The following is a 115,343-nucleotide window of genomic DNA, read 5'->3' as shown; positions in this document are numbered from 1 at the left end:
GACGCCGGGTTTGAAGGACCGCCTGTTCGTACCTGCGGAACGGGAGCTGAACACCCGGTCCCTGGCTGCCCGGTTCGCCGCGAAGGAAGCGGTAGCAAAGGTGCTGGGCGCCCCTGCCGGCATGAACTGGCAGGACTGCTGGATCGGCCTCGACCAGAACGGCCCTACCGTCCAGGTGAAAGGGACGGTCCTGGCGGTAGCCGAGGCCAAGGGCGTGAAGCGCTGGCACCTGTCCATTAGCCACGACGGCGGAATCGCCACGGCCACGGTCCTGGCCGAGGGCTGAGCCGGGCGGACGCCATGATCAGCGCCTATACCGGAACGCAGGTCCGCGAAGCGGAGGAACCCCTCCTGGCCGCCGGACTGGGGGACATGCTCATGCAGCGCGCCGCGCACGGGCTGGCCAACGCCGTCGTCCATGAACTCAGGGACCGCGGCACCCGCCTGAACGGTGCCCGCGTTGTGGTGCTGGCGGGCAAAGGCAACAACGGCGGGGACGGCCTGTACGCCGCCGCTTTCCTCGCGGCCCGTGGGATGCGGACGACGGCGGTACTCACCGGGGATGCCGCCCACCCGGCCGGCCTCGGGGCGTTTGAGCGTGCCGGCGGCAGGGTGCACCGGCTCACCGAAGCGGCACTGCCGGGACTGGCCGACGAAGCCGCGGCGGCCGACGTCGTGATTGATGCCGTCCTGGGGACCGGCGCCCAGGGCGGGCTGCGGGGGAGTGCCGCGGACCTGGTAGTGGCCATCACGGACGCAGACCGCCACGGCCTTGTGGTGGCCTGCGACCTTCCCAGCGGAGTGGACGCCGATACCGGCGAGGCTGCAGGCCCGGTCCTGCCGGCTGATCTGACCGTGACGTTCGGCGGGGCAAAGTCAGGGTTGCTGGCCGATCCCGGCGCAGACTATGCCGGCCGCGTCCGGGTGGTACCGATTGGGATCGAGGAGCACCTGCCCCGTCCTGCCCTGCGCCGCCTCGAGGGCCCCGACCTGGCACGCCTCCTGCCGCACCCGGCCCGGCGCGCCCAGAAGTACTCCCGCGGCGTGCTGGGTGTGGTGGCCGGGTCCGAGGACTACCCGGGCGCCGCAGTGCTTGCCTGCCGCGGTGCCCTGGCGGCAGGGGTGGGCATGGTCCGGTACCTGGGCCCGCCGTCGGTGGCCCACCTGGTCCGCCAATCCTGCCCCGAGGTTGTCTGCAGCACCGGGACCGTTGCCGAAAACCGGGTCCAGGCCTGGTTGGTGGGCTCCGGCATGGGGCCGCATGACCATGAACAGCTGACCCGTGCCCGGGACGCCATTGCGTCGGACCTTCCGGTCGTGGCCGACGCCGGCGCGCTGCCTGCACTGCCCGCAATCCTGGCCCCGCACGTGGTGCTGACGCCGCACGCCGGTGAGCTCGCGTCGCTGTTCCAGCGACTGGGCCGCGGGGAGGACCGGGAAGCGGTGGAAGCAGGGACGCTCGCTGCGGTGCGCCATGCGGCTGACCGCACTGGCGCCACCGTCCTGCTCAAGGGCGCCACGACTCTCGTCGCCGCCCCTTGGGGCGCTACTTACAGCCAGGCGGACGGGACGCCGTGGCTCGCCACTGCCGGCAGCGGGGACGTGCTGGCCGGCGTCATTGGTGCGCTGCTGGCCCAGGCGGGGTCCGACGTCGGCCGCTTCCGGAAGCTGGGCGTGGAACCGGACGGGCGGTGGGCCGCCATCGCCGCACTTGGCGCTGCCCTGCACGGCCAGGCGGGGAGGGCGGCGTCGGAGGCTGTGTCTGGCGGGCCGATCACCGCAGGCCGCGTTGCGGATGCCCTACCCGAAATTTGGGGTAAAGTCAGCATGCTTAGTAAACATGAAGCTTGGAAACGTAATAGTCACAGCCAACCACTACGGTAGGCATTAGTTCGCACCAGCAGTAGGGGCGCCCTGATGTCCTCTGCTGCTGACCAATAAATGAGGAGCACGATGGAAGTCTGGCCTGGAAATGCCTACCCGCTGGGAGCTACCTTTGACGGCACCGGCACTAACTTTGCCTTGTTCAGCGAACGGGCCGAGCGGGTCGAACTCTGCCTCCTGGCCGATGACCTGACTGAAACCCGGATTGAGCTGACCGAAGTGGACGGCTACGTGTGGCACTGCTACCTGCCCCACATCCAGCCCGGCCAGAAGTACGGCTACCGCGTGCACGGGCCGTACGATCCCGAAAGCGGCAACCGCTTCAACCCCAACAAGCTGCTGATGGACCCCTATGCCAAGGCCATCCAGGGGCAGATCGACTGGGATCCCGCGCTCTTCTCCTACGAGTTCGGCGACCCCGACTCCCGCAACGACGCCGATTCCGCGCCCCACACAATGCACGGCGTTGTCATCAACCCGTTCTTCGAGTGGGACGGCGACCGCCAGCTGAAGATTCCGTACCACCAGTCGGTCATCTACGAAGCACACGTCAAGGGCCTCACCGAACTGCACCCGGAGATCCCCGAAGAGCAGCGCGGAACTTACGCAGGTGTTGCGCACCCCGCCGTGATCGAGCATATGAAGAAGCTCGGCGTCACCGCCATCGAGCTCATGCCTGTCCACCAGTTCGTCAACGACGGCACCCTGGTGGAGAAGGGCCTCAACAACTACTGGGGCTACAACACCATCGGCTTCTTCGCGCCGCAGAACACCTACAGCGCAACGGGCGACGTGGGACACCAGGTCCAGGAATTCAAAGCCATGGTCCGCGACCTGCACCGTGCCGGCATCGAAGTGATCCTCGACGTTGTCTACAACCACACAGCCGAGGGCAATCACTTGGGCCCCACGCTGTCCTTCAAGGGCATCGACAACCAGGCCTACTACCGCCTGGTGGACAACGACTGCAAGCACTACATGGACTACACCGGCACCGGCAACTCGCTGAACGTCCGCCACCCGCACTCCCTGCAGCTGCTCATGGATTCCCTGCGCTACTGGGTCACCGAAATGCACGTGGACGGCTTCCGCTTCGACCTCGCCTCCACCCTGGCCCGTGAGTTCTACGATGTGGACAAGCTCTCCACCTTCTTCGAACTCATCCAGCAGGACCCGGTAGTTTCCCAGGTCAAGCTGATCGCCGAGCCGTGGGACGTCGGTCCCGGCGGCTACCAGGTAGGCAACTTCCCGCCGCAGTGGACGGAATGGAACGGCAAGTTCCGCGACACCGTCCGCGACTTCTGGCGCGGCGAGCCTTCTACCTTGGGCGAGTTCGCATCCCGCCTGACCGGCTCCGCCGATCTGTACGAAAGCTCGGCCCGCCGCCCCGTGGCGTCGATCAACTTCGTCACCGCGCACGACGGCTTCACCATGCGGGACCTGGTGTCCTACAACGAGAAGCACAACGAGGCCAACGGCGAAGGCAACAACGACGGCGAATCGCACAACCGCTCCTGGAACTGCGGCGTGGAAGGCGACACGGATGATGAAACCGTTCTGTCCCTGCGCGCCCGTCAGCAGCGGAACTTCATTGGCACGTTGCTGCTCTCCCAGGGCGTCCCCATGCTGCTGCATGGCGATGAACTGGGCCGCACGCAGCAGGGTAACAACAACACCTACTGCCAGGATTCCGAGCTCAGCTGGATCCACTGGGAAGCCATGGATCAGCCCCTGGTGGAGTTCACCGCCTTCGTCAACAAGCTCCGCCACGACCACCCCACCTTCCGCCGCAGCCGCTTCTTCGACGGCCGCCCGGTCCGTCGTGGCGAGGGCGAAAAGCTGCCGGACATCGTCTGGCTGAAGACCGACGGTACCGAAATGCTGCCCGAGGACTGGGGGAGTGGCTTCGGCCGGACCATTGGCGTGTTCTATAACGGCGACGGCATCCAGGAAAAGGATTCGCGCGGCCGCAGGATCACCGATGACAGCTTCATCATGGCCTTCAACGCCCACGATGACGAAGTGGACTTTTGCCTTCCCGCTGAGGAGTACTCGCAGTACTGGGAGGTGCAGTTCGATACCGCTGCCCAGGCCGACGACTATGAACCCCTCAAGGCCGGCGCCACGCTGAAGCTGCAGGCCAAGTCGATGGTGGTGCTGCGCGCCTACTCGGGCCCGGAGGAAGAGGTCGACTACTCCGCAGCCGCCTCGCTTGCCTCGATGGCCGAGCAGGAGGAAGCACAGGAGGAAATGGTGGAAGCCCAGACCAAGGCCGCGGAAGCAAGCGAGGCAAGGGCAACGGGCGCCGACGAGGAAGCCAAGGCATGAGGACCCCGGTCTCCACTTACCGCTTCCAGATTCGCAGCAGCTTCACCCTGTTCGACGCCGCCGACAAGGTCCCATACCTGAAGGACCTCGGCGTCGACTGGGTGTACCTGTCGCCCATCCTCACCGCGGAAATGGGCTCGGACCACGGCTACGACGTGACCGATCCTTCCGCCGTGGACCCGGACCGCGGCGGCCCGGAAGGCCTGCTGGCCCTGTCCAAGGCCGCCCGCGAACACGGCATGGGCGTCCTGGTGGACATCGTTCCCAACCACGTGGGCGTGGCCACTCCCGTGCAGAACCCCTGGTGGTGGTCCCTGCTCAAGGAGGGCCGCGAGTCGCCCTACGCCGAAGCGTTCGACGTCGACTGGGACCTGGGCGGCGGAAAGGTCCGGCTCCCGATGCTGGGCTCGGACGATGACCTGGACAAGCTGGAGGTCAAGGACGGCGAGCTCCGCTACTACGACCACCGGTTCCCGCTGGCCGAGGGCACGTACAGCGAAGGTGACTCGCCGCAGGACGTGCACAGCCGCCAGCACTACCAGCTGATGGACTGGCGCCGCGCCGACGCCGAGCTGAACTACCGCCGCTTCTTCGCGGTCACCACGCTGGCCGGCATCCGGGTGGAGGTTCCCTCCGTCTTCGAAAAGGCGCATGCCGAGGTGGGCCGCTGGTTCACCGAGGGCCTGGTGGACGGGCTCCGTGTGGACCACCCGGACGGCCTTGCCGATCCCGCCGGCTACCTCCGCTGGCTCAAGGACCTCAGCGGGGGCGCGTACGTCCTCGTGGAAAAGATCCTGGAGCCGGGCGAGGAGCTGCCGCAGGACTTTGCCTGCGAAGGGACCACCGGATACGACGCGCTGGCTGACGTGGACCGGGTCTTCGTTGACCCGGCCGGGCAGCCGGAGCTGGATGCGCTGGACGCTTCCCTTCGGGGTACCTCCGAGCCAGCCGACTACGCCGAGATGATCCGCGGCACCAAGCGCATGATCGCCGACGGCATCCTGCGCTCCGAGGTGCTGCGGCTGGCGCGGCTGGTTCCCGAATCCCACGGGCTCAGCGTGGACCAGGCAGCGGATGCCATCGCGGAGATTATTGCGTCCTTCCCGGTGTACCGGTCCTACCTGCCCGTGGGCGCCGACGTCCTCAAGGAGGCGTGCGAATCAGCCGCCGCGCACCGGCCGGACCTGGAAGTGGCAGTGGGGACCCTTCTCCCGCTGCTGCTGGATCCCGCCAACGCCATCGCCATCCGGTTCCAGCAGACCTCCGGCATGGTCATGGCCAAGGGCGTGGAGGACACCGCGTTCTACCGCTACACCCGGCTGGGCACGCTGACCGAAGTGGGTGCTGAACCCACCGAGTTCGCCGTGTCTCCGGAGGAATTCCACCAGCGGATGCAGCGCCGCCAGCAGGAGCTGCCGCTGTCCATGACCACGCTGTCCACGCACGACACCAAACGCAGCGAGGACGCCAGGGCCCGGATCTCGGTTATCGCCGAGCTGCCGGAGGAGTGGGCCGAAACGCTGGCGGAGCTTCGTAAGCTGGCGCCGATCCCGGACGGACCGTACGAGAACCTGCTGTGGCAGGCGATCGTCGGCGCGTGGCCGGCAAGCCGGGAACGGCTGCAGGGCTACGCGGAAAAGGCCGCGCGGGAAGCCGGCAACTCCACCAAGTGGACCGACCCCAACGAGGAGTTTGAATCCAAGGTGAAGGCCGCCGTCGATGCAGTCTTCGACGACGCCAAGGTCGCCAAGGTGGTCACGGACTTCGTGGCCCGGATCGACGCCTTCTCCGCGGCCAACTCGGTCTCCGCCAAGCTGGTCCAGCTGACCATGCCCGGCGTGCCCGACGTCTACCAGGGCAGCGAGTTCTGGGAACGTTCGCTTACGGACCCGGACAACCGCCGGCCCGTGGACTTTGGTGCCCGGCAGGAGGAGCTGGCAAAGCTCGACGCCGGCGAGTTGCCGGACGCAGGCACCGAGGCCAGCAAGCTTCTGGTCACCTCACGGGCACTGCGCCTGCGCCGGGACCGTCCTGAGCTGTTCCAGGGATATGTGCCGGTGGGCGCCACCGGCGCAGCGGCCGGGCACCTGCTCGCGTTCAGCCGCGGGACCGACGCCTCCTCCGGTGCCCTCACGCTGGCCACTCGGCTCCCCGCCGGACTGGAAGCCAGCGGCGGGTGGCGGGACACCGCCGTCGACCTTTCCACTGCCATGCGCGACGAACTCACGGGAGCCAGCTACGGACCCGGCCAGGTTTCGGTCGCGGAGGTCCTGGGTACCTATCCCGTGGCCCTGCTGGCACCTGTGGATGGAGAAAAAGCATGACCCTGGTCAACGTTGGACCCGAACGCTTCGATGTGTGGGCGCCGGACGTTTCGTCGGTGGTACTGGTGGCTGACGGCCGGCAGTACCCCATGCAGCAGAAGGAAACGGCGCCCGGCTCCGAAGGATGGTGGACGGCGCCCGAGGCCCCGGCGGACGGGGACGTGGACTACGGCTACCTGCTGGACGGGGACACCACCCCTGTTCCGGATCCGCGGTCCCGGCGGCTGCCCGCCGGCGTCCACGAGCAGTCCCGGACCTACGATCCGGCCGCCTACGCCTGGCAGGATTCCGGCTGGCGCGGCAAGGACCTGCAGGGAGCCGTCATTTACGAACTCCACGTGGGCACCTTCACGTCCGAAGGAACCCTCGATGCCGCGGTGGAGAAGCTCGGCTACCTGGTGGACCTGGGCATCGACTTCATCGAACTGCTGCCGGTCAACGGTTTCAACGGGACTCACAACTGGGGTTACGACGGCGTCCAGTGGTACACCGTGCATGAAGGCTACGGCGGGCCTGCTGCGTACCAGCGGTTCGTCGACGCCGCCCACGGGGCAGGTCTCGGCGTCATCCAGGACGTGGTGTACAACCACCTGGGGCCCAGCGGCAACTACCTCCCCAAGTTCGGCCCGTATCTGAAGCAGGGCGACGCCAACACCTGGGGTGACTCGGTGAACCTGGATGGACCTGGCTCCGACGTGGTCCGGGAGTACATCCTGGACAACGCGGCCCTGTGGCTGCGCGAGTACCACGTGGACGGGCTCCGTCTCGATGCCGTGCACGCGCTCCGCGATGAGCGTGCCATGCACATCCTGGAGGACCTGGGGGCCCTGGGCGACGCCATTTCGGCTGAGACCGGACTGCCCAAGACCCTCATCGCGGAATCCGACCTGAATAACCCGCGCCTGATCTACCCCCGCGACGTCAACGGGTACGGACTGGCCGGGCAGTGGAGCGACGACTTTCACCACGCGGTGCACGTCAGCGTCAGCGGCGAAACCACGGGTTACTACTCCGATTTCGAGTCCCTGGCCGTGCTCGCCAAGGTGCTGAAGGACGGGTTCCTGCACGATGGCAGTTACTCCAGCTTCCGCGGCCGCCACCACGGCCGGCCCATCAACGCCTCGCTGGTGCACCCGGCGGCGCTGGTGGTCTGCAACCAGAACCACGACCAGATCGGCAACCGGGCCACGGGGGACAGGCTTTCGCAGTCCCTGTCCTACGGGCAGCTTGCCGTAGCCGCGGTGCTCACGCTGACCTCTCCGTTCTCGCCCATGCTGTTCATGGGCGAGGAATACGGGGCCACCACGCCGTGGCAGTTCTTCACCTCGCACCCCGAACCGGAGCTAGGAAAGGCCACCGCGGAAGGGCGCATCAAGGAATTCGAGCGCATGGGGTGGGATCCCGCCGTCGTGCCTGACCCGCAGGACCCGGAAACCTTCCGCAGGTCCAAGCTGAACTGGTCCGAGGCTTCCACGGGTGACCATGCGCGGCTGCTGGAGCTGTACCGGTCGCTGACGGCGCTGCGCCGCCAGCATCCGGACCTGGCGGGCCTTGGGTTCGGTGAGACAGAGGTTTCGTTCGACGACGACGCCGGCTGGCTGCGCTTCCGGCGCGGTTCCGTCGAGGTGCTGGTGAACCTGTCGGACGCCAAGGTCCGGCTGGACGATGCGGCCGGCGACCTCCTCCTGGCCACCGATGGGGGCAACGCGCTGGACGGCGGCTCCCTTGCCCTGGCGCCGTGGAGTGCCGCGATCCTCAAGTCCTGAAGCAGGAGTTACGCCGGGGGCATTCGTCCCCGGCGTAACTTTTCTTCTTAGCGCTAACAACGTCCCGTGTACCGCGGGTCACAACTGGCAGGATGGAACGTATGACTTATATTGCAGCGGACAACCGCTACGAATCCATGCCCTACCGCCGGGTGGGCCGCAGCGGCCTCAAGCTCCCGGCCATCTCCTTGGGCCTGTGGCACAACTTCGGGGACGACAAGCGCTTCGAGGACCAGCGCGACATCCTCCGGCGCGCCTTCGACCTCGGGGTAAACCACTTCGACCTCGCCAACAACTACGGTCCGCCGGACGGATCGGCCGAGACCAACTTCGGCCGCCATCTCAAGGATGACTTCAAGCCGTACCGGGACGAACTGGTCATCTCCACCAAGGCCGGCTACTACATGTGGCCCGGCCCCTACGGTGAATGGGGCTCCCGCAAATACCTGATCTCCAGCCTGGACCAGTCGCTGCAGCGCATGGGCCTTGACTACGTGGACATCTTCTATAGCCACCGCCACGACCCCGAGACGCCCATGGAGGAAACCATGGGTGCCCTGGACTACGCCGTCCGCTCGGGCAAGGCGCTCTACGCCGGCATCTCCTCCTACACCCCGGAGCAGACCCTCGAGGCGGCCCGCATCCTCAAGGAACTCGGCACGCCGCTGCTGATCCACCAGCCCAGCTACTCCATGCTCAACCGCTGGACCGAAGACGGATCACCCAACCTGTACGAGGTGCTGGACCAGGTGGCCGCCGGCTCCATCGCCTTCTCGCCCCTGGCGCAGGGGATGCTCACGGACCGCTACTTCCACGGCATTCCCGCCGACTCGCGCGCAGCAAAGGCCCGTTTCCTCTCCGAAGAGTCCATTACGGAGGAGAAACTGGATCGGGTCCGCGGACTGCGGAAGATCGCCGAAGGCCGCGGACAGACACTGGCCCAGATGGCCATCGCCTGGATCCTGCGTGACCAGCCGAAGGGTTCGCCCGTGACATCTGCGTTGATCGGTGCCTCAAGTGTCCGGCAGCTGGAGGACAGCCTGTCCGCCATCAACAACCTCAGCTTCTCTGACGAGGAACTGACCGCCATCGACGAATTCGCGGTGGAGTCGGACATCAACCTCTGGAAGCAGAACGCCTGACCCAGGTTTTTCTTTTACGGAGCGGGGCCGGGCGTGACAACGCCCGGCCCCGCTCCTTGGGTAGTATGAAAAGGCGCCGCGTGGCGCCAAGCCAGCCGGCCGCCGTCGTCCATTACTCGGAGGCAAACCAGGCAGGCTGACGTTTGTCCCCAAAGGAGTTCTGTGTCTTCACATCCCATTCGTGTTGCAATCGTTGGCGTGGGTAACTGCGCTGCCTCGCTGGTGCAGGGCGTTCAGTACTACAAGGACGCCGATCCGGCGGATACCGTTCCGGGCCTGATGCATGTTGAGTTTGGCCAGTACCACGTGGGTGATGTTGAGTTTGTCGCCGCGTTTGACGTGGACGGCAAGAAGGTCGGCGTTGACCTTGCCGATGCCATTACTGCCAGTGAGAACAACACCATCAAGATCGCCGACGTTCCCCCCACCGGCGTGACGGTCCAGCGCGGCCACACCCTGGACGGGCTGGGGAAGTACTACCTGGAGACCATCGAGCAGTCCACCGAAGAGCCCGTGGACGTGGTCCAGGCCCTGAAGGACGCCCAGGTGGATGTGATGGTCTGCTACCTGCCCGTCGGTTCACAGCAGGCTGCCGAGTTCTACGCCCAGGCAGCGATCGACGCCGGGGTGGCGTTCGTGAACGCCCTGCCGGTCTTCATTGCCGGGACCAAGGAGTGGGCTGACAAGTTCACCGCCGCCGGCGTGCCCATCGTGGGCGATGACATCAAGAGCCAGATCGGTGCCACCATCACGCACCGCGTGATGGCGAAGCTGTTCGAAGACCGTGGTGTGACCCTGGACCGGACGTACCAGCTGAACGTTGGCGGGAACATGGACTTCAAGAACATGCTGGAGCGTGACCGGCTGGAGTCCAAGAAGATTTCCAAGACCCAGGCCGTGACCTCCAACGTTGAGGCCGAGCTGGCCGCCAAGGACGTGCACATCGGCCCGTCCGATTACGTGCAGTGGCTCGATGACCGGAAGTGGGCCTTTGTCCGCCTGGAGGGCCGGAACTTCGGTGACGCCCCCGTGTCGCTGGAGTACAAGCTGGAGGTGTGGGATTCGCCGAACTCTGCCGGTGTGATCATCGATGCGATCCGTGCGGCGAAGATCGGCCTGGACCGTGGCATCGGCGGGCCGCTGCTGTCGGCGTCGAGCTACTTCATGAAGTCCCCGCCGGAGCAGTTCAACGACGACCTCGCCCGCGAAAAGGTCGAAGCCTTCATCCGCGGCGACGTGGAGCGCTAACCCTTTCGTACCCCTTTCAGTCGCTCCCTCACCGGTTCACCCGGTGGGGGAGCATCCTCCGTTAACACGCCCGCTCACTTCTGACACGCCTTCTACTAACCCCCGCTCACCTCTGATTTGTCTTTCAGGAACGCCCGCTCACTTTTGGCTGGGTTTTCTCCAACCCCCGCTCATGTTGGGTATGTCTTGGCGGGACGCCCTCACGCTAGCTGGACTTGTTCCGGATACTAAACGTGCGGTCTTCTCGCAGGCGCAAAAGGGCCGGAATGAGGTTCAGAGGCGCGAAAGGCAAGAGCTGCTGAATTACTTGCTGGCGAACCCCGAGCTGATTGAGGGATCGACCGTTGAACTACTCAAAGCCCGCTTGATCTTGTTGATGGCAGCCGCAAAATCATCTTCCTGATCGGCCTTGTCGACAATGACGACAGTCCACCCAGCCGCTCCGAAGGCCTTGTCCCTGCGCCGATCACTCAGGCGCTGCGGCTCCAATAGGTGATGGCCGCCGTCGTACTGGATTGCAACTCTCCGTCGTCGAAAGCCGAGGTCAGCAGACGGCGATCGCGCGTCCCCTGGGCGAAGCCCAACCTGCAACTCGGGTTCGGGAAGGCCTGCGTCCAGCATGGACAATCGAAGAAACGTTTCTGGCGCGGAATCAGATCCGACCCGGATCAGGTCCAGCGCTTGCCTGGCACGAACAACGCCCTGAAGATTTGGGTGTCGGGCGACCAAACACCGCAGATCCTCAACGGTTGAGTAGGCGCCCTTCCTGCCCTCAAGTTCTGGGCGGGGTGTCCGGACGAGTTGGTCTCCCATGGCCACCAAGTCGTTCAAAGGCAGCTGCCGTGCCATGTCCAACCAGGTTCGCGCCCTGGTGCTCAGCCAAATTCCCTCGACGAACTCGACCTCACCGGGCTTCACAATGACCCGGTGGCCATGGATTCCCTTTCTCCGCGCTCCGGGAAGGGCAGTGGACTTGCTGAGATGCAGCGCGTTGGAGTCTGAGAGCCATGCGGGCAGAAGAGAACCTCGGATTCTGGCCGCGGTCACGTGCGAAATCCATGCTCCGGGCGTCGCTTCGGAAAGGGCGCGGGCAGCATCCTCCAGGCAGAAGTCCCAGTTGGCAGGACGGTAGAGTCCCCGGCTGATGTGCTGAATATCCCTGCCTCGCAAGCGGTTGCGATGCAGTCCGGCATTCCTGGAATTCTCAAGCGTGAAAGGGCTGCTGGCCAATTGCTCGGGTAGGGGCGGGCGGGATCGCATACTGCATTCTCATACAAACAGCTGGAGTCAGTTTGAAGTTATCCACAGGTGCCCAGCACAGGGTAGAACGTGAGCGGGCGTTCCTAAAAGAGCTGCGAAAGGTGAGCGGGCGTTCCTAAAAGAGCTGCGAAAGGTGAGCGGGCGTTCCTGGAAAAGAAGCAGAAGGTGAGCGGGGGTTTTTGAAAGGCGGGCCAGAGGTGAGCGGGGGTGCTAGGTGAGGCCGACGGGGTTGCCTTCTGCGTCCACGTCCATCCGCAGGGCGGCCGGGGCGGCCGGGAGGCCCGGCATGGTCATCACGGCCCCCGTCAGGGCGACGATGAAGCCCGCGCCGGTCTTGGGCAGCAGGTCGCGGACATGGATCGTGAAACCCTTAGGGGCACCCAGCCGGGAGGCGTCGTCCGTGAACGAGTACTGCGTCTTGGCCATGCAGACCGGCAGGGAGCCCCACCCGTTCCGCTCGATATCGGCCAACCGCTTCAGCGCCGGAACGGAGAAGTCCACCCCGTCGGCACCGTAGATTTCCTGGGCGATGGTGCGGATCTTGTCCTCCACAGGCAGCTCGAGCGGGTACAGGTGCCGGAAGCTGCTGGGCGCCTCCAATGCCTGCGCCACCAATGCCGCGAGTTCGTCGCCGCCATCGCCACCGCCGCCGCGGCCCCACACATCCGCAACCGCTGCCCGTACGCCCTCCGCAGCGCACCATGCCAGCAGCCAGTCCAGTTCCTCGGGCGAATCGGACGAGAACTGATTGATGGCCACCACCGGCGTGACCCCGAATTTCTCCACGTTGCGCATGTGCCGGCGCAGGTTGGCCACGCCGGCTTCCAGTGCAGGGATATCCGGCCGGGTCAGCTGGTCCTTGGCCACTCCGCCCTGCATTTTCAGGGCCCGAATGGTAGCCACCACCACGACGGCGGACGGTGCCAGGCCGCCGTACCGCGCCTTGATGTCCATGAACTTCTCCGCCCCCAGGTCCGCCCCGAAGCCGGCCTCGGTGACCACGATGTCCGCCAACCGCCGGGCGGTCTGCGTGGCGATCAGCGAGTTGCAGCCATGCGCAATGTTCGCGAAGGGGCCGCCATGTACCAGCGCGGGCGTGCCGGCGATGGTCTGCACCAGGTTGGGCTTGACCGCCTCCTTGAGGAGCAGCGTCAAGGCGCCCTCCACGCCTAGGTCGGCCACCGTCACGGGTTTCCGGTCATAGGTGTAACCGAACGTGATGCGCCCCAGGCGGGTGCGCAGGTCAGCCAGATCGGTGGCCAGGCAGAAAACCGCCATGACCTCCGAGGCCACGGTGATGTCGAACCCGTCCTGCCGCGGCACGCCCTGGGTCGGCCCGCCCAGACCAATCACCACCTCGCGCAGGGACCGGTCGTTCATGTCGAGCACGCGCTTGAACGTCATCCGGCGCGGATCGATGTTGAGCGCGTTGCCTTGGTAGATGTGGTTGTCCACCAAGGCCATCAGCGCATTATTGGCTGACGTGATCGCGTGGAAGTCCCCGGTGAAATGCAGGTTGATCTCGTCCATGGGCAGCACCTGTGAATATCCCCCTCCGGTGGCGCCGCCCTTCATGCCCAGCACCGGTCCCAGCGAGGGCTCCCGCAGTGCGATCATCACCTTGTGCCCGGCCCGGGCCAGGGAGTCCGCCAGGCCCACTGTGGTGGTGGATTTGCCCTCGCCCGCCGGGGTGGGTGACATGGCCGAGACCAGCACCACCTTGCCGTGCGGAGCGGGGGCAGCGAGGCGGCCCGGATCGATCTTCGCCTTATACCGCCCGTACATCTCCAGGGCGTCGGCGTTAACCCCTGCGGCAGCTGCAATGTCCCCGATCGGCCGGATCCGGGCAGCACGTGCTATTTCAAGATCAGAAGGAAACGCTGACATCCTTGTCCTTTCCTGCACCGGCCCGCGCCGGAGACCTGCCCCTAAGCTAACAGCAGCGGGGCGAAGGACGAAGGAACGTCAGGAAGCAGGCACCACCGGGGCCAGGCGGCGGCCCACAAAGCTGTCGACGGCGGCATGGTAGCTCTCCAGCGTGATGGCGGCAGTGCGCTGCCAGCCGGAGCTCTGTGCCCGGATGGCAGCGGCCCGGCCTAGGTCCTCGCGGGTGGCGGGGTCGTCGTACAGGGCTTCCAAGGCGTCGGCCCAGTCGGAAGCGTGGTGGCCGTCCACCAGGAGGCCTGTGCGGCCGTGGAAAATGGCGCGGGACAGTCCGCCCACCCGGGTGGCCACCACCGGCGTACCGCAGGCCTGCGCCTCGAGGGCCACAAGCCCGAAGGATTCGCTGAAGGAAGGCATCACCACAACGTCGGCGGCACGGAACCATGACGCAAGCTCAGGTGCCTTGACGGGCGGAAGCTGCGTGACGACGTCGTCCATTCCTGCCTCCTTGATCAGGCAGCGGAGGTTGAATTCCTTGTTGCCGCTCAAGGCGCCAAGGATGGTGACCCGCAGGTCGATGTCCGGGCGGCGTTTCCGGAGCAACGCGGCAGCCTTGACCAGGACCTGCGGACCCTTCAGTCGCTGGATCCGGCCGGCGAAGACGAGGTGGAAGGTGTCAGGGCTGACGCCGTGCTGCATCCTGGACCGTGCCCGGAACGCCGGGGTGAACGTGGCGAGGTCGACGCCGGGCGGTGCGATATCGATGCGGTCGTAGGTGGCGCCGTAGTGGGAGACGAGCTCGGCGGCTTCGGAGCTGGTGTTGGCGATGAGCCTGGACGCACCCTCCACGATGCGGTGCTCGCCCAACTCGCGACGCCGCGGCTCCGGTTGCTCGCCGGACTCCAGCAGCAGGTTCTTGACCTTGGCCATCGTGTGCATGGTGTGGACCAGCGGCACACCCCACAGCTGGGACAGCTCCAGCCCGGCGATCCCGGACACCCAGTAGTGCGAATGGATCACGTCATAGCGCCCGTGCGGCTGGCGCCGGCGGATCTGCTCGATTTCCGCCACCATGGCGTGCAGCAGCCCGGGAAGTTCCTCCTTGGGGATCTTCCTGGGCGGTCCGGCCAGCACGTTGTGCACGCACACACCGGGATCGGGATGCTCGACGGCGGGCTGGTCCACGGACGTGGCGCGCGTGAAGATCTCCACCTCAACGCCCGCCTCGGCCAGCGCCGACGCCAGCTCGCGGATGTAGACGTTCATTCCGCCGGCATCGCCCGAACCGGGCTGTTCCATGGGGGAGGTGTGGAGGGAGAGCAAAGCGACCCTGCGGATCAGTGCCACGGGACCTCCTTCCGGCCGCCGGCGCGCGTCAACGGAGCCGGTTCAGTGCGCATTCGGTAAAACACTACTCCTTCCCGTAACGCCCACCGCCCTCCCACATCTTCCCCAGATCCGGAAAAGCCTGTTCGTAGCCGGCCAGGAGCCTGGCGGCCAGGTCTGCCGAATCCACCAGCGGGTGCCGGGCGAAGGCCTCAAGGGCTGCGGCACGGTCCCCGGTGGTGGCCGCCTGCACCGTGAACCGCTCCACCTCCTTGACCCGCTGGAGCAACTCGAGCTGCGCACCGGCGGGCATCTGCTGCGGCAGCGGGAAGGCGCCGTCAGCCGTAACAGTGCAGGGGACTTCGACGACGGCGTCCGCGGGAAAACCGGGAATGGCGGGTTGGGAAGGGCTTGGGCGAGCAGTGGACGGTTCGGGTGCCCGGGTATCCGCGTTGCCCATGGCAGGTAGGGCGTTGCGGACATTGAGGATCAGCTGGGCCTCCCCGCCACCGGCCAGGGCGCGCATGGCCCCCAGCGCCACCCGTTCATACCCGCCGCCGGCCAGGTCCTCCTCATTCCGGCGCTCGCCGTCATGCCGGGCTTCGGCCAGGTACCCCTCCTCACGTGACCGCCGGGCTTCCTCCCACAGCCGATAGGACTCCGGCCCGGCAGCGGCCAGCCGCGGATACAGCTCCTGCTGCTGGGTGTGGATGCTTTCTCCGCGGGTTTGTGCCAAGGCCTGGATCGCCTGCCGGGCGGCGTCGCGCTGGTAGTAGTAATACAGGTACTCGTTGGGCAGCAGGCCCAGGGCGGCCAGGAACGGCTGCGGGAAGAGCCGGCCCTCCTCGAACGAGTGCAGGGCGTCGGCGTCCGCCAACAGGCCAGGCAGCACGTCCGTCCCGCCGGACTCCAGCCGGTACAGCCAGCCCAGGTGGTTCAGCCCGTAGTAGCCCACGCCGTCGAGCCGTCCCGCCGCCAAGGGAACGCCGGCGGCGGCCGCTGCCCGTTGCACCAGCCCGCCCGCCGAGTCGCAGATGCCAAGGACACGGTGGCCCAGAACTGGGAGGAGCGCCTGGGTGACCATTCCGGCCGGGTTGGTGAAGTTGATCAGCGAAGCGTCCGGGCAGTGTTCCCGCATCAGCCGGGCGAGGCCAAGCATGTGCGGGATGGTCCGGAGGGCGTAGGAGATCCCGCCGGCGCCGGTAGTTTCCTGCCCCAGCAGCCCAAGGCCCTGGGCCACCTTCTCGTCGGCGATGCGCCCGGCCGTGCCGCCTGGCCGGATGGCCGCGAACACCACGCCGGCACCGTCCAAGGCTGCGGCAGGATCGGTGGTGGCATGCACGGGAAGCCGGGCACCCCCGCTCCCCGGCATACTTTGCAGCACCGAGGTGACGGCGTTCAGGCGGGCGGAATCGACGTCGTACAGCACCAGTTCGGTGACCAGCCCGGAAAAGGGGCCGGACACCAAAGCCCGGTAGATCAGCGGCACCCGGAAACCCCCGCCGCCGGCAATCATCAGCCGCATGGATGAAGTCTAGGACCGGTCTCCGACATCTTGTCCAGGCCATTCGGAAGCCCCTACCGGAGCAGTGCGGTGCGGCGTATCCTGCGCACTATGGACGCGATGCCAGCCCGCCCCTTCGATCCGCTGGCTGCCGTCCGCCCACATGCGGAGCCTGGATTCGACCTGCTGCTCGCCGGGACGGTTTTCCAGGACATCATCTTCACGGGCCTGCCGCACGGTCCCGAACCAGGCACCGAAGTCTGGAGCGACGGCATGGGGAGCTGCCCCGGCGGGGTGGCGAACCAGGCCATTGCCGCCGCCAGGCTGGGGCTGCGCACCGGCTTGGCGGCTGCTTTCGGAGATGACGGATACGGGGACTTCAACTGGAAGATCCTCTCCGGCCAGGAGCACGTGGACCTCAGCCTGTCCCGCCGCGTCCCGGGCTGGCACTCTCCGGTCACCGTGTCCCTCTGCGTGGACCAGGACCGTTCCCTGGTGACCCACGGGCACTCCGCCCCGGTGACAAACTCCGAACTGATCGGAGACCCGCCCAAGGCGCTCGCCGGCATTGCGGAGGTGGGCCTGGAGATGGAACCGTGGGCCCGGGCTGCCCATTCGGCCGGGGTGAAGCTGTTCGGGGACGTGGGGTGGGATCCCAGCGGGGAGTGGGCTCCGGTGCGGCTGGACAACCTGCAGTACTTTTACGCCTTCCTGCCCAACCAGCGCGAGGCCATGGCCTTCACCGGCAAGGACAACCCGTGGAGCGCCCTCTATGCACTGGCTGACCGCGTTCCCGTGGCGGTGGTGACCCTCGGAGCGCAGGGTGCCATGGCCGTGGACTCGGAAACCGGGGAGGAGGAGTGGGTTCCGTCGCTTCCGGTCAAGGCACACGACCCCACCGGGGCGGGTGACTGCTTTGACGCGGCATTTATCGTCGGCACTCTTGCCGGCTGGCCGCTGGGGGACAGGCTGCGGTTTGCCAACCTGTGCGCGTCCCTGGCGGTACAGGAGGTGGGCGGATCCCTGGCGGCCCCGGGCTGGGGCGACATCGCGGACTGGTGGAAACGCGCCAACGCCCGCCCGGAACGGCAGACCAGCCAATGGCTGCGGCGTTTTGGCTTCCTGACGGACATCATCGACGACGTGCCGCTCGCTGCCCAGCGCCGCGCGTCGGCCACCATCGCGCACCTGTCGGATGCCTGAGCAGCGCTGGGCGCCCTGATTATTCGGCGTGAAGTGCCCGCACTAGAATCAATTAGGTGACCTACCCCGCAACAACCGGTGAATTCAGCGCTGCCTCAGGGCCGGACCCCCGCCATGAGCGGTCCGCCGTGATCGACCTGGACGCCATCCGGCACAACGTCCGCCGGCTTGCCGCCGCTGCTTCCCCCGCGAAAGTCATGGCCGTCGTCAAGGCCGATGCCTACGGCCACGGTGCCGTCCCCGTGGCCCGGGCGGCACTGCAGGCGGGCGCCTCCTGGCTGGGTGTGGCCCACATTTCCGAGGCCCTCGCGCTGCGCGCCGCCGGGATTGACGCGCCGCTGCTCGCCTGGCTGCACACCACGGACAGCAACTTCGGTGCCGCCGTGGCCGCCGGCGTCGACATCGGCTGCTCCGGCTGGGAGCTGGAACGCATCGTTGCCGCGGCGCGGGAGCAGGAACGCCCCGCGCGCATCCACCTCAAGGTGGACACCGGGCTTGGCCGCAACGGCGCCACCCCGGAGACCTGGGACCGGCTGGTAGGTGAGGCCGTGGAGTACCAGGACCAGGGGCTGCTGCGCGTGGTGGGCATCTTCTCCCACCTGGCCGTCGCTGACGAACCGGAGCGGCCCGAAACGGACCAGCAGGTGGCGGCCTTCCGCGAGGCGCTTGCCATCGCCGAGGATGCGGGCGTGGACCTTGAGGTTCGGCACTTGGCCAACACCCCCGCCACATTGTCCCGGCCGGACACCCACTTCGACCTGGTGCGGGTTGGCCTGGGCGTCTACGGGCTTTCGCCGTTCGACGGGACCACATCCGCTGAGCTTGGCCTCCGCCCCGCCATGACGCTGCGTACCCTCATATCGCAGTGCAAGCAGGTGCCCGCCGGACAGGGTGTCTCCTACGGGCTGCACTACCGCACCAGGGAAGCCAGCACGCTGGCACTCATACCACTGGGTTATGCCGACGGCGTGCCCCGCGTCGCCACGGGTGGTCCCGTCCGCGTCGCCGGCAAGACCTACCCGGTGGTGGGGCGGATCGCCATGGACCAAATGGTCATTGACCTGGGGCCGGAAGCATCGGGGGCCGGTCTGCAGGGCACGGAAGCGGAGCTGTTCGGCAGCGGCGCCGACGGAGGGCCCACCGTTGATGACTGGGCCCGCGCCGCTGGAACCATCAACTACGAGGTGGTGACCCGGATCAGCCCCCGCGTACCCCGTCGCTTCATCAACGAGGACGATCCCGCTGACAACAGCCAGGGCCTGGCGGGCGTGCCCGGCAAGGAGGGAGCCGCGTGAGCAGCCCCGAAGAGTTGCCTGCCAACTGGGAAAAGACGTTTACGGCGACGACGGCGGAACAGACCCACGCGTTCGGGGCCCGTCTGGCGGAGGTACTGCAGGCCGGGGACCTGCTGGTGCTGTCCGGCGAGCTGGGTGCCGGAAAAACCACCTTCACGCAGGGTCTCGGCGAGGGCTTGGGCGTCCGCCCGGGCATCATCTCGCCCACCTTCGTTCTGGTCCGGATCCATCCCAACCTGCCAGATGGTCCGCGTCCCGGTGGCCCGGATCTGGTGCACGTGGATGCCTACCGGCTGGGCTCTGCCGCGGAGGTCGACGATATCGACCTTGAAAACACGATGGACACATCCGTCACAGTGGTGGAGTGGGGGCACGAACGGGTGGAACACCTGAGCGACAGCCGGCTGGAGATCGACCTGCACCGCGCCATCGGGCTCGGGGCCATCGGGTTGGGAAGCACCGGGACCACGGGCCCTGCAGCGGAGGGAGCGTCCGCGGAATACGCCAGCCTGGACTTTGACGGCGAGGACACCGACGAACCCCGCACCATTGTGATGCGCGGCTACGGGCCCCGGTGGCCAAGCGTTCCCGAACTCGCAAGCCCGGAAGGGAGCAGCCCGTGCTGATTCTGGCCATCGATACCTCGGCCGTGGCCAGCGCCGCGCTGGTGTCGGACGACGCCCCGGAAAGCGTGGTGGCAAGCTTCGCCACGGAGGACACCCGCAGCCACGCGGAGGTGCTCGCCCCGGGCATTCACGCCATGCTGTCCGAGGCGGGGGTCACAGGGCAGGACGTCGACGCCATTGTGGTGGGCGTTGGGCCCGGCCCTTTCACCGGGCTGCGCTCGGGCATTGCCACCGCGCGCACACTGGCCTTCGTCTGGGGCAAGCCACTGCACGGGGTGATGAGCCTGGACGCCGTGGCCCTTGAGGTTGCCGAATCCACGGCGGCGCCTTCCGAGTTCCTGGTGGTCACGGACGCCCGCCGCAAGGAGGTGTACTGGGCCCGCTACAGCCTCAATGATGCCCAGTTGCCCCGGCTGGAGGACGGGCCGCATGTCGGGTTCGCGGCGGACCTTCCGGACCTGCCCGCCTTCGGCGCAGGTGCAGGGCTCTACGCTGATGCCCTTCAGGCCCACCCGGACTTCGACGGCGAGCAGCCGGACGCCCTGTACCTTGGCCAGTTCGCCCTCGCGCGGCTCGCTTCCGGACACACCCTGCTGGACTCCACCCCCCTCTACCTGCGCGAATCCGACGCGCAGGTTCCCGGACCACGGAAGCGGGCACTGTGAACACACTCCCGGACCCCCGCATGGCCGGAATCACCATCCGTGACATGACCCTGGACGACGTGCCCGCCGTCGGTCTCCTCGAACAGAAGCTCTTCCCCATTGACGCGTGGCCTGTGCAGATGTTCCTGGACGAGCTTTCCCAGCCGGAGACCCGCCGCTACCTGGTGGCGGAAACAAACGACGGCATTGTGGGCTATGCGGGCCTGATGTGCATCGAGCCCATTGCGGACGTCCAGACCATCGCCGTCGTCCCCGATTACGAGGGCCGCGGCATCGGCAGCACGCTGCTCACGCACCTGATCGACGAAGCCCGGCAGCGGGGCGCCGCCGACGTCCTGCTCGAAGTCCGTGCCGACAACCCCCGGGCGCAACAGCTGTATGTGCGGTTTGGCTTTGAACAGATCCACACCCGGCCCCGCTATTACCGTGACGGCGTGGACGCCCTCATCATGCGCCTCCAGCTGACCGCACCGCATCCTGAAGGCCACGAAGCAACGGAAGCAGGCCAGGCATGAACCGTGAACAGCCCCTGGTACTGGGTATTGAATCGTCCTGCGACGAGACCGGCGTCGGCATCGTCCGCGGCACCGAACTCCTGACCAACACGGTGTCCTCCTCCATGGATGAGCACGTCCGCTTCGGTGGAGTCATCCCCGAGATCGCTTCCCGGGCGCACCTGGACGCTTTCGTCCCCACCCTCGAACAGGCCCTGGCAGACGCCGGGGTGACCCTGGAGGAGGTGGACGCCATTGCCGTCACCTCCGGGCCCGGGCTTGCCGGCGCGCTGATGGTGGGCGTGTGCGCCGCCAAGGCGCTCGCCGTCGCCACCGGAAAGCCCCTGTTCGCCATCAACCATCTGGTGGCGCACGTGGGCGTGGGTCTCCTGGACGACCGTGCAAGCGGCCGGAAGCAGGAACTGCCCGAAAACCTCGGCGCCCTGCTCGTCTCCGGCGGCCACACCGAAATCCTGCGGATCAACAGCATCACCAGCGACGTGGAACTGCTGGGCTCCACCATCGATGATGCCGCCGGCGAAGCCTACGACAAAGTGGCCCGCATCCTGGGGCTCGGCTATCCGGGCGGACCTGCGATCGACAAGATGGCCCGCAATGGCAACCCGAAGGCGATCCGCTTCCCCCGCGGCCTTACCCAGCCCAAGTACATGGGCACGGCGGATGAACCCGGGCCGCACCGGTACGACTGGTCCTTCAGCGGGCTCAAGACGGCGGTGGCCCGGTGCGTGGAGCAGTTCGAGGCCCGCGGGGAAGAGATTCCCGTGGCAGACATCGCGGCGGCGTTCCAGGAAGCCGTGGTGGACGTGATCTCGTCCAAGGCGGTCATGGCCTGCCGTGAGCACGGCATCAAGGATGTGTTGCTGGGCGGCGGCGTGGCGGCCAACTCACGCCTGCGGGAACTGACCGGGCAGCGCTGCGCCTCGGCCGGGATCCGGCTGCACGTTCCGCCCCTGGATCTTTGCACGGACAACGGTGCCATGGTGGCCGCGCTCGGGGCCCAGCTGGTGATGGCGGGCGTCGAGCCCAGCGGTATCGGGTTCGCTCCTGATTCCTCGATGCCGGTCACCTCGGTGTCGCTCCCGGCCTGACCCCAGCCAAACGACCAGTTGCTCTATCAGATAGGGCTCCCAAACCGGGGGTTTGGGAGCCCTATCTGATAGAGCAACTCAGGCGGTAAGAGTGGCGATGACAAGCAGTGCGAGGTCGTGCAGGCCGTGGGCGGTGCCGGTGGCGAACGTTGAGCAGTGCCTGATCTTCATCCGGGCAGCGCTCCACAGCACGCCGAAGAGCATGGTCACCAGGACCTGGAGCACGTCCTGCCCGCCGGGATAGTGCCACAGCCCAAAGAGCGCCGAGGACAGCAGCACGGCGGCCGCGCCGGAGCGCAGGTTTCGGCGCACTGCGCCCAGGACATAGCCGCGCCAGATGAGCTCCTCGCCAAACCCCACCAGCAGAAAGCTGCGCACGGCCCCGTACAGGAAGGGCAGCAATCCGGTCTGGCCTTCGCCGAACATGTGAAAGCCCAGCGCGGCCAGGGCCAGGGTCACGGCAAGCGTGACGGCCAGGAGCGCAATGGCAGTCAGCAGCTGCCAGCCGGCGTGCCGCGTGGAGAACCCGACGGCCGTGGCGAACCTGATCCCCTCGGTCCGGCCTGCCAGGGCAATGGCAGCGAAGAAAACCACGAACGGGGCAAGGCCCGCGGCGATTTGAACCGGAAGCTGGGCCTGCGCGGTGGCAGCAGCCAGTAGAGGCCAGAGTGCGGCCACCGCAAAGAGGACCAGCACTACTGCAATGAGGGGGAGGAGCGTGCCGCTCCGCTTGGCCACAGGAGGAGCAGGAGACATTCAACCTCCCCTTCCGCAGGAACTCACAAGCCTACGGAAAAGAATCCCGCCGCACTGAAGGGGCAGGGCAGGGTCCAAAGGCCCACCAAACCCCTCAAACCCCCATTTGCTCTATCAGATATGGCTCCCAAACCGGCGGTTTGGGAGCCATATCTGATAGAGCAAGTCAGGCGGTGGGCCCGTTGCGCATCTGCTTGACCAGGTCCAGCACAACGGCCTGCAGGTTTCCGCCGTTTTCCTCAGCCACGCGACGCTGGCGCTGGTAGCCGGCGCCGCGGCGGATGATCTTCTCCACGTCGGCGAGTTCGTCGGAGCAACGCAGCTTGGCGGCCACGGGTTCCAGCCGGTTCAGCGTCTCCAGCAGGTGGTCCGTCACCAGCTGCTCGTGGCCCGCGGCGTCAAGGATGATGATGGCGTCCATACCGTAGCGGGCGGCGCGCCACTTGTTTTCCTGCACGTGCCACGGCGGCATGGTGGGGATGGTGCCGCCGTTGTCCAGGATGGTGGAGAACTCGTCCACCAGGCACTGGGTGAGGGCCGCGATGGCGCCCACTTCCTCCAGCGTGGCCAGGCCGTCGCAGATGCGCATCTCGATGGTTCCCAGTGCTGGAACCGGCCGGATGTCCCACCGGATCTCCGAGATGGTGTCGATGACGCCCGTGGTGAACATGTCCTGGACGTAGGACTCGTACTCTTCCCAGGACTTGAACTGGAAGGGCAGGCCGGCCGTGGGAAGCTGCTGGAACATCAGAGCGCGCTGGGAGGCGTAGCCGGTGTCCTCACCGCCCCAGAACGGGCTGGACGCGGAGAGCGCCTGGAAATGCGGGAAGTAGTTGACCAGGCCATCCAGTACGGGGAGCACCTTGTCCCGGTGGTCCAGCCCCACGTGGACGTGGACGCCGTAAATGACCATCTGGCGGCCCCACCACTGGGTCCGGTCAATGAGTTTGGCGTAGCGCGCCTTGTCCGTCACCGGCTGCAGCTGCGGCGGGCTGAAGGGATGGCTGCCGGCGCAGAACAGCTCCACACCCATGGGGTCGGTGATCTCGCGGACGGCGGCGACGGACCGGCTGAGGTCCTCCTTGGCCTCGGCGGCTGTCTCGCAGATGCCCGTGACCAGTTCCACCGTGTTCAGCAGCAGTTCCTGCTTGATGTGCGGGTGTTCGTCGTCTTCGTTGAGTTCCGGGTGGCGGGAAGCCACGCCGCGGAGCACCTGGTTGGCTACGGACGCGAGCTCGCCCGTCTTTCCGTCCACCAGTGCAAGCTCCCACTCAACACCGAGCGTTGACTGCCTCGATGACGCGAAGTCGATCTTCACACGTTTCCTTACTCTCCGGTTTGCCGCTGGCTGATGCCGCTCACAGACTGCTGCCGGGAGGCGAACGGGTGGTTCAAGTCTAGTGCAGGGGTAGCATCGTATTGATGGCCCCGTTCCTGCTGCGTCACAGTCCCGCCAAATCCTTCCCCCTCCTCCTGGCCCTGTCCGCCCTGGCCCTGGCCTCCTGTTCTCCCTCCCCAAGTGTGGCCCCGCCGTCGTCCTCCGCGCCGCCCACCGTCCCGTCCCCTTCGGCATCGGCAAGTACGACGCCGGCACCTCCTTCGGCTTCTCCGTCACCAGACCCGGGTTCCCGGCCTTTGGGGTGGGGACCGGAGCAGCGGGACCAGGATGCCGCTGTGGCGGCTGTGGCGGCGATGTCGCCTGAACAGAAGGCCGGGCAGGTCCTGCTCCCGTTCTTCAAGGGCAACCAGGTGGAGGCCCACGCCGCGCTCATCCAGCGCCTGCATCTTGCGGGTTCCATCATCATGGGGGACAACGTGCCCCTTGACGGGCAAGGCAACGTCGACGTGGCCGCCATGGGAGCCGTGAACCAGCGGCTGCTGCAGGCTGTTGCGGCCGACGGCCGGCGCTGGCCCGGGATCATCGGCGTGGACCAGGAAGGCGGTGCGGTGGCACGCCTCGGGGCCCCCCTCACCGAGTGGCCCACGCCCATGAGCTACGGCGCCGCCGGAAACCCGGACCTGACGCGCAAAGCCGGCAAAGGCCTCGCGGGTGAGCTGGCGCCGCTGGGCTTCGACCTGGACTTCGCCCCGGACACTGACGTGACCATCGGGCCCAGCGACCCCACCATCGGGTCCCGGTCCATGTCCGCCGATCCGGTGGCAGCGGCAACCCATGGGGTGGCGTTTTCGCAGGGCATGCTGGACGCCGGGGTGCTTCCCAGCGTCAAGCACTTTCCGGGGCACGGATCCGTGACTGCAGACTCGCACCTGAGCCTCCCCGTCCAGCCGGCCGGCATCGATGCGCTCAGGGCCCGGGACTGGAAGCCGTTCCAGGCCGCCGTCGCCGCGGGCCTTCCGATCGTCATGACCGGGCACATCGCCGTGCCTGCGCTGGAACCCGGCGTGCCGTCGTCGCTTTCTGCCCCAAGTTACGCAGCATTGAGGGGGCTGGGCTTCAAGGGTGTGGCCGTCACTGACGCGCTGAACATGGGTGCGGTGGACAACCAGTACCCCGCCGGCGCTGCCGCGGTGAAGGCGCTCACCGCCGGTGCCGACCTGCTGCTGATGCCTGCTGACGTGGCACAGGCCCATGCCGCCATCGTCCAGGCGCTGGCCGCAGGCACCCTTCCCGGCGCCCGGCTGGATGAGGCAGCGCAGCGGGTGGCCACCATGATGATCTGGCATGCCCGGGCCACGCCTGCTCCCGGAACGCCGGGTGCCGGTGCTCCGGCCGGAAGCGCCGCGCCCTTGTCTGCCCAGGTGTCCGCGTCCGCCGTCACGGTGGTGTCCGGCCCCTGTTCCGGACCATTGGTGCCCGGCTCGGTGCGCGTGGCCGGCGGCGGACCGGGGGACCGGGAGCGGTTCGAGGCCGCCGCTGCCCGGGCCGGCCTCGAAGTCGGGGCGGGACCCCTGGTCAACCTGATCGGCTTTGGCGGGAAACCGGTTGGCGGTGACATCGCCGTGGCCCTGGATGCCCCCTGGCCGCTGCAGGGCTCCAGCGCGCCGGTGAAGCTGGCACTCTATGGCCGTACCGACGCCGCTTTCGACGCACTGGCCGCCGTGCTGGCCGGAAAGGCGCCCGCCCCCGGGAAGCTGCCCGCCGCCGTCGGGCCCTTTCCTGCGGGAACCGGCTGCCCCTGACCGGAACACCACCCAGCTGGTGAACGCGGGTTTAATGGTCTGGTGCCCATTCTGAATAAAGACATGACCCTCTGCATCTCGCTCTCGGCCCGGCCCAGCAACAACGGGACCCGGTTCCACAACCACCTGTACGGACAATTGGACCTGAACTGGATTTACAAGGCGTTCGCGCCTACCAACCTGGAGCAGGCCATCGCGGGCGTCCGCGGGCTGGGCATCCGCGGCTGCGCCATCTCCATGCCATACAAGGAAGACGTCATCGCGCTCGCGGACGAGATGGATCCCTCTGCCAAGGCCATCGACTCCGTGAACACCATCGTGAACACGGACGGGCACCTGAAGGCGTACAACACCGACTACACGGCAATTGAGCAGCTGCTGGCCACCAATGCGGTGCCCACCAACTATTCCGTGCTGGTCCAGGGCGCGGGTGGGATGGCGAAGGCCACGGTCGCTGCCTTACGGGACGCCGGCTTCGAGGACGTCACCGTCATCGCCCGGAACGAGGGCGCCGGGCGTGCGCTCGCTGACCAGTACGGCTTCCAGTGGCGGGCAGCGCTCGACGGCGGGACGGCCGACCTGATCATCAACGTCACCCCCATCGGCATGGCGGGAGGGGCGGAAGCGGACAGCCTGGCTTTTCCTGCCGAAGCCATCGAGGCCGCCCGCGTGGTGTTCGACGTGGTGGCGCTGCCTGCCGAAACGCCGCTGATCCGCGCTGCCAGGGCAGCCGGCAAGCCAGTCATTACCGGGGCGGAGGTGGCCACCATCCAGGCGCTGGAGCAGTTCGTCCTGTACACGGGGGTGCGGCCGACGGCAGAGCAGGTGCGGGCCGCCGAGGAGTTCATGCGCGCCCAGTAGCTGCGCGAGGGGCTCCCGGCCTGGCAGTCAGACGGGTTCCACCACGATGGCCACCCGGTCCTCGCCGATGCGGGTCAGGACCAGGGTGGCCGTTTTGCCGCCCTTTTTGGTGTTTTTCCCGCCCGGCAGCAGCTGCTTCCGCAGCTCTTCCGGGGTCACCGCGGTGCCGCGCTTCTTGATGTCCAGCACGGTGATGCCCTCCTGCTTCACCCAGGCCTTCAAGGCCTTGACGTTGTAGGGCATGACCTGGAGGACTTTGTAGGCCTTGGCAAACGGGGTGTCCAGGAGCTCCGGGGCGCAGATGTAGGCGATGTGCTCATCCACCAAATGCCCGCCGAGTTCCAGCGCCACGTCCGCCACCAAACCGGCGCGGATCACGGCACCGTCGGGCTCGTACAGATACCCCTCCACCGGTCCCACCGGCGCCGTCGGGCCTGCGCCGAAGTCCTCGCCGCTGGTCAGTTCGGCCGGCCCCTGGGAACCCAGGACCAGGGCAGCGCGGCGGACGCCGGGCCTGCGTACGGCGTTGAACCACAAGGTCACCTCGGTGACGTCCCCGCCCACCGACACCCACTGCGCCTCGCACCCGGCGGGCACGGATTCGTGCGGCATGCCCGGGCCCATCTTCACGCCCACGGCCTTCCCCCCGGCGGCCAGCGACTCCACGAAGGACAACGGCGGTGAGAACGCCTCGGGGTCCCAAATCCGTTTGGTGCCCGAGGTGGAGGTGACCCGGCGGGCCGGATCCAGCCAGACGCCGTCGATCCCTTCCAGCGGGACCGCCTCCGCGTCGGCGTGGACCACCGTGGCGTTGGGAAACGGGATGAGGTTCACCGTTGCGCATGCCGCGGTGGTTTCATCCATTTCCACCGCGGTGACGTTGATGTCCAGGGAGGCCAGGGCCAGTGAGTCGGCGCCGAGGCCGCAGCCCAGGTCCGCCACGTGGCCGATCCCGGCAGCCGCGAAACGCCGCGCATGGTGGGCGGCGACGTTCAGGCGCGTGGCCTGCTCCAGTCCGGCCTGGGTGAAGAGCATCTGGCGGGCAAACTCGCCGAATTTCGCCGCTGCCCGGGTGCGCAGCCGCGACTGCGTGAGCACGGCGGACACGAGCTCGGGGGAGTGCCCGGCCTTCCGGAGGGCCGAATTGAGCTCGAACGAATCCTCGTCCCGGTAGGGGCCCAGCGATGCCAGCAACTCCCAGCCTTCGGGGGTCAGCAGCGGTGCGATCTGGTCCTGTGCGATCTGGTCCTGGGGAGCGTGAGCCATGGGTTCCAGCCTAGTGGAGGAGCGCGTGGCCGGGATGCGGATACTGTTGAAACCATGGATGAGAGCGCAGCCCCCGGGGAGACCGCGGACCACGGGCCCAGGCACACCGGACCCGCCAGGTTTGCCCGTCCCGTCCTGATCGCCGCTGCCGTGGTGGCCGTGGTCTGCATCGCCCTGCTGGTGATCATCTTCCTGCTGGACACCTTCAACGCCACCGTCTATTCCGTGGGCGGCAACGACATCCAGGACAACACCCAGGAGGCCAAGGACATCCGCGGGCTGTACGACGGCGCCCGGGCAGGAAGCATCGTCTTCCTCGTCATTGCGCTGCTCGCCGCAGCGGTGTCCGGGTGGGTCCTCTACCGGGGACGGAAGCAGGGCGGCGGCGATTCCGACGGCGGCGAGGACGTGGACTTTGACGACCTCGGCCGGTAGGTGGGCTGCGGCTTCCACCCCGCCGCCCGGCGTCGTCCGATCCCAGAAGGCGTACGCCCATGACGAAACGTTGGCACTCACCTTGACCGAGTGCTAACTCATACATAGAGTCTTCATTAGCACTCTCCCTAGGCGGGTGCTAACACATGAAGAGCTGCCAGCCAGGCTGCTGCCGGCACCGCGACGACGGTTTGCCAGCTACGGCGGAAAGCTTTCCAGTCCACGAATTTGCTGACGAAAAGGAGAGGTCCGAGTGTCGGTCTCTATTAAGCCTCTTGAGGATCGTATTGTTGTCCGCCCGCTCGAAGCCGAGCAGACCACGGCTTCCGGCCTGGTCATCCCGGACTCCGCACAGGAGAAGCCGCAGGAAGGCGAAGTTGTCGCAGTAGGCCCCGGCCGCTTCGAAGACGGCAACCGCGTCCCCGTTGACGTAGCAGTTGGCGACGTCGTCATCTACTCCAAGTACGGCGGAACCGAAGTCAAGACCGGCGGCACGGAGTACCTTGTGCTCTCCGCCCGCGACGTCCTGGCGATCGTCGTAAAGTAACTCTTCCGGATCCCCGTGCCGCCGGCCATGCTCATGCTGGCCGGCAGTGCGGGGTTCTGTCTTTGAAAGGACAAAACCATGGCAAAGCAGCTTGCGTTTAATGACGCTGCCCGCCGGTCTCTTGAGGCCGGCATCGATAAGCTCGCGAACACCGTCAAGGTGACGCTCGGCCCCCGCGGCCGCAACGTCGTCCTGGACAAGAAGTGGGGCGCCCCCACCATCACGAACGACGGCGTCACCATCGCCCGCGAAGTGGAACTGGACGATCCCTACGAGAACCTTGGCGCCCAGCTGGCCAAGGAAGTAGCTACCAAGACCAACGACGTTGCCGGCGACGGCACCACCACCGCCACCGTCCTGGCCCAGGCACTGGTCAAGGAAGGCCTGCGCAACGTTGCCGCCGGCGCTGCCCCCGGCCAGATCAAGCGCGGCATCGAAGTTGCGGTTGAAGCCGTGGCTGCCCGCCTGCTCGAGAACGCCCGGCCGGTTGAAGGCACCCAGGTGGCAAACGTTGCCGCCATCTCCGCCCAGAGCGACGAAATCGGCGAGCTCCTCGCCGAGGCCTTCGGCAAGGTGGGCAAGGATGGCGTCATCACCATCGAAGAGTCGTCCACCACCCAGACGGAACTGGTCCTCACCGAGGGCATGCAGTTCGACAAGGGTTACCTGTCCCCGTACTTCGTCACCGACGCGGAGCGCCAGGAAGCTGTCCTCGAGGACGCCCTCATCCTGATCAACCAGGGCAAGATCTCCTCCATCCAGGAGTTCCTGCCGCTGCTCGAAAAGGCGCTGCAGGCCTCCAAGCCGCTGTTCATCATTGCCGAGGACGTTGAGGGCGAGGCCCTGTCCACGCTGATCGTCAACCGCATCCGCGGCACCCTGAACGTCGTTGCCGTCAAGGCTCCGGGCTTCGGTGACCGACGCAAGGCCATGCTGCAGGACATCGCCACCCTCACCGGTGCGCAGGTTGTCTCACCGGAGCTGGGCCTGAGCCTGGACTCCGTTGGCCTGGAGGTGCTGGGTACCGCCCGCCGCATCACCGTCACCAAGGACAACACCACCATCGTGGACGGCGCCGGTTCGGCTGAGGACGTGTCAGCACGCGTTGCCCAGCTGCGCGCCGAGCTGACCCGCACCGACTCCGACTGGGACCGCGAAAAGCTCCAGGAGCGCCTGGCCAAGCTGGCCGGCGGCATCGGCGTCATCAAGGTCGGTGCTGCCACCGAGGTTGAGCTGAAGGAAAAGAAGCACCGCATCGAGGACGCCGTGTCCTCCACCCGCGCTGCCCTCGAAGAAGGCATCGTGGCAGGCGGCGGTTCCGCCCTGGTCCACGCCCTCAAGGCACTGGATGAGGACGCTTCGGTCAAGGCCCTCGAAGGCGACGCCGCAGCAGCTGTCGGCATCGTCCGCCGGGCACTGGTTCAGCCGCTGCGCTGGATCGCCCAGAACGCCGGCTTCGACGGCTACGTGGTGGCTGCCAAGGTTGCCGACGCCGAGGTCAACAACGGCTTCAACGCCAAGTCCGGCGAGTACGAGGACCTGATCGGCGCGGGCGTCATCGACCCCGTCAAGGTCACCCGTGCAGCCCTCCGCAACGCGGCCTCCATCGCTGCCCTGGTTCTCACCACCGAGACCCTGGTCGTGGAGAAGCCGGCCGAAGAGGACGAGCACGCAGGCCACAGCCACTAGCGGCTGCACCCTCGCGGCTTTCCGCTCGAAAAAGGCTGGTCCGGCATCTGCCGGACCAGCCTTTTTCATGTCCCCTGAACGAGGCCCCCTTAACCCGCCGCCATGTCCCGCGTCTCTACGCCGCCTACAGGCTCATAGACCAAAGACACAGCGCCTTTGGGGAAGCTGCGCGCCGGCTCGGCCAGGCTGAAAGTGGTGGGTACGGCACCGTCGTCGAAGAGGCGCTTGCCTTGTCCGAGCGCGACGGGATAAAGCCACAGGTGAAGACGGTCCAGCACGCCTGCCGACAGGAGGGACCGGATGAGGAACCCGCTGCCGAACATGTGCACCTGCCCGTAGTCCTCCCGGAGGCTGCCGGCCGCGGCGGCATCCGGCAGCACTGTGGTCCCTGCCCAGCTGGGATCGTGCAGGGAGCCGGACACGACGAACTTGGGCACCCGGTTAATTGCGTCCGCGATGTCGCCGGACTGGTGAGGCCAGTACGACGAAAAGATGTCATAGGTTGCCCGCCCCAGGAGCAAGGCGTCCATGCGTCCGATCTCGGCAGCGATGGCGGCGCCCGCTTCGTCGTCGGACACCGGCGCCTGCCAGCCGCCGAATTCGAAGCCGCCTTCGCTGTCTTCCTCGCGGCCGCCGGGCGCCTGGTACACGCCATCGAGGGTGATGAACAGGTTCGCGACAATGATCCCCACGGGCCCATTGTGGAGCAGCGCCGGGAGGCTGTCCAGAGCCGTGGCAGGATGGTCCCATGTTGCTCCTTGAGCTTGTGGAAACCAGCGCGTCCGTTGCGTCGACCCGCTCCCGGCTGGCGAAGGTGGACGCCTTGGCCGGCCTGCTGCGCCGCCTTGAGCCAGTGGAGATCCCGACGGCGGTGGGCCTGCTCAGTGCCAAACCGCGCCAGGGCCGCGTGGGCGTGGGATGGAGTGCGGTGGCAGCGGCAAAGGAGGAGCCGGCCGACGAGCCGAGCCTGACGGTGGCCGACTTTGATGCGGCGCTGGACGGCCTGCTCGCTGCGGCGGGTACGGGGTCGGCGGCGGGGCGGACAGCAATCCTGCGGAAACTGTTGTCGGCGGCCACCGGGCCGGAACAGTCGTTCATCACCGGAGTCCTGCTCGGCGAGCTGCGCACCGGTGCGCTGGAAGGAGTCCTGACTGATGCCGTGGCCCGCGCTGCCGGGAAGCCCGTGGAAGCCGTCCGGCGTGCCGCCATGCTCTCCGGAGACCTCGGCGAAACAGCCCTCCTGGCCATCACTGGCACCCAGGCCGAGCTTGACGCCGTCGGACTGGTGGTGGGCCGCCCCGTGCTGCCCATGCTCGCTTCCACCGCAGCCAGTCCCAGTGCAGCACTGGAAACCACGGGGGAGGCCTCCGTGGAATACAAGCTCGACGGCGCGCGCATCCAGGTCCACCGCGCGGACGACCGCGTCAGCATTTACACCCGCAACCTGGCCGACGTCACCCACCGGCTGCCCGAAGTGGTGGAAGTGGTCCGTGGCCTGCCGCTGCGGCACGTAATCCTGGACGGCGAGACCCTGGCCCTCGATGAGGAAGGCGGCCCGCGGCCCTTCCAGGAAACTATGGCACGGTTTGGCGCGGATGCAGTGCGCGAAACCCTCCTGCATCCCTGGTTCTTCGATGTGCTGCACATCGATGGGAGGGACCTGCTGGACGAGCCGTTGGCCGACCGCATCGAGGTGCTTGAGCGCATCGCCCCTGCACACCGGATCCCGGGGGAGGTAACGGCTGACCCGGCGGTTGCGGAACGTGTCTCACAGGACGCGCTTGCCGCCGGCCACGAGGGTGTTGTGGTGAAGGCGATCGGGTCCGCCTACGCGGCAGGCCGGTGTGGATCCAACTGGGTGAAAGTGAAGCCGGTCCTGACCTATGACCTGGTGGTGCTGGCCTGCGAATGGGGGTCCGGCAGGCGCACTGGGATGCTGTCCAACCTGCACTTGGGGGCCCTGGACCCTGCTGGAGAGTTCGGTGAACCCGGCGGTTACGTCATGGTGGGCAAGACTTTCAAAGGCCTTACCGATGAACTGCTGCGCTGGCAGACCGAAAGGTTCCAGGAGCTTGAGGTGCGGCGCACTGCCGGGACGGTCTGGGTGGAGCCTGTCACCGTCGTCGAAATTGCCATTGACGGCGTGCAGCAGTCGCCGCGCTACCCCGGTGGAATCGCGCTCCGTTTCGCGCGCGTCAAGCGCTACCGCGATGACAAGGTTCCGGCCGAAGCGGACACCATCCAGACCCTGCGGGGCCTGCTGCGCCCATAGGGGAGAGCTCGGCGGCTAGCGGCGCGCTCCGCTTCGCTGGCGCTGCAGCCTCCGCGCCGCCCCATCCGGCAGGCGCCTGGCGACCACCCGGTAAAAGAGCAGAACTGCCAAGGCTGCCACCACGATGCCCACGAGGTTGAGCAGCAGCTGCAGGGCAGAGCCCGCCGCCTTTTGGTATTCGCCCAACACCAAAGCCACCGCTACATACCCGGCCGCCGGCACGGTGGTCACGGAGATGAAGACGCCGATCAGCGCGGCGGAACGCCGGCCGATGATGGACAGCATGCCCGCGATCCCGGCCAGCACCGCGACAATCAGTGAATACGGCCCGGGGTGGTAGATGAATTCGACGGCCGACCCCTTGTCCAGGGCATCGCGCGGGAACAGCCCCAGCGGCACCGAAAGCCACGCAGTGAGTGCTGCCAGCAGCATGGCAACGGGGAACCCGACACCCAACGCGACGGCGGCGCGCCGGCCAAGCTTCCACTGCCGGGTGGCCAGCGACACGGCCAGGGCGGCCAGCGGCCCGAACTCGGGGCCCACCGCCATGGCGCCGACAATGGCAATCGGGGAATCGGTCACAATTCCAATTCCTGCGAGCTGTGTGGCCAGGACCAGGAAAGCGAGGAAGTTCCACGTCAGCCTGGAATCCTCCCCGGTTTGCCGGGTCACATCGTCCCAGATCACCGCGTCCGCGCCGTCCCCCGGGGCGGACCGCTCTGCCTGGTCCGCCTTTCTCGAGAGGACGAATTCCGGCGTCGACATGGCAATCGAGCCCGCCTCCTGGATCTTCAGGATGTCCAGCTTTTCGAGCAGTTCCTCCACGGACTCCCGGGCGATGAAAACCTCGATCACGTCGCCCGGAGGCACCACGGCCGCCCCCTTGGCCACCATGACTTCTGCCACACCCCGCTGGTCGCGGCAGGTCTGTACCGTTACCTCGGACAGCTCCCCGGGCACACAGATCCGCAATTGGACAACCATGCCCGCTCCCTTCGCCGGTTGTGGCCAGCATAGTCCGGACGGCCGCGTTGATTAGCTGTTAAAGACGGCGTTGGCTAGGCTTGCTGCTTTGGCTGGCGGGATTTTGAGAGGTTCTTGTGTCGATAACGGAAACCCCGAAGGCACCGGAACCCAGGCCCAGTGTCGCCACAAAACAGCGGAAGCCGTCTTTCCGGCCGGAGATCCAGGGCCTGCGGTCACTGGCTGTCCTCATGGTGGTGACTTACCACGTCTGGTTCGGGCGCGTCTCCGGTGGGGTGGATGTCTTCCTCTTTATTTCCGCCTTCCTGATGACGCTCCAATTCCTTGGACGCCATGACCGGAAGCAGCCCTTCGCCCTCGCAAAACACTGGCTCCACCTGTTCCGGCGGCTCCTCCCGGCAGCTGTCACCGTTATCGTGGCAACCCTGGCCGTGTCCGCCCTGGTCCTTCCACCCACCCGGTGGCTGGACCTCATCGCGCAAGGCTGGGCCTCCCTGTCCTATTCGGAGAACCGCCTGCTGCAGCAGCAGGCGGTAGATTACTACGCCAACGACCACAGCCTGGCCAGCCCCTTCCAGCACTTTTGGTCGCTGTCCATCCAGGGACAGGTCTTCATCCTGTGGCCCCTGATCTTCGCGCTGGCCGGCTGGACGGCACGGCGCTACCGGTTGTCCTACCGCCCCCTGCTTGCCTACATCTTCTTCGCCATCTTCCTCGGTTCGCTGGGCTACTCCATCATCTTCACCGCCATCAACCAGGTGCAGGCTTACTTCGATACCGGCGCCCGGCTGTGGGAATTCGCCTTGGGCACGCTCGTGGCCTTGATCCTCCCCGGCCTGCGCTTCCGGCGCCGGACCCGCGTCATCATGGGCTGGGTGGGGGTTCTGGCCATGCTGGCGTGCGGCATTGTCCTGGACGTGCAGGGGGCTTTCCCCGGTATTGCCGCGCTGTGGCCCACCGTCGCCGCGGCCATGGTCATCGTCGCGGGCCAGACGGAGAGCGCCGCAGGGATAGACCGCTTCCTCTCTGCTAAGCCGCTGGTCAAGCTCGGCGACATCTCCTACGCCCTGTACCTGTGGCACTGGCCGCTCCTGGTCCTCGCTCTCGCCTGGAGCGGCAAGGACCACGCCGGCTGGCTCTCCGGTTCCGTCATCATCCTGGTGGCCCTGGCGCTCGCCTACCTGACCACGCGCTGCATCGAAAAGCCCTGGCGTGAATGGAAATGGCCGGAAGTCCGGAAGCGCAGGGCCGCCCTTGCCATCATGCTGGCCGTGGCTGTGGCGGCGGTGCCCCTGTCCGGCTGGAGTTTCCAGCTTGAGTTGGAACGCCGTGCGGTGGAAGCGCAAAAGATCGCCAACAACCCCGGGTCCCGCGTCCTTGACCCCGCTTACACGGCCGCAACGCCGGCCCCGGATGCTTCCCTCCTCCCGTTGGCCGCGGACCTCACCAAGAACTGGGTATCCCTGGATGGGCCGTGCACGGAGGAGATCGCCCCGGACAGCCGTCTGTTGAAGGGATCGTGTTTCGAACAGCGTCCGTCCGGTGAGCCTTCCAAGCGTGTCCTGGTGCTCGGTGACAGCCATGCGCAGCAGTGGACCGGTGCCGTCAAACCGCTGGCAGCCCAAAAGAACTGGCTGCTGTATTCCATCCTCAAGGGTGCCTGCAAGGCCACGCCGGCCGGGCTCGGAGGAAGCGAGGACTGCGACGCCTTCAACGCGGACGTGCAGAAGGAAATCACCCGGCAAAAGCCTGATGCCATCATCGTGGTGGGGACTGCGGCGGCGCCCTCGACTCCTGCCGAGGCCCTGACACCGGGGTTCGAGGAGATGGTCTCCGGGTGGCTGGACCAGGGGATCCAGGTAGCTGCCGTCCGGGACAATCCCCGTTTTTCCTTCAACATGGCTGAATGCGTGGTTCGGGAAGGTGCCGAGGCCCAGGGCTGCCGCCCGGCGATCGGGGACAATTTTCCGGCGGCCAGTCCCTTCGACACCCTGGACATGGCGCGTCTGCCCGGCTTGTCCCTGGTGGACCTGACAGACAGGATCTGCACGCCGACGGAGTGCCCTGCTGTGGTGGGCAACGTGTATGTGTATCTGGACGACAACCACCTGAGCGCGGAATACGCGGAAAGCATGGCGGACGAGTTTGCCAAGCGGCTGCAGACGGCGGCGGGATGGGCGGTCTGATGCCGCGGAGGCCGCAGGCAGCACCAGACACCAAAGCCACGTCAGCAGGCCCCGCGCCTTCGAAGCCCCGGAAGCCCTCCTTCCGCCCCGAGGTCCAGGGCCTGCGCGCCCTGGCTGTCCTGATGGTGGTGGCCTACCACGTCTGGCTGGGCCGCGTGTCCGGCGGTGTGGACATTTTCCTGTTGATTTCTGCATTCCTGCTCACCCTCTCCTTCGTCCGCAAGGCGGAGTCAGGCAAGCCCTTCCAGCTCCTGGCGCACTGGCTGCACCTGTTCAAGCGCCTGTTGCCCGCCGTCGTCGTGGTGATCCTGGGGGTGCTGGCCGGAACCTGGCTGATCCTGCCGCAGGGGCGGTGGCCGGAGGTGCTCGACCAGGCGTGGGCGTCCCTGCTTTACCGGCAGAACTGGCTGCTGGCGGATGCCGCCGTGGACTACTACGCGCAGGACCATGCGGGCGCCAGCCCACTGCAGCACTTCTGGTCGCTGTCCATCCAGGGGCAGGTCTTCATCCTGTGGCCACTGATCTTCGCTGCCACGGCGATTGCGCTGTCCCGGCTGCGCCGGATACCCCGCCTGGGCCGACTGACTTACCGCGGGCTGCTCGCCGTCGTGTTTGGGACGGTGTTCGTGCTGTCCCTGGCCTATTCCGTGGAACAGACCGCCACCAGCCAGGCCTACGCCTACTTCGACACGCGCGCCCGGCTTTGGGAGTTTGCGCTGGGGTCATTGCTGGCCCTGGTGCTGCCCTACCTGAAGCCCGGCCGCAGGCTCCGGGTGGTGCTGGGCTGGGCCGGACTGGCAGGCATGGTTTCGTGCGGGCTGGTCCTGACCGTTGACCGTTCCTTCCCCGGGTATGCGGCACTGTGGCCAACGTTGTCGGCGGCCGCCATCATCGTGGCGGCGCAGACCGGCAGCCGGTTCGGGGTGGGCCGCCTCCTCAGCAGCCGGCCCGCCGTCGCCCTGGGCGATAATTCCTACGCCCTGTACCTGTGGCACTGGCCCCTCCTGGTGCTGGCCCTTGCGGCTACCGGGGTGGAAGCGCCCAACCTCAAACAGGGCCTTGGCATCGTCGCTGCCTCCATCGTGCTCGCCGTCCTGACCACGCGCTTTGTCGAAAAGCCCTTGCGCGACTGGCACTGGCCCAAGCTGCGCGCCTGGCGCACCGCCGTCGTCATTGTTGCCTGTGGTGCCGTGCTGGCGGGGCCCGTCGCCGTCTGGCAGACATCGCTCACTGCGGAGGAAAGCGCGACGGCGGCACAACCGAGGGAGCTGACGCCAGGGGCGCTGGCACTCACCCCGGAGAACGAAAACACTCCCGCCCCCAGGGCCCGGACCATCCCCGGGCCCACCGCGCTGGACAACGACTGGGCCGGCATCGACTCGCCCTGCACTGGCGCCAATGCCACCAGCGACCCGATATTGGAGGGCTGCCGGCAGGAGCTGCCGGAGGAACCTTCCTCCAAGCGCATCGTGGTGCTGGGCGACTCCCATGCCCAGCAGTACCTCGCCGCGCTGGCCCCGGTTGCTGCTGCCCGCGGCTGGGAACTGGTGACACTGCTGATGCCGGCCTGCCGGTTCGGCGCCGACTCGGAAACGCGTAGCGCACAGTGCAACGCCTACAACCGCGCCAGTTCCGCCTACGTCCTGGAGCACAGGCCCGATGCTGTGTTCACGGTGGCTTCGCTGACCCACGAGGAGGCTCCCTTCGAAACCGAGGTGCCGGGATACCTCGAAGGCGTGCAGCCATTTGCCCATGCGGGTATCGAGGTGGTGGGAATCCGGGACAACCCCCGGTTCACGTTCAATATGCCGCAGTGCGCCCAGCGTCACGGTGCCGCTGCGCCGGCCTGCAACCCGGCGCTCGCCGAGTCCCTGGTGGAGCCGTCCCCCCTCGAGAACTACCGCGGCAAGCTGCCCGGGCTGCACCTGATGGACATGAGCGACTTCATTTGCGCCCGCGGGGTCTGCCCGGCGGTGGTGGGAAACGTCTACGTCTACAAGGATGACAACCACCTGACCCGGACCTATGTGGAGACCATGATCCCCATGTTCGAGCAGCGCCTGCTCGCCGCCTCCGGCTGGAACTGACCCACTCCTTGGGCTTGGCCTGAGCGGCGAGCGGGTGGGGGGCCGTGCGGTTGCTCACATTGGCCGCGCGGAATAGGGGGATCGGCGCCGAGGTTCTAATATTTACTCAACACTTTCTGCCCCCGGAATGCCGTGCTGCACGGTGCTCCCGCAGGATCGTCTGCACAGGCCAGTTCCGTAATCACGGGCTGGTCATCGGCTGCAACCCCTACCCGTGACCCAGCAACCAAGGTAAGAGGCGCACTCATGACCGAGCCCGAACACAATCCCTTTGGCTTCATTGGCCTGACCTACGACGACGTCCTCCTCCTGCCCGGCCACACCGACGTCATCCCGTCCGAGGCAGACACCTCTTCACGGATCTCCAAGCGGATCAGCGTGCAGACGCCGCTGCTTTCCGCCGCCATGGACACCGTTACGGAGTCCCGCATGGCCATCGCCATGGCACGCCAGGGTGGCCTGGGCGTGGTGCACCGCAACCTGTCCATTGCCGATCAGGCGGACCAGGTTGACCGGGTCAAGCGGAGCGAGTCCGGCATGATCACCAACCCGCTCACCATTCGCCCCGAGGCGACGCTGCGTGAACTGGATGATCTCTGTGCCCACTACCGCGTCTCCGGACTGCCCGTCGTGGACGAGGACAACCGCCTGCTGGGCATCGTCACCAACCGCGACACCCGATTCGTCCCGGAGTCCGATTTCCCGCTGCGGCTGGTCAGTGACGTCATGACCAAGATGCCCCTGGTCACCGGGCACGTGGGCATCAGCCGCGAGGAAGCCTCGCACAAGCTGGCCACCAACAAGATCGAAAAGCTTCCGCTGGTGGACGACCAGGGCCGGCTGAAGGGCCTGATCACCACCAAGGACTTCACCAAGGCCGAGCAGTACCCGCTGGCCACCAAGGATGACGAAGGCCGGCTCCGCGTGGGTGCCGCCATCGGCTTCTTCGGGGACGGCTGGGAGCGCGCCATGACCCTGGTGGACGCCGGCGTCGACGCGCTGTTCGTGGACACTGCCAACGGCCACTCCCAAGGCGTGCTGGACATGATCCACCGCCTGAAGTCCGAGCCCGCCGCCGCGCATGTGGACATCATCGGCGGCCAGGCTGCCACCCGCGAAGGTGCACAGGCGCTGATCGACGCCGGTGCCGACGGCATCAAGGTGGGCGTCGGCCCGGGATCCATCTGCACCACCCGTGTGGTGGCCGGCGTGGGCGTCCCGCAGATCACCGCCATCTACGAATCCGCCAAGGCTGCCATCCCGGCCGGCGTGCCGCTGATCGCCGACGGCGGCCTGCAGTACTCGGGCGACATCGGCAAGGCCCTGGTGGCCGGTGCGGACACCGTCATGCTCGGCTCCCTGCTCGCCGGTTGCGACGAGTCCCCGGGCGAGCTGATCTTCGTCAACGGCAAGCAGTTCAAGTCCTACCGCGGCATGGGCTCCCTCGGCGCCATGCAGTCGCGCGGCAAGAACACGTCCTACTCGAAGGACCGCTATTTCCAGGCCGATGTGTCCGGCGACGACAAGCTCATCCCCGAAGGCATCGAAGGCCGTGTTGCCTACCGCGGTCCGCTGTCCTCGGTGGCGTACCAGCTGGTGGGCGGCCTGCGCCAGACCATGTTCTACACCGGCGCACCCACCATTCCTGAGTTGAAGGTCCGCGGCAAGTTCGTCCGGATCACCTCTGCCGGGCTGAAGGAATCGCACCCGCACGACATCCAAATGACCGTCGAGGCGCCAAACTACGGCTCGCGCTAAGCTGCGGCGGCACGTTTCCGCTGAGCGTGCATGAACAAAAGGAGGCAGAGGTGACCCTGCCTCCTTTTGTTTTGGCCTGAGACAGCTGCAAAACAGAATGTCAGACCCTCGTTGGATGATTCTTCTATGGGAATCGGCAGCGGTGTGGGGGCAGGTGTGCAGGGTGTTCAAGCCTCTGTGGCCGCCCTTGATGCGCTCACTGCCCTTGGTGCGCTCACTGCCCTTGGTGCGCTGGACCGGGAGGATGCTTTCCTGACTTCCGGGGTTGCTGTTGGTTCGGGCGCTGCTCTCGGTTCCGGCGTTGTTATTGGTCCGGGTGTCGATGTGCTGCAGCGGCGGTACGAGATCCGGCTGGAGCGGCTGGAACTGACGGCCCGGTTGGAGGCGCAGCTTGCCGCGATGAAGGCGCGGGATGCCGCCGAGGCCGTGGGGTTCCAGCAGGCCATGACCCCGCCCGACGCGTCCATTCAGGACCGCACCTACGCCGAGATGTCCGTGGTGGAGGAGATCGCCGGGGTCCTGACCGTCAGCTCCGCCGCTGCCGGTGCCCTGGTGGAACAGTCCCGGAAAATCTGCTCCCTCCCACCGGTGTTCCAGGCCCTGGCCACCGGCGCCATGTCCTGGCAGCACGCCCGCATCGTCGCGGACGAAACCGAGGGCCTCGATCCGGCCGGCGCTGCCGCGCTGGTGGCCCACTTCTTCGACCCCGACGCACCCCACCCCGCCCGCGGCGCAGCCCCTGGCGAACTCGTCCCCTCCCGGTTCCGGGCCAAAGTCCGCGCCTGGCGCGAACGCCACCACCCCGAGACACTGCAGAAACGCCACGCCAAAGGGGTGGCGGACCGGCGGATGGAATACACCCCGGACCGGGACGGGATGGCCTGGGTCTCGCTCTACCTCCCCGGCGACACCGCCTGCGCCATCTGGAACCGCACCACCGCCACCGCCCGCGGCCTCCAAGGCCCAAACGAACCACGCACCATCACCCAACTCCGCCCCGCCATCGCAGCATCCCTGCTCCTTGGATCAGCGAGCGAACCCGGCAAGGTCCCCACCCCGCGGGCCGACGTCCTGGTCACGGTGCCGGTGCTCTCCCTGCTCGGACTCACGGAGGAACCCGCCATGCTCGACGGGCTCGGACCCATCCCGGCATCCACCGCCCGCAAACTCGTCGCCGACGGCGCGGACTCCTTCTACCGCGTCCTGGTTGACCCGAGGGACGGGGCACCCTTGGAGATCGGCCGGAAGAACTACCGGCTCACCGAAACCATCAAACGCTGGATCAGGATGCGCGACGGCAAATGCACCTTCCCCGGCTGCACCAACCGCACCCCGGACAACGACACCGACCATTTGCAAGCCTGGGAATGTGGCGGAACCACCGGGGCCAGCAACCTGGCACAACTCTGCCCGAAACACCACCGGCTCAAACACCACACCCAATGGACACCAGAGCCGGCAACAGAAGACAGATCACCAGGCTGGACCTCACCCACCGGCCGCCACTACAAACCCGAACACCCCCACCCAGAACCCACACACTGGCCAGTAGAGATTCATGCGCAGGGCAGGACAGATGTTCCGGGCGGGACATTCGAGCCTAAAACCGGGGTAAATCTTAATGGGGAATTGCTGCGGGTGGGTGGCCATCGCCCGGACTTCCATTACCTGGATTGGTCCCCGGGAGAGGACGCCTTGCGGCGCTGTCTCCATTCCACCGGATGACTCCAGGCCTGTTCGAGCACTCCCAGCACTAGGCTGATTCCATGCCTCCAACACGCCATCCGGCGGAGCTGACTCCTAAGCGCGATCCGCAAAAGCGGCTTGCCTTGCGCCCCTATGCCAAGGCCGTGGCCCAAGTCCTCCGAGTGAGCTTCCGGGCATCCCCAGGCGCTGTGGTCATGAAGGTGCTCGGCTCCCTGATCTCCGCAGTGCTGCCGCTGGTCACCACCTACTTCGCGTCCCTCACCACCTCGGCGCTGGCCGCGGCATATGCGGGCGACGGCGGAGCAGGCCGAAGTGCTGTCGTCTACGTCATCATCACGGCCGCGCTGGGGCTGTTCTGGGGCGCCTTCAACAGCGTGGACCGCTACATCCAGCAGTTGATGAGTTTCAAGGTTGGCGCCATCGTGGGGGACCAGATGTATGAGCGGTTCCTCGCTCTCGAGTTCTGGCGCTACGACGACAAAGAGACGGTGGATCTATACGACCGGGCAAAGCGGTTCTCCGATTCCTATGCCCGCGTCCTGGACCGCATCGCCGCCATCTTCACGCAGCTGGTCTCGGTCATCCTGGCCATCGGCGCCCTGCTGCTGGTCAGCTGGTGGATCGCCGTCATCGTCCTGGTGGCGATCGTCCCCAGCGTGTACCTGCAGTTCAAGCTGTCCAGGGAGCAGATCGCGCACTGGAACACGCAGGTGGATTCACGCCGTCAGCGGCGCATGATTGAAACCAACCTCCTGCGGCCGCAACACATCGCCGAGATGCGGCTCTACGGCATTGTCGGCTTCCTCATGGGCCTTCGGTCCCGGCTCCGCGACGCGGACGAGCGGCGGCGCCTGGATTACCAGCGACGCTACATCCCCAAGCAGCTTGCCGCCGACGCACTCCAATACGGCGCGGAGGTGGTCTCGCTGATCTGGGTGGTGGGGCAGATCATTGCCCGCGCCGCCCCGGTGGGCCAGTTCCTCTACGTTCAGCAGATCGTCAGCCGTGCCCTGTCCACGGCGAACAACCTGGTGTCGTCCCTGAGCTCCATCGATGAGGACCTGGCTAACCTGAAGGACTACGAGCTGTTCATGGCGATGCCCATGCACTCGGAACACGCGCCTCCTCTGCTGCAAGCACCCAAGGAAGTGGAGCTGAAGGACATCCGCTTCACGTACACGGGCAGCGACATTGAAGTGATCAAGGGCATAAGCCTGACCATCCGCCAGGGCCAGCACATCGCCATCGTGGGGGAAAACGGTGCCGGCAAGTCCACCCTGATCCGCATCCTCGCAGGCCTCTACCGTCCCGACTCGGGGCAAGTCCTGCTCGACGGCGTGGACCTGGCCGCCGTCGACGTCACCTCCTGGCACCGGCACCTGGCGGTTCTCAGCCAGGAGTTCCTCAAGTACGAGTTCGCCACGGCCGCCGAGAACATCTACTTCGGCGATGTGGAGAGTCCTCGCGATGATGACCGCATCCGCAGGGCCGCAGCCGACGCCGAGGCACTCGACTTCATCAACAAGCTGCCCAACGGCCTGGATAACCACGTCAGCAACTGGATGGAAGACCCCCGCGGCCGGAAGGGGAGCGGCCTTTCCGGCGGTCAGTGGCAGCGCCTGGCGATGGCCCGGAACTTCTACCGGGACGCATCCTTCATGGTCATGGATGAGCCCACGTCCGCCATTGATGCGCTGGCCGAGCACCGGATCTTTACGCGTCTCTTCGCCGACCGCAGCAGCACCATCATCGCCATCAGCCACCGGCTGGCCACCATCGAGAAGGCGGACGTGGTGTACATGCTGGAGGACGGGCAGATCGTGGAGCAGGGAACCCACAAGGAGCTGGTGGCACTGCGCGGCCGCTATTTCCGCATGTTCGAGTCCCAGCTTTCCGTGGAGGAACCTGAAGGAGTCTGACGCAGGTTGTCGAAGCCCGCACTCCGCGCAGGGTACGGCGAAGACCATGCTCATCCACCAAAACCGGAAGAGACGGGCCCTTCGATGGGCACAACCCCGTGCCCGTTCCTGTGCATCACGGTTGCCTCGGCGCCGGCGTCTCCAACGCTTCCACCACGGTGGTGCGCACGCGGGCCACACTTGGCCGCGGCGGCACACTGCTGAAGCCGAACGTTACGGCCGGCCGGATGGGGGAGAGCGTCCCGGCGTTGGCACCTTCCCAAGTGACGACGGCGGAGGTCACGTGGTGCAGGTCGGTCACCCCATAGAACTCCGCCCTTCCACTGCCGGCAGTTCCGTAGGTGCGGGCGCCGGGTGCCGCGAGGGCAGCGAGTGGATTGACCGCGGCGAGCCAGCGGGGATGGACAGCAAGGCGCCGGGGCACTGCCTGAAGCACCGAACCCAGGCGAGTCCTGGCACCGGTGACGGCCCGGATTTCCAGCGGGCCGGCGTCGACCGTCAACCTGTGGCCGGCGAGCGAGGCGGAAACGTCCACCACCTGCACCTCGTCAAAGCTGTAGGTGGCGGCGATGAAGCCGGCAACTTCAGGCGTCGGTGCCAGCAGCAGCCGGTGTCCCGAAGGCTGCTGGACCATGACGTCCGAGAAGGATCCGAAGGGGGAGTCCTGCCATATTCCAACTACGGCGCGCAGCCCGGAAGTAGTACCAATGCCGGCGATATGCCCGTCAAATGTCCAGCGGCTGCCCATCACGCCACTGTAGCGGGAAGGGTGCGCCTTACAGAGGTCCGGAAGCCGGGTTGCCGTAGGGTCACGCCAAGAGGACCAGGTCCTCCCTGTCGGAAGGAAGCCCAATCGTAAGCTGGTCGCGGGAGCATCCACCGAGACTCCGGAGAAGGCTACGTGTTTGCCCCGCGCCGCCGCCACGGGCAGCGCTTTCCGTCAGGATCCGGCCCGGGCAAAGCCAGCGGACCTGCTGGGATAACCTAGAGCAGTGACTTATGAGATCGAGATCGGCCGTGGCAAGCGTGGGCGTCGTGCCTACTCCCTGGATGACATCGCAATCGTCCCCAACCGTCGCACCCGCGACCCCAAGGACGTCTCCGTCTCTTGGCAGATCGACGCCTACCAGTTCGACATGCCAGTGATCGCCGCTCCGATGGACTCGGCCATGTCCCCGGCCACGGCCATTGCCCTGGGCAAGCTGGGTGGCCTCGGCGTGCTGGATCTGGAAGGCCTCTGGACCCGGTACGAGGATCCGCAGTCGGTCCTCGATGAAATTGCGGCGCTTGAAGACAAGACCAACAGCCCCGTCGTCACCGGTCGGATGCAGGAGCTGTACCAGGCACCCATCCAGCCGGAACTCATCACGTCCCGCCTGGCCGAAATCCGCGAGGCCGGCGTCACCGTTGCCGGATCCCTGACCCCGCAGCGCACCCAGGAGCACTACAAGACGGTCCTGGCTGCCGGCGTCGATATCTTTGTCATCCGCGGCACCACCGTGTCGGCCGAACACGTCTCCAAGGACCACGAGCCCCTCAACCTCAAGCAGTTCATCTATGAACTCGACGTCCCGGTGATCGTGGGCGGCGCAGCCGGCTACACCCCGGCGCTGCACCTCATGCGCACCGGTGCCGCCGGCGTGCTGGTGGGCTTCGGTGGCGGCGCAACCACCACCACGCGGCGCGCCCTGGGCATCCACTCGCCCATGGCTTCCGCGATCTCCGACGTCGCCGCGGCACGCCGCGACTACATGGACGAATCCGGCGGCCGCTACGTCCACGTGATTGCCGACGGCGGCATGGGCACCTCGGGTGACATCGTCAAGGCAATCGCCATGGGCGCCGACGCCGTCATGCTGGGCAGTGCCCTTGCCAGGGCAGAAGAAGCGCCGGGCAAGGGCTGGCACTGGGGCCAGGAAGCCCACCACACCGAGCTGCCGCGCGGGGACCGCGCCAATGTCGGCACCGTTGGGCCGCTGGAGGAGGTCCTCTTCGGACCCGGCCACCACACAAACGGCACGTCCAACCTCATTGGTGCGCTGCGGCGCTCCATGGCGACCACCGGCTATTCGGACCTGAAGGAATTCCAGCGGGTCGACGTCGTCGTATCGCCTTACGAAGGAAACTAAGCACAGGTCAGGGCCGGGTGGGCACCACCCGGCCCTGCCCAAAGCACGCCCATTGCAAGTAGTGTGGGGTTACTACCGGCACTAGAGGCACTGGAGGCGTTCAATGAAGAGTGTTCCTGCAAACGGCGGGGTCCTTGGCCCCGAAGCCAGGGAAGCATCCATCCAGCGGCTGCGCGCCACAGCCGAACCCGGCCAGGAGCTGGACATTCTGATTGTGGGCGGTGGCATCGTTGGTGCCGGAGCAGCGCTGGACGCCGTGACCCGTGGGCTGAGCGTTGGCATCGTCGAGGCAAGCGACTGGGCCGCCGGTACCTCCTCAAGGTCATCCAAACTCATCCATGGCGGCCTGCGCTACTTGGAAATGCTGGACTTTGCCCTGGTCAAGGAGGCCCTGCAGGAACGCGGCCTGCTGCTCTCCGAGATTGCCCCGCACCTGGCGCGGCCGGTGCCCTTCCTTTACCCGCTCACCAAGCCGTTCATTGAGCGTCCGTACGTGGGCGCCGGCATCGCACTGTACGACGTCATGTCCATCTCCAGCGGACACAGCCGCGGCGTGCCGTTCCACAAGCACTTGAGCAAGCGCGGCACGCTGCGGGCGGCCCCCAGCCTGAAGAACGATGCCTTTGTGGGATCGATCAGGTACTACGACGGTCAGGTGGATGACGCCAAATACGTGGCCAACCTGGTCCGCACGGCTGCATACTACGGAGCGCATGCAGTGAACCAGATGGCGGTGGTGGACTTCCTGCGCGAGGGCGAGCGGGTGGTTGGAGCCAAGGTGGAGAACCGCGAGGACGGCACGCAGTTCAGCGTCCGCGCCAAGCAGGTCATCAATGCCACGGGTGTGTGGACCGATGAAACCCAGGCCATGGTGACGGACCGCGGCCAGTTGAAGGTGCGCGCCTCCAAGGGTATCCACCTGGTGGTTCCCCGGGACCGTTTCCAGTCCACCGTGGGGCTGATCCTGCGCACCGAGAAGTCGGTGCTGTTCGTCATCCCGTGGGGCAGGCACTGGATCATTGGCACCACCGACACGGACTGGCATCTGGACAAGGCGCATCCGGCAGCCTCCAGCAAGGACATCGACTACGTCCTGGAACACGTCAACCAGGTTCTGAAGCGGCCGCTCACCAGGGAAGACGTCGAAGGGGTCTATGCCGGGCTGCGGCCGCTGCTGGCCGGTGAAAATGACTCCACCGCCAAGCTCTCCCGCGAGCACGTGGTGGCGCATCCGGTTCCCGGCCTGGTGGTGGTGGCCGGCGGCAAGTGGACCACCTACCGGGTCATGGCCAAGGACGCCGTCGACGAGGCCACCCGCACCATGGACGAGCGGGTGCCGCCCAGCTGTACCGAGACCATCCCGCTGCTGGGCGCCAGCGGTTTCCGGGCGGCCTGGAACCGGCGGAACCGCACCGCGGAGGAATCCGGGGTGCACGTGGCGCGGATCGAGCACCTGCTCAACCGATACGGGTCCATGACCCCCGAAGTCCTGGAAATCATCGAGCAGAACCCTGAACTGGCTGAGCCTATCCCGGGAGCCGATGACTATCTTCAGGCCGAGGCCGTGTACGCAGCCACGCACGAGGGCGCCCGCCATGTGCAGGACGTCCTGACCCGACGGACGAGGATCTCCATCGAGGCGTGGGACCGCGGCGTGTCCGCTGCCCCTGTTGTCGCTAAACTGATGGGTGACGTCCTTGGCTGGAGCGAGGCACAGCGCGAAAACGAAGTCCGCCACTACCTTGCCCGTGTGGAGGCGGAACGCCTTAGCCAGCAACAGCCGGACGACGAATCCGCAGACGCTGCCCGCCTGGGCGCGGAAGACATCGTGCCCTTGCGTTGAGGGGCCGCTAGCCCCACTGCTGACCGAAGGGATACGCCTTGGCGGAACCACTGGACCCGTATGACGCCCATTTGACCACCGCCGACATGGTGATCCTGGAAATGGAGGCCAAGGACAAGACCGACGCCACCAACCAACTGGCAGAGCGGCTGCACGCGGCAGGGCGGATCTCAGATCTTGACGGGTTCCTGAAGAACGTTAACGCCCGGGAGCACCAACTGGCCACGGGGCTCCCGGGCGGCATCGGGTTGCCGCACGCAAGGAGCGAATTCGTCTCCCAAACGTCCATCGCGGTTGGAATCGCGAAGTACGGCCATGCGCTGGACTTTGGTGCCGCGGACGGTCCGGCCACGGTCATCCTGTTGATTGCCACCCCGGCCAGCTCCTTCTCGGACCACCTGGAGGTGCTGGCCACCCTGGCCCGGTCGCTCTCAAAGGAGTCTTTCCGGGAGTCGCTGCGTCGTGCGTACGACGCCGAAGTGATTGCCGAACTCATCAACTCCAGCCTGGTCTTCTTCGACCACTAGGCGCGGCTGGGATGGGCCGGTCCCGTTTCCGGTCCGGATGCCCTGGCGTTTAGTTGTTCTACAGAAGTACGAAGTACGGTTAAGACGTGTGGAAAACAGCCCTTAAGCCCCGATGGATCGCAGGCTTTATCTTCGCGATCGTTCTCTCCGGGGTCTTCGTGCTGCTGAGCCAGTGGCAGTTCGGGCGCTCCACCCAACCCGAGGTGCCGGTCAACCCGGCTTCTGAACAGGTCCAACAGCTCACAAGCACCCTGCAGCCCGGGGAGTTCTTCCACGGAAGCGTCGCAGACCAGATGGTGACGGCGCAGGGAACGTACAGCCCGGACAAGCAGGTCCTGGTTCCCGGCAGGCTCCACGACGGCAAAAGCGGCTACTGGGTGGTGTCCGCCTTCGCCGTCAACGGTGCCCCGGCCCTGACCGGCGCGGGCGCATCTCCCCAAACCTGGATCCCGGTGGCACGCGGGTGGGTAGCCGAGCCGGGGGATGCGGCAGCACCGCCGTCGGGCGTTGTTGAACTAACCGGACGCCTCCTGCCATCCGAGGCGCCGGTGGCCGGGAAGTCGCCCAAGCCGGGGGAGGCCACGGCTGTTTCCGTCGCCGAGCTCATCAACTACTGGGACGTGAGCAGCTACCCGGGCTTTGTGTCTGCCACCGCCGAGGTGGTGGGCGGCCAGGACGTCAGCGCCTCAGCCGTCCCTGGAAAGCTCCTGCCCCTGGATATCGGGCCGCAGCCCCCCGGGCAGCACATCAACTGGCTCAACCTGTTCTATTCCATCGAATGGGTCGTCTTCGCCGGTTTCGCCTTCTTTATCTGGTGGCGCCTGGTCAAGGACGACTACCACCGCGATCTCGAGGAGGCCCTCGAGGACGCCGATGAAGCCCCCGCAGGCGGCCTCCACGAAACACAGCCTCTTCAGCAGCAGCCTAACCAGCACCAGCCTGAACAGCAGCAGCCTGACCAGCACCAGCAGAAGGTACAGCCATGATTGATCCGAAACCCGCCACCCCATCCCCGCAGGCATCCGGCGGCAAGACTTCCGGCAAGAAGCGCCGCTTCGGCGGTACTGAGGCACAGATCCGGTCGGCCCTGAAGTTCTACAAGGTCATGGCCTACCTCACCGGCACCATGCTGCTCCTGCTCTGCGCCGAACTCGTGGCGCGGTACGGCTTCGGGCAGTACCTGTTCGCGGGCGGCACCAACGCAGTGACCGGCCAGCCGTTCGGCTTCGGATTCGCCGACGCCGAACCGGCCGGGGTGATCAACGGCGTCAACGTCTCCGTCACGGTGCTGATCGTGCACGGCTGGATGTACGTGGTGTACCTGATCTCCAACTTCCGGCTGTGGTCGCTTATGCGCTGGCCGTTCCTGAAGCTAATCCTGCTGGCACTGGGTGGCGTGGTGCCGTTCCTGTCCTTCATCGTCGAGAAGAAGTTCCACGCCGAGGTGGAGGCCGAGCTGGCCGCCAACCCGCAGGCCCCGCAGCGCTACTGATCCCCTCCGCAGTGGGCTGCGCACAGGCAGCCGACCGGCCGCCGTCGGACGTTTGCTCCGTCACAGCGCGGCCTCCCAAGGTGCGCCGGTGCAACGGCGCCAAGTAGGCTATTACGGTGACTACTCCCACTGCATCCCAGACTTCCCAGAAGCCGGTGCTGGTTGTTGATTACGGTGCCCAGTACGCGCAGCTGATTGCCCGCCGCGTCAGGGAAGCGAATGTGTATTCGGAAGTGGTTCCGCATACTTACTCCACCGAGCAGCTCCTGGCCAAGAATCCCGCCGCCATCATCCTTTCCGGCGGCCCTTCCAGCGTTTATGCCGACGGCGCCCCGAGCGTTGGTGCCGACCTCTTCGAGGCCGGCGTCCCCGTCTTTGGCATCTGCTACGGGTTCCAGGCCATGGCCAACGCGCTGGGCGGCAAGGTGGACAAGACCGGCCTGCGGGAGTACGGATCCACCGAGACCACCATCCTGGGCGAGGGGCGTTCCGTGCTGAAAGGCATGCCCCAGCACCAGAAGACCTGGATGAGCCACGGCGACTCCGTCCACTCTGCGCCCGAAGGCTTCGAGGTGCTGGCCACGACCGCGGGCGCGGAGGTGGCTGCCTTCGCCAACGAGGAAAAGGGTCTCTTCGGTGTGCAGTGGCACCCGGAGGTCAAGCACTCCGCCTACGGACAGCAGGTGCTTGAAAACTTCCTGTTCAACTGCGCCAAGATTGAGCCCAACTGGACCACCGGAAACATCCTGGAGGAGCAGGTGGAGCGGATCCGCCAGCAGATCGGGGATTCCCGGGTAATCTGCGGGCTCTCCGGCGGCGTCGATTCAGCAGTGGCGGCAGCGCTGGTCCAGCGCGCCGTGGGCGACCAGCTCACCTGTGTGTTCGTGGACCACGGACTGCTGCGCGAGGGCGAAGCGGAACAGGTGGAACGCGACTTCGTGGCCGCCACCGGCGTCAAGCTGTACGTGGCCAACGAACAGGAGCGCTTCCTTTCGGCACTGGCAGGCGTCAGCGATCCCGAAACCAAGCGCAAGATCATTGGCCGCGAGTTCATCCGCGCCTTCGAAGAAGCCGAACTGGCCATCATTGCCGAGGCTGCCGCGCACGGCGAGAAGATCAAGTTCCTGGTCCAGGGCACCCTCTACCCGGACGTCGTCGAATCCGGCGGCGGCGAAGGTGCCGCTAACATCAAGAGCCACCACAATGTGGGCGGGCTTCCCGAGGACCTGCAGTTCGAGCTTGTCGAACCGCTGCGAGCCCTGTTCAAGGATGAAGTCCGCGCCGTGGGCGCCCAGCTGGGGTTGCCGCAGGAGATCGTGGGCCGCCAGCCGTTCCCCGGCCCCGGCCTGGGCATCCGGATCGTCGGCGAGGTCACCAAGGAGCGGTTGGACCTGCTCCGCAAGGCGGACGCCATCGCGCGCGCCGAGCTGACCGAGGCCGGCCTGGACAACGAGGTCTGGCAGATGCCGGTAGTGCTGCTGGCGGACGTCCGCAGCGTCGGCGTCATGGGCGACGGCCGCACCTACGGCCACCCCATCGTGCTGCGTCCCGTTTCGTCCGAGGACGCCATGACCGCCGACTGGTCACGCCTGCCCTACGACCTCCTGGCCAGGATTTCCAACCGGATCACCAACGAGGTGGACGGCGTCAACCGGGTGGTGCTGGACGTCACCAGCAAGCCGCCGGGAACCATCGAGTGGGAATAGCTTCCTAAGTGGCCGGCCTCCGCCAGCGGGGGCCGGCCACTGCTTTTCCCGAATGAATCCTCCGCAATTTCCCGTGCTCCAGTGTTGCGGTCGCTCAAGTCCGGCGCCGAAGCGGCTACTCTCGAACCTATGCCGGTATGGTCCAGGACGTCACGTGCAAACGCAGAAAAGAAGGCAGAAGTGTCAGTTGGTCAAGGCCACCCGGAGGGCTCGGAAGAGCTTCGTAAATGGCTGTCCGGGCTCAAACCCGTCACCGGCGCGGACACGATGCTGCGCTTCACCAAGACGCCCGAAGGTTCCATCGACCTCACCTCGGCACACCCCTCCGGACTCGCCCAGCTCATGGCCGGGCGCCGCACCCGCCTGTCCACGCTGATCCGGGACCGGCAGCAGTACGTGGTCGCGGCAAGGGCTTCACGCAACATCCGGTCCAAGATCTTTGAGCTCGCCAATGACCGCGGTATCGATGCCGGGTACCTGTCCGCAGGCACCGTGGTGTGGACATCCGCCGTCGGGGGCAAACCCCAGCGTGTGTCCGCCCCCGTGATGCTGACCGCCATCTCCCTCACGGTTCGGCCAGGGGAGGACGACTTTGAACTGCAGCTCACCGAGCAGGCACAGATCAACCCGGCATTGGTGCGGCACCTGAAGAACATCCACGGCATCGTCTTCGACGTCAACGCCGTGACCCGCCTGGCCTACAGCACCGCCCGGTTCGACCCCCAGCCCGTCCTGGACCGGCTGGCCACCCTGATCCGGCCCATCCACGGGGCGGAAACCCAGCACAACCTGCTCGTTTCCACCTTCGCCGACCTCTCCGGCAACCTCGACGACCCCTGGATCAACGACACACACCCCATCGTGTCCGCACTGGCCACCGCCGCCGGCGGCGAGATGGTGGACATTGAAGAACCGGACCCGTCCCGCTTCCCGCAGCTGGACAACCGGCACCCCAAGGACGAACTGCTCCTGCTGGACGCGGACACGGACCAGCAGTACGTAATCGATGCAGCCCGCGCCGGGGACTCCCTGGTGGTCAGCAGCCCGCCCGGTACCGGCCAGACCCAGACCGCGATCAACACAATCGGTGCCCTGGTGGATGCCGGAAAGACCGTGCTGGTGGTGGGCGACCGGCGCGCCAGCCTCAATGAGGTGTCCGGACACCTGGAGTCGCTGGGACTGGAGTCCATCCTGTTCCAGCTCACCGGGAATGTCACCGCCCAACAGCTGAAGGGCCAGTTGGTCCGGGCGATCGTCCGGAACGAGAAGTCGCTGGAACCGCAGCTCGGGAACCTGCACCACACCCTTACCGAGCACCGGCATGCGCTGATGGATCACGTGGCATCGCTGCACAACGTCCGCGATCGGTGGGGCTGCTCGCCGTACCAGGCCATGCAGTCCCTCGCCGAACTCACGTCCATCCATCCGGCACCGGCCACCACCGTCCGGCTTAAGCGCAGCGTCCTGGACAGCATCCGGGACCGCGATGAACTGGCCGGCCGGCTTCGCCGTGCTGCCGAACTGGGCAGCTTCAGCAAGGCGGCCACCACCAGCCCCTGGCACGGCGCAAGGCTGCTGACCCGCAAGGAAACCGAGGAAGCCCAGGACCTGGTCCGGTCCGTGGCCAAGAGCCTTCCCATCCTCCGCGACCGGATGGACGCGGTTGCCGAGCACGCCGAAATCCGTCTGGGCGAATCCTTTGCCGAGTGGGGCGAGCAGCTGGAACTGCTGGTTGCCGTCCGCGGCAGCCTGGACAAGTTCACCCCGGACATCTTCGACCGCCCGGTGACGGACCTGATCTCCGCCACTGCACCGTCCTCGTGGCGGCGTGAGCGCGGCATCGAGCTGACGGCCATGCAGCGCTCCAGGCTGCGCCGGGTGGCCAAGGAATATGTGCGTCCGGGCGTCCACATCGCGGACCTGCACTCGTCCCTGCTGCTGGTGCAGGAACAGCGGGCCCTGTGGGCGGGATACGCCACAACGCAGCGGCACCCTGCCGTTCCATCGGGCCTGGCCGAAATGAACGCCATGTACCGCTCCCTGGACAAGGAGTTGGCGCAGCTGGGCGAGGCGCTGCGGCATACGGAAGACGGTGGGTCGCTGACCGGCGTTCCCTACCCGCAGCTGATGGAACGCCTGGAGCGCCTGGTGGCGGACACCGATACGCTCAAGACCCTGCCCGAACGCACACTCCTCATCGAGAACATGCGCGAACACGGCCTGGGTGAACTCCTTGCCGACCTTGCCGAACGGGAAGTACCCGAAGGATCGGTCGCGGCCGAATTGGAACTGGCCTGGTGGCAGTCCGCGCTCGAGGCAATGATCAGCGGTGACGACTACCTGGCCATGTCCGACGGCGACGCACTGCGCCGGCTCGAAGCAGAGTACCGCCTCGCAGACAATGCGCACATTGCCAGCGGCGCAGCCCGGCTGCGGTGGGCCCTGGCGGAGCGGTGGCGCACCGCTATTGCCGCCCAGCCGCGGCAGGCCGGCCTCCTGCGCAGCCTGCTGAAGGACGGGCGGGTCTCCCTGCCCGCCCTGACCGCACAGGCGCCTGACCTGATCGGGACGCTGGTTCCCGTCTGGTCTGTCAGTCCCTACCTCATGACGGGCCTGCTGCCAGCGGAGCAGCATTTCGACGCGGTGGTGATCCTCGATGCTGAGGCCACCTCCCTGCAGGCCGTCCTGCCCTCGATTGCCCGTGCACGGCAGGTCATTGCCTTCGGTGATTCCCGCATAGCAACGCCACGGACCTTCACCGTGGGAGTGGAGCGGCTGGCGCCCGGCGAGTCGGCGCACCACCGTGTGGAAAGCGCCTTTACCGCGCTCTCCGCCGTCCTGCCGGTATGGCGGCTCAATGTGGTGTATCGCGCGGTGGACGAGGACTTGGTCCTCCAGCTGAGTAAGAGCTTTTACGACGGCGGCCTGCGCCGGCTGCCGGAAGGGCAGTCCGCCACGGGGCTGGACCGCTCCCTGTTGGTTGAGTACCTGCCGGACGGCACCGGCCTGCCCAGTGCCGACCACGAGGGTGTGGAATCCGTCGTGGCGGAGGTCAACCGCGTTGTGGAACTGGTCTTCGAGCACGCCAGGATGCGCCCCCGAACGTCCCTCGCGGTCGTAACCGCCAGTCTCCGGCACGCGGCCCGGATTGGCGAGTCCATCAGGCTCCAGCTGTCCAACCAGCCCGGCCTCGCCGGATTCTTCGGTGCCGGCCCGGAGTCCTTCCGGGTGGTTGACCTGGAACGCGCCCAAGGCCTGGTGCGTGACCACGTCATCTTCTCACCGGGATTCGGGCGGACCCCCCACGGCCGTGCACTCCACAACTTCGGGCCGCTGTCCGCCGAGGGTGGCCGGGAAAAGTTTGCCCTGGCGATGACCCGGGCACGGCGTTCCCTGCACGTGCTGACCTGCTTCCGGCCGGAAGACCTGGACCACACCCGCCTCACCCACGGGGCGGTGGACCTTTACACGCTGCTGAACCGGGAAATCTCCGGCAACACGGACCTGGGCACTCCGGCGTCCCGTGCCGCTGCCAGCGAACAGGCACTGGGAGCGGATCCCCTGGTAGCGGATCTGGGGGACAGGCTGCGCGCCCGCGGCGCCCGGGTGTGGCACCAGTACGACGGCGCCATCGACGTTGTTGCCGCGGCCGACCCCCTGAACACCATGGGCCAGGACGACCTGGACCTGCCCCGGCCTGTGGCCATCGAATCCGACGGCACCAAGCAGTACCGCGCCATGAGCGTGCGTGAACGCAGCCGGCTGCGCCCGGAACTGCTGGAACGCCTGGGCTGGCGCTACATGCCGCTGTGGACCATCGAAGTCTTCACCGACCCCTCGACCTGCGCCGACCGCATAGCGGGGTACCTGGGACTTGAGAACATCGTGCTCCCTGGCAGGACCACGACCTCTACGGGCTTCCTTGACGACGACGTCCACCAGGCGCTCAATGGAATCGATACCGCATCATCGGCAGCTTCCGCGGGCAAAGAAGATTTGAGCAGAGAAGAATTGAGCAAGGAAGACAGGGCCGGGAAAGCCGGTCCCGAGGAAGACATGCACTACGACGAGAACAAGAACGGAAACCCTGAACCTGGCACTGACGCTGCTGCGTCGGGGGCGCCTGCGGCACCCGGCCCGAATGCCCCTGCGGCGCGCGCGGCACAGGGCGGCAGCGAGGAAATCCTTCCGAGCAAGGCCGCAGAGGACGATGCGCGCAGCTGGGGAGACCGGGAGGACGACCACGACACGTGGTTGAAGGAACAGAAACCACCGCACTGGGGCTGACCGCGCAGGGCTGACCAGGGGTTCCGGGTTGGATGTGTGCCTGGTTTGGATGGAGCGCCCGGCTTCGGCCTTGCATGGCTGATGTCACGGCGGCCCGACAAGGACGAAGAACAGCCGGCCCTGGGTTGAGGCTCCGGCCAGACGGGACGATTGTTCTGCGTTGGCCGCCACCACGATTAGTCCATCCGTCTCCGTGGTGCCCAGCCATTGCCCGCCCTGGCCGCCGTTGTTCGACGTCCACAGGACGGGTACGGCAGATGCCAGGACCTGGGAGGGACCCTGCTGGTCAAACCCGGTGGCTGGCGTCAGCACCACATTGACCAGTTGGCCGGGGGAGACCAGCTGTGTGGACGAAGGGTCCGCCATGCGCAGGGGAACAGCCGCTGAACCGGGCGGAGTGCCAGCCAGCAGTCCGGGACCCAGCAGTTGGGCGTCCGTGAGGAGCTGGCCCTTGCGCATGGGCGCGGCCAGCTGCTTGCCCGTTGCGGCGGCGTCATCCTGCAGGAAGCCGTCCGCCACCATTCCCGGCGGCACCTGGACGTGAGCCAAATCTGCTGTGGTGACGGCGCTTCCGGCGGGAAGATCCCGGGCGGCGGCCAGCGCCCTAACAGTGGAGAGCGGGGCAGGAGTGAGCTGCTGGACCGCAAGGGCTGCAGCTGCGCATAACAACAACGCCGCAGCGAGCCTGCGGTTGCGGTTCACCCAGCTGGCAAACCGCGCCCCCGGTGAACGCTCTTTGCCGCGGCGTGCGATGTTTCGGGGGCTGGCGGGACGCCGGTAGTGGTCGCGGCGACGGCGGGGAAGTCTGGGCATGCGCCCACGCTAGTTGCGGCAACCGCACCTGGGCAGCCAGAACGAACGCTATGTGGACAAAGGCGGCCGGCGCTGGAATGCGCCGACCGCCGTCGAACTTAAGGCTTATGCCTGTCTAGCTGGCTGCCGGAGCCGAAGCGGCGGGGGCGGCAGCGGGCGCAGCCGGAGCCGCGGCAGGCGCGGGGGAGACGGAGCTGCCCTTGGAATCGCGCGAGTCGGTGCGGTAGAAACCGGAGCCCTTGAAGACGACACCCACGCTGTTGAACTTCTTCCGCAACGTGCCCTGGCATTCGGGGCAGGACGTCAGGCTACTGTCCGAAAACGACTGGACAATGTCGAAGGCGTGGCCGCAATCCTTGCAGGCGTAAGCATATGTTGGCACTGGTGCTCCTCCTCTTGGGCAAACGAGAGGTCCCGTGCTGCCACTTGGTAAACCATTAGCAGTCGCAGGGCCTGAGTGCTAATTCTATCACTGCCCCTGGACGGGCCGGGGTCAGGCGCCGCCCGTGAGCGGCTGGTACCCGGACGGCGCAAGGACCGCCGGGACCGGCCGGTCGAACTCCTCTGCAGGAATCCGCCCCGCAGGCAGCAATTCATCGTCGTAGATAACAGCGGCCAGGGGAATTTCCTTCCCGGCTGTCGCAAGGTGTCCCAGGAACTTGTCGTAGTACCCGCCGCCCTGGCCGATCCTGTTACCGGCACGATCCACCGCGGTGGCCGGAATGAAAAGCACTGCCGCTGCGCCTGCTGTCTCCGGCCCGTGCCGGGGTCCGGCGGGCTCAAGGATGGGTGCAAATTTGCTGCGTTCAAAGCTGGTTTCCGGCGTCCAGAACACCCAGCTCAACTCCCTGCCGGGTTCACACACCGGAAGCAGCACTCTGTGTCCGCTGCTGTGCAAAGCATTCACGAGCGGCAGGGTGGGCGGTTCTTGTCCCACGCCGAGGTACACGCACGCTATGCCGGGCTGGCCGCCGGTAACCGTCCCGGCCCAGGCTTCGCCGTGCACAGCCAAGGCGTTGCCTGCCGCTTCCAGTTGCGCCGGGGTTAGGCCCGCTCGCCGGCGTCGGTGGGCGGCCCGGATATCGTCCTTGACCGCGTTCGTTTCCTGCAGCATGGTGTCCTTCCTGCGTTGCCGGCACTCAGCGGCTTCTGGCCGGATGCCAGCCTGCCGCGCCGGTGGTTACTGAAATGCTTGACGCTGACGTTAGATTAGTCCGGTGAGCACCAGTAACCCCAGAGTCCGCAAAGCCGTCATTCCCGCCGCGGGCCTGGGCACCAGGTTCCTGCCCGCCACGAAGGCGATGCCCAAGGAAATGCTTCCCGTCGTGGATAAGCCTGCCATCCAGTATGTGGTGGAGGAAGCCGTGCACGTGGGCCTCAACGACGTGCTGATGATTACCGGCCGCAACAAGCGCGCCCTGGAAGACCACTTCGACCGGGTGCCCTCCCTCGAATCGACGCTGGAGGACAAGGGCGACACGGAAAAGCTTGCGTCCATCCAGGCGGCCAGCCAATTGGGCGACATCCACTACGTCCGGCAGGGCGACCCCCACGGACTGGGGCATGCGGTGCTCCGGGCAAAGCAGCACGTGGGCAACGAAGCCTTCGCCGTCCTGCTGGGGGATGACCTGATTGATGCCCGCGACGAACTGCTCAGCACCATGATCGACGTGCAGGCGAAAACGGGCGGGTCCGTCGTTGCGCTCATCGAGGTGGAGCCCTCGCAGATCAGTGCTTACGGCTGCGCCGACATCCAGGAGATTGACGGAGAAGACTACGTCCGCGTCAACCGGCTGGTGGAGAAGCCCACGCCCGAGGAAGCTCCGTCGAACCTTGCGCTGATCGGGCGCTATGTCCTGCACCCGGCCGTGTTCGAAGTCCTCGAGCACACCGAGCCGGGGAGGGGTGGAGAAATCCAGCTGACGGACGCCCTCCAGGAGCTTGCCACCGGTGATGCCCAGGGGCATGGTGTCTACGGAGTGGTGTTCCGCGGCCGCCGCTACGACACCGGAGACAAGCTGAGCTACCTCAAGGCCTGCGTCCAGTTGGCCGTCGACAGCGAAGACCTGGGCCCGGGCCTGCGGGAATGGCTGCCCGGCTTCGCCGCCGACCTTTCCCGGTAACCCAATGCACACAGGTCCTATTTGGCCAGTCACCCTCGAGTCGGGCGACCTGGTCCTGCGGCCCATCCGGTACCGCGACAAGAAAGAGTGGACCGAGGTACGGTCGCGCAACAGTGAATGGCTGGCGCCGTGGGAGGCATCCAACCCGGACCCGGCGGGCGGCCTCCCTGACTACCGGCACATGGTCCGCTCGCTCAATCTGCAGGCTGCCCAGGCCACTGCTCTGCCTTTCCTCATCACCGAGTGGCAGCCGGGCCTTCGGAAACCCGCCATCGTGGGGCAGCTGACAGTATCTTCCATCGTCTGGGGTTCGGCCATGATGGCCACCTTGGGATACTGGGTGGACCAGGGCAGGGCAGGACGGGGGATAGCGCCCACCTCCGTGGCGCTGGTAACCGACCACTGCTTCCAGGCGCTTGGCCTTCACCGCATGGAAATCAACATCCGGCCCGAGAACGGACCAAGCCTGCGGGTGGTGGAGAAACTGGGCTTCCGGGACGAAGGGTACCGGCCACGTTTTCTGCACATCAATGGCAAGTGGGCCGACCACCGCTCGTTCGCCCTCACTGCGGAAGAAGTCCCGGAGGGCCTGTTGGGCCCTTGGCTGGCATCGCGCCGGTCATAAATCCAATGGTTTGCCCTCAGGGGCACGACACACCCTTGGTAATGCGGCCTGAGCAGGCATGATGCTCATACGGTTTTGAGTGTGGACTTCCCCCTTAGCAGCTCAGTGATCCTTGTGGTTGCCGTCGCGCTCTGGATTGTATGGGTTGCCCCTTACGTCCTCCGGAACCGCAGGCACCAGTTCCAGCCCGCCGGCGACTTCCTGGCAGACGCCCCCGCCGATGAAAGGCCGGACCCGCATCCCGGCCTGGTCCTGAACGTCGCCGCCCAGCAGGAGAAAGCCATGGAACCCAGGAAGAGTGCCGCAGGCGCTGCAAGCACCCCACCCCCGCCCAGGTTCCGCGTCCGCTACGGCCGCACTGCCCTGGCCCTTGTGGGACTGCTGTCCCTGGTCACCGCCTTCATCTCGGGTGTGCTGCTTCCGTTCGGCATCGGATCGCCTGCTCTTCCCTTCACCTGCACCCTGGTGACCGTCGCGTCGGTGGCACTGCTGCGCTGGCTCGCTGTCCGTGACCGCAGGGCGAAGGTGAACGCCGCCTTCCGCTCTGCCATGAGTGCCCCGGCACGCCGCCCGCAAGACGCCGTCGTTATTCCTGCCAAGCCCGAGGTGGCTCCCGTGATGCCGGAAAGCACGCTCTTCGATGCGGAGGCGGGCCAGGCGAAGGTTAAGCCGCTGACGGCCGTGGAGCTGCGTGAAGCGGCCCTCGCCGTCGCAGTGGCTGCCGGTGACACCAGCGCCGCAGCTCCGTCCCCCATTCCCGTGGGCACGCCCTGGGAGCCGGTGGAGGTTCCCAAGCCTGTTTACGTGGAGGCGGCCAAGGCTGAGCGCCCTGAGCCGGAGCCGTTGGAGCTGCCGGAAGCGCCCAAAGCAGTCGGCAAGCCGTCCTTGAAGAAGGGGGCTGCGGAGGCAACGGCAGCAGAGGGCGGCGAAACGGAACAGTTGAGCGCCCAGCAGTTGTCCAAGGCACAGAGCGCCCTGAGTAACCTCGACGACGTCCTCCAGCGCCGCCGCGCCTAGGGCCAAGCGGGGGAGCTTCGCATTACCGGCAGATGCCCGTGTGCGTCGATTGGCGTTGGGGATGGAAAATTTGTAGCCTAGGGACACCGGTTCCGCACCAGCCTGGGATATCTTGCAGGAGGCAGCTGGTTCCGGGGCTATAGCTCAGTTGGTAGAGCGCTTCGTTCGCATCGAAGAGGTCAGGAGTTCGAATCTCCTTAGCTCCACTAAAAGAGCCCGCTGGAAACAGCGGGCTCTTTCGTTGCCTCTTGCCCCATGCTGCGAAGCCTGTCCGCGAAACGCCGGGCAATGCGCGCGCGCTTCCTGCAGTACAGGCCTAGAGTAAGCCCATGGGAATCATCATCGGCCTTCTGGTCCTCTGGCTCATCCTGTCCATCCTTGGCTTCGTCGTGAAGGGCCTTCTCTGGCTCGCCATCATCGGCCTGGTCCTCTTCGTCGCCACCGGCGTCTGGGGTTGGCTGAAACGCAGGGCCAACGCCTGATCATCATCCGCCTGCCGGGCTGCTGTGCGGCCAGGTAGGCGGCTGGTACCAACCGCCCAAGGACTCTGGTCTTTTCGTACCGGCGGCGCCACGCTGGCTCCATGAGCCTTGCAGCGAAGCCGGGCGGCCTGACGCCCTTGATTCCTCCGGTCCGGCGCAACCTTGCCGCCAACCACGCCCTGCACCCGGACCGCCCGTGGATCCGTGTCCTTCGGGTCCTCACAGGGCTGGCCGTCCTCGCCGCAGTGGTCCAGAAGACGGTGGATGCCACCCTGCCCGGCAACGATGTGGACATTGCCCAGCTGTATTCGGAATTCACCGTGCAGGGGAACCTCGCTTTTGGTCTTGTCCTGATGATTTCGGGAGTACGGCGGCGCGGCTCGCTGCCGTACTGGTGGGACCACTTCTTCGGCGGACTGGTCCTGTACCTGGTCATGACCGGGATCATCTACGTGGTGCTCGTGGCTCCGCCGGGCGAGCCCTGGTGGACCTGGGACCTGTACTGGCCGCAGCTTGTCCACCACCGCCTGGCCCCGTTGGTGGCAGCCCTTGACTGGGTCCTGGTAACCCGCACGGTCCGCGGCCCCTGGTGGCGGCCCGCTGCGTGGCTGGGCTACCCCGTAGTGTTCCTGGCCTTCTCGTGGATCCGGGGCGGGCTGGACGGGTGGTATGTCTACGACTTCCTTGACCCCACCATCGACGGCGGCTGGCCCAGGGTGCTGGCAACCACCGGCCAGGTCCTGGCCGCGTTCCTGGCAGTTGCGGTCCTGGTGCACAGCGCGGGCAACGCGCGGGCGGCGCTGGCAGCCGGGAAGGCCGTCCGGGCCAGGGTTCCTAGATCCAGCCCTTCTTTTTGAAGATCCCGTACATGAGCGCCCCGGCGGCAACCATGAGGACCAGGGCGTAGGGATAGCCGAAGGTCCAGTGGAGCTCGGGCATGGTGTCGAAGTTCATCCCGTAGATGCCGGCGACGAAGGAAGGCGCGAACAGGATGGCAGCCCAAGAGGAAATTTTCTTCACCTGCTCGTTTTGCTCGGCGCTGGCCTCGTTCTGCCGGTTCGCCGTGAGGGTTCCGTCCAGGGTCAGGGCGTTTTGCAGCAGGTCCCGGAAGGAATCCGCCCGGGAAATCACCCGCTCGACATGGTCTTCCACATCGCGCAGGCGGTGCCGCAGGTCGCCTTCAACCTGGTACTTTTCGAAGCCCCTTTTGAGCTGGTCCAGCATCTCCGGCAGGGGGTGGATGGCGCGCTGGAATTGGATGACTTCACGTGCCAGTTCATAGATGCGGCGGGACACGGAAGAGTCGCCGCTGAACAGCTGGTCCTCGATCTCGTCAATGTCGTTCTCCAGCCCGGCCACCACCGGCGCGTAGTCGTCCACCACGCGGTCCAGCAGGGCATACAGCACCGCTTCGGGTCCGTACTGGAGGAGATCAGGCCTTTCCTCCAGCCGCCGTCGAACGGTGGCCACACCAGCTGTTTCGGCGTGCCGTACGGTCACCACGAAGTTCTTGCCCGTGAAGACGTGGAGTTCACCGAACTCCACCGTCTCGTCCTCATCCAGGTACCGCGCCGGCCGGAGTACCGTGAAAAGGTTGTCATCGTAACGCTCCAGCTTGGGCCGCTGGTGGGCCGAAACAGCGTCCTCCACCGCGAGGGCGTGGAGCCCGAACTCGGCGGCCACAGCAGCCATTTCCTCAGCGGTGGGCCGGTAGAGCCCGATCCAGGCCATGCCGCCGTGCCGGGCCAGGGTCTCAAAGGTCTGTTCCAGGTTTTCAGGCTCTGCGTGGCGGACGCCGTTGACGTAGACGGCGTTATCGATGATGGTCATTCAGGAAATCCTAGCCGCCGGGGCTGTCGCGCTGCTGAGGCCGCTGATAAGGGGTTCGGTGCGGTAGGGGATGTGGGTGTGCAGGGCCAGCACCGTCTCCGTCCGGATCACGCCCTTGATCCTCAGGACCTGCCGGAGGGACGACTGGAGGTTGTGCGTGTCGGTGGCCACCACCCGGCACCATACGTCGCCGCGTCCGGAGATCTCGTGGACTTCCAGGACCTGTGGGATGAGCCGCAGCGCCGCCACAACGCCGTCGAGCTCACGGTGGGAGACCTCGATGGTCACGAACGCCACCACGTCATAGCCCACCGCCTCCAGGTCCACTTCGCGGCCGCCCGGGCGCAGCACCCCGGCCCGCAGCAGCCGCCGCACGCGGGACTGGGCCGTGTTGCGGGCGATGCCCAGGGACTCGCTGAGCTCGCCGATCTGGATCCGGGGATCCCTGATGAGGGCCAGGAGGATCTTCAGGTCCGTGGGATCCAGCTTGTTCAAGATCGTCACTCTCCATCACGCTGCGCTTCGTAAATTGATTATTCTGCTCAATTATCCTCGCAGTAATGGATGGATAGGGCAGCAGTGCCGCACTGTTGAACCATCAATGTTGTATCCGCGCCGGGCTCCCACAAGGACTACCTGCCGTGGCGATCCCTAAGGCGGCAAAATGACGGTCTTCAGCGAACTGCGGATGCGCCCGGTAACGGCCATGCCCAGCGGGTGGAATGCCTCCACCACCGCGCGGCTGGTAATTTCCGGTGCGGCCATCTTCCTCCTCCTGGTGGGCGCCAACCTGGCCACGCCGCTGTACCCGCTGCTGCAGGCCGACCTGGGCCTGTCCAGCCTTGATGTGACCGCCGCTTTTGCCAGCTACGTCCTGGCGTTGGTGGGAACGCTGCTGCTCGCGGGGCACTGGTCGGACCATATCGGCCGGCGTGCTGCGCTCCTGGTGGCCGTCCTGACCGGGCTGGTGGGCGGCTGGATCTTCGCGGAAGCGGGAACACTGGCCGCCTTGTGCGCGGGCCGGGCACTACAGGGAATGGCTGTCGCGCTGGCCACCGGGGCAAGCGCCGCTGCCCTCCGTGAACTGCTCCCGTCCCGTCCGGAGTGGGCATCGCGCTTTACGTTGCTGGCCTCATCCGGGGGAGTGGCCGCCGGCCCCGTCATCGGCGGGCTGCTGTCGCTGCTCCCCGGCCCCACCACGGCCCCGTACGTCGTCCACTCTCTGCTGCTTGCCGGTCTCCTGGTCCCGCTGTACCTGGTCCGTGCCCGCCCGGCCATCATGGTGCCGGCAGTGTCCCGGCCGCTGCATGCCCTGGCTCCGCGCCGGCCTTCCGTTTCCCGCCAGGCGAGGGGCGCATTCTGGCTGGCGTCCGCAGTCGGCTTCCTGAGCTTCGCAGTCTTTGGCTTCTCCCTGTCCCTGGCACCGGGTTACTTTGCCCAGGTCCTTGGCACTGACTCCCGGCCGTTGATCGGCGTGTTGGCCGGCCTGCCACTGGGCGCGTCAGCATTGAGCCAGCTGGTGACCGTCCGGGGCCGCCTGACCGTCCCGGGCGGGCTCGCAGTCCTTGGCGTCTCCGTCATCCTGCTGGGGGCCGCCGGCGCCTGGCACAGCCCCCTGCTGCTGGTGGGGGCCGCCGTGACTGCCGGGCTGGGGCAGGGCCTGTCGTTCCGCATTGTCTTTAACGACGTTGCCGACAAGGTGGAGCCCGCCCGCCATGCCCAGATCATCAGCACCGTCTACGTCATCACCTACCTGGGGAGTGCGGTGCCGGTCCTGGGCCTTGGCTGGGCCAGCGCGGCGTTCGGGATGGCGCCGGCCGTCCAAGGCTTCGTCCTGCTGTGCGGCGTCGCGGCCCTTGGCCTGTCAGCCTGGACGCTCGCAGCCATGGCCGTCCGGCAGCGAAAGTGACACCCCGCCTCCCCAAATGAGCAGGGCAGGGCTAGTCGGGAAGGGGCCCGTGGTTGCCCTGGATGTGTTCGAAGACCAGGGTGGTCTCGGTGTGCCCCACCACGGGATCGGTGGCGAGGTTGTCCAGGACCCAGTCCCGCAGGTCTTCGGTGCTTCCGACGGCGATGTGCAGCAGGTAGTCCACCGAACCTGAGGTGTGGAAGGTGGAGAGCACGGCCGGCAGGTGCGGCACGCGTGCGGTGAAGCGGTCGATTTGGTCCCGGTCGTGGGCGCGGAGCCGCACGGCCACCAGCGCCTGCACAGACCTGCCGATGGCCGACAGGTTCAGCTTCGCCTCATAGCCCTGCACGATGCCCCGTTCAGACAGCGCCCGGGTGCGCATCAGGGCCGTGGATGGAGCGATCCCCACCAGTTCGGCGAGCTGTTTGTTGGAAATCCTCGCGTCAGAGACGAGGGCTTCCAGGAGCCGTTCGTCGATGGCGTCGAGCGGTTCAAGATGTGGCCCGGGCCTGGGGTTCCTGGGATTCGTACTCACTGCGGTTCCTTCCACGCGATCTTTCGTTCATCCTAGACCGCAGAATCGTCGCCATCCGCTCAGCCCGGGCGTGCCCTGCCGAATATCCAAGCCCCTTTTAGAGCTGGGGAAGCCGCTTAATTCACGGACGGCGCGGCGGACCTCAGGAAGGGGCTGTTTCGGCCCGGGGATGGACGACGGCGACAGTTGCGGCAGTGACGCAGGCCAGCGCCATGACGGCTCCCGCCAGGGCGCCCCAGCCCCACGCCTGGAAGACCAGGCCGCCCGCCCATCCAAGGAGGCTGGAGCCCAGGTAGTAGGCCAGGTTGTACAGCGAGGCCGCCTGGGCCCGGCCGGTACTGGCGATGGCGCCGGTCCACCCGGACCCGATGCTGTGGGCGGCGAAGAAGCCCCCGGTGAACACCACCAGCCCGGACAGGATCAGCACCAGGGACGGGGTGAGGGTCAGGGCGAGGCCGGCCACTGCAAGCGCAAGTCCCGCGAGCAGGACGTTCCGACGGCCATACCTTGTGGTCAGGCCCGCAGCCCAGCGGGAGGAAACAGTTCCGGACAGGTAGGCCAGGAAGATCAGGCTGATCACGGTGGCCGGGAGCCCGAACGGCGCAGCGGACAGCCGGAAACCCAGATAGTTGTAGACGGCCACGAACCCGCCCATCATCAGGAAGGCCTGGGCGTAAATGGCCAGCAGCCGGACATTCCGAAGATGGGCGGCGAGCGTCTGAATGGCGTTCCGGAGGCCGGCGGCCTGGGCCGGAACGAATCCCCGGGCCCGGGGCACCAGGACAAGGAATACGACGGCGGCAACGGTCGCCAGCAGGGACACGGCCAAGGCCGCCGAGCGCCAGCCCCAGAGTTCACCAACCGGCCCCGCTACGAGCCGGCCTGACAGGCCGCCAAGGGTGGTGCCGGCAACATAGCTTCCTGCAGCCAACGCGGCATGGGCTTTGCTGACCTCTTCGTTGAGGTAGGCAATGGCGATGGCGGGAATGCCGCCCAGGGCCATCCCCTCCAGTAGCCGCAGCACAAGCAGCATGGTGAAGTTCGCGGACAACGGCACCAGCAGGCCCAGGACGGTGGCCGCCGTGATGCCCCACATCATGGCCTTCACCCGGCCAATGCGGTCTGCCAGGAAGGACCAGGGGATCACCGTGGCGGCCAGCCCCATGGTGGACAGGGAGATGGTGAGGGCGGCCTCGGCAGCAGTGATGTCCAAGTCGGCCGCCATGAGCGGCAGGACCGCCTGGGTGGCGTAAAGCTGCGCGAAAGTGGCCACACCGGCGCACGCCAGTCCGGCGAGGACGCGGCCGTAGTCCCGCGATCCCTTGGGATGCCCACTCCAGACGGGTGAGGGGCCGGTGCCGGCTGGTGCCTTCTGTCGCATCCAGCCAGCGTAGTCCTCCCGAAATGGATGCTTCCAATGCATCTTTCCTGTCAAACTGATATCGATAGTGGGTCATTCGAGGCAAAGGTAAGGCAGCAATGGAACCGGACCGGAAACAGTTGGCGCAGCTGCTGCCGCTCCTGCCGGTACTGGCCGAGCTGGGCCGCACCGAGCATGTGACGGAGACAGCCGAGTTGCTTGGAGTACCCCAGTCAACGGTGAGCAGGGCACTGGCCCGGGCCAGCGCCGCCGTCGGCACCGAACTCCTGGTCCGGGACGGGCGCGGGGTCCGCCTGACTCCCGCTGCCCGCACGCTTCTGCCTTACATCGAGCACGCGCTGGCGGAGTTCCAGGCCGGGCTGGACCTGGTCCGGAACGAGTCCCAGGTGGTCAGGGGCACTGTGTCTGTGTCCTTCCAGCACACATTCGGCGAAGCCACCCTGCCCCTGCTGATCAGCGCCTTCCGTACCCGACACCCCGGAACCGCCTTCCGGCTTAGCCAGGGCGCCCGGAACAGCTGTTTGGAGGAGCTTGCTTCCGGCGAAGCCGACCTTGCCCTCACCGCGCCCGTGGCCCCACCCGGGAAGAACCTTGATTCGGCGCCGCTGTACCGTGAGCCGCTCCGGCTGGTGGTGCATCATGGACACCCGCTGGCGCGGAAGCGGATGGCGGCCGTGGCCGATATCCGGACCGAGCCGTTCGTTGCCCTGGGGCCCGGGTACGGGCTGCGGTCCCTCACCGATGCACTGTTCCGCGAGGCCGGGTACCGCCCGCGGATCGCCTTTGAAAGCCAGGATTCCCACACGGTCCGCGGACTGGTCGCGGCAGGCCTCGGCGTCAGCGTCCTCCCGCCGGGCGGTGAGGCGCCGGGCCGCACACTGCGCCCCGAAACGGGCGACCTGGGGTGGGTGGAAGTGCCACTGGATTCCCCGCTCGCCTTTAGGGAGGTCGGCGTGAGCTGGCGGCGCCGGAAGCCCGAAAGCGAACCTGTTCCGGCCAGGCTCTTCCGCGAACTGGTGGTCTCCCAAGGTCCGGGCCTGTTGGCTGGGCTGGTCACCAGGGCGGGCCGCTGAGCAAGTAAGACGGCCGACGGCGGAGCGCGCCGGCCGGGGCCAGGCGCGGCCGGGTGCCGCACGGCACGCCCTCCCCGCAAGTACCCTTGTGACGTGACGAACACCCAGAACACTTTCGCCCATCCCGTCGAGCCGGCCGCGGAAGCGCCAAGCGACCCGCAGCAGGGCAACCCGCTTCCTGTAAACCCGCTTCACGGCATCACGATCGGGCTGGACATCGGGGGCACCAAAACCCACGGGGTCCGCTTTGAGGACGGCCGGCCTGTCGCGGACGACTCGGCAGGCAGCTCCAACGTCCAGAACGTCACCCGTGAACAGGCGGCCCGCAACCTCGCGGAGCTGTTTGCCCGGATCGGCGGAGGACGTGTGGACCGGGTGTATGCGGGCTCGGGCGGAATCGATACCGACGAGGACGCTGCAGCCCTGGCTGCCCTGATCCAGCCGCTGGCCCCGCAAGCACGCGTCACCGTTGTCCACGACTCGCGTTTGCTGCTGGCGGCAGGCCGGGCCGGCACCGGGGTGGCCGTCATCGCAGGGACGGGCTCAGCGGCCTGGGGACGCAATGCCGACGGCGGCGAGGCCCGGGCCGGCGGCTGGGGTTACCTGCTGGGGGATGAAGGCAGCGGCTATTGGCTGGGCCGCGAAGCGGTGCGGCACAGCCTCCGCAGGATGAACCAGGGCCTGCCCATCGACCAGCTCACCGCAGCCCTTCTGCGGTCCTGCGGGCTGGACCACCCCAACAAGCTGATAGCGCTGTTCCACTCCCCGGACACCGGGCGCCGCTTCTGGGCGCAGCAGGCCCGGCACGTGGTGGAGGCGGCAGCTGCCGGGCACCAGGACAGTGCAGCCCTGCTGGCCCGGGCCGGGCAGGACCTTGCTGCCCTGGCGGAACAGGTGCTGGGCCAGCTGAAAATCGACGGGCCGGTGATCCTGGGGGGCGGGCTGGGGATGAATGTTGCTCCCCTGCAGGAGTCATTCCGCCGGAACCTTGCCGCAGCCGGAATCATGGATGTGCGGGTCCTGGACCAGGAACCGGTGTTTGGTGTCCTGCAGCTCCTGGCAGAGCCCGCCTGACCCTTTAGGCAGGACTCCTAGCTGACGGACCGTTTGCGGGGTGTCAGCCGAACGCCGGGAAGCGGGGGAGCCGGGATGCGTCCTGCCTCCGCCCCGGCGTCCGGACCGTGCCCGGGCACCAGGCCGTAGCGGGCGGCGGCCGTTTCGGTGTCCGGCAGCCCCGCCTGCGCTTCCCAGTCATCCCGGGCCTGTTCCACTTCGTCGTGGGTGCGGCCCACAAAGTTCCACCACATCAGCAGTTCCTCACCGAACGGCTCACCGCCGATCAACAGGAAGCGCGTGCCAGGACGCGCCTGCATCCGCAGCTCGCTGCGGCCGGTGCCCAGGTAGCCCAGCGGCCCCGCCGGCAGTTCCTGCCCGTCCACCGCCAGGCCGCCGTCGAGCACCAGGATGCCGTGCTCGAACGCGGGCTCCAGCGGGAGCACCGCCTCCCCTTCACAGGAAACGTCAGCGCCGACGATTGGCGAGTACATCGTTGCCGGGGACGCCACTCCGGCAAGCTTTCCCACCATCACGGTGGCGGTAAAACCCTGGCCGGCGGCGCGCGGCAGCTCGCGGTGCTGTTCGAACGCCGGTTCCCTGTGCCGGTCCCCGTCGGGAAGGGCAACCCACAGCTGAAGTCCCCGCTGCAGCGGCAACTCCTGGCCGCCGTCGGAAGGAAGCACCGCGAACTCCGAGTGCGACACGCCCTGCCCCGCAGTCATGATGTTCAGCTCGCCCGGACGCACCACCACATCGCTGCCCACACTGTCCCGGTGCCGGATGTGCCCCGCCAGGGGCCAGGTCACCGTCTGGAGCCCAATGTGGGGGTGCGGGAGGACAGACATGGCGGTCCGGTCGGGGCCAAAGCTGTCCAGGAAGCACCAGGCACCGATCGTCGGCAGTCCGCGCTGGGGCAGCGTGCGTTTGACGTTCATGGCGCGGACTCCGCCCAGCGGCACTTCGCGCTCCGGCCACAGCTGCAGGCACGGGCCCGGGGTGCCTTCGGCAGCGGCAGGCGGGCACAGCTCTTCCTGGGGTGAAATTTCCAAGTTGGTCACGCCTTTACTCTAGGCGCGCTGATGCCACCTCAACAGGAGTGGTGCGCGTCCCATCCCGGACACCCATCCGTGCAGGACAGGGTACCGAATGGTCACAGTAGGGATTCCTTTGCGGGGATTGGGGCTTTAGCTGCTGAAGGCCGCCCCCGTTTGGGTTACCGTAACTATCAGCGTGCTGATGGCAGTGTCGCGGTGCTGAAAGCAGCCCGTCCAAGAGAACAGGTAAGTCCGCACCATGGACCAGGCGATGATTGAGTTCCAGAGCGTTACCAAGCAGTACCCGGGCGGCCAGCCCGCCGTGGACGGGTTGTCCATGTCCATCGCCAGGGGCACGGTCACAGTCTTCGTGGGCCCTTCCGGCTGCGGCAAAACAACGTCCCTCCGGATGATCAACCGTATGGTGGAGCCCACATCCGGGACCATCACCGTGGATGGCCGGGACGTCACCTCCGTGCCGGCGGCCGAACTGCGCCGCTCCATGGGCTACGTCATGCAGTCGGCAGGGCTGCTGCCGCACCGCTCGGTGCTGGACAACATCGCTACCGTTCCCAGGCTGAATGGGGTTTCGAAAGCTGACGCCCGCAGGCGCGCCGAGGAGCTCCTGGACGTGGTGGGCCTGGCGCACTCCCTGGGCACGCGGTATCCGTCGCAGCTGTCCGGCGGCCAGCAGCAGCGCGTAGGCGTAGCGCGCGCCCTCGCTGCAGATCCGCCCATCCTCCTCATGGACGAGCCGTTCAGCGCAGTGGACCCGGTTGTCCGGGACGAACTCCAGCACGAGTTGCTGCGTCTGCAAAAGGACCTGGCCAAGACCATCGTGTTCGTCACCCACGACATCGACGAAGCCACCATCCTGGGCGACAAGGTTGCCGTCTTTGCCACCGGCGGCAAGCTGGCCCAGTACGCCACCCCTGAGGAAATCCTCCGGGCGCCGGCCAACAACTTCGTGGCGTCCTTCGTCGGCCGGGACCGCGGCTTCCGGCACCTGGGTTTCAGCCCGTCCGACGGCGTGGTGATCCACCCGGTGCCTACGATTATCCGCGCTGCAGGGGGATATGAGTCCGATTCCAGCGCAGCCGGCGGATGGCAGCTGGTGGTGGACCCGGACATGCAGCCTTTGGGATGGTCCGCGCCGGGCACTGAAACCGAACTCGTTCCCGGCGGTTCGCTGTTCCGTCCAGGGGAAAGCCTCCGGCGGGCCCTGGACGCAGCCCTGTCCTCGCCGTCGGGCCTGGGCGTTGCCGTCGACGCCGACGGCAAGGTACTCGGTGTGGTCCGCGGCGGTGAGGTGCTGGCGCTCATCGAAGAAGCGCGCCAGGTGCGGCAGGCTGCCCTCTGATGGAATGGTTCCTTGCCAACACCGGCATGATCCTGGAACGCGGCGGCCAGCACCTTGTGCTGGCCATCGTTCCCATGGTCCTGGGCCTGCTGATTTCCATTCCGCTGGCGCAGTTGGCACGGCGGAACAGCGCACTGCGCTCCGTGGTGCTCACGGCCTCCTCGCTCCTGTACACCATTCCGTCGCTGGCTCTGTTCATCATCCTGCCGACCATCCTGGGCACCCGGATCCTGGATCCCCTCAACGTGGTGGTGGCGCTGACCATCTATGCGGTGGCCTTGCTGGTCCGCGCCGCCCTGGACGCCTTCGACTCCGTTGACGCGGACATCAGCCAGGCCGCGCAGGCAATGGGCTTCAAGCCGCTGGCCCGTTTCCTTCAGGTCGACCTGCCGCTCTCCCTGCCGGTCCTGTTCGCCGGACTTCGCGTAGTGTCCGTCAGCAACATCTCGCTGGTCAGTGTTGCGGCACTCCTGGGTGTCGGCAACCTGGGGATGCTCTTTACCGACGGCCTCCAGCGGGATTTTGTCACCGAGGTGGTGGTGGGCATCATCGCCATCCTGGTCCTTGCGCTGCTGATGGATGCTGTCCTGGTCCTGCTGGAACGCATCCTCACCCCGTGGGAGCGGGCCGGCGGCCGGCGGGACCGCGGTGTTGGGCGTGCCCCTGCGGACGCGCCGGTGGCTGCGGAGCGGTCTGCGTCAACGGCGGGAGGAGCAGCATGAGCAACGTCTTTGCCGATACGTTCGCCTGGCTCACCGACCCGGAGCACTGGTCCGGAAGCATGGGCATCCCTGCCCGAATGGGGGAGCACCTCCAGTACACCGGCCTGGTCATGCTCATCGCCACCGCCATCGCCGTTCCCGTCGGGCTTTTCGTCGGCCACACCGGAAAGGGCCGGGTGGCCGTCGTGGCGCTGGCTGGGGCCCTCCGTGCACTTCCCACCCTTGGCCTGCTGATCCTGTTCGTGCTGCTGGCCGGAATCGGACTGATGCCCCCGGTGTGGGCCCTGGTGATCCTCACCGTCCCGCCGCTGCTGGCCGGAACCTATGCCGGAATATCCAGTGTGGACCGGAACGTGGTGGACGCCGCCCGTGCCATGGGCATGACGGAACCGCAGGTCCTGTTCCGGGCCGAGCTGCCTAATGCGCTCCCCGTCATGTTCGGCGGATTCCGGACCGGCGTGCTGCAGGTGATCGCCACTGTCTCCGTGGTTGCCTACATCAACCTCGGCGGCCTGGGCCGCTATCTCTTTGACGGCCTGGTCCTCAGCGACTTCCCCCAGATGCTGGGAGGCTCCCTCCTCATCGCGGTGCTGGCCATCGCCGTCGACCTCGTCCTGTCCCTGTTCCAGAGGCTGTTCCTGACCCAGGGGCCCTCGAAGCTGTCCTATCGCAGCCAGGAGGCTGCGGTTGATCTCACAGACCCCGTTGTTGCGGAGACTGTTGTACAAGGAGGTAAGTCATGAAAGATAGCCGTCCCCAGCGCCTCGGAAGGCGGGCATTCGGTGGCCTCGCCGCCGGGGTTGGCCTGGCCGTGGTGCTGTCCGCCTGCGGCGGTTCATCCGATCCCCTGAAAAGCCCGCCGGCATCGAGCAGCGGGGCCTCCGGCCAAGCCACCTCCCTGGTGGTGGGTTCGGCCGACTTCCCCGAGAGCCAGATCATCGCCGAACTCTACGCAGGCGCGCTGAACGCCAACGGGATCACCGCCACCACCAAGCCGAACATCGGCTCCCGCGAGGTCTACTTCAAGGCAGTCCAGGACGGCTCCGTGGACGTGGTGCCGGACTACAGTGGCAACCTGCTGCTGTACGTGGACAAGGAAGCCAAGGAAGTCTCCGCCGGCGACATCGCCAAGGCACTGCCCGGCAAGCTGCCGGAGGGGCTCGGCGTGCTGGACGCATCCAAGGCTGAAGACAAGGACGCCATGGTGGTCACCAAGGCCACCGCGGAAAAGTACCAGCTGAAGTCCATCGAGGACCTGGCCAAGGTCTGCAGCGAGATCGTGGTGGGGGCACCCGCCACGTTCGCCGAGCGCGCCTACGGCCTGCCGGGTCTGAAGAAGAACTACAACTGCGTCCCCAAGAAGCTGGAGCCCTTCAGCGACGGCGGCGGCCCGGTGACGCTGAAGGCGCTGCTGGAGGACCAGGTGCAGGTGGCTGACATCTACACCACCACGCCCTCCATTGCCGACAACGACCTGGTGGTGCTGGATGATCCCAAGAACAACTTCATCGCCCAGCAGGTCCTGCCGCTGTACAACAAGGCGAAGATGACGGACAAGGCAAAGCAGGCTCTGAACTCGGTGTCCAGCACGCTCACCACCGATGACCTGATCAACCTCAACCGTGCGGTCAGCGGCAGCCAAAAGCAGGACGCCAAGACGGCGGCCACCAACTGGCTCAAGGAGAAGGGCATCGTCAAGTAGGCATCACGCCCCTCCGGCGAGGGGAGCTTCGGTAATGACGACGGCGGCTGCCGGACCTTTGAAAGGTCCGGCAGCCGCCGTCGGCCATGTGGTGGATGTCTCAACGGGGATGCATCCTTCCTGTGGCATATTTGAGGAATGGCAGAATTCAGGCAGTCCACGAAGCTTCACAACGTTCTCTATGACATCCGTGGACCGATTCTGCAGGCCGCCCAGCAGATGGAGGCGGAGGGCCACCGGATCCTCAAACTGAACATCGGCAACCCGGCCCCGTTCGGCTTCGAGGCACCGGACGCCATCCTGGTGGACATGATCCGCCACCTGCCGCACGCCCAGGGCTACAGCGACTCGCGCGGCATCTTTTCCGCCCGCACTGCGGTGTCGCAGTACTACCAGACCCGCGGCATCCAGAACATCCACGTCGATGACATCTACCTGGGCAACGGTGTCAGCGAGCTCATCACCATGTCCCTGATGGCGCTGCTGGATTCAGGCGACGAAGTCCTCATCCCGACGCCGGACTACCCGCTGTGGACGGCCTCCGTGGCGCTCGCCGGCGGTAAGCCCGTCCACTACCTTTGCGACGAGGAATCCGGGTGGCAGCCTGACCTTGAGGACATGGAAGCCAAGATCACGCCCCGCACCAAGGGAATCGTGGTCATCAACCCGAATAACCCGACGGGCGCGGTCTACCCGGAAGAGACGCTGAAGCGCATTGTTGCCCTGGCTGAAAAGCACGGCCTGGTGGTCTTCGCCGACGAGATCTACGAAAAAATCCTGTATGAGGACGCCGTCCACGTTAACCTCGCCAAGCTCACCGACGACCACGTCCTGTGCCTGACGTTCAGCGGGCTGTCCAAGGCCTACAGGGTATGCGGCTACCGGGCCGGCTGGATGGCCATATCCGGCCCCAAGAAGGAGGCTGCCGACTACCTCGAAGGCATCAACCTCCTGGCCAACATGCGGCTGTGCGCCAACGTCCCGGCCCAGCACGCCATCCAGACCGCACTGGGCGGCTATCAAAGCATCAACGACCTCATCCTCCCCGGCGGCCGCCTGCTGGAACAGCGGAACAAGGCCTATGACATGCTCAACGCCATTCCCGGCGTCAGCACCCAGCAGGCCAGGGGCGCGCTCTACCTCTTCCCGCGCCTGGACCCCGACGTCTACCACATTCGCGATGATGAGAAATTCGTCCTCGACCTGCTGAGGGAACAAAAGATCCTCGTCTCCCACGGGCGCGCCTTCAACTGGGTCCGCCCCGACCATTTCCGGATGGTGACGTTGCCGAACGTGAAGGACATCGAGGAGGCCATTGGCCGTATGGGGGACTTCCTAAGCAGGTACCAGGGGAACTAGCCTGTGCTCACGGGCCCCTGCCCGTGCAACCCTTGGCGAAAGGATTCCCATGGCCCGCGTCGTTGGCTTCGACCAGCATCCTGCCCAAACCCTTCGCGCGGGGGAGGGTTTCTCCCTTGCCGCCGTGGATCCCAACTCAACGCCTGGCTACAGCGGAACCAAGGATGACGGCAAGCTGCTCCTCGCGGAGATGGACGACGAACTTTCCGAACTCCAGGAAAAGCTCTTTGCGGAGTCCCGCTTCGGCGGAACCAAACGGGTCCTGCTGATCCTGCAGGCCATGGACACCGCGGGCAAGGGCGGGATCGTCAGCCACGTCATGGCATCGATGAACCCGCAGGGCGTCCACTTCAAGGCATTCAAAGCCCCCACCGACGAGGAAAAGTCCTACGACTTCCTATGGCGCATCGAGAAGGAAGTGCCGGCCGCCGGGATGGTGGGTGTGTTTGACCGTTCCCATTACGAGGACGTCCTCATCCACAGGGTCCACGGCTGGGCCAGTCCGGATGAAATCAAGCGGCGGTACGTTGCCATCAATGAATTCGAGGCGAGGCTGACGGATTCCGGTACCAAGGTGGTCAAGGTGATGCTGCACATCAGTGGGGACGAACAGAGGGAACGCCTGCTGGCACGGCTGGACAACCCTGCCAAGCACTGGAAGTACAGCCACGGCGACCTGGACGAGCGCGCTTTTTGGGACGATTACATGAGTGCCTACCAGGCTGCGATCGACGAAACGAGCACGCCGGTCGCGCCCTGGCACGTCGTCCCGGCCAACAAGAAATGGTATGCCCGGATCGCGGTCCAGCAACTGCTGCTCGGCGCCCTCTCCGGGATGAACCTCAAATGGCCAAAGGCTGAATTCGACGTCGCCACAGAGCGGGAACTGGTGGCCCGTTCCTGAGGATCGCTCCCGTGAATCGACTGTGTAATCTTTCCACTGGCCTGCTGCTGCCGGTCCGTTGACTGGGCTGCGTTGACCGGCTGGCGACAGTGGATGGGCTGCCTATAGCGGCTGGTCGCGGGCTGCCGCCAGGCGCTTCCGGGCGCCTTCCAGCCACTCCTCGCATCGCGCCGCCAGCGCCTCGCCGCGCTCCCACAGCGCCAGGGATTCCTCGAGGCTGGCGCCTCCCGCCTCCAGCTTGCCCACTACAGCGATGAGCTGCTCCCGCGCTTCCTCATAGCTCAGTGCTGCGACATCCGACCCTGGTTTTTGTTCAGTCATGCTTTTTCTTCCAATTCCTGGTGGTGGTCTGGTTTCTGGTGGTGGTCTTGGTTTCCTGCCTGGAATCCGCCGGTGGACTGAACGGGTCCGGTGGACGTCGCGCCGAAACGTCCCTCCGCCACGCGGATGGACAAGGCTGCACCCGCAGGCGCCTCGGCAGGGCGGCGGACCACTGCGTGCCCGGCTTGGGCGATCCGTGCGGCCTGGTCTCCTGCCAGTTCGACGACGGCGTACCCCCTGTCCAGCGTCTTCTGCGGGGACAACGCGCGTACCTGGGCTTTGAGGTGCTCAAGCTGGTCTGCTGCCCGCACCACGGTGGAACTTACTGAAGCGGAGGAACGGCGCAGGAGCCGTTCAATTTCCTCGGCCCGGAGCGAGACCATGCCCTCGGGCGCCGCCATGACCGGCCGGGAATGCAGTGCCGCCAATCGGTCAGATTCCCGGTCCACCAGCCGCTCCATGCAGCGGCGCAACTGTTCACGCGCCTGGCGCACTCCGGCAAGCTCTTCTGAGACTTCCGGCACGATCCGCTTGGCGGCATCGGTGGGGGTTGAGGCGCGCAGGTCCGCGACGTAGTCCAGGAGCGGGCGGTCTGCCTCGTGGCCGATGGCGCTCACCACGGGAGTGGCGGCCGCAGCCACCGCCCGGATCAGGTCCTCGCTGTTGAAAGGCAAGAGGTCTTCCAGCGCACCGCCGCCACGGGCGATGACGATGACGTCCACCTCCGGCCGGGCATCCAGTTCCCGCAGGGCACGGACCACCTGGGCCACAGCTGTGTTTCCTTGGACGGCCACCTCGCGGATCTCAAATTCCACCGCCGGCCACCGCAGGGCTGCATTGCGCAGGATGTCCTTCTTTGCATCGGAGTCGCGGCCAGTGATGAGGCCGATCCGGTGCGGCAGAAGGGGCAGGGGCTTCTTCCGGGAATCTGCGAACAAGCCTTCCGCCGCCAGGGCCTTGCGCAACCGCTCGATCCTGGCCAGCAGGTCACCCAGTCCCACGGGCCTGATGTCCCGCACCAGCATGTTGAGCCTGCCCGTTTTCAGCCAGAATTCCGGCTTCAGCAGTGCCACCACCCGCGACCCGCGCTCCAGTGGAAGGTTCTGGCGTTCCAGCACCTTGGTCCATACGGAGGCAGGCAGTGAGACCTCGGCGTCCACGTCGCGAAGGGTCAGGTAGGCGTTACTTCCGCGCCGGTTCAGCTCGATGACCTGGCCTTCCACCCATGCGGACGGAGTGCGGTCAATGTGGGCCTTCAGCTTCTGCGACAGCAGCTGCAAGGGCCACGGGTTATCCGGGCTGGTTTCAGCTGCGGTAGCCGGCAGCGTCGTGGGGGCGGTACCCGGAAGGGATGCCTGCTCAGACATGCGGATGCCATTGGGAAGCTGGTGCTGGGGGCATGCGGTCCTTCATCTCTTGGGGGCGTTCAATCAACCTTATCCATATGGTCTAGCAGCGGGGGCTGACAGGGACAGTCCTCCGTCCTGCCTAGGATGGGTAAAGGCCCCCAACCCCGAAGGACCTGTTGTGCGCACCTTTGTCTCTGCCATTGCCACCGTGCTGGGCATCCTCCTGGCCGCTGTCGCCGTTCCCGCTATATGGGTGGATCGGAACATCGTCCAGGAAGATGGGTTCGTCCGCCTCGCGGCTCCGCTGGGCAAGGACTCGGACTTCCAGCGAAAGCTTGCTGCGGCGGCGGTGGGAACAATTGACACCGGAGCAGTTCCGGGCTTTCTTTCGGGGCTGGTCGAACCGATGCTTGAGAAGGCGGCGGAGTCGTTGACCGGGCTTCCCGGTTACCCGGCGGCCTGGGAGGAAACGCTGCGCCGAAGCCACCGCCTGAGTTTTGCGGAGCCTTCGGTGGATCCCCAGGATGGCGCCTCGCCGTCGTCGCTGACTCTGGACGTGGCCCCTTTGGTAGCCCTCGGCTCGGAGGAAATCTCCCGGACCACGCGGCTTCCACTCAACCCACCGGAGCAAACCCTGATCAACGTCGGCCAGCCTGCGCAAAGGGAGTGGACGGAACGGCTGGCCACCTATGCGCCGATGGGCTACATCCTGGCCATGGGTTCGGCCGTAGCCTTTCTGCTGGCGCTGGTGGCTGCACGGCGCCGCTGGACCGTTCTGTTGGCAGCCGGCCTTGGGGGATTGGCGCTCGCCGCTCTGTGGGGAGCTGGCTCGCAGCTGGGCTCGGCCCGTGCCCGGTCGACGGACACCGGCAATGCCGTGGCCAACATGTTCCGTGACGAGTTCCTGGCCGCCGCGGGCGCGGACTTCCAAGGATGGATCACCACCGCCGCAATCACGGGTGGCGTCCTGGTGGTCTTGGGCATTGTGACCTTGTTCGCATCCCGGAAACGGGCGCGGACCAGCCGGTAACATGGAGGGATGACCACCACGGCCGTACCCCTTTCGATGCCAACCATTCCACGCAGGCGCCGTTCGCCTGAGGAAGTAGCAGCCGCAGCTCCCGTCAACGGCACCAAGAAGGTGCTGCTGGCTGCCCCGCGCGGCTACTGCGCCGGCGTTGACCGGGCCGTCATCGCGGTCGAGAAGGCGTTGGAGCACTACGGCGCGCCCGTGTATGTCCGCAAGCAGATTGTCCACAACGTCCACGTGGTCAGCTCCCTGGAGGAAAAGGGTGCCATCTTTGTGGACGAGACCGACGAAGTCCCAGAAGGCGCGCTGGTTATCTTCTCCGCCCATGGCGTGTCCCCGGCAGTGGTCCAGTCCGCGGAAGACCGCGGCCTGCGCACCATCGATGCCACCTGCCCGCTGGTCACCAAGGTGCACAGGGAAGCCGTCCGCTTCGCCAAGGACGATTTCGACATCCTCCTGATCGGCCACGACGGCCACGAGGAAGTGGAAGGCACGGCCGGTGAAGCGCCGGAGCACATCCAGATCATCAACGGCCCCCACGAAGTCGACAAGGTGACCGTCCGCGACCCCGAAAAGGTCATCTGGCTTTCCCAGACCACGCTGAGTGTCGACGAGACCATGGAAACCGTCCGGCTGCTCAAGGAACGGTTCCCCACCCTGCAGGATCCGCCCAGCGATGACATCTGCTACGCCACCACCAACCGACAGGTGGCCATCAAGAAGATCGCGCCCAAGGCGGACCTGGTGATCGTGGTGGGCTCAGCCAACTCGTCCAACTCCGTCCGGTTGGTGGAGGTGGCGCTCGAATACGGTGCCAAGGCCTCGTACCGGGTGGACTTCGCCAACGAGGTGGACGAAGCGTGGTTTGAAGGCGTCGCCAGCGTGGGTGTCACGTCGGGGGCCTCTGTTCCCGAGGTGCTGGTGCAGGACGTGCTGAGGCTCCTGGCCGACTACGGTTACGGCACTGTGGAGGAAGTGGTCACGGCTGAAGAAGACCTGCTGTTCTCGCTGCCCAAGGAACTCCGCGCAACCCTGAAACAGTCCGGTGACGTCAGCCGTGCCCTGGGCGGCCGCCGGGCCCGCAACTGAAACACAAGCACGGCATATAGCCGGCGCGCGTAGAACGGACGGGGCCGGGCAGTCAGCGACTGCCCGGCCCCTCCTGCCTTCACCGGCACTTCAGGCGGCTTCGTCATCACCTTGAAGTTCGGGCGCCACCAGCGCGCGCGGGGTTACCTCCACCAGCGGAGGCGCGGCAAGGCCTGACTCCTCCAGGCTGTTGAGCTTCCGCGCGGTGGGCAGAATCCGCGCTTCTAGGGTGCCGACCATCGCGTTGTAGCGGTCCACGGAGGTCTTCAGTGAGGAACCCAGCTTGCTGACGTTCTCACCCAGCGTGCCCATCCGGTCGTACAGCTGCCGCGCGAGCTCGAACAGTTCGCGTGCACTGTCCGTCAGGACGTCCTGGCGCCAGGTGAAAGCCACGGACTTCAGCACGGCCAGCAGGGTGCTTGGGGATGCGAGGACAACATTGCGGGACAGCGCGTGGTCCAGGAGCCCGGCGTCAGCTGTCAGGGCGGCGGCCAGGATGGACTCGGCCGGGATGAAGCAAACCACCAGTTCCGGCGAATTCCCCGGGATGTCCCAGTATTTCTTGGTGCCCAGCGCATCGACATGGGCCCTCAAGGCCTTGGCGTGCGCGGCGAGCAGGGCCTGTTGGTTCCTGCCATCGCTCGCCGAGGGTCCGGCCAGCCGGCCCGTGCCTGGATCCACGGCGCCCAGTTCCTGTGCCTCGAGGTAGGACGAGAGCGGGACCTTGGCATCCACCACCAGCTGCTTTTCACCGGGCAGCTGCACCACCAGGTCCGGGCGGACAGCTGAGTCGTGGCCGGCGCTGTGGACCTGTTCCACGAAGTCCACGTGGCGGAGCATGCCTGCGGCCTCTACCACGCGCCTAAGCTGCACCTCGCCCCACTGGCCCCTGGCGCTGTTGGAGCGCAATGCCGACTCCAGGGCATGCGTGGACCGGATGAGCTGTTCATCCGACAGCCTGGCCTCCTGCAGCTGCTGGGCCAGCTGGCCGTATTGCTCAACCCGGTCCCGCTCCAGCAGTGCCACCTGCTGCTGGACGGCAGAGAGCTTCTCGGCCACCGGCGCCAGGGCGCGCAGCACGCTGCCGTCCTGCGTCCTTGCCTCGCCCAGCTCACGGTTCTGTGCAGCCAGAAGCCGCCGCTCGGCGTCGGCCGCTGCAAGCTGGGCCGTGACCTCTGAAAGGCGGGACGATACCTGGTCAAAGTCTGCCTCCAGCCCATGCGAGTTCCGGCGCAGGGAAAAGTAGGTGGCAGCGGCGCCGGCAAGGGCGCCCAGCAACAGCATGAGAAGGGCCAGAATCAAGGCAAAAGCATCCATGGCTTCACTGTTGCACGGGGCTCTGACATTCACCGGCAGTGACATTCCCCGGTACTGTCCCCGGCGGCCCGGCGGGTAGAATCAATGCTCGTGGCTCTTACTATTGGCATCGTCGGACTGCCCAACGTCGGCAAATCAACCCTCTTCAACGCGCTTACCCGCAACCAGGTCCTGGCCGCGAACTATCCGTTCGCCACGATCGAACCCAATGTGGGAGTGGTGAACCTCCCGGATCCCAGGCTTCAGAAGCTTGCCGGCATCTTCGGTTCCCAGCGCATCCTGCCCGCAGCCGTGTCCTTCGTCGACATTGCCGGGATCGTGAAGGGTGCGTCCGAGGGGGAGGGGCTGGGCAACCAGTTCCTGGCGAATATCCGCGAGGCCGAAGCCATTGCCGAGGTTGTCCGGGTCTTCGACGACCCCGACGTGGTGCACGTCGACGGCAAAGTGGACCCGCGCTCGGACATGGAAACCATCAACACCGAACTGATCCTCGCGGACCTGCAGACCATCGAAAAGGCCATCCCGCGGATCGAAAAAGAAGTCAAGATCAAGAAGCGCGAAGCCGCCGAACTCGCAGCCATCAAGGCCGCGCAGGCAGTGCTGGAGCGTGGTGACACCATCTACTCCTCCATCAAGAGCGACAAATTGGAGATGGAACACCTCAAGGAACTGGGCCTGCTGACGGCCAAGCCCTTCATTTACGTCTTCAATGCCGACGAAGGCATCCTGGGCAGCCCGGAGAAGCAGGAGGAGCTGCGGGCCATGGTCGCTCCGGCAGACTGCATTTTCCTTGATGCCAAGCTCGAAGCGGACCTCGTCGAACTGGATGAGGAAGAAGCCCGCGAGATGCTCGAGATGAACGGCCAGGACGAGTCCGGCCTGGACCAGCTGGCCCGCGTCGGCTTCCACACCCTGGGGCTGCAGACCTACCTCACGGCCGGCCCCAAGGAAGCCCGGGCCTGGACCATTCGGCAGGGGGATACGGCACCGCAAGCGGCGGGTGTCATCCACTCCGATTTCCAGCGCGGCTTCATCAAGGCCGAAGTTGTTTCCTTCAATGACCTGGTCGAGGCCGGCTCCATGGCCGAGGCAAAGTCCCGCGGCAAGGTGCGGATCGAAGGCAAGGAATACGTCATGGCCGACGGCGACGTGGTTGAATTTCGGTTCAATGTGTAGTTTCTGACCCTCGTGAAACCTCTGGGAAGGCCGCCAAGAAAACTGTTCTTGGCGGCCTTCGCCTGTATCCACGGTCGATAAAACCTATCCCGGCAAGAATTGATTGCGGCTCGTTTTCGGCGGGGATAAGCGGGTCGTTCGAGCATTCCCCTTACGCCCGTCCGGGGCATGAGTAGGAGCGTTTTGGAATCAAGGTTTGGTGAGCAGGGGCGTGACGGAGACTTGGCTCTTTGCCGCGCTCGAAGCAATGTACCCCGCCAACACTGCCCCAAGGCCAATGACTCCGCCGCGCAGCTCAGCTCGTGCTATCGAGGATCAGGCGTGCCGTTTCCGTTGGTTGGTCCCAGTGTGGGAAGTGACCGGAGTTTTCGAACCAGTGGAGGGTGGCATCCGGGAACAGCTCCGCGGCACGCGCCGCCTCACTGGGAGGGGTGACCTTGTCCTTCCGCCCCCATCCGACTACCACTTTTCCCTTGAGTGAACCGGCCGGTGCGCCTTCCTGGCGGGGACCGTGAATCAGCGCGTTGAGGGCCGGGTCCAGGCTGGTCGATGTCTTGAACCCGCGAAGCTCATGCAGGACAAGATCCTGCGGCAGTTTCCAGGGATGGGCGGAGAACTGAGCCAACAGGGCCGTGCGGCCCACGGGGTTGCCCGTGAGGAAGGGGAGTGCCGGTTGGATGCGGCGCATCAGTGCGACGGATGCTTTGATGCTTGCCCCAAAGATCGCTGCCTGGCGGTCATTCCAGAAGCCACCAGGGTCCAGGGCGATCGTGGTGGCAGGGTGCCCTCGCCGCGCCATTTCCATTGCCATCCGGGCGCCCATGGAGCTGCCTACGAGATCAATGTCATCCAGTTTCTCGTCGCGTATAAAGGCTTCGACGGCATCGGTCAGCGTGGCAATGGTGGTTTCGCCGGTCAGCGGCGCGGATTCGCCGCAACCGGGGAGGTCGATGGCAATCACATCGCGTTCAGCGGCCAGCGCCGGGATTACCGGGTTCCAGTTACCAATACTGGAACCGAGTCCATGGATCAGGAGGAGTGGCTTACCGGAGCCTTGCCGGGTTGAGTGCAGCATGCCTTCACTCTAGGGGGCGGTGCAATGTATCTGGCCAACACCGGCCTCGTTCCGCGTCAACGTCTGGGCCTGTGGCGGCCACGGCACCATGACGTGCCCGCTTCCTTGGGGGGCTGCCGCCACTACCGCGCCCGAAGCTTGTAATGGACGATCTCGATGGCGGCCCCGATATCCTCCGGCGAGCGGATCCGGACGACGACCGGCAGCATCGCTCCGGACATCTGCACCCGGTGATCTGGGCCCGGAGGTTGTCAGGGAGGGGCAGCGCGGCGAGGTCATTGCGGTGTCGGGCGGAGAAGTAGCACGTGACCGTGGCGTAGCCGTCCCAGACCGCCAACCACGCCATATTCTTGCTGCCCTGGAGAGCCTTGCACAGCCATCCGCCGTCCCGGTAGTGGTGCCACGACAACTCCAGGCCAAGGTCGGGTCGGGACAACAGCTCCTTGAGGTCGTGCCAGGCGGCGAGGAAGCACCCAGATGCTGGCGGATCTGTTCGTCGTCGGGCATGCGGCCGGGATCGGTCAGGACAGCGTCACGGCCAGGCACGGGTTCATAGTAGCGGCCCGGTGGGTGGAACTACAGGGTCCAATGCCCCACATCAACGACTGGCCGGCCTGACAGCTTATCCTGAAGTGGTAGGGCGCGATTGGGCGGCCCGGGTCCCCTCCTGGAGAGGGAAACACACAAGGAGGCGGCATGCCGGTACGGCGTCTGATTCAGTTGCTCGTCGCCGCATTGTCGGCCGCCCTTGTTCTTTCCGGCTGCTCGGGTGGCAGCGCCCCGTCCGTCGTGGTGGGGGAGGCGAAGCGCGGCGGCAGCGTCACGGTGGCGGAGGTCAATGCCTTCTCGTCGTTCAACCCCTACAGCGCCAACGGCAACACTGACATCAATTCGAAGATCGGCGCCATCACACACTCGGGCTTCTTCTACCTTGATGACATGTCCAAGGTTGTCCGGAACGACAAGTTCGGCCATTTCGAGAAGGTATCCGACCAGCCGCTCAAGGTGAAGTACACGGTCAACGAGGGCGTTAAGTGGTCGGACGGTGCGCCCATTGGCGCAGCCGACCTCCTGTTGAGCTGGGCCGCCGGGTCCGGCTACTACGATGATGTCGATCGTGCTGCCGGCAAGGGAACCAAGTACTTCTCGGTTGCCTCCGACACCACGGGGCTCGCCGGCACCCTGTTCCCGGAAATCGGATCCGACGGGCGTTCCATCACCATTGAGTACGCCGCACCATACGCTGACTGGGAAGTGGCGTTCGACGTCGGGCTCCCCGCCCACGTCGTTGCTGCCAAGAGCGGACTCAACGATGAGGAGGACCTGGTGACGTTGCTCAAGGACACGCCCCGGGGCAACCCGGAAAAGCCGGTGTCCAACCCCGCGCTCAAGAAAGTCGGCGACTTCTGGAACACGGGATTCAATACAAAGGCCGTTCCGGATGATCCGGCACTCTACCTGTCCAGCGGCCCCTACATCGTCCGCGATATCGTCCCGGAAGTCTCGATGAAGCTGGTTCGCAACCGGGACTACACATGGGGCGCGGAACCCTGGCTGGACGAAATCAATGTCAGGTTCACCGGGGCAGTACCGGCGGCAGTGGATGCCCTCCGCAACGGCCAGGTTGACATCATTTCGCCGCAGCCCTCAGCCGCTACGGACAGTCTCCTCACCGGCCTGTCGGGCCAGGGCATCACCGTGCAACGGTACAAACAGTCCGGCTATGACCACCTGGACCTTAACTTCTCCGGGACCTTTGCCGACAAAGACGTCAGGGAAGCCTTCCTCAAGACCGTGCCGCGGCAGGCAATCATGGACGCCGTGGTGGGAACCCAGGTGCCGGACAGCAAGCCATTGGACTCGCAGGTATTCCTGCCGGGACAACCGAAGTACGACGACACCGTGAAGAATAACGGCTCTTCGGACTACGCCAAGGTGGACATTGACGGGGCAAAGAAGCTCCTGAAGGACACCACCCCCAGCGTCCGCGTACTTTACAACCGGGACAACCCGAACCGGGCCAAGGCGTTCGCCCTGATCCGCGACTCGGCCGCGCTGGCCGGATTCCGGGTGGTCGACGGGGGACAGGGCAGTGCCGACTGGGCTGCCGCGCTAAGCCGGGGCGGATATGACGCCGCCCTGTCGGGATGGATCGGCACAGAGGCCGGTGTCAGCCGGGTGCCGCAGATTTTCCGCACCGGTGCGGGCAGCAACTTCACGGGATATTCCGACGGCGGCGCGGACAAGGTTATGGAGCAACTGGCCGTGACTACGGACCTGGGCAAACAGGATGAGCTCCTGGCGGAAATCGATAAGCACATCTGGGAGGACGCGTATGGCCTCCCGCTCTACCAAACGCTGGGAACAACCGCCTTCAATTCCCGGGTAGCGGGCATCAAGACCAGCCCCGGCCCCCTCGGCATCTGGTGGAACGTCTGGGAGTGGCGGCTGTCCAACCCTGCCAGGTGACCTAGGGTCTTTCGCCCCTTGCGCAGCGCTCTTTGGCCCGATTCGCCGTACGGCTTACCGGCGAGTAGCATGTGACGTGCCTAACTTCCCTCCATGTGCCGGGGTATTGCACTGCGCCGGTCACGGTTTGGCAACGGAGTACCAATATCTGGACTACGTGCGGTTAGGCTAACTCGTATTGTGTAGGTTTCGTCACAGCGGTGAGCTGCGTGCAGCCTGCAGGGGAAGCACAAGATTCCCCTATATATCTCTCCCACAACTCATAGGAGGCGGAATGCGTTTTACGCGCACTTCCAAAGCACTGGGCATCGTGGCAATCGCCGCGCTTGCCCTGACCGGGTGCGGCGCCGGCGGCGGCGGCAGCACTGAAGGGTCCAGCAATGCTGCCGGCGATCCGAACAAGGTCATCACTGCCTACAGCAACGAGCCACAAAACCCGTTGCTGCCGGCAAACACCAATGAGGTTTACGGCGGCCGCGTGGTCGAGCTCCTCTTCGAAGGCCTGCGCACGTACGATGCCAGCGGCAAGCCGGTCAACGCCCTCGCCGATTCCATCGAGTCGTCCGACGCCCAGAACTGGACCATCAAGGTCAAGCAGGGCCAGAAGTTCACCAACGGCGAGGCCATTACGGCCAAGACCTTCGTTGACTCCTGGAACTTCGCTGCAAACTCCAAGAACCTGCAGAACAACGGATTCTTCTTCGAGTCCATCGCCGGTTACGAAGACGTTTCGGCTGTGAACTCGCAAAAGGGTGCTGACGGCAAGACCACCACCACCCCGGCCCCCAAGGCTGACACCATGTCCGGCCTTGCAGCAACCGATGATTCCACCATCACGGTCAAGCTGGCCCAGCCTGAGGCTGACTGGTCCCTGCGCCTCGGCTACTCCGCCTTCTTCCCGCTTCCTTCGGCAGCGCTGACCGACCCCAAGACCTTCGGTGAAAACCCCGTCGGCAACGGTCCGTACAAGTTCGAAAAGCAGGGTTCCTGGGTCCACGACCAGTCCATCTCCCTGGTAAAGAACGCGGACTACAAGGGCCCGCGCGAAGCCAAGAATGGTGGCGTGACCTTTAAGTTCTACACGGATCCGGGCCCCGCATACACGGACCTGCAGTCGGACAACCTGGACATCACCGACGTTCTTCCGTCCAACGCACTGAAGACCTACGTTTCCGACTTCCCGGACCGCAACGCCACCAAGGCCGTTGCCACCAACTCCACGCTGAACATCCCGCCGTACAACCCGAACTTCCAGGGTGAGGCCGGCAAGCTGCGGCGCCAGGCACTGTCCTACGCCATCAACCGCGAGGAAATCGCCAAGGTGGTCTTCAACGGCACCCGTACCCCTGCCAAGGCATTCGTCCCGCCGGTCATCGACGGGTTCAAGGAAGGCCTGAAGGGCAGCGAAGTCCTCAAGTTCGACGCCGCCAAGGCCAAGGACCTGTGGGCACAGGCTGACAAGATCCAGCCCTACGACGGCTCCAAGCCGCTTCAGATCGCCTCCAACACCGACGGCGGCAACAAGGAATGGATCGACGCCGTGGCCAACGGCTTCAAGAACAACCTCGGCATCCAGGCTGAAATCCAGCCCTTCGCCAAGTTCGCTGAAGTCCTGAACCTGCGCAAGTCCCAGCAGCTGCCCGGCCTGACCCGTGCGGGCTGGCAGGGCGACTACCCGTCGCTGTACAACTTCCTGGGACCGGTATGGGCCACCAACGCTTCCTCCAACTACGAGAAGTACTCGAACCCTGAGTTCGACAAGCTCCTCAAGGAGGGCCTGGCTGCCAAGAGCACGGATGAAGCCAACGACAAGTTCAACCAGGCACAGGAGATCCTGTTCCAGGACCTGCCCGGCCTGCCGCTCTGGGATCAGGCCCGCCCGATCGTTTGGAGCAACAACATCGTGAAGGCCGAAACCGGCTGGAACGGCGGCATCCTGTACTACGGCATCACGGCCAAGTAGTTCCAAGAAATAACTTGCCGACAAGCTGATGGGGGTTCCGGTTACGTCCGGGCCCCCATTGGCTTGCAAGCGGCAGGAAGGCATTCATGAACGTGTTCTCCCCCTTACCGGAAGGCAGGTGATCCTGTGATCCGGTTTATTCTGCGCCGACTCCTGCAGGTGATCCCTGTTTTCCTCGGCACTACCCTCCTGGTGTACTACATGGTGTTCGCCCTGCCCGGCGACCCCATCGCCGCGCTGTTCGGCGACCGCCAGCCCCCGCAGGCAGTCATCGACACCCTGCGCAGCCAGTACAACCTCGACCAGCCCTTCTGGGTCCAGTACGGCCTGTTCCTCAAGAACCTCTTCACCTTCAACCTGGGCAATGACTTCACCGGCCAGCCCATTGCCGCCAGCCTGGCCCGTGTCTTCCCCGTCACAGCCATGCTCGCCATCGAGGCGTTGGCGATCCAGGCCATCTTCGGCGTGGCCTTCGGCGTGTTCGCCGGCCTGCGTCGGGGCGGTTGGTTCGACTCCACCGTCCTGGTGGCTTCGCTGGTGGTCATTGCAGTTCCCACCTTTGTCCTCGGCTTCGTCTTCCAGCTCGTCTTCGGCGTGCAGCTGGGCTGGGCCAAGCCGACGGTGGGTGCGAATGCGAACTGGGGCACACTGTTGCTGCCCGCAATTGTTTTGGGGCTTGTCTCCTTTGCCTACGTCCTGCGCCTGACCCGCGCTTCAGTCAGCGAAAACATGAACGCGGACTACGTGCGGACCGCCACGGCCAAGGGCCTGTCACGTCCCCGGGTGGTCCTGGCACACATCCTGCGCAACTCGCTGATCCCGGTGGTGACCTACCTGGGCGCCAACCTTGGCGGCCTGATGGGCGGTGCCATCGTTACCGAGGGCATCTTCAACGTTCCCGGCGTTGGCAACAAGCTTTACCAGGCAGTCCTCCGCAGTGAAGGGCCCACCATCGTCTCCATCGTCAGCGTGCTGGTGCTGGTGTTCGTCGTGGCCAACCTGCTTGTCGATCTCCTGTACGCCTGGCTTGACCCGAGGATCCGCTATGACCAGTAATAACAGCCACTTCGTGGCCCCCATTGAAGAGACGCCGCTGCAGGCAACGGATGCCGTCAAGACTGACCAGGCCCCACTCAGCCTGTGGGCCGACGCCTGGCGCAAGCTCCGCCGTCGTCCGCTGTTCATCATCTCGGCACTGCTGATCCTTGCCCTGATCGTCATTGCGCTGTTCCCTGGACTTTTCACGTCCACGCCGCCCAACGAAGGCTGCGAACTCGGGAACTCGGAAGGCGCGCCCAGCGCCGGACACCCGTTCGGCTTCACTTTCCAGGGCTGCGACGTGTACTCCAGGGTCATCCACGGCACCCAGGCCTCGCTGTCAGTGGGCCTGCTCTCGGTGCTGTGCGTCCTGGTGATCGGCGTGACCCTTGGCGCCCTTGCGGGATACTACGGCGGCTGGATTGACGCTGTGCTTGCCCGCTTGGGTGACATCTTCTTCGCGCTGCCGCTGGTACTCGGCGCTCTGGTGATCACCCAGCTGCCGCTGTTCCGCGAAAACAAGAGCGTGTGGACCGTGGTGTTCGTCATCTCCCTCCTGGCCTGGCCACAGATGGCGCGCATCACGCGCGGTGCAGTCATTGAGGTGCGCAATTCCGACTTCGTCACCGCAGCCCGAGCGCTGGGTGTTTCCAAGTTCGGTGCGCTGATGCGCCACGTCCTGCCGAACGCCCTGGCCCCGATCATTGTCCTGGCAACGCTGGAACTTGGCGTGTTCATCGTGGCCGAAGCCACCCTGTCCTTCCTGGGCATTGGCCTGCCGCAGAGCATCATGTCCTGGGGCAATGACATCGCAGGCGCCCAGGCATCGATCAGGACCCGGCCGGAAATCATGCTCTACCCGGCCGCGGCGCTGTCCATCACGGTGCTGAGCTTCATCATGCTGGGCGATGCAGTGCGCGACGCCCTTGACCCGAAGAGCCGTCAGCGATGAGAGAAAATGAGATGACAACTCCAGACGTCCGCATTGATGAGGCCGAAACCACCGGCGTCAGGCCGCTGCTCGAAATCCGTGACCTCGCCATTTCCTTCAAGACCGGCGGCGGTGAGGTCCAGGCCGTGCGGAACGCGCACCTGACCATCATGCCGGGCGAAACGGTGGCAATCGTGGGGGAGTCGGGGTCCGGCAAATCCACCACGGCGCTGGCGGCCATTGGCCTCCTGCCCAACAACGGCAGGGTGTCCGGCGGCCAAGTCCTGCTCGACGGCGAGGACATTGCCCATGCCACCGAGCAGCGCATGATCGAGCTGCGCGGCAACACCATCGGCATGGTTCCGCAGGACCCCATGTCCAACCTGAACCCTGTGTGGAAGATCGGCTACCAGGTCCGGGAAACACTGAAGGCAAACGGCCGCCCCAGCGGGCCGGACGATATCGCCAAGGTGCTCTCCGAAGCGGGGCTGCCCGACGCGAAGCGCCGGGCCAACCAGTACCCGCACGAGTTCTCCGGCGGCATGCGCCAGCGCGCGCTGATCGCCATTGGCCTCTCCTGCCAGCCCCGCCTGCTGATTGCGGACGAGCCGACGTCGGCCCTCGACGTCACCGTCCAGCGGCAGATCCTGGACCACCTGGAGACGATGACCAACGAACTGGGAACCTCGGTGCTGCTGATCACCCACGACCTGGGCCTGGCAGCCGAGCGGGCAGACAAAGTGGTGGTCATGTACCAGGGCCGCGTGGTTGAAGCCGGTCCGTCGCTGGAACTGCTCCGCAACCCGCAGCACCCGTACACCAAGCGGCTCGTAGAGTCCGCGCCGTCCCTGGCCAGCCGCCGTATCCAGGCTGCCAAGGAGCAGGGCGTGGAGACGGCGGACCTGCTGGCGCCGGCGGCCGAGACGGCCAAGTCGGACACCTTCCTGCAGATCCAGGACCTGCGCAAGGTCTACAAGCTCCGCCAGGGGCTGGGCAAGGCGACGGACTTCGCGGCGGTGGACGGCGTGAGCTTCGACGTCAGGCGGGGAACCACGACGGCGATTGTGGGGGAGTCGGGCTCCGGCAAGTCCACGGTGGCCAAGATGGTGCTCCAGCTGGAAAAGCCCACGGAAGGCAGGATCCTGTTCGACGGCGTCGACACCTCGGCCCTGAAGCCTGCCGAACTGTTCAAGTTCCGCAGGCGCGTCCAGCCCATCTTCCAGGATCCGTACGGCTCCCTCGATCCGATGTACAACATCTACCGCACCATTGAAGAACCGCTTCGGGTGCACAAGATCGGGGACCAGGCCAGCCGGGAAAAGAAGGTGCGGACACTGCTGGACCAGGTGGCCCTGCCCCAATCCGCCATGCAGCGGTACCCGAACGAGCTGTCAGGCGGGCAGCGGCAGCGTGTTGCCATCGCGCGCGCACTGGCGCTTGACCCCGAGGTCATCATCTGTGACGAGGCAGTTTCCGCCCTGGACGTACTGGTGCAGGCGCAGGTGCTGAATCTGCTGGCTGACCTGCAGGTCAACCTCGGCCTGACCTACCTGTTCATCACCCACGACCTTGCCGTCGTGCGGCAGATCGCGGACCACGTGTGCGTGATGGAGAAGGGCCGGCTGGTCGAGACCGGGTCCACGGACGAGGTTTTCGAGTCGCCCCAGCAGGACTACACGAAGGCCCTGCTCAATGCGATCCCCGGCGCGAAGCTGATGCTTCCGCCCGAGGTGGCATGACCCTGGCGTAGCGGGGAAGCCCCATGTCAACGGCTGGAGCCGGGACCTTCGGGTTCCGGCTTCAGCCGTTTGTGCCGTTCGCTCCCGTAGCTGCCAGCGACGGCCCGCCACCCGGCGCGGCGGGAACACCGAGTTCACGCAAGCGGCGCTCCAGGACCCCGCCAAGCTGCTTCCGGCCTTCGGCATCCATATGGACGGCGTCGGCCAGGTGCTGGGTCAGGTTGTATTTGGTCAGCCAGTCGCCGGCGCTCACGAACGTGACCTGCTGCCGGGCTGCGATCCCCGCCAGCAGTGCATCCACCTGGCTTCGCCGGCCGCCGCCGTTTTGGGCTCCGCGGGCAAGGGTGCCCACCACGACGATCCGCGTGTCGGGGTATCGGGCTTTCAGTGCGTCGATGAGCCGGTTGGCGTTGGCACTGATCTGCGCGTCAGAGGCGCCCCGGGCAGCGTCGTTGCCGCCGCCTTCAATCACGATCAGGCCGGGTGCTCCGGCCGGCATCAGCCAGTCGCCGTGTTCAAGGGCATCGATGTAGTTGCCCACCTTGCCGTTGGCAGCGGTGAACCCCGTGCCGCCGTAACCGCAGAAGTGGACGCTGTAACCCAGGCCCGCCAAGGCCCTGCGAGGCCAGCTGTCGTCGGGGACGGACTGGGAGTCGCCAATCAGCACAGCAGTGCTTCTGGCATTTGCCACCACAACCTCGTTGCGCTTAAACACCGGGTTGCGGTAAATCTCGCCCGGGAACAGCGCAGGGCGGTTAAGTACCGTTGACAGGTCGACGTTTGAGGCGAAGCCCGTCGCACTCGGTTGACCAACGGCGCTGGCCCGGAGCAGCGCGGACGGAAGGTACCCCTCCACGGGGGACGCCTGACCAGGAGCCACATCCACCTGCTGACCGGGCGCCGCAAGGACCAGCCCCGCGGCAAGTGCCAGCACCGCAGCGCGCGTGAGCACACGCACGGGACGGGGGGATTCTTTGCGGGGCGATGGGCTGCTCATCAACAGCAATAATGGGGCATTGGCGGGTATTTATCCAGTGAGTGTGACCTGGCGATCACGGGTGATTCCGGGTTGCGTGCGGCAGCGGCACCGCCGCCCGGATTTAGGCCATCACTTGCCGCAGCGTTTAGACTGGAAGTAGTCGCCCTGTGTTAAGGGCCAAGTCCGTCGTGCGTTCCAGTTGGAAATGTCGCGATACAACAGCTGACTCCACTGAATCGAGCCATTACGCATGTCTGAAACCACCACCAACACCGCGGTAGCCACTGCATCGCGCAGTGACCTGCGCAACGTCGCGATTGTGGCCCACGTTGACCACGGCAAGACCACTTTGGTCGATGCCATGCTCAAGCAGACCAATTCCTTTGCCGAGCACAACCACCTCGAAGACCGCGTGATGGACTCCGGTGACCTTGAGCGCGAAAAGGGCATCACCATCCTCGCCAAGAACACCACGGTGGCCTACAATGGGCCGTCCTCCAATGGCGAGACCATCACCATCAACGTCATCGACACCCCGGGCCACGCCGACTTCGGCGGTGAGGTGGAGCGCGGCCTGTCCATGGTCGACGGCGTCGTCCTCCTCGTTGACGCATCCGAGGGTCCGCTTCCGCAGACCCGCTTCGTCCTCCGCAAGGCCCTGGCCGCCCACCTGCCTGTCATCCTGCTGGTCAACAAGACCGACCGTCCCGATGCCCGCATCGAGGAAGTCGTCCACGAGTCCATGGACCTGCTCCTGGGCCTGGCCTCAGACCTCGCGGACGAAGTGCCCGATCTGGACCTGGACAAGATCCTCGAAGTTCCCGTCGTTTACGCTGCAGCCAAGGTTGGCCGCGCCTCCCTCGAACAGCCCGCTGACGGCACCGCCCCGGAGAACGAAGACCTCGAGCCGCTCTTCAAGACCATCGTGGAGCACATCCCGGCTCCTACGTACAACCCCGAGGGTGTCCTGCAGGCACACGTGACCAACCTGGACGCTTCCCCGTTCCTGGGCCGCCTTGCCCTGCTGCGCATATACAACGGCACCCTCCGCAAGGGCCAGCAGGTTGCCTGGGCCCGCCAGAACGGTGAGCTGAAGACCGTCAAGATCACCGAACTGCTCGCCACCAAGGCACTGGAGCGCGTTCCCGCCGAGTCCGCGGGCCCCGGCGAGATCGTCGCCGTCGCCGGCATCGAGGACATCACCATTGGTGAAACCCTCACCGACGTCGAGAACCCGCAGCCGCTGCCGCTGATCACCGTGGATGACCCCGCGATCTCCATGACCATCGGTATCAACACTTCCCCGCTGGCGGGCAAGGTCAAGGGTGCCAAGGTTACCGCCCGCCAGGTGAAGGACCGCCTGGACAAGGAACTGATCGGTAACGTCTCCATCAAGGTGCTTCCCACCGAGCGTCCCGACGCCTGGGAAGTCCAGGGCCGTGGCGAGCTGGCGCTGGCCATCCTGGTTGAGCAGATGCGCCGCGAAGGCTTCGAGCTGACCGTGGGGAAGCCGCAGGTTGTCACCAAGACCATCGACGGCAAGATCCATGAGCCCATGGAGCACATGACCATCGACGTGCCCGAGGAATACCTTGGCGCCGTCACGCAGCTCATGGCAGCCCGCAAGGGCCGCATGACCAACATGGCCAACCACGGCACCGGCTGGTGCCGGATGGAGTTCATCGTTCCGGCCCGTGGCCTGATCGGTTTCCGTACCCGGTTCCTCACCGACACCCGCGGCGCCGGCATCGCAGCCTCCATCTCCGAAGGCTACGAGCCCTGGGCCGGACCCATCGAGTACCGCACCAACGGCTCGATGATTGCCGACCGCGCCGGCGTGGTCACCCCGTTCGCCATGATCAACCTGCAGGAACGCGGCTCCTTCTTCGTGAAGCCCACCTCCGAGGTATACGAAGGCATGATCGTCGGCGAGAACTCGCGCGCCGATGACATGGACGTCAACATCACCAAGGAAAAGAAGCTCACCAACATGCGTGCCGCTTCCTCCGACACCTTCGAGAACCTGACCCCGCCGCGGGAACTCACCCTCGAAGAGTCGCTGGAGTTCGCCCGCGAGGACGAGTGCGTCGAGGTGACCCCGGAGGCCATCCGGATCCGCAAGGTGATCCTGGACACCAACGAGCGCGCCAAGGCCAACCGCGCCCGCGCCAAGGCCTAGCAAGGCAAGGAAAGCCGGAACGGCAGGCGGGGACCCCGCCGTCGTTCCGGCTTTTCTTTTCCCTCTGCCGGGGGCGGTTTAGCGTGCAGCCGGGCGGCGCCGCGGGGGAGCCGGCGGGACTTGCTTGGCTGCCACAACGCGCTCAAGGGGAATGACGACGTCGGCCTGCCGGGTGCGGACGGTGCAGGAACCGGCGTCGCAACCCAGCAGGTGTCCCAGGGCGTCCGTGAGGCCGCCCTCGATTTGGTAGCGCACCACCACCCGGGTTCCCGGCTCAGCCGAGGCAAGGAAACGCGCTGGCGCAGGTACTGGCTGACTCACCAGTTCATACTAGGGGGCCCGGCTAGGTTCGCGGGAATGGGCTGGGAGATAATAGGCTCAGATGTCAGACTCCGGCTGTGCCGCCGGATGCAAGAGCCGGCGGGACGCCGGAACCCCAACGTGGAGAGGCCAGGGACGTGACGTACGTAATCGCGCAGCCGTGTGTGGATGTCAAGGACAAGGCATGTATTGAGGAATGCCCCGTCGACTGCATCTATGAAGGCGAGCGTTCGCTGTACATCCATCCGGATGAGTGCGTCGACTGTGGAGCCTGCGAACCGGTGTGCCCGGTTGAGGCCATTTACTACGAGGACGACACCCCGGAGGAGTGGGCCGACTACTACAAGGCCAACGTGGAGTTCTTCGATGACCTCGGCTCCCCGGGCGGCGCAGCCAAGATCGGCAACACCGGCAAGGACCACCCGATGATCGCAGCCCTGCCCCCGCAGAACCAAGACCACTAAAGCGGACGGACATCGTGACCGCAGCAGTTAATTCGTTTGGCCTGGACCTGCCCGACTACCCCTGGGAGGCCATGGCACCGTATGTGGCGAAGGCGTCTGAGCATCCGGGTGGAGCAGTCAACCTCTCGATCGGGACGCCGGTGGATCCGACGCCGCAGCTGGTGCAGGATGCCCTGAAGGCCGCCGCCAACGCACCCGGCTACCCCACGGTCCATGGGACTCCGGCGCTGCGGGAGGCCATCGCTGCCTGGTTCGAACGGCGGCGCGGTGTGCCAGGCCTCGATCCGCGCAACATCATGCCCACGGTGGGCTCCAAGGAACTCGTTGCGTGGCTGCCGCTGCTGCTTGGGCTTAAGCCCGGAGACGTCGTGGTACGTCCCAAGGTGGCTTACCCCACGTACGATATCGGCGCGACCCTCGCCGGGGTCACATCCGTGGCAACGGACAACCTGGACGAACTGGACGAGGCCACCCGCGCGCGGGTCCGGCTCATCTGGGTCAACTCGCCCGGCAACCCCACCGGCAGCGTGCGGGACGCAGACTCTCTGAAGGCGCTGGTGGTCCAGGCCCGCGAACTGGGTGCCGTTGTGGCGTCGGACGAATGCTATGCGGAGCTCGGTTGGGGCGACTGGGACGTCCAGCGCGGCGGCCAGCGGGTCCCCAGCATCCTCGATCCCCGCGTGGCGGGCGGCTCGCACCAGGGCCTGCTCGCCGTCTACTCGCTCAGCAAGCAGTCCAACCTGGCCGGTTACAGGGCGGCGTTCGTCGCCGGTGACCCGGACCTGATGCCCAACCTGGTCAACAGCCGCAAGCATGCAGGCATGATCGTGCCCTACCCCATCCAGGAAGCCATGCGGGTGGCGCTGGGCGACGACACCCACGTTGAGGCGCAAAAGGAGCTGTACCGGGGCCGGCGCGAACGCCTGCTGCCGGCGCTGCTGGACTTCGGCCTGGAGATCAAGGAATCCGACGCCGGCCTATACCTCTGGTCGACGGCAGGGGAGGACACCTGGGAGACCGTTTCCCGACTGGCTGGGCGGGGCATCGTGGTGGGACCAGGGGTCTTTTACGGCGACGCCGGCAACGGCTACGTCCGTGTCGCCTTGACGGGGTCGGATGAACGGATCGATGCAGCGGTAGCCCGGCTGGCCGAAGCTAGCTCCTAGGGTACGTAATATTCGTGTGACTCGCCCCACATGTGGTGTGTTTTAGGCCGCAGGGGCGGGCCCCGGATTAGTGACACCCGCCAAGGAGCGGTACTTTTTAACTGATCAATGGTGGCTTTCTACAAGAAGGCAGCCCGGGTGTTGGAACCTGTCTCTTCAGGCTTCGTGCACGGCTCACCTGATGTTGGATCAAGCTTTCGACAGAGGCCAAAGACGCCTCATGAAGGGGACTCCATGACTGAGACCAACAATGCTGCGACCCTGCTCCACGCAGGTGGCGAGCTGAAGCTCCCGCGCATCCAGGTTGTTGAAGGGAACGAAGGTTACGACGTCTCCAAGCTGCTGAAGCAGACCGGAGCCGTTACCTTTGACCCCGGCTTCATGAACACCGCAGCAACCACGTCCGCCATCACCTACATCGATGGCGATGCAGGCATCCTGCGCTACCGCGGATACCCCATCGAGCAGCTGGCACAGCATTCCAGCTTCCTGGAGGTGTCCTACCTGCTGATCTACGGCAACCTGCCCACGCCCACTGAGCTGGACGAGTTCGACCAGAAGATCCGCCGCCACACCCTGCTGCACGAGGAGCTCAAGGGCTTCTTCGGCGGCTTCCCCCGCGACGCGCATCCCATGCCGGTGCTGTCCTCGGCCGTGTCCGCGCTGTCCACGTTCTACCAGGACTCGCTGGACCCGTTCAACGCCGAACAGGTGGAGGTCTCCACCATCCGCCTCATGGCCAAGCTGCCGGTCATCGCCGCGTACGCGCACAAGAAGTCCATCGGCCAGCCCATGCTCTACCCGGACAACTCCATGAACCTGGTGGAGAACTTCCTGCGCCTGAGCTTCGGCCTGCCGGCCGAGCAGTACGAGCTTGACCCGGTCATCGTCAAGGCACTGGACCTGCTCCTCATCCTGCATGCTGACCACGAGCAGAACTGCTCCACCTCCACCGTGCGCCTGGTGGGCTCCTCCAACGCCAACCTGTTCGCCTCCGTCTCCGCCGGCATTAACGCCCTCTTCGGCCCTGCCCACGGCGGCGCCAACGAGGCCGTCCTGAAGATGCTCCGGCAGATCCAGGCCGAGGGCCTCAAGCCTGAGGATTACATGGAGAAGGTCAAGAACAAGGAAGACGGCGTCCGCCTCATGGGCTTCGGGCACCGCGTCTACAAGAATTACGATCCGCGCGCCAAGATCGTCAAGGCCACGGCCCACGAGATCCTGAGCAAGCTCGGCGGCAACGACGAACTGCTGGACATCGCCATGCGCCTGGAAGAGAAGGCACTCAGCGATGACTACTTCATCCAGCGCAAGCTCTACCCCAACGTGGACTTCTACACCGGCCTGATCTACAAGGCCATGGGATTCCCTGAAAAGATGTTCACCGTCCTGTTCGCCATCGGCCGCCTGCCGGGCTGGATTGCCCAGTGGCGCGAAATGATCAGCGATCCGAACACCAAGATTGGACGCCCGCGCCAGCTGTACATCGGCGAGCCCGAGCGCGACTACCCGGCCCGCTGATCTCCGCCGGCCACAACAGCAGTTACGACGACGGCCGCCCACCTTTCTCAGGTGGGCGGCCGTTTCGCGTTAATCACCATCCGCTGCTGCGTACTTGTCGTTTTGGGCCGCCAAAACGACAAGTACGCAGCAATCGACGGGGATGGCCCGGGCCCGAGCTTTCGAGGGCGGGGAGCCGGCGGGGAGCAATCGACGGGGATGGTCAGGAGGCGTAGCCCTGGGGGTTGTTCTTCTGCCAGCGCCAGTGGTCCTCGCACATCTGGTCCACGGTCTTGGTGGTGGACCAGCTCAGGTCCGCCAGCGCGGAGGTTGCGTCGGCCCAGAAGGCAGGAAGGTCTCCAGCACGGCGTCCGGTGATCTCGTAGGGGATGGGCTTGCCCACGGCCTTCTCGAAGGACCGCAGGACCTCCAGGACGGAGGAGCCCTTGCCGGAGCCCAGGTTCCAGCGGAAGACGCCGGTACGCCCTGCGATGTGGTTCAGCGCAGCGACGTGGCCCTCGGCGAGGTCCACCACATGGATGTAGTCGCGCAGGCACGTTCCGTCCGGAGTGTCGTAGTCGCCGCCGAACACCATGAGCTTCTCGCGGCGGCCCACGGCCACCTGGGCAATGAACGGGACCAGGTTGTTGGGGATGCCCTGGGGGTCTTCGCCGATGCGCCCTGACGGGTGCGCGCCCACGGGGTTGAAGTAGCGCAGCAGTGCTATGTGCCAGCGGGAGTCGGCGGCGCCGAGGTCGGAGAGGATGTCCTCGATCTGTTCCTTGGTGCGCCCGTAGGGGTTGTTGGCGCCGATCTCCATCTTTTCCACGTAGGGGATGGGATTGTGCTCCCCATAGACGGTGGCCGAGGAGCTGAAGACGATGGACCGGACATCGTGCCTGTCCATGACGCGGATCAGGTTCAGGGTGCCCACCAGGTTGTTGTAGTAGTACTTCAGCGGCTCCTGCACTGACTCCCCGACGGCTTTGAGGCCTGCGAAGTGGATGACGGCGTCGATGCCGCTGCCGGCGAAGACTTTCTCGACGGCGGCCTCGTCCACCAGGTCAACGTGGTGGAACTCGGCGGGCTTGCCGCTGAGTTCTGCCACCCGCCGCAGCGATTCCTCGCTGGAATTGACCAGGTTGTCGATGACGACCACGTCGTGGCCGGCTTCCTGCAGGGAAAGAACAGTGTGGGAACCGATGTAGCCGGTGCCCCCGGTAACCAAGATTTTCATGCCTCAACGCTATCCCACGCGGACCGTTCGCCGCCGCAGCGTTCCGGATGCCGGGCGGCCGGGTGCCTTGATGGAAGCACATCTGTGCTAATAAGGATGGTGCCCAAAATAGTTGACGCCGACGCCAGGCGGCAGGATGTTGTCCAGGCGGTTCTCCGCATTATCGCCGTCGACGGGCTGGAGCGTGCTTCGCTGCGGGAGGTGGCGGATGAAGCCGGGCTGGCGGTTGGTTCGGTCCGGCACTACTTCCAGGGGAGCGAGGAGCTGCTGGCCTTCTCCTTCGGCACGGTGGTTGACCGGGTCGTTTCCCGGTTGGAGGGACTCCTGCCGCCGGTGCGGGACGCGGCCGCCGGCAGCCCTGAGCAGCGCGGCGCTGTTTTAACCCTCCTGGGCGGCGTCCTTCCCCTGGACGAGGAAACAGCCATGGACGCCTGCGCCTGGCTGGCTTTCAAGAACGCCGCTCGGATCAGGCCCTTCCTTGCGGCCGAAGCCGACCGGAGCCACCGTGAAGTGGCGGCCATCGTGGGCGGCGTGGTGGCCTCGCTGCTCCCGCATGACGAACCGCAGGAGAACCTGGTGGTCGAGGCCGAACGGCTCCTGGCCACACTGGACGGTCTGTGCATGCATGCCCTGCTGCAACCCGCGTGGATGACCGCGCAGATGTGCCGCGACGTCCTGGAGCGGCACCTGGACGGGCTGGTCCGTTAAATGGCCTGCACTTCCGTGAATTGGCTGCGGGAATAGACTGATAGCCGGGTGCGCGGGAGCTGTCATGGCGCCCCGGCAGAAGCAGGCCAGGGAAGGACTTCGGATGCAGCACGCAAGCGGTTCAGGGTGGCAGATCACTACGGACACGTCCGGGCCGATGATGATTGCGCTCTACGTCCGGGACGCGGCCGGCCTGAACGGCGTGGGCCGCCCCATGCTGTCCCATGCAACGCCCAAAATCCGCCCGGCCGACCACAGGCACCTGACTTCAGACGTGGGCGGCCTCAGCGCACTGAAGACAGAATGGGAGGCCTGGTGGGAACAGCTGCTCAAGGCCTATCCGCAGGCGTCGCCCGAACTATCGCCGCCGAGCTTCGAAGCCTTCGGCAACTCTCCGGCCCTGCAGCGGGTACTGCAGGCACATTTTGGTTCCGCGCTCACCTGGGCCAGGGAGCGCAGAAGCGAATATGCCGAGCTTGAAGCCGAACGCGTTGCCACGGGAACCGACCAGCTGCTCCAGGACATGGTGGACGACAGGCTGATGGAAGTGGGGCGGGATTCGCGGGACTTCAAGCTGACCATTATCGAACTGCCGCTGGATGAGCAGCGGGCCTGGTACCTGGAGCCCGACAAGATCATCATGAGCCAGGAACTGATGAGCCAGCCTGAACTGTTCCGCAGCTACGTCCAACCGGTGCTGGAAATCCTGGTCTAGCCCCCAGGCGGGAGGCCGACGGCGGCACTCAGCTGCCGCCGTCGGCCGTCCGCACCGTGATGCGCACCTGGCCGTCGGGGGAACCCGTGACCTGCCAGCCGTCGCCACTGGCGCGCTGCCAGGTGTGCCCCTCCGCTTCGACCCGCACCACGGACAAGTCCTTGGCGTTGGCAACTGCCCACTGGGCCACGGACCAGGCCAGCGTCCCCTGGGAGTCCACCACCAGGGTGGAACCATCCACCCGGCTGTCAACGCCACCGTAGGCCTGGTCAAGTTCGGTGGCCACCGATGCGGAATTTCCGCCCGCGGTGGGGGAGCGGAGTGTGCACTGGACTCCGGCCGGAGTCTGTCCGGTGAGCCCCGACGCGAACGCCCGTCCCATCTCTTCATGCTGCGCGTACGCCTTGGGGTAGGCGGACCGCTGGACCTGCTGGGCTGCGTCGGTGATGTCCAGCGTCTCGTAGCCGGGAATCTTCACCAGGGCGTCGTAGAACGCATTGACGGCGTAGTAAGGGTCCATGATTTGCGCCTCCGTGCCCCAGCCCTGGGACGGCCGCTGCTGGAAGAGCCCGCGTGAGTCCGGTCCGGCTTGGTCACCGTGGCCGATGTTGCGCAGCTTCGACTCCTGCATGGCCGTGGCCAGGGCGATGGTGGCGGCACGCGGGGGAAGGCCCCGCCGGACAGCTGCTGCGGTGATTAAAGCCGCATTGGCCGCCTGGTCAGGCGCTAGCTCCCCGCTCCGGCCCGCGGCCTTGGCTGTGCAGCGTTCCGAAACGAGGGTCTCGGAACGCTGCACAAAGTACACCGCCGTATAAATGCCTCCCGCTACCAGCGCGAGGGTGAGGAGCAGCACCGCCAGGCGGCGCAGGCCGCGCCTGCGCGCCACAGACAGAGGTGCCATGAAGGAACTAGTTGGCGTGCAGGGCGTCGTTCAGTTCAACTGTCTGGCCCTTGCGGGGCAGGGCTTCAACCGCACCGGTGGTGGAGTTGCGGCGGAACAGAAGGTTGGGAACGCCGGAGAGTTCGGCAGCCTTGACGATCTTGGTGGTGTCCTCGCCCACCTCGTCCTTGGGCCCGGGAACGCGGACCCGGGTGCCTGCCGTGACGTAGAGGCCTGCCTCCACCACCGAATCGTCACCGATGCTGATGCCCACGCCGGAGTTCGCGCCGAGCAGGACGCGCTCGCCGATGGTGATTTTTTCCTTGCCCCCGCCGGAGAGGGTGCCCATGATGGAGGCGCCCCCGCCCACGTCGCTGCCGTCGCCGGCCACTACTCCTGCGGAAATGCGTCCCTCCACCATGGAGGTGCCCAGCGTGCCGGCGTTGAAGTTCACGAAGCCCTCGTGCATGACGGTGGTGCCGGCGGCGAGGTGCGCACCAAGGCGGACCCGGTCGGCGTCGGCAATGCGAACACCGCTGGGTACCACGTAATCCACCATGCGCGGGAACTTGTCGATGCCGTAGACGGTGACGGCACCACGGCGGCGCAGCTTTGCGCGCGTCAGTTCGAAGCCTTCCACGGCGGCCGGCCCGAAGTTGGTCCACACGACATTGGGGAGCTTGCCGAAGATGCCGTCCAGGTTGATGGTGTTGGGCTGGACCAGGCGGTGTGACAGCAGGTGCAGCCGCAGGTAGGCGTCAGCGGTGTCTGCGGGGGCCTCATCCAGGTTGATCTGGACGAAGACCACCTTCTGTTCCGTGCCGCGGTCCTCGTCGACGCCGTTCTCCGCGATGCGGGTCAGTGCTTCGTCGGCGTTCTCCACCGAGCGGAGGTCTTCCGCCGCAACACCAAGCGCCGGTGCCGGGAACCAGACGTCCAGGACGGTGGCGTCACCGCCGGCGGTGGCAATGGTGGCCACGCCAAAGCCATAGGCGGAACGGTCATCAGCGGTTGAGGTCAAGGTTTCGGGCACGGCGGAGGAAGCGGTCTCAGTCATGTGCCCCAGTCTATCGAGGGCCGGGCGGGCGGTTCGAACTAGACTGGCTTCGTGACTGCTGAAACCGCCCCTGAACCTGCCGTGTCCGTCCTTGACCTCCGCCAGGATGTGGCGTTGCTGACCGCAGCCCTGATGGACATCAACAGTGTGTCCGGTAATGAAACCCAGCTGGCGGACGCCGTCGAAACCGCTTTGCTGGAGATTCCCCAGCTCAGCGTCGTGCGCGACGGGGACGCGATCATCGCGCGGACGGAACTGGGCCGCCCTGAGCGCGTCATCCTCGCCGGACACCTGGACACCGTCCCGCTGCCGCTCACCGAAGGCTCCAAGGGCACCGTCCCTTCCAGCTGGGAGTCCGGGGTTCCCGGCGAGGGCATCCTGTATGGCCGCGGCGCCACGGACATGAAAGGCGGCGTGGCGGTCCAGCTGGCTTTGGCCGCAGGGATGTTCGACGGCGGCGCGCAGCCCAAGCGGGACGTCACCTTTGTGTTCTACGACCACGAGGAAGTGGAAGCGGTGAAGAGCGGCCTGGGGCGCCTGGTCCGCAACCACGGAGACCTGCTGCAGGGAGACTTCGCCATCCTGCTGGAGCCAACCGACGGCACCGTGGAGGGCGGCTGCAATGGCACCAGTCGGTTCGAGGCCACCACGGCGGGGGAGGCTGCGCATTCGGCCCGCGCCTGGATGGGCAGCAACGCCATCCACGCGGCAGCGCCCATCCTGGCCCGCCTGGCAGCCTACGAACCCCGGACCATCAACGTTGACGGCCTTGACTACCGGGAAAGCCTCAACGCGGTGAAGATCAACGGCGGCACAGCGGGCAATGTGATTCCGGACCGCTGCGTTGTGGAGATCAACTACCGGTTCGCCCCGGACAAGACGCCTGATGAGGCCGAGGCCCACGTCCGGGAACTGTTGGCGGGCTTCGACGTGGTCCGCACCGACGCCGCCGCCGGCGCCCGGCCCGGGCTGCAGCACCCGGCCGCCGCCTCCTTCGTTGCCGCCGTGGGAGCCGCGCCCAAGCCCAAATACGGCTGGACCGACGTCGCGCGTTTCAGCGAACTGGGCATCCCGGCGGTCAACTTCGGCCCAGGAGATGCGCTGCTGGCGCACAAGGATAACGAGCACGTGGACGCCGACGCCGTCCGCAAATGCCTTGCCGCCCTGCAGAGCTGGCTGGCGGCCTGAGGGAGCTTAAAGACAAAAGAGGGCCGGAACTCCCGCGGGAGTTCCGGCCCTCTTTTGTCGAAGGCTTCGCGGACTAGGGAGCCGCAGCCTCCAGGACGTCCGGTTCGGCCTTGGCCACACCGCCGGCAGCCTTCTTGGAGCCGCGGCGCTCGATCCACACAGCCAGCCGCGATACGGAAATGTTGATGGCGATGTAGATGGCGGCGGCCACGAAGAAGACGGGGAACAGGTACTGCGGCCCCAGGAAGTCTGCCATGACCTGCACCGCGCGCAGCAGTTCACCGTAGGCCACGATGTAGCCCAGCGAGGTGTCCTTCAGGAGCACCACCATCTGCGCCACGAGCGACGGCATCATGCGGCGGATAGCCTGCGGCAGTTCGATGAGCATGCGGGACTTGTAGCTGGTCAGGCCGATGGCCAGCCCCGCCTCGCGCTGTCCCTTGGGCAGTGACTGGATGCCGGCGCGGATGATCTCCGCGAACACGGCGCCGTTGTAGAGCACCAGGCCGGCGATAACGGCAATGAACGCGGAGGTGCGGAATCCCAGCAGGATGAAGAGCATCATCAGGACCACTGGCATGCCGCGCAGGAATTCCAGAATGATCCGGGTGGGGATCCGGATGACAGCAGCATCCGAGATCCGCAGCAGGCACAGCAGCAGCCCCAGCGGGAAGGCGATGACTGCTGCGATGGCGGCTGCGGAAAGAGTGGCACCCAACCCGTTGCCGAGCAGCCGCCACACGTCGGCGCGGGTGAAGATCTGCCAGCGGCGCGCCTCGAAGATTCCCTGCTGCGCGAGGGTCATGACGACCCACGCCAGCAGGCCGAGAATCAACAGGCCGCCGATGATTGAGGCAATCAGGGAGATCCGGCGTGCTTTGGGGCCGGGAACGTCGTACAGAACGGAGCTCATCGGGCAATCGCCACCTTTCGTTCCACCGTGTTGGCGAGGATTCCCAGCGGAACGGTGAGGAGCAGATAGAAGAACGCAGTGCCCAGCAGGACGGTGATGACGGCGTCACCATTGGCGTTGGCCAGTTGCCGGCCGTAGCCGAACAGTTCCAGGACGAAGAAGGCACCGGCCACGGAGGAGTTCTTGACCAGGGCGATCAGGATGTTGATCAGCGGCGGGATCACTGTCCGCAGGGCCTGGGGGAGGATGATGAGCGTGAGTACCTGGCCGAACTTCATGCCGATACTGCGCGCGGCCTCCGCCTGGCCCACGGGCACGCTGTTGACACCTGAGCGGACAGCTTCGGCGATGAACGCTGCGGTGTAGGTGCTGAGGGCGATGATCGCGGCGACCTCGAACTGCTCGAACTTGACCCCAAGCCGGGGGAGCACAATGGCTGCGAAGAAGAAGGCGATGGTCAGCGGGGTGTTGCGGAGGATCTCCACGTAGACGGTGCTGAAACCGCGCAGCGCCGCAACCGGGGAAACGCGCGCTGCCGCCAGCAGGGTTCCGAGGATCAACGCGAAGATGCCGGAGACGACGGAGAGGAAAAGTGTGCGGAGAAAACCAGTCCAGTAAAGGGGCAGGTTTTCAATGATGACGTCCATAGGATCCTTCGGCTGTAAGCGTGGACGGATTAAAAGCTGTGCTGCCGGGGCCGCTGTGCAGCCCCGGCAGCTGGACGCTGGTTAGTAGCGGTCGATGGGCGGGAGGCTGGGTGCGGTCTTGATGACCGAACCTGCGGTGGCTTCCCAGGCCTTCTTGTAGGAGCCGTCCTTTTCGAAGGATTCCAGCTGGTCGTTGATCCAGCTGCGGAATTCCTTGTCGCCCTTCTTCAGGCCGATGCCGTAGGGCTCCTTGGTGAAGGTTTCATCGGAGGCCAGCTTGAAGGCGTCCGGTTCCTTGTCAACGAAGCCGGCGAGGATCACGTTGTCAGTGGTGACCGCTTCAACCTGCTTGTTGCGCAGCGGTTCCAGGCACGCGGAGTAGGTGGCGGCCGGAACCAGTTCCGCGCCGTACTTGTCCACGATGGTGGCAGCCGGGGTGGAGCCGGTGACGGAGCAGACCTTCTTGCCCTTGACGTCTTCAGGCTTCTTGATGGTGTCGTTGTCCTTGTTCACCATGAGCGCCTGGCCGGCCTGGTAGTACGGGCCGGCGAAGTCCACAACCTGCTTGCGCTTGTCGCTGATGGTGTACGTGGCGATGACCAGGTCCACCTTGCCCTGCTCGATGAAGGGCTCGCGGTTGGCCGAAACGGTCTCCGACCACTCGATCTTGTCTGCGGGAATGCCCAGCTTGGCGGCGATCAGCTTGCCGATTTCAACGTCGAAACCGACCGGCTTGCCGTCCAGGCCCACCTGGCCGAACAGCGGCTGGTCGAACTTGGTGCCGATCTTGATGGTGCCGGCGGAGGACAGCTTCTCCATGGTGGTGCCGGCAGCGAAGGAAGGCTTTTCGACCGGGCTGGGGTTGCTGGACCCGCCGGAGTCGCCGCCGCCGCAGGCGCTGAGGGACAAGGCGAGGGCAGCGGTAGCCGCCACGACGAAGGACTTCCGCCGGGACATAAATGTCTTCATGACATTCCTTTCATTGATGGCCGTGGGTTTCCGGCCTGGATGCGAACTGAAGTGTGTTGGTTCGGTTGAATCAGTGGGTGAGCAGCTTGGACAGGAAGTCCTTGGCGCGGTCACTCTTCGGGTTGGTGAAGAATTCCTCCGGGGTGTCGTCTTCAACAATCTGGCCGTCTGCCATGAAAACCACGCGGTCGGCGGCCTTGCGGGCGAACCCCATCTCGTGGGTGACCACGATCATGGTCATGCCTTCCTTGGCGAGCTGGACCATGACGTCCAGAACCTCGTTGATCATTTCGGGGTCCAGGGCGGACGTGGGCTCGTCGAACAGCATGACCTTCGGCTTCATTGCCAAAGCGCGGGCAATTGCGACGCGCTGCTGCTGGCCGCCGGAGAGCTGGGCCGGGAGCTTGGGAGCCTGGTGCCCCACGCCTACCCGTTCCAGGAGTGCCATGGCGTCCTTTTCAGCCGCCGCCTTGGAAACGCCCTTGACCTTGATGGGCCCAAGGGTCACGTTTTCAAGGATGGTCTTGTGCGCGAACAGGTTGAACGACTGGAAAACCATTCCGACGTCGGCGCGGAGCTGGGCGAGTTCCTTGCCTTCCTCGGGGAGGACTTTCCCGTCGATGCTGATGGTTCCGCCCTCAATGGTTTCCAGGCGGTTGATGGCCCGGCAGAGGGTGGACTTACCGGAACCGGAGGGCCCGATGACCACAACAACCTCGCCCTTGCGGACCTGGAGGTTGATGTCCTTCAGAACGTGCAGCTGGCCGTAATGCTTATTAACGGCGTTCAGGGAGACGAGAGCATCGCCGGGCACATGAGTAGTCATAGGAAAGAATCTAGCGAACAACGGTGGGTTATGACGCCAATCACCCCAACTTCATGCTGATCGTGATTCAAGAGATACCTGTGGTTGGAGGTTAGCCTAGGTGAATGAGCATCAACGCAGATCCGGCCAAGAATTCCCAGCCGCGCCGTAAGGGGCCCCTTGAGCTGCGCCGCAAGCAGGCGGCAGTGGAAATGTCGGACCAGCATCTGCTTGATACCAAGGGCCCCGGCCAGTTCGTCCACACCGATCCCTGGCGCGTCCTGCGCATCCAGAGCGAGTTCGTGGAAGGCTTCGGGGCGCTCGCGGATATTGGAAAAGCCGTCAGCGTCTTCGGTTCAGCCCGCACCAAACCCGGCAGCATTTACTACGAGATGGGCGTCGAAGTGGGCCGCAAGCTCGCCGAGGCCGGAGTAGCAGTGATCACCGGCGGTGGCCCGGGCTCCATGGAGGCGGCCAACCGGGGGACGGTGGAGGGCAATGGCGTGTCCGTTGGCCTCGGTATCGAGTTGCCGTTCGAGCAGGGCCTGAACCAGTGGGTGGACCTCGGCATTAACTTCCGCTATTTCTTCGCCCGCAAGACCATGTTCGTCAAATACGCACAGGGCTTCATCGTGCTGCCCGGCGGCCTGGGGACATTGGATGAGCTGTTCGAGGCAATGGTCCTGGTGCAGACCCGGAAGGTGACATCCTTCCCCATCGTGCTCCTGGGCGTCGATTTCTGGGGACCGATGATCGACTGGATCCGGGGCACGCTGGTGGCCGAGGGAATGGTTTCCGAAAAGGACTTGGACCTCATCCAGCTGGTGGACGACCCCGCGGAAGCCGTGGACCGCGTCCTGCATGGCGCGGTGACTCCTTCCATGAACGGCGAGCAGCGGCCGGAGTAACGTGGCGCAACGGTTCCAGCCGGCGGTCTGGCACGATGGAGCCGTGAGCTTCTTCCTCGTTTTCCTCGCCGTCGTGCTGGTGGTGGCGGTCCTTTGGGCCGCCCTGGGCGGGCGTTCCCGCACACCGGGCGGCGCCGGGCTGCCTGCACTCCTGGACGGTGGTTTCGAAGAACCGCCCGCGAACCTTCCGCCGGTGCTCCTTCCCGAGCACGCCGTTCCGGAGGACGTGACGCGGCTGCGTTTCTCGCTGGGCCTGCGCGGCTACCGGATGGACCAGGTGGACCAGGTCCTGGACGAGCTGCGGGACCAGCTCGCCGCAAAGGATGCCGAAATAGCTGAGCTGCGCGGCCGGCTGGAGGCCCCTGAGGAACCTTCTGAGCAGACTTCCGACGGCGGAACCGCCGCTGCTGATGCGGCAGGGCAAGAGCCGGGCACAGGAAGCGCCGGAGAGGCTGGCCTCCGGGGCGGCTCCACTCCCGTCCATGAGGATGCAGCCCCGGGGAAGGGCGGCCTGTGAGCACGGTGGACCGCCGCAACCCGCTGGCATCCGCCGGCAACGCAGCCCACCGCGTGGCTTCCGCCGTCCGCAGCTGGCCCTCCTGGCTCCAGGTGACGGCCCTGTACGCGGCGGCGAGGGTGGTCACCGCGTGCATCTTCATGGCCGCGGCACTCCATCAGGGCCCCAACCCCTGGTTCCCCCCAAAGCCGGACTACTGGAACTTCATCAACATCTGGGATGCCCGCTGGTACGGCCAGGTCATCGCCAACGGCTACCCGTCGGTCCTTCCTACGGACAGTGCCGGCAATGTGCAGGAAAATACGTGGGCCTTCTACCCGCTCTTCCCAGCCCTGGCCGGTGGCCTCAGCCGTATCACCGGCCTCAGCCCCGCCGCCTCGCTCACGCTGATCGCCATGCTGGCGGGCTGGGGCGCAGCGCTGGTGGTGTACAAACTTTTCCGGCAGAAGGCCAGCCATGCCACCGCCATGTGGGGTGTTGCGTTCTTCGCGGCCTTCCCCGTTTCCGCCGTCCTCCAGGTCCCCTACGCCGAACCCCTGTCGCTCATGCTGCTCGCGTGGGCCCTGCTGCTGGTGGTGCGCCGGCAGTACCTGTCGGCCATGCCCGTGGTGGTCCTGCTCTGCCTCTCCCGGCCCGTGGGTGTCCCCTTTGCCGCCATGGTGGGGCTGCTCCTGGTCTTCCGGGCCATCGCATTCGTCCGTGCCAGCCCGCAGCGGGGCAGCAATGAAGCAGCCCATTCCGGCCGGGACCTGGCCGCACTGACGGGGCTAACCGCCGTCGCGGGCGTTTCCGCCCTCGCCTGGCCCGCCGTCGCATGGGTGGCCACCGGTGACCCGCAGGCCTATACCAAAACAGAAACCGTGTGGCGTGGCCAGGATCTGGTGCCTTTCAAACCGTGGTTCGACACCGGCGTGGAGCTTTTTGGCCCCGTCCTGGGCGTCCTTGCCCCCGTAGTTTTCGTGGCGCTGTTCGCCGCGATGCTGTTCCTCCGCCCGGTGGTGCGGCTCGGCGTCGAACTGCGGCTGTGGTGCGCCTGCTACATGGGATACCTTCTGGCCTTCCTCCACCCGCAGACCAGTACCTTCAGGATGCTGCTGCCGCTGTTTCCGCTGGCCCTGGGCGCGGCTTTCCTCTCCCGGTCAAGGGCGTACCGGGGGACCGTGGTGGTGATGTTCCTGCTGCTCCAGGTCGTGTGGATCGTGTGGCTGTGGGCGTGGGCGCCGCTGCCCGGCGGAGGGGATTATCCGCCCTAGCAAAACGTGCTTCTGTGCAGGTCAGGACGGGAATAACACGCGCAGGAAAATGTCCATCGATTAGCTACGGGCGGGTAATTCCGCGATAATGATAGGTAAGCAAGGACAAAAGCATTCAGAAAACGCGCAGCCTTGGCGGTGGAACCACCAGCCCGCCATGGCCGCCTGATCGACATGCGGACACAGCCCGCCCGGGCTGATCAGTCCTGGGACAAAATGGAGGGGAATTCCTCATGGCGGCTATGAAACCACGCACCGGCGACGGCCCAATGGAAGTCACCAAGGAGGGCCGCAGCCTGATCATGCGCGTCCCGCTCGAAGGCGGCGGACGCCTGGTGGTCGAACTGAACGCTGCCGAAGCAGCCAACCTCAAGGAATGCCTCGTCGGCGTTACCGAATAATTGTGCCGGACGGGGTCCGCAGCCTGCGGGCTGCGGACCCTGTCTGTCTTCGGGGGATACCTACTTCTTAACGGCCACCAGCAGGCCGTCCCCGGTGGGAAGCATTGCGGAAGCCAGCCTGTCGTCGTCGCGGATTGCCTTGCCCACCTGGCGCAGGGTCACTGTGTTGGGCTCCCGCCCGGCGGGGTTCGCCACCTTGTCCTTGTCCAGGGCGTCGTTGATGACCAGCAGCCCGGAACGCTTGAGCAGCCGGACGGCCTGTTCCACATATCCGGGGAGGCCTGGCTTGTCCGCGTCGATGAACACCAGGTCGTAGGCCCCGTCAGTCAGCCGCGGCAGGACATCGCCGGCGCGGCCAGAAATGGTGCGCGTACGGTTGGCCGGACTGCCGGCTTCGGCGAACGCCTCGCGGGCCGCCCTCAAGTGTTCGACGTCCACGTCGATGGTGGTCAGGACCGCATGCGGGCTCAAGCCGCGCAGGAGGCACACGCCGGAGACCCCGGCGCCCGTGCCGATCTCCACCGCGGTCTGGGCCTTGGAGGCAGCGGCCAGCACCGTAAGGACGGCGCCTACGCCGGGGCTGATCGCGTTGACGCCCAATTCATACGAACGCTCCCGGGCCCGAAGCATTACCTCATCCTCAGCGGGCAGATCTTCTGCATAGGACCAGCTGCTGGACTTGTCGGCGCTCATGGATTTCGCTTTCTGGGCGTAAGGGGGAATGTCTCCCCAAGCCTACTGTGTTTGGCCGGGCAGGCCGGGGAAGCACCCGTTGCGCCCAAGGCTGAAGTTCGCCTGCAGTCAGGAAATTCCCAGCGAAGTTTGACATGATTGGTATCCGCTCATCCAAAAGGTGACCGGCGCCGAATCAGAGATGTCAACAGTATCCGGGCGTTAGCATTCCATGAGGGGAGTGGACGATGTCATCTTCAGTTGTGGCACCTGTCCCTGCAGTCAACCATCCCGATGATGGGTGGGTCCGTCCCACTTGGGAAGAAGTGGTCACCAACCATTCGGCGAAGGTCTACCGGCTGGCTTACCGCTTGACCGGCAACAAGTTCGACGCCGAGGACCTCACCCAGGAGGTCTTCGTCCGCGTCTTCCGTTCGCTGGACAACTTCAAACCGGGGACGCTCGACGGCTGGCTGCACCGCATCACCACCAACCTGTTCCTTGACCAGGCCCGCCGGAAGACCCGCATCCGTTTCGACGCGCTGGCGGAGGACGCAGAGTCCCGGCTGCCGGGCCGTGAGCCGGGCCCCGAGCAAAGCTTCGAACTGAACAACCTGGACCTGGATGTGCAGGCCGCGCTGGAGGAACTTCCGCCGGACTTCCGCGCCGCCGTGGTCCTGTGCGACCTCGAGGGGCTGTCCTACGACGAAGTCGCGGAGGCTCTGGGCGTGAAGCTGGGTACCGTCCGCTCGCGCATCCACCGCGGCAGGACCATGCTCCGGGAGAAGCTCGCCCACCGCGATCCGCGCCCGCAGCAGTCCCGCCGCAAGCTATCGATGCCCCGCATCGCCGGCATCCTCTGAACGGCGCATGAGGTCCCAGTTTCCTTTCGGCGGCAGGCATCAGCGCAACGGCAGCCACCTTGAGGCCTGCCAGGAGTGTGCCGCCACCGTGCGCCGGGAACAGCAGTACCTTGAGCGCCTCCGGGATGCTCCCATTCCACCCGCCAGCGGTGACCTGACGGCACGCCTGCTGGCGCGCACGAGTGAACTGGCGGCCCAGCCGCCTGCGCCTGTACACCAAAGCGGGACCTCGCTGGCCGCCCGGGCCCTGGCGCTGACGGCCGGCGGAACGGTGGCGGCTGCCGGAGTGCTGGCCGTCGGGGCGTTCACGGCGGCAGGAGACCCCGCGGCCGGCGGGGCGGGGGCCACCGAGGCGGCCTTTTCGCATGTCTCCTCGCAGACACCGGCGGACGGCAGGACGTTGACCGCAGCACAGCTCGCCACGCTGCGCTCCGAGGGCTGGGCCTGCCCTGAACTGCAGGCCATGGGATTCCACGTGGAATCGGCCAAGGCGCTGGTTGTTGACGGCCAGCCTGCGGTGGAGCTCCGGCTTACCGACGGCGCTCATCACGCCACCGTTACTGAACAGCATCCCGTCACCGGGCAACCCGCAGCCCAGGCCGCGGCTGCCGGAAGTGTGCCGGTGAAAGCCACCGGAGCCGGCGGCAAAGCGGGTCCGTCGCAGGATTGGGCCACATCGCCATGGGCCGCCACTTACCGCGCGGAAGGCCTCACCATCACCTACCGCTCCGACCTGCCCGCGGCGCAGGCCAACGAAGCCCTGCCCATCCTCAAACGCCTCGCCGACAGTGCCGCAGAAGGGGTGGCGGCCGCCGTTCCGGAGACTTCCGAGGGGCAGGCCGCCGAGCCACTGGAGACCCGGCTGGAGCGCGGGTTCAGCAAGATCGCGGCCCTGTTCAACCAGTGACGCGAACTGTTGCTCCGTCCCGCGGACGGGAATCGTCACTCGCAGCCCGGAAAGGGTAATCTTCCTAAAGTGTTTGGAATCAACGGCCCGGAGTTCATTCTTCTGCTGATCATTGGCGTACTGGTGATCGGCCCCCAGCGGCTGCCCGAATATACCCAGAAGCTGGCGAACCTGGTCAAGGAAGTCCGCCGCATGGCCAACGGTGCCCGCGAGCAGATCAAGGAAGAAGTGGGCATCGACATCGACGATGTCGACTGGAAGAAGTACGATCCGCGCCAGTACGATCCCCGACGCATCATCAAGGAAGCACTCCTCGACGACGACACCAAGCCGGTGAGCGCCAACGCCCCGGCCGCCGTCGCTGCAGTTTCCGGCGCGGCGGCAGCCGCGGAGTCGGCTCCTGCGCGGCCCGAAAGGGTCGTGGAGCGGCTGGCGCCGGGCGAGACAGCGCCGTTCGACACCGAAGCCACCTAGGCCTGCCGCCCCACGGGGCTCACCGCCCGGCGGCAATTAGTGGTCAACGGGGCTTACTGATTACCGGGGCTGCAGCCCCAGTTTCATCCCGGCCAGCCCACGGGGTTTGGCCGCCAACTGCCCTGCGATTGCCGCCAGCGCCATCGCGCCCGCCGAGCCCGGCTGGCCCAGGACGATCGGCACCCCCGAGTCCCCGCCTTCCCGCAACTGGATGTCCAGGGGAATCTGGCCCAGCAACGGAACGTCCGCCCCTACCGTGGCGCTGAGGCGTTCGGTGAGGACTGCCCCGCCACCGCTTCCGAACAGCTCCATCCGGCCGCCGTCGGGCATCTCCAGGTAGGACATGTTCTCAATGACGCCTGCGATTTTCTGGCCGGTCTGTGTGGCAATGGCACCGGCCCGTTCTGCGACGTCCGCTGCCGCGGCCTGGGGTGTGGTGACCACCAGGATCTCGGCCTTGGGCAGCAGCTGCGCAACGGAGATGGCAATGTCACCCGTGCCCGGCGGAAGGTCCAGGAACAGGGCATCCAGATCGCCGAAGTAGACGTCGGTGAGGAACTGTTCCAGGGCCCGGTGCAGCATGGGTCCGCGCCAGGCGACCGGCTTATTGCCGCTGACGAACATGCCGATGGAGATCACCTTCACCCCGTACGCAACCGGGGGAAGGATCATATCGTCCACTTGGGTGGGTTTCTGCGTGATCCCCATCAGCGCGGGGACGGAGAAGCCGTACACATCCGCGTCCACGATGCCCACGCGGAGGCCTTGGGCGGCCAGGGCGCTGGCCAGGTTGACGGTGACGGAGGACTTGCCCACTCCGCCCTTGCCGCTGGCCACGGCGTAGACCCTGGTGAGCGAGCCGGGTTCATTGAACGGGATGCTGCGCTGCCCGCCCGCGCCGCGCAGCTTCTCCTTGAGCGCGTCGCGCTGCGCCTGGTCCATCACCTTCAGTTCGACGTCTACGGCGGTGACGCCCGGAACAGCGAAAAGGGCCTTTTGGGAATCGGCGGTAATGGTGTCCCGCAGCGGGCAGCCGGCGATGGTGAGCAGGACCGCTACGGTGACCTTGCCGTCGTCGGACACCTGGACGGAATCCACCATGCCCAGCTCAGTGATGGGGCGGCGCAGTTCAGGGTCGATGACCGTGGCCAGGGCCTCGTTGACGGCGGGGTGCAGCGGGGACTTGCCTGCTGTTGCGGGATCGATGGGGGCGCTCATGGGAGGAGCCTCGGCTTTCATGCGGTTGCGGACCGCCGGTCAGTGGACGGCCTGGCGGTCATTGGGCAGAGTGGCCGGGTTTGACCCGGGGGATCTGCTGGGTACGCGGGCTGCGCTGCCGGTCCCGTTGTTCGCGCAGTTTGTCCTTGACCTTGTCCCGCGGTGGTTCGTGGGAACCCGGGCCGGTGTCGTCGTGGGTGCGCAGCTCCTCCTGGGCTTCGAGCAGGTCCTCAAGGAGGGAGCGCAGTTCGGCGCGGACGTAGTCGCGGGTGGCCACTTCGCGCAGGGCGATCCGAAGGGAGGCAAGCTCCCGGGTGAGGTACTCGGTGTCGGACAGGTTGCGCTCGGCACGCTGGCGGTCCTGCTGCAGCGAGACGCGGTCGCGGTCATCCTGCCGGTTCTGCGCCAGCAGCAGCAGGGGTGCGGCGTAGGAGGCCTGCAGTGACAGCATCAGGGTCAGCAGGGTGAAACCAAGGTCCCGCGAGTCGAACTGCCATTCCACGGGAGCCCACGTGTTCCAGCCGAGCCAGAAGATGCAGAACACCGTCATGTAGACCAGGAACTGGGGCGTACCCATGAAGCGGGCAAAGGCCTCGGTGGCGTGCCCGAATGCATCGGGGTCCGGGCGGAACGTGGGCAGGATCCGCTGCCTGCCGCTCAGGGGTGTGTCGAGGCTGCCTTTTGATTCCGCTTTGGCCAGGTTCCGCTGGTTGGGGTTCTTCGGAGCACTGATATCAGCCAATGCGGCCACCGAGCCTTCTTATCGGGGCTTCGCCATCATGGGCGCGCCAGTCGTCGGGCAACAAATGATCCAATACGTCATCAACAGTCACCGCCCCCACAAGCCGGCCGGCGTCATTGATCACCGGGAGGGAGTTCAAGTTATAGGTAGCCAGGGTCCGCGCCACTTCGCTGATGTGCGCTTGGTCGGACAACGGCTCGAGGTTCTTGTCCACCAGGTTTCCCAGTGCCTCGAACGGCGGGAAGCGCAGCAGCTGCTGGATGTGCACCACGCCCAGGAAGCGGCCCGTGGGCGTTTCCAGCGGCGGCCGGGCAATGAAGATCGACGACGCCAGTGCCGGGGAGAGCTCCTCGCGCCGGACGTGGGCCAGGGCTTCGGCCACGGTGGCTTCCGGGGGGAGGATGACCGGCACGGGGGTCATGAGGCCACCGGCCGTGTCCTCGTCGTATTCGAGCAGGCGGCGCACGTCCTCGGCGCCTTCGGGCTCCATCAGCTGGAGTAGTTCCTCGGCCTGCGCGGAGGGGAGCTCACCGAGGAGGTCGGCGGCGTCGTCCGGGTCCATCTCCTCCAGGACGTCGGCTGCGCGCT

The 115,343-nt window shown here is 66.0% G+C and carries 102 protein-coding genes, 1 tRNA gene and 1 pseudogene (2 of these 104 running past the window's edge); 68 read left to right on the top strand and 36 right to left on the bottom strand.

Going from position 1 to position 115,343, the window contains the following annotated elements:
- The 7 genes from LFT46_RS14170 to LFT46_RS14140 form a co-directional block, all read left to right on the top strand.
- A protein-coding gene (locus LFT46_RS14170; protein ID WP_236799068.1) for a holo-ACP synthase crosses the window boundary here: on the top strand, positions 1-286 show its 3' portion. It extends 62 nt beyond the left edge of the window; the window shows 286 of its 348 coding nt (coding positions 63-348); its start codon lies beyond the left edge, outside the window; the stop codon is at positions 284-286.
- A 14-nt stretch (positions 287-300) separates the two neighbouring features.
- Positions 301-1,884: an NAD(P)H-hydrate epimerase gene (locus LFT46_RS14165; protein WP_236820162.1), complete on the top strand. Its 1,584-nt coding sequence runs from the start codon at positions 301-303 to the stop codon at positions 1,882-1,884.
- 69 nt (positions 1,885-1,953) lie between these two features.
- Positions 1,954-4,212, top strand: a complete 2,259-nt coding sequence (gene glgX / locus LFT46_RS14160; RefSeq protein ID WP_236820161.1) for a glycogen debranching protein GlgX — start codon at positions 1,954-1,956, stop codon at positions 4,210-4,212.
- Positions 4,209-6,536: a malto-oligosyltrehalose synthase gene (gene treY / locus LFT46_RS14155; RefSeq protein ID WP_236820160.1), complete on the top strand. Its 2,328-nt coding sequence runs from the start codon at positions 4,209-4,211 to the stop codon at positions 6,534-6,536. Before glgX ends, treY begins: the two co-directional genes overlap by 4 nt.
- On the top strand, positions 6,533-8,302 hold the full coding sequence (gene treZ / locus LFT46_RS14150) for a malto-oligosyltrehalose trehalohydrolase (RefSeq protein ID WP_236820159.1): 1,770 nt from the start codon (positions 6,533-6,535) through the stop codon (positions 8,300-8,302). The genes treY and treZ overlap by 4 nt, the downstream gene beginning before the upstream one ends.
- A 101-nt stretch (positions 8,303-8,403) precedes the next feature.
- Positions 8,404-9,444, top strand: a complete 1,041-nt coding sequence (mgrA, locus tag LFT46_RS14145; protein WP_236820158.1) for an L-glyceraldehyde 3-phosphate reductase — start codon at positions 8,404-8,406, stop codon at positions 9,442-9,444.
- Between the two features lie 162 nt (positions 9,445-9,606).
- Positions 9,607-10,692 carry an inositol-3-phosphate synthase gene (locus LFT46_RS14140; RefSeq protein WP_236799062.1) on the top strand — a complete coding sequence of 362 codons (1,086 nt, stop codon included), beginning with the start codon at positions 9,607-9,609 and terminating at the stop codon, positions 10,690-10,692.
- 303 nt (positions 10,693-10,995) lie between these two features.
- Here LFT46_RS14140 and LFT46_RS14135 read toward each other — a convergent pair whose 3' ends face one another.
- The 4 genes from LFT46_RS14135 to LFT46_RS14120 all read right to left on the bottom strand — a co-directional run bounded on the left by LFT46_RS14135 (position 10,996) and on the right by LFT46_RS14120 (position 16,687).
- Positions 10,996-11,952 (bottom strand): endonuclease domain-containing protein, encoded by a 957-nt coding sequence (locus LFT46_RS14135; protein ID WP_236820157.1) that lies wholly within the window; start codon positions 11,950-11,952, stop codon positions 10,996-10,998.
- 210 nt (positions 11,953-12,162) lie between these two features.
- Positions 12,163-13,839, bottom strand: coding sequence for a formate--tetrahydrofolate ligase (locus LFT46_RS14130; protein WP_236820156.1), 1,677 nt, complete (start codon positions 13,837-13,839; stop codon positions 12,163-12,165).
- Between the two features lie 78 nt (positions 13,840-13,917).
- Entirely contained in the window at positions 13,918-15,183 is a 1,266-nt protein-coding gene (gene mshA, locus LFT46_RS14125) for a D-inositol-3-phosphate glycosyltransferase (protein WP_236820155.1), read from the bottom strand.
- Between the two features lie 64 nt (positions 15,184-15,247).
- Positions 15,248-16,687, bottom strand: coding sequence for a family 4 glycosyl hydrolase (locus tag LFT46_RS14120; protein ID WP_236820154.1), 1,440 nt, complete (start codon positions 16,685-16,687; stop codon positions 15,248-15,250).
- Positions 16,688-16,777: 90 nt separating this feature from the next.
- On the opposite strand from LFT46_RS14120, the gene LFT46_RS14115 reads away from it, so the two are divergent.
- Genes LFT46_RS14115 through tsaD form a run of 6 tightly spaced genes read left to right on the top strand, consistent with a single transcriptional unit; the run spans position 16,778 to position 22,058 of the window.
- Complete coding sequence (locus LFT46_RS14115) at positions 16,778-17,869, top strand: carbohydrate kinase family protein (protein WP_236799057.1); 1,092 nt, start codon at positions 16,778-16,780, stop codon at positions 17,867-17,869.
- A 56-nt stretch (positions 17,870-17,925) separates the two neighbouring features.
- Positions 17,926-19,164, top strand: a complete 1,239-nt coding sequence (gene alr, locus LFT46_RS14110; protein ID WP_236799056.1) for an alanine racemase — start codon at positions 17,926-17,928, stop codon at positions 19,162-19,164.
- Positions 19,161-19,790, top strand: a complete 630-nt coding sequence (gene tsaE, locus LFT46_RS14105; RefSeq protein ID WP_236799055.1) for a tRNA (adenosine(37)-N6)-threonylcarbamoyltransferase complex ATPase subunit type 1 TsaE — start codon at positions 19,161-19,163, stop codon at positions 19,788-19,790. The genes alr and tsaE overlap by 4 nt, the downstream gene beginning before the upstream one ends.
- Positions 19,784-20,455: a tRNA (adenosine(37)-N6)-threonylcarbamoyltransferase complex dimerization subunit type 1 TsaB gene (gene tsaB / locus LFT46_RS14100; RefSeq protein ID WP_236799054.1), complete on the top strand. Its 672-nt coding sequence runs from the start codon at positions 19,784-19,786 to the stop codon at positions 20,453-20,455. Before tsaE ends, tsaB begins: the two co-directional genes overlap by 7 nt.
- Before the next feature lie 20 nt (positions 20,456-20,475).
- Entirely contained in the window at positions 20,476-20,970 is a 495-nt protein-coding gene (gene rimI, locus LFT46_RS14095; protein ID WP_236802905.1) for a ribosomal protein S18-alanine N-acetyltransferase, read from the top strand.
- Positions 20,967-22,058: a tRNA (adenosine(37)-N6)-threonylcarbamoyltransferase complex transferase subunit TsaD gene (gene tsaD, locus LFT46_RS14090; protein WP_236799053.1), complete on the top strand. Its 1,092-nt coding sequence runs from the start codon at positions 20,967-20,969 to the stop codon at positions 22,056-22,058. The genes rimI and tsaD overlap by 4 nt, the downstream gene beginning before the upstream one ends.
- Positions 22,059-22,136: 78 nt before the next feature.
- Here the strand turns inward: tsaD and LFT46_RS14085 are convergent, their stop codons facing one another.
- Both LFT46_RS14085 and LFT46_RS14080 read right to left on the bottom strand, forming a co-directional pair.
- Positions 22,137-22,814 carry a CPBP family intramembrane glutamic endopeptidase gene (locus LFT46_RS14085; protein ID WP_236799052.1) on the bottom strand — a complete coding sequence of 226 codons (678 nt, stop codon included), beginning with the start codon at positions 22,812-22,814 and terminating at the stop codon, positions 22,137-22,139.
- A gap of 166 nt (positions 22,815-22,980) precedes the next feature.
- Positions 22,981-24,132, bottom strand: coding sequence for a glutamate--cysteine ligase (locus LFT46_RS14080; protein WP_236820153.1), 1,152 nt, complete (start codon positions 24,130-24,132; stop codon positions 22,981-22,983).
- A gap of 374 nt (positions 24,133-24,506) precedes the next feature.
- On the opposite strand from LFT46_RS14080, the gene LFT46_RS14075 reads away from it, so the two are divergent.
- Complete coding sequence (locus tag LFT46_RS14075) at positions 24,507-25,955, top strand: glycoside hydrolase family 3 protein (protein WP_236822048.1); 1,449 nt, start codon at positions 24,507-24,509, stop codon at positions 25,953-25,955.
- A gap of 63 nt (positions 25,956-26,018) precedes the next feature.
- Complete coding sequence (locus LFT46_RS14070) at positions 26,019-26,816, top strand: shikimate 5-dehydrogenase (protein ID WP_236822047.1); 798 nt, start codon at positions 26,019-26,021, stop codon at positions 26,814-26,816.
- A 27-nt stretch (positions 26,817-26,843) separates the two neighbouring features.
- Here the strand turns inward: LFT46_RS14070 and LFT46_RS14065 are convergent, their stop codons facing one another.
- Positions 26,844-28,082, bottom strand: a complete 1,239-nt coding sequence (locus LFT46_RS14065) for a class I SAM-dependent methyltransferase (RefSeq protein WP_236820152.1) — start codon at positions 28,080-28,082, stop codon at positions 26,844-26,846.
- 54 nt (positions 28,083-28,136) lie between these two features.
- Between LFT46_RS14065 and LFT46_RS14060 the strand changes: the two genes are divergently transcribed.
- From LFT46_RS14060 to groL, 3 genes are all read left to right on the top strand, one after another.
- Positions 28,137-28,517, top strand: a complete 381-nt coding sequence (locus tag LFT46_RS14060; protein ID WP_236820151.1) for a hypothetical protein — start codon at positions 28,137-28,139, stop codon at positions 28,515-28,517.
- Between the two features lie 253 nt (positions 28,518-28,770).
- The gene (gene groES, locus LFT46_RS14055; protein WP_003805290.1) at positions 28,771-29,064 is read left to right on the top strand and encodes a co-chaperone GroES; all 294 of its coding nucleotides are present in this window, start codon (positions 28,771-28,773) and stop codon (positions 29,062-29,064) included.
- Positions 29,065-29,142: 78 nt separating this feature from the next.
- Positions 29,143-30,753 (top strand): chaperonin GroEL, encoded by a 1,611-nt coding sequence (gene groL, locus LFT46_RS14050; protein ID WP_236799047.1) that lies wholly within the window; start codon positions 29,143-29,145, stop codon positions 30,751-30,753.
- A gap of 89 nt (positions 30,754-30,842) precedes the next feature.
- On the opposite strand, the gene LFT46_RS14045 is transcribed toward groL, so the two are convergent.
- Entirely contained in the window at positions 30,843-31,445 is a 603-nt protein-coding gene (locus tag LFT46_RS14045) for a dihydrofolate reductase family protein (RefSeq protein ID WP_236820150.1), read from the bottom strand.
- Between the two features lie 56 nt (positions 31,446-31,501).
- Here LFT46_RS14045 and LFT46_RS14040 point away from each other — a divergent pair, with 56 nt between their 5' ends.
- Positions 31,502-33,025, top strand: a complete 1,524-nt coding sequence (locus LFT46_RS14040) for an ATP-dependent DNA ligase (protein WP_236820149.1) — start codon at positions 31,502-31,504, stop codon at positions 33,023-33,025.
- Between the two features lie 15 nt (positions 33,026-33,040).
- Here LFT46_RS14040 and LFT46_RS14035 read toward each other — a convergent pair whose 3' ends face one another.
- On the bottom strand, positions 33,041-34,009 hold the full coding sequence (locus tag LFT46_RS14035; RefSeq protein WP_236799044.1) for a DUF389 domain-containing protein: 969 nt from the start codon (positions 34,007-34,009) through the stop codon (positions 33,041-33,043).
- A gap of 116 nt (positions 34,010-34,125) precedes the next feature.
- On the opposite strand from LFT46_RS14035, the gene LFT46_RS14030 reads away from it, so the two are divergent.
- The 5 genes from LFT46_RS14030 to LFT46_RS14010 all read left to right on the top strand — a co-directional run bounded on the left by LFT46_RS14030 (position 34,126) and on the right by LFT46_RS14010 (position 43,666).
- Positions 34,126-36,195 carry an acyltransferase family protein gene (locus LFT46_RS14030; protein ID WP_236820148.1) on the top strand — a complete coding sequence of 690 codons (2,070 nt, stop codon included), beginning with the start codon at positions 34,126-34,128 and terminating at the stop codon, positions 36,193-36,195.
- Positions 36,195-38,282, top strand: coding sequence for an acyltransferase family protein (locus LFT46_RS14025; RefSeq protein WP_236820147.1), 2,088 nt, complete (start codon positions 36,195-36,197; stop codon positions 38,280-38,282). Before LFT46_RS14030 ends, LFT46_RS14025 begins: the two co-directional genes overlap by 1 nt.
- 246 nt (positions 38,283-38,528) lie before the next feature.
- Positions 38,529-40,040, top strand: coding sequence for an IMP dehydrogenase (gene guaB / locus LFT46_RS14020; protein ID WP_142133152.1), 1,512 nt, complete (start codon positions 38,529-38,531; stop codon positions 40,038-40,040).
- A 126-nt stretch (positions 40,041-40,166) separates the two neighbouring features.
- On the top strand, positions 40,167-41,765 hold the full coding sequence (locus tag LFT46_RS14015) for an HNH endonuclease signature motif containing protein (protein ID WP_236820146.1): 1,599 nt from the start codon (positions 40,167-40,169) through the stop codon (positions 41,763-41,765).
- A gap of 41 nt (positions 41,766-41,806) precedes the next feature.
- Positions 41,807-43,666, top strand: coding sequence for an ABC transporter ATP-binding protein (locus tag LFT46_RS14010; protein WP_236799040.1), 1,860 nt, complete (start codon positions 41,807-41,809; stop codon positions 43,664-43,666).
- 115 nt (positions 43,667-43,781) lie between these two features.
- On the opposite strand, the gene LFT46_RS14005 is transcribed toward LFT46_RS14010, so the two are convergent.
- Complete coding sequence (locus LFT46_RS14005; protein ID WP_236799039.1) at positions 43,782-44,414, bottom strand: hypothetical protein; 633 nt, start codon at positions 44,412-44,414, stop codon at positions 43,782-43,784.
- 244 nt (positions 44,415-44,658) lie between these two features.
- Between LFT46_RS14005 and LFT46_RS14000 the strand changes: the two genes are divergently transcribed.
- The 7 genes from LFT46_RS14000 to LFT46_RS13970 all read left to right on the top strand — a co-directional run bounded on the left by LFT46_RS14000 (position 44,659) and on the right by LFT46_RS13970 (position 55,650).
- Positions 44,659-45,795: a GuaB3 family IMP dehydrogenase-related protein gene (locus LFT46_RS14000; RefSeq protein ID WP_236799038.1), complete on the top strand. Its 1,137-nt coding sequence runs from the start codon at positions 44,659-44,661 to the stop codon at positions 45,793-45,795.
- Between the two features lie 103 nt (positions 45,796-45,898).
- Positions 45,899-47,638, top strand: a complete 1,740-nt coding sequence (locus LFT46_RS13995) for a glycerol-3-phosphate dehydrogenase/oxidase (protein ID WP_236799037.1) — start codon at positions 45,899-45,901, stop codon at positions 47,636-47,638.
- A 38-nt stretch (positions 47,639-47,676) separates the two neighbouring features.
- Positions 47,677-48,165: a PTS sugar transporter subunit IIA gene (locus LFT46_RS13990; RefSeq protein WP_018769223.1), complete on the top strand. Its 489-nt coding sequence runs from the start codon at positions 47,677-47,679 to the stop codon at positions 48,163-48,165.
- An 86-nt stretch (positions 48,166-48,251) separates the two neighbouring features.
- Positions 48,252-49,151, top strand: coding sequence for an SURF1 family protein (locus tag LFT46_RS13985; protein ID WP_236799036.1), 900 nt, complete (start codon positions 48,252-48,254; stop codon positions 49,149-49,151).
- Complete coding sequence (locus LFT46_RS13980) at positions 49,148-49,657, top strand: DUF3817 domain-containing protein (RefSeq protein WP_236799035.1); 510 nt, start codon at positions 49,148-49,150, stop codon at positions 49,655-49,657. Before LFT46_RS13985 ends, LFT46_RS13980 begins: the two co-directional genes overlap by 4 nt.
- Positions 49,658-49,773: 116 nt before the next feature.
- Positions 49,774-51,363: a glutamine-hydrolyzing GMP synthase gene (gene guaA / locus LFT46_RS13975; RefSeq protein WP_236820145.1), complete on the top strand. Its 1,590-nt coding sequence runs from the start codon at positions 49,774-49,776 to the stop codon at positions 51,361-51,363.
- Between the two features lie 129 nt (positions 51,364-51,492).
- A complete protein-coding gene (locus tag LFT46_RS13970; protein WP_236820144.1) occupies positions 51,493-55,650 on the top strand; it encodes a DUF4011 domain-containing protein in 4,158 nt (1,385 codons plus the stop codon).
- Positions 55,651-55,734: 84 nt separating this feature from the next.
- Here LFT46_RS13970 and LFT46_RS13965 read toward each other — a convergent pair whose 3' ends face one another.
- From LFT46_RS13965 to LFT46_RS13955, 3 genes are all read right to left on the bottom strand, one after another.
- The gene (locus LFT46_RS13965; protein ID WP_236799032.1) at positions 55,735-56,463 is read right to left on the bottom strand and encodes an RcpC/CpaB family pilus assembly protein; all 729 of its coding nucleotides are present in this window, start codon (positions 56,461-56,463) and stop codon (positions 55,735-55,737) included.
- A 115-nt stretch (positions 56,464-56,578) separates the two neighbouring features.
- Positions 56,579-56,845 (bottom strand): FmdB family zinc ribbon protein, encoded by a 267-nt coding sequence (locus LFT46_RS13960; protein WP_236799031.1) that lies wholly within the window; start codon positions 56,843-56,845, stop codon positions 56,579-56,581.
- Between the two features lie 111 nt (positions 56,846-56,956).
- Positions 56,957-57,577, bottom strand: coding sequence for a 5-formyltetrahydrofolate cyclo-ligase (locus LFT46_RS13955; RefSeq protein WP_236799030.1), 621 nt, complete (start codon positions 57,575-57,577; stop codon positions 56,957-56,959).
- 103 nt (positions 57,578-57,680) lie between these two features.
- Between LFT46_RS13955 and galU the strand changes: the two genes are divergently transcribed.
- The 6 genes from galU (at position 57,681) to LFT46_RS13925 (ending at position 61,567) form a co-directional block, all read left to right on the top strand.
- On the top strand, positions 57,681-58,586 hold the full coding sequence (galU, locus tag LFT46_RS13950; RefSeq protein ID WP_236799029.1) for a UTP--glucose-1-phosphate uridylyltransferase GalU: 906 nt from the start codon (positions 57,681-57,683) through the stop codon (positions 58,584-58,586).
- A 4-nt stretch (positions 58,587-58,590) separates the two neighbouring features.
- Entirely contained in the window at positions 58,591-59,211 is a 621-nt protein-coding gene (locus tag LFT46_RS13945) for a GNAT family N-acetyltransferase (protein WP_236820143.1), read from the top strand.
- A gap of 105 nt (positions 59,212-59,316) precedes the next feature.
- Positions 59,317-60,228 carry a hypothetical protein gene (locus LFT46_RS13940; protein ID WP_236822046.1) on the top strand — a complete coding sequence of 304 codons (912 nt, stop codon included), beginning with the start codon at positions 59,317-59,319 and terminating at the stop codon, positions 60,226-60,228.
- Positions 60,229-60,361: 133 nt separating this feature from the next.
- Positions 60,362-60,434, top strand: a tRNA-Ala gene (locus tag LFT46_RS13935).
- 123 nt (positions 60,435-60,557) lie between these two features.
- Positions 60,558-60,710, top strand: coding sequence for a hypothetical protein (locus LFT46_RS13930; RefSeq protein WP_236799027.1), 153 nt, complete (start codon positions 60,558-60,560; stop codon positions 60,708-60,710).
- Between the two features lie 101 nt (positions 60,711-60,811).
- Complete coding sequence (locus LFT46_RS13925; RefSeq protein WP_236820142.1) at positions 60,812-61,567, top strand: Pr6Pr family membrane protein; 756 nt, start codon at positions 60,812-60,814, stop codon at positions 61,565-61,567.
- On the opposite strand, the gene corA is transcribed toward LFT46_RS13925, so the two are convergent.
- Positions 61,545-62,540, bottom strand: coding sequence for a magnesium/cobalt transporter CorA (corA, locus tag LFT46_RS13920; protein WP_236799025.1), 996 nt, complete (start codon positions 62,538-62,540; stop codon positions 61,545-61,547). The two genes, LFT46_RS13925 and corA, sit on opposite strands and share 23 nt — an antisense overlap.
- Positions 62,541-63,035, bottom strand: coding sequence for an Lrp/AsnC family transcriptional regulator (locus LFT46_RS13915; protein ID WP_236799024.1), 495 nt, complete (start codon positions 63,033-63,035; stop codon positions 62,541-62,543).
- Positions 63,036-63,204: 169 nt separating this feature from the next.
- On the opposite strand from LFT46_RS13915, the gene LFT46_RS13910 reads away from it, so the two are divergent.
- Positions 63,205-64,449, top strand: a complete 1,245-nt coding sequence (locus tag LFT46_RS13910; protein WP_236820141.1) for an MFS transporter — start codon at positions 63,205-63,207, stop codon at positions 64,447-64,449.
- Positions 64,450-64,480: 31 nt separating this feature from the next.
- Here the strand turns inward: LFT46_RS13910 and LFT46_RS13905 are convergent, their stop codons facing one another.
- Both LFT46_RS13905 and LFT46_RS13900 read right to left on the bottom strand, forming a co-directional pair.
- A complete protein-coding gene (locus tag LFT46_RS13905; protein WP_236799022.1) occupies positions 64,481-64,984 on the bottom strand; it encodes an Lrp/AsnC family transcriptional regulator in 504 nt (167 codons plus the stop codon).
- A gap of 142 nt (positions 64,985-65,126) precedes the next feature.
- Positions 65,127-66,365, bottom strand: coding sequence for an MFS transporter (locus LFT46_RS13900; protein WP_236820140.1), 1,239 nt, complete (start codon positions 66,363-66,365; stop codon positions 65,127-65,129).
- A gap of 98 nt (positions 66,366-66,463) precedes the next feature.
- On the opposite strand from LFT46_RS13900, the gene LFT46_RS13895 reads away from it, so the two are divergent.
- Positions 66,464-67,438 (top strand): LysR family transcriptional regulator, encoded by a 975-nt coding sequence (locus LFT46_RS13895; RefSeq protein ID WP_236820139.1) that lies wholly within the window; start codon positions 66,464-66,466, stop codon positions 67,436-67,438.
- A gap of 93 nt (positions 67,439-67,531) precedes the next feature.
- Positions 67,532-68,512 (top strand): N-acetylglucosamine kinase, encoded by a 981-nt coding sequence (locus tag LFT46_RS13890; RefSeq protein WP_442863649.1) that lies wholly within the window; start codon positions 67,532-67,534, stop codon positions 68,510-68,512.
- A gap of 17 nt (positions 68,513-68,529) precedes the next feature.
- On the opposite strand, the gene LFT46_RS13885 is transcribed toward LFT46_RS13890, so the two are convergent.
- Positions 68,530-69,552 (bottom strand): pirin family protein, encoded by a 1,023-nt coding sequence (locus tag LFT46_RS13885; protein WP_236799019.1) that lies wholly within the window; start codon positions 69,550-69,552, stop codon positions 68,530-68,532.
- Between the two features lie 235 nt (positions 69,553-69,787).
- Between LFT46_RS13885 and LFT46_RS13880 the strand changes: the two genes are divergently transcribed.
- The 6 genes from LFT46_RS13880 (at position 69,788) to LFT46_RS13855 (ending at position 75,575) form a co-directional block, all read left to right on the top strand.
- Entirely contained in the window at positions 69,788-70,888 is a 1,101-nt protein-coding gene (locus tag LFT46_RS13880; RefSeq protein ID WP_272910801.1) for an ABC transporter ATP-binding protein, read from the top strand.
- A complete protein-coding gene (locus tag LFT46_RS13875) occupies positions 70,888-71,610 on the top strand; it encodes an ABC transporter permease (protein ID WP_236799017.1) in 723 nt (240 codons plus the stop codon). Before LFT46_RS13880 ends, LFT46_RS13875 begins: the two co-directional genes overlap by 1 nt.
- Positions 71,607-72,353, top strand: coding sequence for an ABC transporter permease (locus tag LFT46_RS13870; RefSeq protein WP_236799016.1), 747 nt, complete (start codon positions 71,607-71,609; stop codon positions 72,351-72,353). Before LFT46_RS13875 ends, LFT46_RS13870 begins: the two co-directional genes overlap by 4 nt.
- Complete coding sequence (locus LFT46_RS13865) at positions 72,350-73,312, top strand: ABC transporter substrate-binding protein (protein WP_236820138.1); 963 nt, start codon at positions 72,350-72,352, stop codon at positions 73,310-73,312. Before LFT46_RS13870 ends, LFT46_RS13865 begins: the two co-directional genes overlap by 4 nt.
- 138 nt (positions 73,313-73,450) lie before the next feature.
- Positions 73,451-74,671: a pyridoxal phosphate-dependent aminotransferase gene (locus LFT46_RS13860; protein WP_236799014.1), complete on the top strand. Its 1,221-nt coding sequence runs from the start codon at positions 73,451-73,453 to the stop codon at positions 74,669-74,671.
- 49 nt (positions 74,672-74,720) lie between these two features.
- Entirely contained in the window at positions 74,721-75,575 is an 855-nt protein-coding gene (locus LFT46_RS13855; RefSeq protein ID WP_236799013.1) for a polyphosphate kinase 2 family protein, read from the top strand.
- A 102-nt stretch (positions 75,576-75,677) separates the two neighbouring features.
- On the opposite strand, the gene LFT46_RS13850 is transcribed toward LFT46_RS13855, so the two are convergent.
- Positions 75,678-75,896: an exodeoxyribonuclease VII small subunit gene (locus LFT46_RS13850; RefSeq protein ID WP_236799012.1), complete on the bottom strand. Its 219-nt coding sequence runs from the start codon at positions 75,894-75,896 to the stop codon at positions 75,678-75,680.
- Positions 75,893-77,263 (bottom strand): exodeoxyribonuclease VII large subunit, encoded by a 1,371-nt coding sequence (gene xseA / locus LFT46_RS13845; protein WP_236799011.1) that lies wholly within the window; start codon positions 77,261-77,263, stop codon positions 75,893-75,895. Before xseA ends, LFT46_RS13850 begins: the two co-directional genes overlap by 4 nt.
- A gap of 160 nt (positions 77,264-77,423) precedes the next feature.
- On the opposite strand from xseA, the gene LFT46_RS13840 reads away from it, so the two are divergent.
- Both LFT46_RS13840 and LFT46_RS13835 read left to right on the top strand, forming a co-directional pair.
- On the top strand, positions 77,424-78,275 hold the full coding sequence (locus LFT46_RS13840; protein ID WP_236799010.1) for a hypothetical protein: 852 nt from the start codon (positions 77,424-77,426) through the stop codon (positions 78,273-78,275).
- A gap of 9 nt (positions 78,276-78,284) precedes the next feature.
- Positions 78,285-79,364, top strand: coding sequence for a 4-hydroxy-3-methylbut-2-enyl diphosphate reductase (locus LFT46_RS13835; RefSeq protein ID WP_236799009.1), 1,080 nt, complete (start codon positions 78,285-78,287; stop codon positions 79,362-79,364).
- Positions 79,365-79,454: 90 nt separating this feature from the next.
- On the opposite strand, the gene LFT46_RS13830 is transcribed toward LFT46_RS13835, so the two are convergent.
- Positions 79,455-80,681, bottom strand: a complete 1,227-nt coding sequence (locus LFT46_RS13830) for a DNA recombination protein RmuC (protein WP_236799008.1) — start codon at positions 80,679-80,681, stop codon at positions 79,455-79,457.
- Positions 80,682-80,771: 90 nt separating this feature from the next.
- Here LFT46_RS13830 and ychF point away from each other — a divergent pair, with 90 nt between their 5' ends.
- A complete protein-coding gene (gene ychF / locus LFT46_RS13825; RefSeq protein ID WP_236799007.1) occupies positions 80,772-81,857 on the top strand; it encodes a redox-regulated ATPase YchF in 1,086 nt (361 codons plus the stop codon).
- A gap of 295 nt (positions 81,858-82,152) precedes the next feature.
- Here ychF and LFT46_RS13820 read toward each other — a convergent pair whose 3' ends face one another.
- Entirely contained in the window at positions 82,153-82,932 is a 780-nt protein-coding gene (locus tag LFT46_RS13820; RefSeq protein ID WP_236799006.1) for an alpha/beta fold hydrolase, read from the bottom strand.
- 292 nt (positions 82,933-83,224) lie between these two features.
- Positions 83,225-83,341, bottom strand: a pseudogene (locus LFT46_RS21360) (hypothetical protein); the annotation flags it as partial.
- 287 nt (positions 83,342-83,628) lie between these two features.
- On the opposite strand from LFT46_RS21360, the gene LFT46_RS13815 reads away from it, so the two are divergent.
- From LFT46_RS13815 to LFT46_RS13795, 5 genes are all read left to right on the top strand, one after another.
- Positions 83,629-85,401 carry an ABC transporter family substrate-binding protein gene (locus LFT46_RS13815; protein ID WP_236820137.1) on the top strand — a complete coding sequence of 591 codons (1,773 nt, stop codon included), beginning with the start codon at positions 83,629-83,631 and terminating at the stop codon, positions 85,399-85,401.
- 274 nt (positions 85,402-85,675) lie between these two features.
- The gene (locus LFT46_RS13810) at positions 85,676-87,364 is read left to right on the top strand and encodes a peptide ABC transporter substrate-binding protein (protein ID WP_236799004.1); all 1,689 of its coding nucleotides are present in this window, start codon (positions 85,676-85,678) and stop codon (positions 87,362-87,364) included.
- A gap of 126 nt (positions 87,365-87,490) precedes the next feature.
- Positions 87,491-88,420, top strand: coding sequence for an ABC transporter permease (locus tag LFT46_RS13805; protein WP_236799003.1), 930 nt, complete (start codon positions 87,491-87,493; stop codon positions 88,418-88,420).
- Entirely contained in the window at positions 88,410-89,354 is a 945-nt protein-coding gene (locus LFT46_RS13800) for an ABC transporter permease (RefSeq protein ID WP_236820136.1), read from the top strand. The genes LFT46_RS13805 and LFT46_RS13800 overlap by 11 nt, the downstream gene beginning before the upstream one ends.
- Before the next feature lie 11 nt (positions 89,355-89,365).
- The gene (locus LFT46_RS13795; RefSeq protein WP_236799001.1) at positions 89,366-91,072 is read left to right on the top strand and encodes a dipeptide ABC transporter ATP-binding protein; all 1,707 of its coding nucleotides are present in this window, start codon (positions 89,366-89,368) and stop codon (positions 91,070-91,072) included.
- Between the two features lie 61 nt (positions 91,073-91,133).
- Here the strand turns inward: LFT46_RS13795 and LFT46_RS13790 are convergent, their stop codons facing one another.
- A complete protein-coding gene (locus LFT46_RS13790; protein WP_236799000.1) occupies positions 91,134-92,069 on the bottom strand; it encodes an SGNH/GDSL hydrolase family protein in 936 nt (311 codons plus the stop codon).
- A gap of 232 nt (positions 92,070-92,301) precedes the next feature.
- On the opposite strand from LFT46_RS13790, the gene typA reads away from it, so the two are divergent.
- The gene (gene typA, locus LFT46_RS13785) at positions 92,302-94,230 is read left to right on the top strand and encodes a translational GTPase TypA (protein WP_236798999.1); all 1,929 of its coding nucleotides are present in this window, start codon (positions 92,302-92,304) and stop codon (positions 94,228-94,230) included.
- A gap of 78 nt (positions 94,231-94,308) precedes the next feature.
- Here the strand turns inward: typA and LFT46_RS13780 are convergent, their stop codons facing one another.
- On the bottom strand, positions 94,309-94,551 hold the full coding sequence (locus tag LFT46_RS13780) for a putative acetyltransferase (protein WP_236798998.1): 243 nt from the start codon (positions 94,549-94,551) through the stop codon (positions 94,309-94,311).
- A gap of 137 nt (positions 94,552-94,688) precedes the next feature.
- Between LFT46_RS13780 and fdxA the strand changes: the two genes are divergently transcribed.
- The 3 genes from fdxA (at position 94,689) to LFT46_RS13765 (ending at position 97,702) form a co-directional block, all read left to right on the top strand.
- Positions 94,689-95,015, top strand: coding sequence for a ferredoxin (gene fdxA, locus LFT46_RS13775; protein WP_013601705.1), 327 nt, complete (start codon positions 94,689-94,691; stop codon positions 95,013-95,015).
- A 14-nt stretch (positions 95,016-95,029) separates the two neighbouring features.
- On the top strand, positions 95,030-96,181 hold the full coding sequence (gene dapC, locus LFT46_RS13770) for a succinyldiaminopimelate transaminase (protein WP_272910800.1): 1,152 nt from the start codon (positions 95,030-95,032) through the stop codon (positions 96,179-96,181).
- Between the two features lie 234 nt (positions 96,182-96,415).
- A complete protein-coding gene (locus LFT46_RS13765; RefSeq protein WP_056334606.1) occupies positions 96,416-97,702 on the top strand; it encodes a citrate synthase in 1,287 nt (428 codons plus the stop codon).
- Between the two features lie 202 nt (positions 97,703-97,904).
- Here the strand turns inward: LFT46_RS13765 and galE are convergent, their stop codons facing one another.
- Positions 97,905-98,918, bottom strand: coding sequence for a UDP-glucose 4-epimerase GalE (gene galE, locus LFT46_RS13760; protein WP_236798997.1), 1,014 nt, complete (start codon positions 98,916-98,918; stop codon positions 97,905-97,907).
- Between the two features lie 99 nt (positions 98,919-99,017).
- On the opposite strand from galE, the gene LFT46_RS13755 reads away from it, so the two are divergent.
- Both LFT46_RS13755 and LFT46_RS13750 read left to right on the top strand, forming a co-directional pair.
- A complete protein-coding gene (locus LFT46_RS13755) occupies positions 99,018-99,626 on the top strand; it encodes a TetR/AcrR family transcriptional regulator (protein ID WP_236798996.1) in 609 nt (202 codons plus the stop codon).
- Between the two features lie 103 nt (positions 99,627-99,729).
- Positions 99,730-100,341: a hypothetical protein gene (locus LFT46_RS13750; protein WP_236798995.1), complete on the top strand. Its 612-nt coding sequence runs from the start codon at positions 99,730-99,732 to the stop codon at positions 100,339-100,341.
- 28 nt (positions 100,342-100,369) lie between these two features.
- On the opposite strand, the gene LFT46_RS13745 is transcribed toward LFT46_RS13750, so the two are convergent.
- Both LFT46_RS13745 and dapD read right to left on the bottom strand, forming a co-directional pair.
- Entirely contained in the window at positions 100,370-101,227 is an 858-nt protein-coding gene (locus LFT46_RS13745; protein WP_442863693.1) for a hypothetical protein, read from the bottom strand.
- Positions 101,228-101,249: 22 nt separating this feature from the next.
- On the bottom strand, positions 101,250-102,278 hold the full coding sequence (gene dapD, locus LFT46_RS13740; RefSeq protein WP_236820135.1) for a 2,3,4,5-tetrahydropyridine-2,6-dicarboxylate N-succinyltransferase: 1,029 nt from the start codon (positions 102,276-102,278) through the stop codon (positions 101,250-101,252).
- Positions 102,279-102,329: 51 nt separating this feature from the next.
- Here dapD and dapE point away from each other — a divergent pair, with 51 nt between their 5' ends.
- The gene (gene dapE / locus LFT46_RS13735; protein WP_236798992.1) at positions 102,330-103,466 is read left to right on the top strand and encodes a succinyl-diaminopimelate desuccinylase; all 1,137 of its coding nucleotides are present in this window, start codon (positions 102,330-102,332) and stop codon (positions 103,464-103,466) included.
- Between the two features lie 73 nt (positions 103,467-103,539).
- Here dapE and LFT46_RS13730 read toward each other — a convergent pair whose 3' ends face one another.
- The 4 genes from LFT46_RS13730 to LFT46_RS13715 all read right to left on the bottom strand — a co-directional run bounded on the left by LFT46_RS13730 (position 103,540) and on the right by LFT46_RS13715 (position 106,821).
- A complete protein-coding gene (locus LFT46_RS13730; protein WP_236798991.1) occupies positions 103,540-104,379 on the bottom strand; it encodes an amino acid ABC transporter permease in 840 nt (279 codons plus the stop codon).
- Positions 104,376-105,026: an amino acid ABC transporter permease gene (locus LFT46_RS13725; protein WP_236798990.1), complete on the bottom strand. Its 651-nt coding sequence runs from the start codon at positions 105,024-105,026 to the stop codon at positions 104,376-104,378. Before LFT46_RS13725 ends, LFT46_RS13730 begins: the two co-directional genes overlap by 4 nt.
- 81 nt (positions 105,027-105,107) lie before the next feature.
- Positions 105,108-105,995: a glutamate ABC transporter substrate-binding protein gene (locus LFT46_RS13720; RefSeq protein WP_236798989.1), complete on the bottom strand. Its 888-nt coding sequence runs from the start codon at positions 105,993-105,995 to the stop codon at positions 105,108-105,110.
- Positions 105,996-106,065: 70 nt separating this feature from the next.
- Complete coding sequence (locus LFT46_RS13715) at positions 106,066-106,821, bottom strand: amino acid ABC transporter ATP-binding protein (protein ID WP_236798988.1); 756 nt, start codon at positions 106,819-106,821, stop codon at positions 106,066-106,068.
- Between the two features lie 104 nt (positions 106,822-106,925).
- Between LFT46_RS13715 and LFT46_RS13710 the strand changes: the two genes are divergently transcribed.
- The 4 genes from LFT46_RS13710 (at position 106,926) to LFT46_RS13695 (ending at position 109,879) form a co-directional block, all read left to right on the top strand.
- Positions 106,926-107,708, top strand: coding sequence for a TIGR00730 family Rossman fold protein (locus LFT46_RS13710; RefSeq protein ID WP_236798987.1), 783 nt, complete (start codon positions 106,926-106,928; stop codon positions 107,706-107,708).
- Between the two features lie 43 nt (positions 107,709-107,751).
- Positions 107,752-108,225 (top strand): DivIVA domain-containing protein, encoded by a 474-nt coding sequence (locus tag LFT46_RS13705; protein ID WP_236798986.1) that lies wholly within the window; start codon positions 107,752-107,754, stop codon positions 108,223-108,225.
- Positions 108,222-109,478, top strand: a complete 1,257-nt coding sequence (locus LFT46_RS13700; protein WP_236798985.1) for a hypothetical protein — start codon at positions 108,222-108,224, stop codon at positions 109,476-109,478. The genes LFT46_RS13705 and LFT46_RS13700 overlap by 4 nt, the downstream gene beginning before the upstream one ends.
- Before the next feature lie 233 nt (positions 109,479-109,711).
- Positions 109,712-109,879 carry a DUF3117 domain-containing protein gene (locus tag LFT46_RS13695; RefSeq protein WP_009357720.1) on the top strand — a complete coding sequence of 56 codons (168 nt, stop codon included), beginning with the start codon at positions 109,712-109,714 and terminating at the stop codon, positions 109,877-109,879.
- 60 nt (positions 109,880-109,939) lie between these two features.
- Here LFT46_RS13695 and LFT46_RS13690 read toward each other — a convergent pair whose 3' ends face one another.
- A complete protein-coding gene (locus LFT46_RS13690; RefSeq protein WP_236798984.1) occupies positions 109,940-110,572 on the bottom strand; it encodes an O-methyltransferase in 633 nt (210 codons plus the stop codon).
- Positions 110,573-110,799: 227 nt separating this feature from the next.
- Between LFT46_RS13690 and sigE the strand changes: the two genes are divergently transcribed.
- The 3 genes from sigE (at position 110,800) to LFT46_RS13675 (ending at position 112,795) form a co-directional block, all read left to right on the top strand.
- Complete coding sequence (gene sigE, locus LFT46_RS13685; RefSeq protein ID WP_236798983.1) at positions 110,800-111,414, top strand: RNA polymerase sigma factor SigE; 615 nt, start codon at positions 110,800-110,802, stop codon at positions 111,412-111,414.
- A 7-nt stretch (positions 111,415-111,421) separates the two neighbouring features.
- A complete protein-coding gene (locus LFT46_RS13680; protein WP_236820134.1) occupies positions 111,422-112,321 on the top strand; it encodes an anti-sigma factor in 900 nt (299 codons plus the stop codon).
- A gap of 69 nt (positions 112,322-112,390) precedes the next feature.
- The gene (locus LFT46_RS13675) at positions 112,391-112,795 is read left to right on the top strand and encodes a Sec-independent protein translocase TatB (protein WP_236798981.1); all 405 of its coding nucleotides are present in this window, start codon (positions 112,391-112,393) and stop codon (positions 112,793-112,795) included.
- Between the two features lie 60 nt (positions 112,796-112,855).
- On the opposite strand, the gene LFT46_RS13670 is transcribed toward LFT46_RS13675, so the two are convergent.
- The 3 genes in view from LFT46_RS13670 to LFT46_RS13660 are tightly spaced (at most 58 nt apart) and all read right to left on the bottom strand, a layout consistent with a single transcriptional unit that may run on beyond the window.
- Positions 112,856-114,013, bottom strand: a complete 1,158-nt coding sequence (locus LFT46_RS13670; RefSeq protein WP_236798980.1) for an Mrp/NBP35 family ATP-binding protein — start codon at positions 114,011-114,013, stop codon at positions 112,856-112,858.
- Between the two features lie 58 nt (positions 114,014-114,071).
- Positions 114,072-114,764, bottom strand: coding sequence for a DUF1003 domain-containing protein (locus LFT46_RS13665; RefSeq protein ID WP_236798979.1), 693 nt, complete (start codon positions 114,762-114,764; stop codon positions 114,072-114,074).
- Positions 114,748-115,343, bottom strand: the final stretch of a protein-coding gene (locus LFT46_RS13660; RefSeq protein ID WP_236798978.1) for a magnesium transporter MgtE N-terminal domain-containing protein. The gene runs 688 nt beyond the window's last position; 596 of the gene's 1,284 nt are visible here — the last part of the coding sequence; the start codon falls outside the window, past its right edge — the gene reads right to left on this strand; its stop codon occupies positions 114,748-114,750. The genes LFT46_RS13665 and LFT46_RS13660 overlap by 17 nt, the downstream gene beginning before the upstream one ends.

The organism is Arthrobacter sp. FW306-07-I (assembly GCF_021800405.1).
In the GTDB taxonomy this organism is placed as follows: Bacteria; Actinomycetota; Actinomycetes; order Actinomycetales; family Micrococcaceae; genus Arthrobacter.
Note: the sequence above shows the minus strand (reverse complement) of the source record. Positions and strands in the feature narration are given on the sequence as shown.

Coding starts and splice junctions, on each gene's coding strand:
- LFT46_RS13930 (WP_236799027.1), top strand. CDS start 60,558: ATGGGAATCATCATCGGCCTTCTGGTCCTCTGGCTCATCCTGTCCATC.
- treY (WP_236820160.1), top strand. CDS start 4,209: ATGAGGACCCCGGTCTCCACTTACCGCTTCCAGATTCGCAGCAGCTTC.
- LFT46_RS13790 (WP_236799000.1), bottom strand. CDS start 92,069: ATGAGCAGCCCATCGCCCCGCAAAGAATCCCCCCGTCCCGTGCGTGTG.
- galE (WP_236798997.1), bottom strand. CDS start 98,918: ATGAAAATCTTGGTTACCGGGGGCACCGGCTACATCGGTTCCCACACT.
- LFT46_RS13750 (WP_236798995.1), top strand. CDS start 99,730: ATGCAGCACGCAAGCGGTTCAGGGTGGCAGATCACTACGGACACGTCC.
- LFT46_RS13955 (WP_236799030.1), bottom strand. CDS start 57,577: ATGCTGCAGGAAACGAACGCGGTCAAGGACGATATCCGGGCCGCCCAC.
- LFT46_RS13895 (WP_236820139.1), top strand. CDS start 66,464: ATGGAACCGGACCGGAAACAGTTGGCGCAGCTGCTGCCGCTCCTGCCG.
- LFT46_RS13800 (WP_236820136.1), top strand. CDS start 88,410: ATGACCAGTAATAACAGCCACTTCGTGGCCCCCATTGAAGAGACGCCG.
- LFT46_RS14015 (WP_236820146.1), top strand. CDS start 40,167: ATGGGAATCGGCAGCGGTGTGGGGGCAGGTGTGCAGGGTGTTCAAGCC.
- LFT46_RS13815 (WP_236820137.1), top strand. CDS start 83,629: ATGCCGGTACGGCGTCTGATTCAGTTGCTCGTCGCCGCATTGTCGGCC.
- LFT46_RS13820 (WP_236799006.1), bottom strand. CDS start 82,932: ATGCTGCACTCAACCCGGCAAGGCTCCGGTAAGCCACTCCTCCTGATC.
- LFT46_RS13925 (WP_236820142.1), top strand. CDS start 60,812: ATGAGCCTTGCAGCGAAGCCGGGCGGCCTGACGCCCTTGATTCCTCCG.
- dapD (WP_236820135.1), bottom strand. CDS start 102,278: ATGACTGAGACCGCTTCCTCCGCCGTGCCCGAAACCTTGACCTCAACC.
- LFT46_RS14120 (WP_236820154.1), bottom strand. CDS start 16,687: ATGCGGCTGATGATTGCCGGCGGCGGGGGTTTCCGGGTGCCGCTGATC.
- LFT46_RS13695 (WP_009357720.1), top strand. CDS start 109,712: ATGGCGGCTATGAAACCACGCACCGGCGACGGCCCAATGGAAGTCACC.
- guaB (WP_142133152.1), top strand. CDS start 38,529: ATGACCGAGCCCGAACACAATCCCTTTGGCTTCATTGGCCTGACCTAC.
- treZ (WP_236820159.1), top strand. CDS start 6,533: ATGACCCTGGTCAACGTTGGACCCGAACGCTTCGATGTGTGGGCGCCG.
- LFT46_RS14005 (WP_236799039.1), bottom strand. CDS start 44,414: ATGGGCAGCCGCTGGACATTTGACGGGCATATCGCCGGCATTGGTACT.
- xseA (WP_236799011.1), bottom strand. CDS start 77,263: ATGTCTGAGCAGGCATCCCTTCCGGGTACCGCCCCCACGACGCTGCCG.
- LFT46_RS14130 (WP_236820156.1), bottom strand. CDS start 13,839: ATGTCAGCGTTTCCTTCTGATCTTGAAATAGCACGTGCTGCCCGGATC.
- LFT46_RS13980 (WP_236799035.1), top strand. CDS start 49,148: ATGATTGATCCGAAACCCGCCACCCCATCCCCGCAGGCATCCGGCGGC.
- LFT46_RS14060 (WP_236820151.1), top strand. CDS start 28,137: ATGGATGAGAGCGCAGCCCCCGGGGAGACCGCGGACCACGGGCCCAGG.
- glgX (WP_236820161.1), top strand. CDS start 1,954: ATGGAAGTCTGGCCTGGAAATGCCTACCCGCTGGGAGCTACCTTTGAC.
- LFT46_RS14025 (WP_236820147.1), top strand. CDS start 36,195: ATGCCGCGGAGGCCGCAGGCAGCACCAGACACCAAAGCCACGTCAGCA.
- LFT46_RS13765 (WP_056334606.1), top strand. CDS start 96,416: ATGACTGAGACCAACAATGCTGCGACCCTGCTCCACGCAGGTGGCGAG.
- LFT46_RS14165 (WP_236820162.1), top strand. CDS start 301: ATGATCAGCGCCTATACCGGAACGCAGGTCCGCGAAGCGGAGGAACCC.
- LFT46_RS13900 (WP_236820140.1), bottom strand. CDS start 66,365: ATGCGACAGAAGGCACCAGCCGGCACCGGCCCCTCACCCGTCTGGAGT.
- LFT46_RS13730 (WP_236798991.1), bottom strand. CDS start 104,379: ATGAGCTCCGTTCTGTACGACGTTCCCGGCCCCAAAGCACGCCGGATC.
- LFT46_RS13970 (WP_236820144.1), top strand. CDS start 51,493: ATGCCGGTATGGTCCAGGACGTCACGTGCAAACGCAGAAAAGAAGGCA.
- LFT46_RS13965 (WP_236799032.1), bottom strand. CDS start 56,463: ATGCCCAGACTTCCCCGCCGTCGCCGCGACCACTACCGGCGTCCCGCC.
- mgrA (WP_236820158.1), top strand. CDS start 8,404: ATGACTTATATTGCAGCGGACAACCGCTACGAATCCATGCCCTACCGC.
- LFT46_RS14085 (WP_236799052.1), bottom strand. CDS start 22,814: ATGTCTCCTGCTCCTCCTGTGGCCAAGCGGAGCGGCACGCTCCTCCCC.
- LFT46_RS13850 (WP_236799012.1), bottom strand. CDS start 75,896: ATGACTGAACAAAAACCAGGGTCGGATGTCGCAGCACTGAGCTATGAG.
- corA (WP_236799025.1), bottom strand. CDS start 62,540: ATGACCATCATCGATAACGCCGTCTACGTCAACGGCGTCCGCCACGCA.
- LFT46_RS13795 (WP_236799001.1), top strand. CDS start 89,366: ATGACAACTCCAGACGTCCGCATTGATGAGGCCGAAACCACCGGCGTC.
- LFT46_RS13725 (WP_236798990.1), bottom strand. CDS start 105,026: ATGGACGTCATCATTGAAAACCTGCCCCTTTACTGGACTGGTTTTCTC.
- LFT46_RS13670 (WP_236798980.1), bottom strand. CDS start 114,013: ATGAGCGCCCCCATCGATCCCGCAACAGCAGGCAAGTCCCCGCTGCAC.
- LFT46_RS13810 (WP_236799004.1), top strand. CDS start 85,676: ATGCGTTTTACGCGCACTTCCAAAGCACTGGGCATCGTGGCAATCGCC.
- LFT46_RS13830 (WP_236799008.1), bottom strand. CDS start 80,681: ATGGATGCTTTTGCCTTGATTCTGGCCCTTCTCATGCTGTTGCTGGGC.
- LFT46_RS14070 (WP_236822047.1), top strand. CDS start 26,019: ATGACCCTCTGCATCTCGCTCTCGGCCCGGCCCAGCAACAACGGGACC.
- LFT46_RS14135 (WP_236820157.1), bottom strand. CDS start 11,952: ATGCGATCCCGCCCGCCCCTACCCGAGCAATTGGCCAGCAGCCCTTTC.
- LFT46_RS13910 (WP_236820141.1), top strand. CDS start 63,205: ATGACGGTCTTCAGCGAACTGCGGATGCGCCCGGTAACGGCCATGCCC.
- LFT46_RS13690 (WP_236798984.1), bottom strand. CDS start 110,572: ATGAGCGCCGACAAGTCCAGCAGCTGGTCCTATGCAGAAGATCTGCCC.
- LFT46_RS13865 (WP_236820138.1), top strand. CDS start 72,350: ATGAAAGATAGCCGTCCCCAGCGCCTCGGAAGGCGGGCATTCGGTGGC.
- LFT46_RS13880 (WP_272910801.1), top strand. CDS start 69,788: ATGGACCAGGCGATGATTGAGTTCCAGAGCGTTACCAAGCAGTACCCG.
- LFT46_RS13875 (WP_236799017.1), top strand. CDS start 70,888: ATGGAATGGTTCCTTGCCAACACCGGCATGATCCTGGAACGCGGCGGC.
- LFT46_RS13995 (WP_236799037.1), top strand. CDS start 45,899: ATGAAGAGTGTTCCTGCAAACGGCGGGGTCCTTGGCCCCGAAGCCAGG.
- groL (WP_236799047.1), top strand. CDS start 29,143: ATGGCAAAGCAGCTTGCGTTTAATGACGCTGCCCGCCGGTCTCTTGAG.
- LFT46_RS14115 (WP_236799057.1), top strand. CDS start 16,778: ATGGACGCGATGCCAGCCCGCCCCTTCGATCCGCTGGCTGCCGTCCGC.
- LFT46_RS13715 (WP_236798988.1), bottom strand. CDS start 106,821: ATGACTACTCATGTGCCCGGCGATGCTCTCGTCTCCCTGAACGCCGTT.
- LFT46_RS14035 (WP_236799044.1), bottom strand. CDS start 34,009: ATGGTTGTCCAATTGCGGATCTGTGTGCCCGGGGAGCTGTCCGAGGTA.
- LFT46_RS13710 (WP_236798987.1), top strand. CDS start 106,926: ATGAGCATCAACGCAGATCCGGCCAAGAATTCCCAGCCGCGCCGTAAG.
- LFT46_RS14075 (WP_236822048.1), top strand. CDS start 24,507: ATGTCGCCTGAACAGAAGGCCGGGCAGGTCCTGCTCCCGTTCTTCAAG.
- LFT46_RS13945 (WP_236820143.1), top strand. CDS start 58,591: ATGCACACAGGTCCTATTTGGCCAGTCACCCTCGAGTCGGGCGACCTG.
- LFT46_RS13720 (WP_236798989.1), bottom strand. CDS start 105,995: ATGAAGACATTTATGTCCCGGCGGAAGTCCTTCGTCGTGGCGGCTACC.
- LFT46_RS13860 (WP_236799014.1), top strand. CDS start 73,451: ATGGCAGAATTCAGGCAGTCCACGAAGCTTCACAACGTTCTCTATGAC.
- sigE (WP_236798983.1), top strand. CDS start 110,800: ATGTCATCTTCAGTTGTGGCACCTGTCCCTGCAGTCAACCATCCCGAT.
- LFT46_RS13835 (WP_236799009.1), top strand. CDS start 78,285: ATGACCACCACGGCCGTACCCCTTTCGATGCCAACCATTCCACGCAGG.
- rimI (WP_236802905.1), top strand. CDS start 20,476: ATGGCCGGAATCACCATCCGTGACATGACCCTGGACGACGTGCCCGCC.
- LFT46_RS14065 (WP_236820152.1), bottom strand. CDS start 28,082: ATGGCTCACGCTCCCCAGGACCAGATCGCACAGGACCAGATCGCACCG.
- LFT46_RS13855 (WP_236799013.1), top strand. CDS start 74,721: ATGGCCCGCGTCGTTGGCTTCGACCAGCATCCTGCCCAAACCCTTCGC.
- typA (WP_236798999.1), top strand. CDS start 92,302: ATGTCTGAAACCACCACCAACACCGCGGTAGCCACTGCATCGCGCAGT.
- LFT46_RS14040 (WP_236820149.1), top strand. CDS start 31,502: ATGTTGCTCCTTGAGCTTGTGGAAACCAGCGCGTCCGTTGCGTCGACC.
- LFT46_RS13680 (WP_236820134.1), top strand. CDS start 111,422: ATGAGGTCCCAGTTTCCTTTCGGCGGCAGGCATCAGCGCAACGGCAGC.
- LFT46_RS14010 (WP_236799040.1), top strand. CDS start 41,807: ATGCCTCCAACACGCCATCCGGCGGAGCTGACTCCTAAGCGCGATCCG.
- LFT46_RS13870 (WP_236799016.1), top strand. CDS start 71,607: ATGAGCAACGTCTTTGCCGATACGTTCGCCTGGCTCACCGACCCGGAG.
- tsaD (WP_236799053.1), top strand. CDS start 20,967: ATGAACCGTGAACAGCCCCTGGTACTGGGTATTGAATCGTCCTGCGAC.